This window comes from Duganella caerulea (assembly GCF_040362985.1).
GTDB lineage: Bacteria > Pseudomonadota > Gammaproteobacteria > Burkholderiales > Burkholderiaceae_D > Rugamonas > Rugamonas vulcania.
In genome coordinates, this window is the sequence record NZ_BPWJ01000003.1 from 165,307 (window position 1) to 276,309 (window position 111,003).

The 111,003-nt window shown below is 64.8% G+C and carries 111 protein-coding genes (2 of these 111 cut by a window edge); 53 read left to right on the plus strand and 58 right to left on the minus strand.

From position 1 onward, the window contains the following. Both ACUJB0_RS09995 and ACUJB0_RS10000 read left to right on the plus strand, forming a co-directional pair. A protein-coding gene (locus ACUJB0_RS09995; RefSeq protein WP_161082507.1) for a type II toxin-antitoxin system RelE/ParE family toxin crosses the window boundary here: on the plus strand, window positions 1-270 show its 3' portion. It extends 33 nt beyond the left edge of the window; only the last 270 of its 303 coding nucleotides appear in the window; its start codon lies off the left edge, out of view; the stop codon is at window positions 268-270. Between the two features lie 36 nt (window positions 271-306). Further along, the gene (locus tag ACUJB0_RS10000) at window positions 307-588 is read left to right on the plus strand and encodes a hypothetical protein (protein WP_444845087.1); all 282 of its coding nucleotides are present in this window, start codon (window positions 307-309) and stop codon (window positions 586-588) included. 15 nt (window positions 589-603) lie between these two features. On the opposite strand, the gene ACUJB0_RS10005 is transcribed toward ACUJB0_RS10000, so the two are convergent. From ACUJB0_RS10005 to ACUJB0_RS10015, 3 genes are read right to left on the minus strand one after another with little or no spacing between them, the layout of a single operon-like run. Then, a complete protein-coding gene (locus tag ACUJB0_RS10005) occupies window positions 604-1,455 on the minus strand; it encodes a sulfurtransferase (protein WP_444845088.1) in 852 nt (283 codons plus the stop codon). A 13-nt stretch (window positions 1,456-1,468) separates the two neighbouring features. Continuing rightward, window positions 1,469-2,392, minus strand: a complete 924-nt coding sequence (locus ACUJB0_RS10010) for a DMT family transporter (protein WP_444845089.1) — start codon at window positions 2,390-2,392, stop codon at window positions 1,469-1,471. Window positions 2,393-2,399: 7 nt separating this feature from the next. Continuing rightward, the gene (locus ACUJB0_RS10015) at window positions 2,400-3,500 is read right to left on the minus strand and encodes an aromatic ring-hydroxylating oxygenase subunit alpha (RefSeq protein ID WP_161082510.1); all 1,101 of its coding nucleotides are present in this window, start codon (window positions 3,498-3,500) and stop codon (window positions 2,400-2,402) included. Between the two features lie 16 nt (window positions 3,501-3,516). Here ACUJB0_RS10015 and ACUJB0_RS10020 point away from each other — a divergent pair, with 16 nt between their 5' ends. The 5 genes from ACUJB0_RS10020 to ACUJB0_RS10040 all read left to right on the plus strand — a co-directional run bounded on the left by ACUJB0_RS10020 (window position 3,517) and on the right by ACUJB0_RS10040 (window position 7,686). Further along, window positions 3,517-3,810, plus strand: coding sequence for a hypothetical protein (locus tag ACUJB0_RS10020; protein ID WP_444845090.1), 294 nt, complete (start codon window positions 3,517-3,519; stop codon window positions 3,808-3,810). Window positions 3,811-3,816: 6 nt separating this feature from the next. After that, a complete protein-coding gene (locus ACUJB0_RS10025; RefSeq protein WP_161082511.1) occupies window positions 3,817-4,071 on the plus strand; it encodes an exodeoxyribonuclease VII small subunit in 255 nt (84 codons plus the stop codon). Next, window positions 4,068-4,958: a polyprenyl synthetase family protein gene (locus ACUJB0_RS10030; RefSeq protein ID WP_444845091.1), complete on the plus strand. Its 891-nt coding sequence runs from the start codon at window positions 4,068-4,070 to the stop codon at window positions 4,956-4,958. The genes ACUJB0_RS10025 and ACUJB0_RS10030 overlap by 4 nt, the downstream gene beginning before the upstream one ends. Then, complete coding sequence (dxs, locus tag ACUJB0_RS10035; protein WP_444845092.1) at window positions 4,959-6,830, plus strand: 1-deoxy-D-xylulose-5-phosphate synthase; 1,872 nt, start codon at window positions 4,959-4,961, stop codon at window positions 6,828-6,830. 106 nt (window positions 6,831-6,936) lie between these two features. Then, entirely contained in the window at window positions 6,937-7,686 is a 750-nt protein-coding gene (locus ACUJB0_RS10040; protein ID WP_444845093.1) for a M48 family metalloprotease, read from the plus strand. Between the two features lie 3 nt (window positions 7,687-7,689). Here the strand turns inward: ACUJB0_RS10040 and ACUJB0_RS10045 are convergent, their stop codons facing one another. Beyond that, window positions 7,690-8,244, minus strand: coding sequence for a cob(I)yrinic acid a,c-diamide adenosyltransferase (locus ACUJB0_RS10045; protein WP_117012940.1), 555 nt, complete (start codon window positions 8,242-8,244; stop codon window positions 7,690-7,692). 124 nt (window positions 8,245-8,368) lie between these two features. On the opposite strand from ACUJB0_RS10045, the gene ACUJB0_RS10050 reads away from it, so the two are divergent. The 3 genes from ACUJB0_RS10050 to glcF are packed head-to-tail and all read left to right on the plus strand — an operon-like array spanning window position 8,369 to window position 12,274. Continuing rightward, entirely contained in the window at window positions 8,369-9,868 is a 1,500-nt protein-coding gene (locus ACUJB0_RS10050) for an FAD-linked oxidase C-terminal domain-containing protein (protein ID WP_444845094.1), read from the plus strand. 10 nt (window positions 9,869-9,878) lie between these two features. Continuing rightward, a complete protein-coding gene (glcE, locus tag ACUJB0_RS10055; RefSeq protein WP_444845095.1) occupies window positions 9,879-11,042 on the plus strand; it encodes a glycolate oxidase subunit GlcE in 1,164 nt (387 codons plus the stop codon). Between the two features lie 8 nt (window positions 11,043-11,050). Next, the gene (gene glcF, locus ACUJB0_RS10060) at window positions 11,051-12,274 is read left to right on the plus strand and encodes a glycolate oxidase subunit GlcF (RefSeq protein WP_444845096.1); all 1,224 of its coding nucleotides are present in this window, start codon (window positions 11,051-11,053) and stop codon (window positions 12,272-12,274) included. Here the strand turns inward: glcF and ACUJB0_RS10065 are convergent. From ACUJB0_RS10065 to ACUJB0_RS10080, 4 genes are all read right to left on the minus strand, one after another. Beyond that, on the minus strand, window positions 12,257-14,767 hold the full coding sequence (locus tag ACUJB0_RS10065; protein WP_444845097.1) for an EAL domain-containing protein: 2,511 nt from the start codon (window positions 14,765-14,767) through the stop codon (window positions 12,257-12,259). The two genes, glcF and ACUJB0_RS10065, sit on opposite strands and share 18 nt — an antisense overlap. Window positions 14,768-14,934: 167 nt before the next feature. Beyond that, the gene (locus ACUJB0_RS10070; RefSeq protein WP_444845098.1) at window positions 14,935-15,420 is read right to left on the minus strand and encodes a glutathione peroxidase; all 486 of its coding nucleotides are present in this window, start codon (window positions 15,418-15,420) and stop codon (window positions 14,935-14,937) included. A gap of 15 nt (window positions 15,421-15,435) precedes the next feature. After that, a complete protein-coding gene (locus ACUJB0_RS10075) occupies window positions 15,436-16,572 on the minus strand; it encodes a PilT/PilU family type 4a pilus ATPase (protein ID WP_444845099.1) in 1,137 nt (378 codons plus the stop codon). Between the two features lie 293 nt (window positions 16,573-16,865). Further along, window positions 16,866-17,909: a type IV pilus twitching motility protein PilT gene (locus ACUJB0_RS10080; RefSeq protein WP_117012947.1), complete on the minus strand. Its 1,044-nt coding sequence runs from the start codon at window positions 17,907-17,909 to the stop codon at window positions 16,866-16,868. A gap of 80 nt (window positions 17,910-17,989) precedes the next feature. On the opposite strand from ACUJB0_RS10080, the gene ACUJB0_RS10085 reads away from it, so the two are divergent. From ACUJB0_RS10085 to ACUJB0_RS10095, 3 genes are read left to right on the plus strand one after another with little or no spacing between them, the layout of a single operon-like run. Further along, entirely contained in the window at window positions 17,990-18,694 is a 705-nt protein-coding gene (locus tag ACUJB0_RS10085; RefSeq protein ID WP_444845100.1) for a YggS family pyridoxal phosphate-dependent enzyme, read from the plus strand. Window positions 18,695-18,696: 2 nt separating this feature from the next. Beyond that, complete coding sequence (gene proC / locus ACUJB0_RS10090) at window positions 18,697-19,521, plus strand: pyrroline-5-carboxylate reductase (protein WP_444845556.1); 825 nt, start codon at window positions 18,697-18,699, stop codon at window positions 19,519-19,521. A 13-nt stretch (window positions 19,522-19,534) separates the two neighbouring features. Further along, entirely contained in the window at window positions 19,535-20,500 is a 966-nt protein-coding gene (locus ACUJB0_RS10095; protein WP_444845101.1) for a CE1 family esterase, read from the plus strand. A gap of 1 nt (window position 20,501) precedes the next feature. On the opposite strand, the gene ACUJB0_RS10100 is transcribed toward ACUJB0_RS10095, so the two are convergent. Next, on the minus strand, window positions 20,502-21,635 hold the full coding sequence (locus ACUJB0_RS10100; RefSeq protein WP_444845102.1) for an SO2930 family diheme c-type cytochrome: 1,134 nt from the start codon (window positions 21,633-21,635) through the stop codon (window positions 20,502-20,504). Next, on the minus strand, window positions 21,632-22,891 hold the full coding sequence (locus ACUJB0_RS10105) for a parallel beta-helix domain-containing protein (protein ID WP_444845103.1): 1,260 nt from the start codon (window positions 22,889-22,891) through the stop codon (window positions 21,632-21,634). Before ACUJB0_RS10105 ends, ACUJB0_RS10100 begins: the two co-directional genes overlap by 4 nt. Window positions 22,892-23,034: 143 nt before the next feature. Between ACUJB0_RS10105 and ACUJB0_RS10110 the strand changes: the two genes are divergently transcribed. After that, complete coding sequence (locus ACUJB0_RS10110) at window positions 23,035-23,334, plus strand: high-potential iron-sulfur protein (protein WP_444845104.1); 300 nt, start codon at window positions 23,035-23,037, stop codon at window positions 23,332-23,334. Between the two features lie 44 nt (window positions 23,335-23,378). Here ACUJB0_RS10110 and ACUJB0_RS10115 read toward each other — a convergent pair whose 3' ends face one another. Continuing rightward, window positions 23,379-23,591 (minus strand): hypothetical protein, encoded by a 213-nt coding sequence (locus ACUJB0_RS10115; RefSeq protein ID WP_444845105.1) that lies wholly within the window; start codon window positions 23,589-23,591, stop codon window positions 23,379-23,381. Here ACUJB0_RS10115 and ACUJB0_RS10120 point away from each other — a divergent pair. Together ACUJB0_RS10120 and prfH are read left to right on the plus strand one after the other, a co-directional pair. Next, entirely contained in the window at window positions 23,590-24,783 is a 1,194-nt protein-coding gene (locus tag ACUJB0_RS10120) for an RNA ligase RtcB family protein (protein WP_444845106.1), read from the plus strand. The two genes, ACUJB0_RS10115 and ACUJB0_RS10120, sit on opposite strands and share 2 nt — an antisense overlap. Beyond that, window positions 24,783-25,436 (plus strand): peptide chain release factor H, encoded by a 654-nt coding sequence (gene prfH / locus ACUJB0_RS10125; RefSeq protein ID WP_444845557.1) that lies wholly within the window; start codon window positions 24,783-24,785, stop codon window positions 25,434-25,436. The genes ACUJB0_RS10120 and prfH overlap by 1 nt, the downstream gene beginning before the upstream one ends. Here prfH and ACUJB0_RS10130 read toward each other — a convergent pair. The 3 genes from ACUJB0_RS10130 to ACUJB0_RS10140 all read right to left on the minus strand — a co-directional run bounded on the left by ACUJB0_RS10130 (window position 25,416) and on the right by ACUJB0_RS10140 (window position 27,710). Beyond that, window positions 25,416-25,763 carry an ElaB/YgaM/YqjD family protein gene (locus ACUJB0_RS10130; RefSeq protein WP_444845107.1) on the minus strand — a complete coding sequence of 116 codons (348 nt, stop codon included), beginning with the start codon at window positions 25,761-25,763 and terminating at the stop codon, window positions 25,416-25,418. The two genes, prfH and ACUJB0_RS10130, sit on opposite strands and share 21 nt — an antisense overlap. 87 nt (window positions 25,764-25,850) lie before the next feature. Next, window positions 25,851-26,705: a 4-hydroxybenzoate octaprenyltransferase gene (gene ubiA, locus ACUJB0_RS10135; RefSeq protein ID WP_444845108.1), complete on the minus strand. Its 855-nt coding sequence runs from the start codon at window positions 26,703-26,705 to the stop codon at window positions 25,851-25,853. Between the two features lie 69 nt (window positions 26,706-26,774). Beyond that, window positions 26,775-27,710, minus strand: coding sequence for a hydrogen peroxide-inducible genes activator (locus ACUJB0_RS10140; RefSeq protein ID WP_444845109.1), 936 nt, complete (start codon window positions 27,708-27,710; stop codon window positions 26,775-26,777). Window positions 27,711-27,819: 109 nt separating this feature from the next. Between ACUJB0_RS10140 and ACUJB0_RS10145 the strand changes: the two genes are divergently transcribed. The 3 genes from ACUJB0_RS10145 to ACUJB0_RS10155 are packed head-to-tail and all read left to right on the plus strand — an operon-like array spanning window position 27,820 to window position 29,817. Next, window positions 27,820-29,004 (plus strand): PilT/PilU family type 4a pilus ATPase, encoded by a 1,185-nt coding sequence (locus ACUJB0_RS10145; protein ID WP_444845110.1) that lies wholly within the window; start codon window positions 27,820-27,822, stop codon window positions 29,002-29,004. Between the two features lie 17 nt (window positions 29,005-29,021). After that, window positions 29,022-29,504, plus strand: coding sequence for a D-glycero-beta-D-manno-heptose 1-phosphate adenylyltransferase (rfaE2, locus tag ACUJB0_RS10150; RefSeq protein WP_176361238.1), 483 nt, complete (start codon window positions 29,022-29,024; stop codon window positions 29,502-29,504). A 1-nt stretch (window position 29,505) separates the two neighbouring features. Beyond that, entirely contained in the window at window positions 29,506-29,817 is a 312-nt protein-coding gene (locus ACUJB0_RS10155; RefSeq protein WP_444845111.1) for a hypothetical protein, read from the plus strand. 96 nt (window positions 29,818-29,913) lie between these two features. Here ACUJB0_RS10155 and ACUJB0_RS10160 read toward each other — a convergent pair whose 3' ends face one another. From ACUJB0_RS10160 to ACUJB0_RS10205, 10 genes are all read right to left on the minus strand, one after another. Further along, window positions 29,914-31,002: a thioredoxin family protein gene (locus ACUJB0_RS10160; RefSeq protein WP_444845112.1), complete on the minus strand. Its 1,089-nt coding sequence runs from the start codon at window positions 31,000-31,002 to the stop codon at window positions 29,914-29,916. 12 nt (window positions 31,003-31,014) lie between these two features. Then, entirely contained in the window at window positions 31,015-31,827 is an 813-nt protein-coding gene (locus ACUJB0_RS10165; protein ID WP_444845113.1) for an alpha/beta fold hydrolase, read from the minus strand. 26 nt (window positions 31,828-31,853) lie between these two features. Next, complete coding sequence (locus ACUJB0_RS10170; protein WP_444845114.1) at window positions 31,854-32,270, minus strand: organic hydroperoxide resistance protein; 417 nt, start codon at window positions 32,268-32,270, stop codon at window positions 31,854-31,856. Between the two features lie 28 nt (window positions 32,271-32,298). Then, window positions 32,299-33,429: an alpha/beta fold hydrolase gene (locus tag ACUJB0_RS10175; RefSeq protein ID WP_444845115.1), complete on the minus strand. Its 1,131-nt coding sequence runs from the start codon at window positions 33,427-33,429 to the stop codon at window positions 32,299-32,301. Then, window positions 33,426-34,256 carry an MNIO family bufferin maturase gene (bufB, locus tag ACUJB0_RS10180; protein WP_444845116.1) on the minus strand — a complete coding sequence of 277 codons (831 nt, stop codon included), beginning with the start codon at window positions 34,254-34,256 and terminating at the stop codon, window positions 33,426-33,428. Before bufB ends, ACUJB0_RS10175 begins: the two co-directional genes overlap by 4 nt. Window positions 34,257-34,324: 68 nt before the next feature. After that, window positions 34,325-34,612 (minus strand): BufA2 family periplasmic bufferin-type metallophore, encoded by a 288-nt coding sequence (gene bufA2 / locus ACUJB0_RS10185; protein WP_444845117.1) that lies wholly within the window; start codon window positions 34,610-34,612, stop codon window positions 34,325-34,327. A 34-nt stretch (window positions 34,613-34,646) separates the two neighbouring features. Then, window positions 34,647-35,384 (minus strand): alpha/beta fold hydrolase, encoded by a 738-nt coding sequence (locus ACUJB0_RS10190; RefSeq protein ID WP_444845118.1) that lies wholly within the window; start codon window positions 35,382-35,384, stop codon window positions 34,647-34,649. Next, window positions 35,381-35,863, minus strand: a complete 483-nt coding sequence (locus ACUJB0_RS10195) for a DoxX family protein (RefSeq protein WP_444845119.1) — start codon at window positions 35,861-35,863, stop codon at window positions 35,381-35,383. The genes ACUJB0_RS10190 and ACUJB0_RS10195 overlap by 4 nt, the downstream gene beginning before the upstream one ends. Continuing rightward, a complete protein-coding gene (locus ACUJB0_RS10200; protein WP_444845120.1) occupies window positions 35,860-36,633 on the minus strand; it encodes an HvfC/BufC family peptide modification chaperone in 774 nt (257 codons plus the stop codon). Before ACUJB0_RS10200 ends, ACUJB0_RS10195 begins: the two co-directional genes overlap by 4 nt. Window positions 36,634-36,641: 8 nt before the next feature. Further along, the gene (locus ACUJB0_RS10205; protein WP_444845121.1) at window positions 36,642-36,932 is read right to left on the minus strand and encodes a BufA1 family periplasmic bufferin-type metallophore; all 291 of its coding nucleotides are present in this window, start codon (window positions 36,930-36,932) and stop codon (window positions 36,642-36,644) included. A 175-nt stretch (window positions 36,933-37,107) separates the two neighbouring features. Here ACUJB0_RS10205 and ACUJB0_RS10210 point away from each other — a divergent pair, with 175 nt between their 5' ends. Then, window positions 37,108-37,767: a response regulator transcription factor gene (locus tag ACUJB0_RS10210; protein WP_444845122.1), complete on the plus strand. Its 660-nt coding sequence runs from the start codon at window positions 37,108-37,110 to the stop codon at window positions 37,765-37,767. On the opposite strand, the gene ACUJB0_RS10215 is transcribed toward ACUJB0_RS10210, so the two are convergent. Together ACUJB0_RS10215 and ACUJB0_RS10220 are read right to left on the minus strand one after the other, a co-directional pair. Next, window positions 37,764-40,784, minus strand: a complete 3,021-nt coding sequence (locus ACUJB0_RS10215; RefSeq protein ID WP_444845123.1) for a sensor histidine kinase — start codon at window positions 40,782-40,784, stop codon at window positions 37,764-37,766. The two genes, ACUJB0_RS10210 and ACUJB0_RS10215, sit on opposite strands and share 4 nt — an antisense overlap. Window positions 40,785-40,850: 66 nt before the next feature. Continuing rightward, the gene (locus ACUJB0_RS10220) at window positions 40,851-41,828 is read right to left on the minus strand and encodes a quinone oxidoreductase family protein (protein ID WP_444845124.1); all 978 of its coding nucleotides are present in this window, start codon (window positions 41,826-41,828) and stop codon (window positions 40,851-40,853) included. A gap of 106 nt (window positions 41,829-41,934) precedes the next feature. Between ACUJB0_RS10220 and ACUJB0_RS10225 the strand changes: the two genes are divergently transcribed. Continuing rightward, a complete protein-coding gene (locus ACUJB0_RS10225) occupies window positions 41,935-42,873 on the plus strand; it encodes an AraC family transcriptional regulator (RefSeq protein ID WP_444845125.1) in 939 nt (312 codons plus the stop codon). Between the two features lie 126 nt (window positions 42,874-42,999). Here the strand turns inward: ACUJB0_RS10225 and ACUJB0_RS10230 are convergent, their stop codons facing one another. Both ACUJB0_RS10230 and ACUJB0_RS10235 read right to left on the minus strand, forming a co-directional pair. Beyond that, window positions 43,000-43,470: a tRNA (cytidine(34)-2'-O)-methyltransferase gene (locus tag ACUJB0_RS10230; protein ID WP_444845126.1), complete on the minus strand. Its 471-nt coding sequence runs from the start codon at window positions 43,468-43,470 to the stop codon at window positions 43,000-43,002. Window positions 43,471-43,490: 20 nt separating this feature from the next. Further along, window positions 43,491-44,216, minus strand: coding sequence for a ComF family protein (locus ACUJB0_RS10235; RefSeq protein WP_444845127.1), 726 nt, complete (start codon window positions 44,214-44,216; stop codon window positions 43,491-43,493). Between the two features lie 191 nt (window positions 44,217-44,407). On the opposite strand from ACUJB0_RS10235, the gene ACUJB0_RS10240 reads away from it, so the two are divergent. The 7 genes from ACUJB0_RS10240 (at window position 44,408) to ACUJB0_RS10270 (ending at window position 50,330) form a co-directional block, all read left to right on the plus strand. After that, window positions 44,408-45,334, plus strand: a complete 927-nt coding sequence (locus ACUJB0_RS10240) for a methyltransferase domain-containing protein (protein ID WP_444845128.1) — start codon at window positions 44,408-44,410, stop codon at window positions 45,332-45,334. Between the two features lie 398 nt (window positions 45,335-45,732). Continuing rightward, window positions 45,733-46,959, plus strand: a complete 1,227-nt coding sequence (gene coxB / locus ACUJB0_RS10245) for a cytochrome c oxidase subunit II (RefSeq protein WP_444845129.1) — start codon at window positions 45,733-45,735, stop codon at window positions 46,957-46,959. 15 nt (window positions 46,960-46,974) lie between these two features. Then, complete coding sequence (ctaD, locus tag ACUJB0_RS10250; protein WP_444845130.1) at window positions 46,975-48,564, plus strand: cytochrome c oxidase subunit I; 1,590 nt, start codon at window positions 46,975-46,977, stop codon at window positions 48,562-48,564. A gap of 2 nt (window positions 48,565-48,566) precedes the next feature. After that, a complete protein-coding gene (locus tag ACUJB0_RS10255; protein ID WP_217431321.1) occupies window positions 48,567-48,674 on the plus strand; it encodes a cytochrome oxidase small assembly protein in 108 nt (35 codons plus the stop codon). A 1-nt stretch (window position 48,675) separates the two neighbouring features. Beyond that, entirely contained in the window at window positions 48,676-49,239 is a 564-nt protein-coding gene (locus ACUJB0_RS10260) for a cytochrome c oxidase assembly protein (RefSeq protein WP_444845131.1), read from the plus strand. Between the two features lie 10 nt (window positions 49,240-49,249). Next, complete coding sequence (locus tag ACUJB0_RS10265; protein WP_444845132.1) at window positions 49,250-49,453, plus strand: DUF2970 domain-containing protein; 204 nt, start codon at window positions 49,250-49,252, stop codon at window positions 49,451-49,453. A gap of 16 nt (window positions 49,454-49,469) precedes the next feature. Then, a complete protein-coding gene (locus tag ACUJB0_RS10270; protein WP_444845133.1) occupies window positions 49,470-50,330 on the plus strand; it encodes a cytochrome c oxidase subunit 3 in 861 nt (286 codons plus the stop codon). Between the two features lie 95 nt (window positions 50,331-50,425). On the opposite strand, the gene ACUJB0_RS10275 is transcribed toward ACUJB0_RS10270, so the two are convergent. Further along, the gene (locus ACUJB0_RS10275; RefSeq protein ID WP_444845134.1) at window positions 50,426-50,629 is read right to left on the minus strand and encodes a twin transmembrane helix small protein; all 204 of its coding nucleotides are present in this window, start codon (window positions 50,627-50,629) and stop codon (window positions 50,426-50,428) included. A 39-nt stretch (window positions 50,630-50,668) separates the two neighbouring features. Here ACUJB0_RS10275 and ACUJB0_RS10280 point away from each other — a divergent pair, with 39 nt between their 5' ends. From ACUJB0_RS10280 to ACUJB0_RS10305, 6 genes are read left to right on the plus strand one after another with little or no spacing between them, the layout of a single operon-like run. Next, on the plus strand, window positions 50,669-51,400 hold the full coding sequence (locus ACUJB0_RS10280) for an SURF1 family protein (RefSeq protein WP_444845135.1): 732 nt from the start codon (window positions 50,669-50,671) through the stop codon (window positions 51,398-51,400). Next, window positions 51,384-52,001: an SCO family protein gene (locus ACUJB0_RS10285; protein WP_444845136.1), complete on the plus strand. Its 618-nt coding sequence runs from the start codon at window positions 51,384-51,386 to the stop codon at window positions 51,999-52,001. The genes ACUJB0_RS10280 and ACUJB0_RS10285 overlap by 17 nt, the downstream gene beginning before the upstream one ends. A 3-nt stretch (window positions 52,002-52,004) precedes the next feature. Further along, window positions 52,005-53,162: a COX15/CtaA family protein gene (locus tag ACUJB0_RS10290; protein WP_444845137.1), complete on the plus strand. Its 1,158-nt coding sequence runs from the start codon at window positions 52,005-52,007 to the stop codon at window positions 53,160-53,162. Beyond that, window positions 53,162-54,055: a heme o synthase gene (cyoE, locus tag ACUJB0_RS10295; protein ID WP_444845138.1), complete on the plus strand. Its 894-nt coding sequence runs from the start codon at window positions 53,162-53,164 to the stop codon at window positions 54,053-54,055. The genes ACUJB0_RS10290 and cyoE overlap by 1 nt, the downstream gene beginning before the upstream one ends. Then, window positions 54,055-54,654: an SCO family protein gene (locus tag ACUJB0_RS10300; protein WP_161082551.1), complete on the plus strand. Its 600-nt coding sequence runs from the start codon at window positions 54,055-54,057 to the stop codon at window positions 54,652-54,654. The genes cyoE and ACUJB0_RS10300 overlap by 1 nt, the downstream gene beginning before the upstream one ends. A 10-nt stretch (window positions 54,655-54,664) precedes the next feature. Continuing rightward, window positions 54,665-55,702, plus strand: coding sequence for an AI-2E family transporter (locus ACUJB0_RS10305; RefSeq protein WP_444845139.1), 1,038 nt, complete (start codon window positions 54,665-54,667; stop codon window positions 55,700-55,702). Here ACUJB0_RS10305 and ACUJB0_RS10310 read toward each other — a convergent pair. Both ACUJB0_RS10310 and ACUJB0_RS10315 read right to left on the minus strand, forming a co-directional pair. Continuing rightward, window positions 55,699-56,499, minus strand: a complete 801-nt coding sequence (locus tag ACUJB0_RS10310) for a substrate-binding periplasmic protein (RefSeq protein WP_444845140.1) — start codon at window positions 56,497-56,499, stop codon at window positions 55,699-55,701. The two genes, ACUJB0_RS10305 and ACUJB0_RS10310, sit on opposite strands and share 4 nt — an antisense overlap. 16 nt (window positions 56,500-56,515) lie before the next feature. Continuing rightward, the gene (locus ACUJB0_RS10315; protein ID WP_444845141.1) at window positions 56,516-57,853 is read right to left on the minus strand and encodes a hemolysin family protein; all 1,338 of its coding nucleotides are present in this window, start codon (window positions 57,851-57,853) and stop codon (window positions 56,516-56,518) included. Window positions 57,854-58,020: 167 nt separating this feature from the next. Between ACUJB0_RS10315 and ACUJB0_RS10320 the strand changes: the two genes are divergently transcribed. Then, window positions 58,021-58,527: a hypothetical protein gene (locus ACUJB0_RS10320; protein ID WP_444845142.1), complete on the plus strand. Its 507-nt coding sequence runs from the start codon at window positions 58,021-58,023 to the stop codon at window positions 58,525-58,527. 58 nt (window positions 58,528-58,585) lie between these two features. Next, window positions 58,586-59,242, plus strand: coding sequence for a hypothetical protein (locus tag ACUJB0_RS10325; protein WP_444845143.1), 657 nt, complete (start codon window positions 58,586-58,588; stop codon window positions 59,240-59,242). 98 nt (window positions 59,243-59,340) lie between these two features. On the opposite strand, the gene ACUJB0_RS10330 is transcribed toward ACUJB0_RS10325, so the two are convergent. Next, the gene (locus ACUJB0_RS10330) at window positions 59,341-59,508 is read right to left on the minus strand and encodes a hypothetical protein (protein WP_444845144.1); all 168 of its coding nucleotides are present in this window, start codon (window positions 59,506-59,508) and stop codon (window positions 59,341-59,343) included. A 647-nt stretch (window positions 59,509-60,155) separates the two neighbouring features. Here ACUJB0_RS10330 and ACUJB0_RS10335 point away from each other — a divergent pair. Further along, the gene (locus tag ACUJB0_RS10335; RefSeq protein ID WP_444845145.1) at window positions 60,156-60,839 is read left to right on the plus strand and encodes a hypothetical protein; all 684 of its coding nucleotides are present in this window, start codon (window positions 60,156-60,158) and stop codon (window positions 60,837-60,839) included. Next, window positions 60,836-61,177, plus strand: coding sequence for a hypothetical protein (locus ACUJB0_RS10340; RefSeq protein WP_444845146.1), 342 nt, complete (start codon window positions 60,836-60,838; stop codon window positions 61,175-61,177). Before ACUJB0_RS10335 ends, ACUJB0_RS10340 begins: the two co-directional genes overlap by 4 nt. A gap of 360 nt (window positions 61,178-61,537) precedes the next feature. Here the strand turns inward: ACUJB0_RS10340 and ACUJB0_RS10345 are convergent, their stop codons facing one another. From ACUJB0_RS10345 to nhaR, 3 genes are read right to left on the minus strand one after another with little or no spacing between them, the layout of a single operon-like run. Next, the gene (locus tag ACUJB0_RS10345) at window positions 61,538-62,449 is read right to left on the minus strand and encodes an NAD(P)/FAD-dependent oxidoreductase (RefSeq protein ID WP_444845147.1); all 912 of its coding nucleotides are present in this window, start codon (window positions 62,447-62,449) and stop codon (window positions 61,538-61,540) included. Beyond that, window positions 62,430-62,894, minus strand: a complete 465-nt coding sequence (locus ACUJB0_RS10350) for an Rrf2 family transcriptional regulator (RefSeq protein ID WP_444845148.1) — start codon at window positions 62,892-62,894, stop codon at window positions 62,430-62,432. The genes ACUJB0_RS10345 and ACUJB0_RS10350 overlap by 20 nt, the downstream gene beginning before the upstream one ends. 57 nt (window positions 62,895-62,951) lie before the next feature. After that, window positions 62,952-63,863, minus strand: coding sequence for a transcriptional activator NhaR (gene nhaR / locus ACUJB0_RS10355; protein ID WP_444845149.1), 912 nt, complete (start codon window positions 63,861-63,863; stop codon window positions 62,952-62,954). Between the two features lie 104 nt (window positions 63,864-63,967). Between nhaR and ACUJB0_RS10360 the strand changes: the two genes are divergently transcribed. From ACUJB0_RS10360 to ACUJB0_RS10405, 10 genes are all read left to right on the plus strand, one after another. Continuing rightward, window positions 63,968-65,017: a DUF475 domain-containing protein gene (locus tag ACUJB0_RS10360; protein ID WP_161082559.1), complete on the plus strand. Its 1,050-nt coding sequence runs from the start codon at window positions 63,968-63,970 to the stop codon at window positions 65,015-65,017. Window positions 65,018-65,109: 92 nt separating this feature from the next. After that, entirely contained in the window at window positions 65,110-65,685 is a 576-nt protein-coding gene (locus ACUJB0_RS10365) for a TerD family protein (protein ID WP_444845150.1), read from the plus strand. 27 nt (window positions 65,686-65,712) lie between these two features. Beyond that, entirely contained in the window at window positions 65,713-66,411 is a 699-nt protein-coding gene (locus ACUJB0_RS10370) for a TIGR00266 family protein (RefSeq protein ID WP_161082561.1), read from the plus strand. Between the two features lie 18 nt (window positions 66,412-66,429). After that, window positions 66,430-67,011, plus strand: coding sequence for a TerD family protein (locus tag ACUJB0_RS10375; RefSeq protein ID WP_444845151.1), 582 nt, complete (start codon window positions 66,430-66,432; stop codon window positions 67,009-67,011). A 120-nt stretch (window positions 67,012-67,131) separates the two neighbouring features. Next, entirely contained in the window at window positions 67,132-67,950 is an 819-nt protein-coding gene (locus ACUJB0_RS10380; RefSeq protein WP_444845152.1) for an HDOD domain-containing protein, read from the plus strand. A 157-nt stretch (window positions 67,951-68,107) separates the two neighbouring features. Beyond that, the gene (locus tag ACUJB0_RS10385; protein WP_161082564.1) at window positions 68,108-68,875 is read left to right on the plus strand and encodes a FadR/GntR family transcriptional regulator; all 768 of its coding nucleotides are present in this window, start codon (window positions 68,108-68,110) and stop codon (window positions 68,873-68,875) included. 137 nt (window positions 68,876-69,012) lie between these two features. Next, complete coding sequence (kdgD, locus tag ACUJB0_RS10390) at window positions 69,013-69,924, plus strand: 5-dehydro-4-deoxyglucarate dehydratase (protein WP_444845153.1); 912 nt, start codon at window positions 69,013-69,015, stop codon at window positions 69,922-69,924. A gap of 69 nt (window positions 69,925-69,993) precedes the next feature. Beyond that, window positions 69,994-71,568 (plus strand): aldehyde dehydrogenase (NADP(+)), encoded by a 1,575-nt coding sequence (locus ACUJB0_RS10395; RefSeq protein WP_444845154.1) that lies wholly within the window; start codon window positions 69,994-69,996, stop codon window positions 71,566-71,568. Beyond that, on the plus strand, window positions 71,556-72,434 hold the full coding sequence (locus ACUJB0_RS10400; RefSeq protein ID WP_444845155.1) for an SMP-30/gluconolactonase/LRE family protein: 879 nt from the start codon (window positions 71,556-71,558) through the stop codon (window positions 72,432-72,434). Before ACUJB0_RS10395 ends, ACUJB0_RS10400 begins: the two co-directional genes overlap by 13 nt. Next, window positions 72,434-74,041, plus strand: coding sequence for a glycoside hydrolase family 43 protein (locus ACUJB0_RS10405; protein WP_444845156.1), 1,608 nt, complete (start codon window positions 72,434-72,436; stop codon window positions 74,039-74,041). The genes ACUJB0_RS10400 and ACUJB0_RS10405 overlap by 1 nt, the downstream gene beginning before the upstream one ends. An 18-nt stretch (window positions 74,042-74,059) precedes the next feature. Here ACUJB0_RS10405 and ACUJB0_RS10410 read toward each other — a convergent pair whose 3' ends face one another. The 12 genes from ACUJB0_RS10410 to ACUJB0_RS10465 form a co-directional block, all read right to left on the minus strand. After that, entirely contained in the window at window positions 74,060-74,545 is a 486-nt protein-coding gene (locus ACUJB0_RS10410) for a hypothetical protein (RefSeq protein WP_444845157.1), read from the minus strand. An 89-nt stretch (window positions 74,546-74,634) separates the two neighbouring features. Next, the gene (locus ACUJB0_RS10415; protein ID WP_444845158.1) at window positions 74,635-76,755 is read right to left on the minus strand and encodes a peptidase domain-containing ABC transporter; all 2,121 of its coding nucleotides are present in this window, start codon (window positions 76,753-76,755) and stop codon (window positions 74,635-74,637) included. 57 nt (window positions 76,756-76,812) lie between these two features. Next, on the minus strand, window positions 76,813-77,295 hold the full coding sequence (locus ACUJB0_RS10420) for a hypothetical protein (protein ID WP_444845159.1): 483 nt from the start codon (window positions 77,293-77,295) through the stop codon (window positions 76,813-76,815). Between the two features lie 106 nt (window positions 77,296-77,401). Next, window positions 77,402-78,103 (minus strand): hypothetical protein, encoded by a 702-nt coding sequence (locus ACUJB0_RS10425; RefSeq protein WP_444845160.1) that lies wholly within the window; start codon window positions 78,101-78,103, stop codon window positions 77,402-77,404. Between the two features lie 115 nt (window positions 78,104-78,218). Further along, on the minus strand, window positions 78,219-79,508 hold the full coding sequence (locus ACUJB0_RS10430) for a beta-barrel domain-containing protein (protein ID WP_444845161.1): 1,290 nt from the start codon (window positions 79,506-79,508) through the stop codon (window positions 78,219-78,221). Window positions 79,509-79,536: 28 nt separating this feature from the next. Further along, the gene (locus tag ACUJB0_RS10435; RefSeq protein ID WP_444845162.1) at window positions 79,537-80,190 is read right to left on the minus strand and encodes a type I phosphoribosyltransferase; all 654 of its coding nucleotides are present in this window, start codon (window positions 80,188-80,190) and stop codon (window positions 79,537-79,539) included. A gap of 262 nt (window positions 80,191-80,452) precedes the next feature. Next, entirely contained in the window at window positions 80,453-82,297 is a 1,845-nt protein-coding gene (locus ACUJB0_RS10440) for a glycoside hydrolase family 28 protein (RefSeq protein ID WP_444845163.1), read from the minus strand. 10 nt (window positions 82,298-82,307) lie between these two features. Then, complete coding sequence (locus ACUJB0_RS10445; RefSeq protein WP_444845164.1) at window positions 82,308-85,019, minus strand: pectinesterase family protein; 2,712 nt, start codon at window positions 85,017-85,019, stop codon at window positions 82,308-82,310. Continuing rightward, entirely contained in the window at window positions 85,016-85,807 is a 792-nt protein-coding gene (locus ACUJB0_RS10450) for a rhamnogalacturonan acetylesterase (protein WP_444845165.1), read from the minus strand. The genes ACUJB0_RS10445 and ACUJB0_RS10450 overlap by 4 nt, the downstream gene beginning before the upstream one ends. A 57-nt stretch (window positions 85,808-85,864) precedes the next feature. Beyond that, on the minus strand, window positions 85,865-87,739 hold the full coding sequence (locus tag ACUJB0_RS10455) for a glycoside hydrolase family 28 protein (protein ID WP_444845166.1): 1,875 nt from the start codon (window positions 87,737-87,739) through the stop codon (window positions 85,865-85,867). An 11-nt stretch (window positions 87,740-87,750) separates the two neighbouring features. Beyond that, window positions 87,751-90,474, minus strand: a complete 2,724-nt coding sequence (locus tag ACUJB0_RS10460) for a TonB-dependent receptor (RefSeq protein ID WP_444845167.1) — start codon at window positions 90,472-90,474, stop codon at window positions 87,751-87,753. A 213-nt stretch (window positions 90,475-90,687) separates the two neighbouring features. Beyond that, the gene (locus ACUJB0_RS10465) at window positions 90,688-91,431 is read right to left on the minus strand and encodes a FadR/GntR family transcriptional regulator (protein WP_444845168.1); all 744 of its coding nucleotides are present in this window, start codon (window positions 91,429-91,431) and stop codon (window positions 90,688-90,690) included. 273 nt (window positions 91,432-91,704) lie between these two features. On the opposite strand from ACUJB0_RS10465, the gene garD reads away from it, so the two are divergent. Both garD and ACUJB0_RS10475 read left to right on the plus strand, forming a co-directional pair. Continuing rightward, window positions 91,705-93,267 carry a galactarate dehydratase gene (garD, locus tag ACUJB0_RS10470; RefSeq protein ID WP_444845169.1) on the plus strand — a complete coding sequence of 521 codons (1,563 nt, stop codon included), beginning with the start codon at window positions 91,705-91,707 and terminating at the stop codon, window positions 93,265-93,267. Between the two features lie 26 nt (window positions 93,268-93,293). After that, on the plus strand, window positions 93,294-94,103 hold the full coding sequence (locus tag ACUJB0_RS10475; RefSeq protein ID WP_444845170.1) for an NAD-dependent epimerase/dehydratase family protein: 810 nt from the start codon (window positions 93,294-93,296) through the stop codon (window positions 94,101-94,103). A 13-nt stretch (window positions 94,104-94,116) separates the two neighbouring features. Here ACUJB0_RS10475 and ACUJB0_RS10480 read toward each other — a convergent pair whose 3' ends face one another. The 3 genes from ACUJB0_RS10480 to lepB form a co-directional block, all read right to left on the minus strand. Continuing rightward, the gene (locus tag ACUJB0_RS10480) at window positions 94,117-96,492 is read right to left on the minus strand and encodes a CPBP family intramembrane glutamic endopeptidase (protein WP_444845171.1); all 2,376 of its coding nucleotides are present in this window, start codon (window positions 96,490-96,492) and stop codon (window positions 94,117-94,119) included. Beyond that, entirely contained in the window at window positions 96,489-97,229 is a 741-nt protein-coding gene (locus ACUJB0_RS10485; protein WP_444845172.1) for an ABC transporter ATP-binding protein, read from the minus strand. Before ACUJB0_RS10485 ends, ACUJB0_RS10480 begins: the two co-directional genes overlap by 4 nt. Window positions 97,230-97,311: 82 nt before the next feature. Then, window positions 97,312-97,992 carry a signal peptidase I gene (gene lepB, locus ACUJB0_RS10490; protein WP_444845173.1) on the minus strand — a complete coding sequence of 227 codons (681 nt, stop codon included), beginning with the start codon at window positions 97,990-97,992 and terminating at the stop codon, window positions 97,312-97,314. A gap of 122 nt (window positions 97,993-98,114) precedes the next feature. On the opposite strand from lepB, the gene ACUJB0_RS10495 reads away from it, so the two are divergent. Continuing rightward, window positions 98,115-99,233 carry a cytochrome P450 family protein gene (locus ACUJB0_RS10495; protein WP_444845174.1) on the plus strand — a complete coding sequence of 373 codons (1,119 nt, stop codon included), beginning with the start codon at window positions 98,115-98,117 and terminating at the stop codon, window positions 99,231-99,233. Between the two features lie 4 nt (window positions 99,234-99,237). Here ACUJB0_RS10495 and ggt read toward each other — a convergent pair whose 3' ends face one another. The 7 genes from ggt to ACUJB0_RS10530 form a co-directional block, all read right to left on the minus strand. After that, a complete protein-coding gene (ggt, locus tag ACUJB0_RS10500) occupies window positions 99,238-100,998 on the minus strand; it encodes a gamma-glutamyltransferase (RefSeq protein WP_444845175.1) in 1,761 nt (586 codons plus the stop codon). Window positions 100,999-101,015: 17 nt separating this feature from the next. Then, entirely contained in the window at window positions 101,016-101,516 is a 501-nt protein-coding gene (locus tag ACUJB0_RS10505; RefSeq protein ID WP_444845176.1) for a hypothetical protein, read from the minus strand. Window positions 101,517-101,685: 169 nt separating this feature from the next. After that, window positions 101,686-102,576, minus strand: coding sequence for an RNA polymerase sigma factor RpoH (gene rpoH, locus ACUJB0_RS10510; RefSeq protein ID WP_175001010.1), 891 nt, complete (start codon window positions 102,574-102,576; stop codon window positions 101,686-101,688). 278 nt (window positions 102,577-102,854) lie between these two features. Beyond that, complete coding sequence (gene ftsX / locus ACUJB0_RS10515; protein ID WP_444845177.1) at window positions 102,855-103,775, minus strand: permease-like cell division protein FtsX; 921 nt, start codon at window positions 103,773-103,775, stop codon at window positions 102,855-102,857. Then, window positions 103,772-104,428 carry a cell division ATP-binding protein FtsE gene (locus tag ACUJB0_RS10520; protein ID WP_444845178.1) on the minus strand — a complete coding sequence of 219 codons (657 nt, stop codon included), beginning with the start codon at window positions 104,426-104,428 and terminating at the stop codon, window positions 103,772-103,774. The genes ftsX and ACUJB0_RS10520 overlap by 4 nt, the downstream gene beginning before the upstream one ends. Window positions 104,429-104,437: 9 nt before the next feature. Next, complete coding sequence (gene ftsY / locus ACUJB0_RS10525) at window positions 104,438-105,475, minus strand: signal recognition particle-docking protein FtsY (RefSeq protein ID WP_444845558.1); 1,038 nt, start codon at window positions 105,473-105,475, stop codon at window positions 104,438-104,440. 119 nt (window positions 105,476-105,594) lie between these two features. Beyond that, on the minus strand, window positions 105,595-106,539 hold the full coding sequence (locus tag ACUJB0_RS10530; RefSeq protein WP_444845179.1) for a MerR family transcriptional regulator: 945 nt from the start codon (window positions 106,537-106,539) through the stop codon (window positions 105,595-105,597). Window positions 106,540-107,617: 1,078 nt separating this feature from the next. Here ACUJB0_RS10530 and ACUJB0_RS10535 point away from each other — a divergent pair. Further along, window positions 107,618-108,706 carry a porin gene (locus tag ACUJB0_RS10535; RefSeq protein WP_444845180.1) on the plus strand — a complete coding sequence of 363 codons (1,089 nt, stop codon included), beginning with the start codon at window positions 107,618-107,620 and terminating at the stop codon, window positions 108,704-108,706. A gap of 71 nt (window positions 108,707-108,777) precedes the next feature. After that, window positions 108,778-109,347 (plus strand): hypothetical protein, encoded by a 570-nt coding sequence (locus tag ACUJB0_RS10540; RefSeq protein ID WP_444845181.1) that lies wholly within the window; start codon window positions 108,778-108,780, stop codon window positions 109,345-109,347. Window positions 109,348-109,369: 22 nt separating this feature from the next. On the opposite strand, the gene ACUJB0_RS10545 is transcribed toward ACUJB0_RS10540, so the two are convergent. Further along, window positions 109,370-111,003, minus strand: the 3' portion of a protein-coding gene (locus tag ACUJB0_RS10545; RefSeq protein WP_444845182.1) for a thiamine pyrophosphate-binding protein. The gene runs 64 nt beyond the window's last position; 1,634 of the gene's 1,698 nt are visible here — the last part of the coding sequence; the start codon falls outside the window, past its right edge; the stop codon is at window positions 109,370-109,372.

A 111,003-nucleotide genomic window follows, 5' to 3' on the forward strand; every position in this document is an offset into this window, starting at 1 on the left:
CGGGTGCGCTGGCTACCCAGTGCGCGAAAAGCTTATTCCCGGTCGATCGTCTATATCGCCGAACAGGACCGCCGCGCGGCGGACCTCGTGGCCGAACGGGTCGAAAAAGCACTCGATATGATCGCATTGCAACCGGGGATGGGAACGCCGGTGAGTCGGCTGGGGCGAAGGCGATTCCCGATACCCAGGACGGGTCACGTTATTGAATATTATGTGGCCAACGACGAAGTCAGAGTGACGCGCTGGGCGCGCCAAACACGTAAGTCGTAAGCGCCGGCCGGCGGCGCCGCGAGTATCGTGAGGGTCATGGTAAGCAAATCCAATAAGCAAGCTGAAGCATTCGCCGCGCTCACCGCGCAGGATCGCGTTCGCCTTGATAAGCTTGCCGTTCTTGCGGGGTTGACTGCGGAAGAGCTTTGGCCTGCGGTCTATCGCTATGGCTTTCAAGATATTGAGGAAAGCGTCCAAGCTAGCTTGGACGCTGACGCGGATATTGCGGCAGGTCGCACAATACCGCATGAAGAGGTGATGGCGGAGGCTCGACGTATTCTGGCAGCCCACGCCAAGCCCAAGCGTAAGCCTGACTAAGCTGGCATGCGCTGCTTAAGCGCCAGTCGCCACCGGCCGGGCCGGATCGGCGCACCATTCGCTCCAGGAGCCGGGGTAGAGCGCGGCGCCGGGCAAGCCCGCCACTTCCAGTGCCAGCAGGTTGTGGCAGGCCGTCACGCCCGAGCCGCATTGCATGATCGCCTGCGGCGCGCTGGCGAACAGCGGCGCGAATTCATCCCTCAACTGCGCGGCGCCCTTGAAGCGGCCGTCTGCGTTCAGGTTGTCCTTGAAGAAGCGGTTCTTCGCTCCCGGAATATGGCCGCCCACCGGATCGATGGTCTCGTTCTCGCCGCGATAACGGTCGGCCGCGCGGGCATCCACCACCGTGCGCGCCTGCGTGACCAGATTCGCCACCACGTCCTCCACCGACACCGTCGGCACCAGCGACGCCCGCTCGCTGATCGCGCCGCGTGCGCGCGCAACCACCGGCGTCACCATCGGCAAACCCTGCGCCTGCCAGGCGGCCAGGCCGCCGTCCAGCACCGCCACCGCCGGATGACCCACCCAGCGCAGCAGCCACCACAGGCGTGCCGCGAACATGCCGCCGTGCGCGTCATACGCCACCACTTGCGTATCGTCGTTGATGCCCCAGCCGCGCAGCGTCTCGATCAGCGCCGCGCGCTCCGGCAGCGGATGACGGCCACGGAACTTGCCATCCGCGCCCGCCTTGGCGCCCGACAAATCGGTATCGATGTTGGCGAACTGCGCGTTCTGGATATGGCCGATGGCAAAGCCGTCGCGGCCCGCGTTCGGATTCATCAGGTCATGGCGGCAATCGAGTATCACCCAATTGTCGTCGGTCAAATGCTGGGAAAGGTCGGTGGCGCTGATCAGGGTAGTGTGCATGTTCCGGGTTTCCTTAAACTTCGCTCGCAATTGGATCGGTAATGGCTATCGCCTTACCGCGCTCGGTGTTACGCGTATTGTAAAACGTTGTGGCCACACCGGACACCAGGATCACGACTATGCCCGCCCAGCTGTGCCAGCTGAACACGTCGCCGAACACGAACACGCCCCACACGCTGGAAAACACGATGCCGGTGTACTGCAGATTGGCCACCACCAGCGTCTGCCCCAGGCGATAAGCGCGCGTCATGGCGATCTGCGCGCTGGTGGCGCAGATGCCGATGCCCAGCAACAGCAAGCCGCCGTGCCAACTGGTGATCGGATGCCACACGACGCCCTGTCCGCCGGCCTGCGCATAATTGCCGGCGATGCCGGCCACCAGATTCATGATCGCGAAGTAGAACACCACGCGGTTCTCGGGCTCGCCCGCCAGCCCAAGCTTGCGCACCTGCAGGTAGGCCATGGCCGACAGCACGCTGGAAGTGAGCGCGATCAGCGCCGGCGTCAGTTGATTGGAGTGGAAGGCCGGCTGCAGCAGCAGCGTGACGCCGACAAAGCTCATGCCGACCGCCGCCAGCAGCGGCCACCGGACCTGGTTTTTGGCATGCCACCAGCCGAGCGCGAACAGCCACACGGCGATCCAGATCGGCGCCATGTAGTTGAGGGTCATGGCGGTGGCCAGCGGCAGCTTGGCGATGGCGTAGAACCACAGCCACAGCGACACCACGCCGACCAGCCCGCGCCACAAATGGGCGCCGGGCATGCTGGTGGTGAATTTGCCGCCTTGCAGTTTGATGGCGATGAACAGCACGACCACGCCCACCACGCCGCGGTACATGACGATTTCGGATGTGGAGAACTGCTCCGAGGCCAGCTTCACGCACACCCCCATCGCGGCGAACATGAAACTGGCGAACAACATCCAAAGTGACTGCATCGGCTTCCTAGAGATCGATATTGGCCCGGTACCACTCGTGGAAGTGCTGCATGCCGTCTTCCATCGGCGACTGGTAAGGACCTGCATCGGTGGTGCCGCGCTTCATCAGCGCCTTGCGGCCGGCGTCCATGCGCTGGCCGATCTCGTCGTCCTCGACGCAGGTTTCCATGTAGGCTGCGCGCTCGGCCTCGATGAACTCGCGCTCGAACAGCACGATCTCCTCGGGGTAGTAGAACTCCACCACGTTCTTGGTGCGCTGCGGGCCGTCCGGCCACAGCGTCGAGACGATCAGCACATGCGGATACCACTCGACCATGATGTTCGGATACAGCGTCAGCCAGATCGCGCCGTACGGTGGCGGTTCGCCGCCGCGGAACTTGAGCACCTGCTCCTGCCAGCGCTTGTAGATCTCGGAGCCGGACTTGCGCAAGCCCTTGTTCACGCCAACGGTCTGCACGCTGTAGTCGCGGCCGAATTCCCAACGCAGGTCGTCGCAGCTGACGAAGCCGCCCAGGCCCGGGTGGAAAGGCTCGACGTGATAGTCCTCCAGATAGACTTCAATGAAAGTCTTCCAGTTGTAGTCGCAGTTGTGCACCTCGACGTGGTCGAACATATAGCCGGAGAAATCCAGGTCCTTGGTCACCGACAGCTCCTTGAGCTTGTCCATGACGTCGTAGCCGTTCTGCTCGAACAGCAGGCCGTTCCAGCTTTGCAGCTTGGTCTTGGGCAGGTTCAGGCAAGGCGTTTCCGGGAAATGCGGCGCGCCGATCAACTCGCCCTTGAGGTCGTAGGTCCAGCGGTGCAGCGGACAGACGATGTTGTTGGCGTTGCCGCGCCCATTGAACATCAGCGCCTGGCGGTGGCGGCAGACGTTGGACAGCACCTCCAGCCCGTTGGCGTTGCGCACCAGCATACGCCCTTCGTCTTCAGAGACGAGGGTCGCGAAGTCGCCGACGTTCGGCACCATCAGCTCGTGCCCGATATATCGCGGGCCAGCCTGGAATAATTGCTGCATTTCGCGCTGTAACAGCGCTTCGTCAAAATAGACGTCAACCGGAAGTTGCGCGTTTGAACGCGCCAGCTTGGCGTGGGTAGCCAGATCGGACATCCCAACCCCCCTTAATATGTACATCAAACCAAAGAGAGACAGAATCCGTAAAGACCTGAATTCAAAGTTGTTGAAAATGGTATTTCGGACAGAACCGGCGATTATACCGTGTTTCACCCCGGCCAGACGAGCGGATGTGCTCGTTTTTCGCGCAAATGATGGTGAAAATTACATGATTGTGCGGGATATGGGGACGATTGCGATAAAATCCATGGTTTCCGCCCTCGGCCTGGCCGCTATAGTTCCACCGGATAAGGTGGTTTGTTCTAAAATAACGGGCTACACTGCGCTGGCACGTGTTTTTACCTGAGTGACTATGTCTAAGAAATTAACCGCCGACGCGACCACCGCCCCCGCCTCGTTCGAAGAAGCGATGGCGGAACTGGCGCAGCTGGTTGCACAAATGGAGGCAGGCCAACTGCCGCTGGAAGCCTCGGTGGCCGCCTATGCGCGCGGCTCGGAGCTGGTGAAGTTCTGCGCCGTCCAGCTGGAGAAAGTGGAGTCCCAGGTCAAAGTGCTGGAAGGCGACATGCTCAAGCCGTTCGCGGAAGCCGGCGAGGGCGAATTATGAACGGCGCTTTCGACGACTGGATGAAGACCGTGCAGGCGGCATCGGAAAACGATTTATCCGGTTTCCTGCCCCCCGCCACGACGATACCCACCAAGCTGCACGCGGCGATGCGCTACGCGCTGCTGGGTGGCGGCAAGCGCGTGCGTCCGCTGCTGGTGTACGCGGCCGGCGCGTTGTTCGGCGCCGACGCGGCCATCCTGAGCCGCGCCGCCGCCGCCGTGGAAATGATCCACGCCTATTCGCTGGTGCACGACGACATGCCGTGCATGGACGACGATGAACTGCGCCGCGGCAAGCCGACGGTGCACGTGGCCTACGACGAGGCGACCGCGCTGCTGGTGGGCGACGCGCTGCAATCGCAGGCCTTCCTGGTGCTGGCCGAGGCCGACACCATCCCGCCGGCGCGCCAGGTGGCGATGCTGCGCCTGCTGGCGCACGCGTCCGGTTCGGCCGGCATGTGCGGCGGCCAGGCGATCGATCTCGACAGCGTGGGCCTGAGCCTGACGCTGGAACAGCTGGAGCAGATGCACCAGCTCAAAACCGGCGCGCTGTTGCGCGCCGCCGTGGTGCTGGGCGCGCTGGCCGGCAAGGAGCTCGACGCTGCCGAGCTGCAGGCGCTCAACACCTACGCGCGCGCCATCGGCCTGGCCTTCCAGGTGGTGGACGACGTGCTCGACGCCACGGCCGATTCGGCCACGCTGGGCAAGACTGCCGGCAAGGACGCCGCCGACAACAAGCCGACCTATGTGTCCATCCTGGGTCTGGAGCCATCGCGCGCGCTGGCGGAAACATTGCGGCTCGACGCGCACGCAGCGCTCGCGCCGTTTGGAGAAAAAGCTCTGCGGTTACGCGAACTCGCGGATTTGATCGTGCAGCGGAAGGCATAAATGAAATTGCTCGAAAACATAGATTCACCGGCGGACGTGCGCAAGCTGTCGCGCACCCAACTGACGCCGCTCGCGCATGAACTGCGCAGCTACCTGCTGGATTCGGTCTCGAAGACCGGCGGCCATTTGTCGTCCAACCTCGGCACGGTCGAGCTGACCGTGGCGCTGCACTACGTGTTCAACACGCCGCACGACCGCATCGTCTGGGACGTGGGCCACCAGACCTACTCGCACAAGATCCTCACCGGCCGCCGCGAGCGCATGAACACGCTGCGCCAGCTGAACGGCATCTCCGGCTTCCCCAAGCGCGACGAAAGCGAATACGACACCTTCGGCACGGCGCACTCGTCGACGTCGATCTCGGCCGCGCTGGGCATGGCGCAGGCGGCCAAGATCAAGGGCGAGCAGCGCCACGCCATCGCCGTCATCGGCGACGGCTCGATGACCGCCGGCATGGCCTTCGAGGCGCTCAACAACGCCGGCGTGCAGGAAGACCTGAACCTGCTGGTGATCCTGAACGACAACGACATGTCGATCTCGCCGCCGGTGGGCGCGCTGAACCGCTACCTGGCGCGCCTGATGTCGGGCCAGTTCTACGCCGCCGCCAAGAACGTCGGCAAGTCCGTGCTGCCCGGCCCCGTGCTGGAGCTGGCCAAGCGGCTGGAGGAACACGCCAAGGGCATGGTGGTGCCTGCCACGATGTTCGAGGAATTCGGCTTCAACTACATCGGCCCGATCGACGGCCACGACCTCGAATCGCTGGTGCCGACGCTGCAGAACATCAAGCACCTCAAGGGCCCGCAGTTCCTGCACGTGGTCACCAAGAAGGGCCAGGGCTACAAGCTGGCCGAGGCCGACCCGGTGCTGTACCACGGTCCCGGCAAGTTCAATCCGGCCGAAGGCATCAAGCCGGCCGCCGCGCCGGGCAAGATGAGCTACACCGAGGTGTTCGGCACCTGGCTGTGCGACATGGCCGCCGCCGACAAGAAGCTGGTCGGCATCACGCCGGCCATGCGCGAAGGCTCGGGCATGGTGCGCTTCGAGCAGCAGTTCCCTGACCGTTACTTCGACGTCGGCATCGCCGAGCAGCACGCGGTGACCTTCGGCGCCGGCTTGGCCTGCGAAGGCCTCAAGCCGGTGGTGGCGATCTACTCCACCTTCCTGCAGCGCGGCTACGATCAATTGATTCACGACGTGGCGCTGCAAAACCTGGACGTGACCTTCGCGCTGGACCGCGCGGGCCTGGTGGGCGCGGACGGCGCCACCCACGCCGGCAACTACGACATGGCCTACCTGCGCTGCATCCCGAACATGGTGGTCATGGCCGCCTCGGACGAAAACGAATGCCGCCAGATGCTCACCACCGGCTACCGCTACAACGGGCCGGCGGCGATCCGCTATCCACGCGGCGCCGGCGCCGGCGTGGCGATCAAGCCGGAACTGACGGCGATTGAAATCGGCAAGGGCGAGATCAAGCGCCAGGGCCAGAAGATCGCCATCCTGGCCTTCGGCTCGATGGTGGCGCCGGCGATGGCCGCGGGCGAGGCATTGGACGCCACGGTGGTCAACATGCGCTTCGTCAAACCGCTTGATGTGGAACTGGTCAAGCAGATGGCCGCCAGCCACGATTACCTGGTGACGGTGGAAGAGGGTTGCATCATGGGCGGCGCGGGCGCCGCCGTGGCTGAAGCGCTGGCCGCCGAAGGCATCGTCAAGCCGCTGCAGATGCTCGGCCTGCCGGACAAGTTCATCGACCACGGCGACCCGGCCAAGCTGCTCGCCAGCGTGGGCCTGGACGGCGCCGGCATCACCGCGTCGATCAAGCAACGCCACGCCGCCGCCGAGCCGCGCCTGGTGGTCAACAACGGCTAAAGACCGTTGCTGTTATGCTCAAAGCCGCCTTCGGGCGGCTTTTTTCTTGCCTATCGAGAGGACGCATCCTATCTTGGTATAAACAGTTTATTCGGTTTATATCGCCATGCATGCCGCCTGCTTTTTCTCTGGTTTGTTGTTCGCCTGCGGGATGGCGGGCGCGCAGGTGCCGGAATCGGGCCGGGCGCAGGAAATGCGCTTCAGCGCCGAGGAAGTGGCCAGCACGGTGGAGGACCGCTATATCGAGCGCGTGGTCGGCCTGGCGGCTGGCGGACGGCTCGATGACGACCGCGTGCTGCTGGCGCGGCTGCAATCCATCGGCGCGGGCCTGGTCCGCGCCGCCGTGGCGCTGAAGCCCGAAGTGGCCGGATGGGAGTGGGAGTTCCATACCACCAGCGACGCCGAAGTCGACGCCATCTGCATGGCCGGCGGCAAAATCCTGGTGGGCAGCGCCTTCGTGCGCCAGCTGGCGCTCGGCGATGGCGAACTGGCCACCTTGCTGGGCCACGAAATCGCCCACGCGGTGGCCGAACATCACCGCGAAACCTTGTCGGAAGCGCTATTCCTGAACCGCTATCCGGTGGTGCCGCTGGAAGTGGTGATGGAGCGCCTGGAGAGCGACCTGTCGGTGCAGATCCGGCTGTCCAAGCTATCGAGCATGCAGGAATCCGAGGCGGACCAATTGGGCATGGTGCTGGCGCACCGCGCGGGCTGGCCGGCCGCCGACATGGTCAGCTTCTACCGCAAGCTGTCCGATGGCGACCAGATGGCGCTGGTGTCCAGCGCCTATCCGGCCAGCGCTTCGCGCCTCAGCATGGCCAAGGGCATGGCGCTGCTGTTCCAGTCGGACCGCTGATCCTTAGCCGCGCTTGCGCTCGTGCTGCCACAGCACGTCGCTGCCGCCGGCGTAGCGGTTCAACACGCGCGACAGCACAAACATCAAGTCCGACAAGCGGTTCACATACTGGCGCGGATGCTCGTGGATGGTCTCGGCCTTGCCCAGCGTGACGATGGCGCGTTCGGCGCGGCGGCACACGGTGCGGCACACATGCGCCTGCGAAGCCGCGCGCGAGCCGGCCGGCAGGATGAACTCCGTCAGCGCCGGCAGGGTGGCGTTGTACTTGGCCAGCAGCGCGTCGAGCCGCTCGACGTGCGCCTCGGTGATCATCTGGTAGCCGGGGATGCACAACTCGCCGCCCAGGTCGAACAGGTCGTGCTGGATCGTGACCAGCTCTTCGCGCAGCTCGGCCGGCATGTCTTCGCACAGCAGCAGTCCGATGTGCGAGTTCAGCTCGTCGACTTCGCCGATCGAGTGGATACGCACGCTGTCCTTGTCGGTGCGGCTGCCGTCACCGAGGCCGGTGGTGCCGCCGTCGCCGGTGCGGGTGGCGATTTTGGAGAGTCGATTGCCCATATGGATTCCTAAAAGTGGATGAGTCGCGCCCGGAAGAATACAACAGTTTAATCGGGTATTTCGCCTTGCAGTGCGTTTGTGCTTACAATCGATGCATAACCATGTGCTTCCAGGTGCCCGCTCCATGAACACTGCCATATCCACGTTGCCCACATCGGCCGATATCGCCGCCCGCCGCGCGCAGGTCGCCGCCGCGCTGCTGCATGTGCTGCCGGCCCGCGTTGTCCTGTCCGAGCCGGAAGACACCCGGCCCTACGAATGCGACGGCCTGGCCGCCTACCGCCAGTTGCCGATGATCGTCGTCCTGCCCGACAGCGAAGAGCAGGTCGCCGCCGTGCTGCGGGTGTGCCGCGAGCTGAACGTGCCCATCGTGCCGCGCGGCGCCGGCACCGGCTTGTCCGGCGGTGCCATGCCGATCGCCGACGGCGTGGTGCTGTCGACCGCGCGCCTGAACCGCATCGTGCGCATGGACGCCTACTCGCGGACCGCCGTGGTGCAGCCGGGCGTGCGCAACCTGGCGATCTCGGAGGCGGCGGCGCAGCATGGGCTGTACTACGCGCCCGACCCATCGTCGCAGATCGCCTGCACCATCGGCGGCAACGTGGCCGAGAACTCAGGCGGCGTGCACTGCCTCAAATACGGCCTGACGGTGCACAACGTGCTGCGCGTGCGCATGGTGACCATGGACGGCGACGTGGTGGAACTGGGCGGCGAGTCGCTCGACGCGCCGGGCCTGGACCTGCTGTCGGTGTTCATTGGCTCCGAGGGCATGCTGGGCATCGTCACCGAGGTGACGGTCAAGCTGGTGCCCAAGCCGGCCACCGCGCGCGTGATCATGGCCTCGTTCAATGAAGTGACGGCGGGCTGCCACGCGGTGGCGGCGCTGATCGCGGCCGGTATCATCCCGGCCGGGCTGGAGATGATGGACCAGACCTCGTCGCGCATGGTCGAACCGTTCGTCAAGGCGGGCTACGACACCGAGGCCGCCGCCATCCTGCTGTGCGAGGCCGACGGCACCGTCGAGGAAGTGGAGGAGGAGATCGCGCGCATGTCGGCGGTGCTGAACACGGCCGGCGCCAGCGCCATCGCGGTGTCGCAGTCGGAGGCGGAGCGGTTGAAGTTCTGGTCCGGCCGCAAGAACGCCTTCCCGGCGGCGGGCCGCATCTCGCCGGACTACTACTGCATGGACGGCACCATCCCGCGCAAGCGCCTGGGCCAGGTGCTGGAGGGGATCGCCCAGATGGAAGTCAAATACGGCCTGCGCTGCGCCAACGTGTTCCACGCCGGCGACGGCAACCTGCATCCGCTGATCCTGTTCAACGCCAACATCCCCGACGAATTCGAGCGCGCCGAGGCCTTCGGCGCCGAGATCCTGGCGTTGTGCGTGGAAGTGGGCGGCACCATCACCGGCGAGCATGGCGTCGGCATCGAGAAGATCAATTCGATGTGCGCGCAGTTCGCGCCGGCGGAGCTGGACGCCTTCTTCTCGGTCAAGCGCGCCTTCGATCCGGCCGGCCTGCTCAATCCCGACAAGGCCATTCCCACGCTGAACCGCTGCGCCGAATTCGGCAAGATGCGCGTCAGCGGCGGCATGCTGCCGTTCTCCCATCTGCCGCGTTTTTGAACGGAGCGACATGACGAACGAATCCTACATCGCCGGGCAGTTCAGCGACCGCATACGCGCCGCGAAGGACGACGGCATCCAGCTGCGCCTGCGCGGCGGCGGCACCAAGGACTGGTACGGCCAGTCGCTGGACGGCGAGGTGTTCGACACGCGCGCCTATGCCGGTATCGTGTCCTACGAACCTACCGAATTGGTGATCACCGCCCGCTGCGGCACGCCGCTGGCGGAGATCGAGGCGCTGCTGGCCCAGCACCATCAGATGCTGGCGTTCGAGCCGCCGCGTTACGGCGCCGCGTCGACCATTGGCGGCGTGGTGGCCAGCGCCTTGTCCGGCCCGCGCCGCGCCAGCGCCGGCGCGGTGCGCGACTTCGTGCTCGGCGCGGTGCTGATGGACGGCCACGGTGAGGCGCTGCGCTTCGGCGGCCAGGTGATGAAGAACGTGGCTGGCTACGATGTCTCGCGCTTGCTGGCCGGTTCGCTCGGCACGCTGGGATTGATACTGGAGGTGTCGCTCAAAGTGCTGCCGGTGCCGCTGCGCGAGGCCAGCCTGCGCTTCGAGATGAGCGAGATCGACGCGCTTCGTCATCTGAACGAATGGGCCGGCCAGCCGCTGCCGATATCGGCCAGCTGCTGGCATCAGGGCGTGCTGACGTTGCGGCTGTCCGGCGCCGAGGCGGCGGTGGAAGCGGCGCAGCGAAAACTGGGCGGCGCGCCGCTGCCGGACGACGCGGCGTTCTGGACCTCATTGCGCGACCAGACGCACAGCCATTTCGACGGTGGCGCCTTGTGGCGGCTGTCGGTGCCGCCGGCGGCCAGCGCCATCATCCTGCGCGGCGAACAGCTGATCGAGTGGGGCGGGGCGCAGCGCTGGCTCAAGGTGGAGTCCACCGGTACCGAACAGTCGGTCGAACAAGTGGGCGGACAAGCGGGCGGGCAAGCGGCAGGCCAAGCCGCAGGGCAAACGGCCGGGCAGGCGGTAGGCCAAGCCGCCGAACAAGCGGCCGGAATCCGCCGCACGGTGGCTGCGGCCGGCGGCCACGCCACGCTGTTCCGTGGCGGTGACAAGAGCGTCGGCGTGTTCCATCCTTTGGCGCCGGCCGTGGCGAAGATCCACGAGCGGCTCAAGCAGTCCTTCGATCCGGCGGGGATCTTCAATCCCGGCCGCATGTACTAGCGAACCCCATGCAAACCAATCTCGCCGATTTCATCAAGCACACCCGCGAAGGCGAAGAGGCCGACGCCATCCTGCGCGCCTGCGTCCACTGCGGCTTCTGCACCGCCACCTGTCCCACCTACCAGTTGCTGGGCGACGAACTGGATGGCCCGCGCGGCCGCATCTACCTGATCAAGCAGGTGCTGGAAGGCGCGCCGGTGACGGCCAAGACCCAGACCCACCTGGACCGCTGCTTGACCTGTCGCAATTGCGAAACCACCTGTCCGTCCGGCGTCAAATACGGCCGCCTGATCGACATCGGCCGCAAAGTGGTGGAGGAGCGCGTGCAACGCCCGTTCGCCGAGCGCATGAAGCGGCTGGTGTTGAAGGAAGCCCTGCCGCGCAAGGCACTGTTCAAGACGGCGCTGCGCGCGGGGCAGATATTCCGGCCGCTGCTCTCGCCGGCGATGCAGGACAAGATCCCTGCGATGCAAGGCGCCGGCACGTGGCCGTCGCGCCAGCACGCGCGCAAGATGCTGGTGCTGGAAGGCTGTACGCAGCCGGCGATGGCACCCAACATCAACGCCGCCACCGCGCGCGTGCTCGATGCGCTGGGCGTGCAGCTGATCGTCGCCCCCAAGGCCGGCTGCTGCGGAGCGCTGCGCCACCACCTCAACGACCAGGAGGTCGCGCTGGACGACATGCGCCGCAACGTCGACGCCTGGTGGCCGTATGTGCAGGACGGCGCGGTGGAGGCCATCGTGATGACGGCGTCCGGCTGCGGCGCCACGGTCAGGGAATACGACCATCTGCTGGCGCACGACAGCGCCTACGCCGGCAGGGCGCAGCGCATCTCGGAGCTGACGCGCGACCTGAGCGAAGTGATGCCGCAATTCGAGGAAGAACTGGCGCGCCGTGTCAGCATCAGGGAGCGTGTGGCCTATCACCCGCCATGCACGCTGCAGCACGGCCAGCAGATACGCGGCAAGGTGGAGGGCGTGCTGCGCGCGGTCGGCGTGGACGTGGTGCTGTGCGCCGACAGCCATCTGTGCTGCGGCTCGGCGGGCACCTATTCGCTGCTGCAGCCGGAATTGTCGCTGCAGCTGCGCGACCGCAAGCTGGCCAACCTGGCCGACACCGGCGCCACCGCCATCGTCTCGGCCAACGTCGGCTGCACCGCGCACCTGCAATCGGGCACGGACACGCCGGTCAGGCACTGGATTGAACTGATCGACTCAGCCCTGAATAAATAGCGGCATCTGCGCCGTGCCGCCGGCCGGCTCGCCGTGCAGGTTGAGGATGGGCGGCAGTTGCGCGGCCGCCTGCCACACGCCCGCCGTGTTGAAGCTGGCGACCCAGGGCAGCACGTCGTCCGCCGGCATTGGCCGGGCGATGCCGTAGCCCTGCACCAGATCGCAGCCCAGGCGCATCAGCATGGCGCCGTGTTCGATGGTCTCCACACCCTCGGCGATCACACCCAGCCCGAAGGACTTGGCCAGGCCGATGACGGCGCTCACCAAATGCAGGTCGTCGCGGTCGACCAGCATGTTGCGCACGAAGCTCTGGTCGATCTTCAGCATGTCCGCCGGCAGCCGCTTCAGATAGGACATCGACGAATAGCCGGTGCCGAAATCGTCCAGCGCGAAGCTGATGCCCAGCGCCTGGCAATCGAGCATGATGCTGCGCACATGGGCGATGTCGCTCAGCGCCGACGACTCCAGTATCTCCAGCTCCAGCATATGCGGCGGCACGTCCGGGAACTCGGCCAGGATGCCCTTCAGGCGGGCGACGAAATCGGCGCGCTGGAAGTGGCGCGCCGCGATGTTCACGCTGATGACCCAGCGCGCGTCGAACGCGCGCCAGAACTGCAGCTGGCGCAAGGCCTCGCGCAGCACCCACTCGCCGATGTCGACGATCACGTCGCTGTGTTCGACGATGGGCAGGAAGTCCATCGGCCCGACCACGCCGCGCAGCGGATGCGCCCAGCGCAGCAGCGCCTCCATGCCGACGATGCGGCCCTTGCGCATGTCCAGCTTGGGCTGGTAGTAGAGCCGCAGCTCGCCGGCGCGCAGCGCGGCGCGCACCTCGGTGCGGCGGTTGTGGTGGGTGCGTACCTGTTCATCCAGGTCGGCGTCGAAGAAGTGATAGCGGTGGCGGCCCATGATCTTGGCCTGGTACAGCGCCTGGTCGGCGTGGCGCAGCAGGCTGTCGGCGCTGATCTCGTTGCCGGTGTAGACCGCCACGCCGGCGCTGGCCGACATGGCGACCGCCTTGCCCGCGCAAACGTAGTCGCGCGACAGCGCCGTCATCAGGCGGTCCAGCGCCTGCTCGACGGCGGCGCGGCCATTCATCTCCGGCAGCAGCAGCACGAATTCATCGCCGCCCAGGCGCGCCGCGTAGTGGCGCTGGCCGGCGAAATCGTGCAGGCGGCTGGCGGCCTGCTTGAGGATCTCGTCGCCGACATGCTGGCCCATGGTCTGGTTCACGTGCTGGAAATGATCGAGGTCGAACAGGCACACGGCCAGCAGGTAGCCTTCTTCGCGGGCGCGCGCCACCTCCTGCTCGAAGCGGCTGGCCAGCGCCGCGCGGTTGGGCAGGCCGGTCAGGATGTCGTGGTTGCTTTGCCAGGAGATCTGCTGCATCAGCTGGCGGCGCTCGGTCACATCGCGGAACACCAGCACCGATCCCTGTACCTCGTTGCGTGCGGTGCGGATCGCGTTGGCGGTGTATTCGACGGTGATGATTTCGCCGAGGCGGTTGCGCAGGCTCTGGTTGCCGACCTTGATCACGTCGCCGCCGGCGTAGATCTGCGCCATCGCCTTGAGCAGCGAGTGCTGGCCGAAGTTATTCGCCAACACGAACACCTGATGCAGCTCCATGCCGCGCGCGCATGCCTCGGACCAGCCGGTGAGCTGCTCGGCGACGTCGTTGACGGTGGCGATCTTGCCGTTCAAATCGGTGGTGATGACGGCGTCGCCGATCGAGGCCAGCGTGACTTCGATGCGCTCCTTCTCCACCTGCAGCAGCGCCTGCGCCTCCAGCGTTTGCGCCAGCTGCTCGCTCAGTTTGTGCTGGCTTTGCTGCAGCTTGTGCACCAACGCTTGCACGCGCTGCGCCATGTTGTTGAAGGTGACGGCCAGCATGCGTGCCTCGGGCGTGCCGCGCACCAGCAGGCGCACGCCGTGGTCGCCGTTCTGGAAGCGGGCGGTGGTCTCGGTCACGCGCTGCAGCATGCGCTGGTTGGCGAAGATGATGATGCCCAGCAGCGCATAGATGATCGAGATGTTCACCAGTGAGATCATGGCCTGCTGGTGCAGCGTGCGCCACACCTGGGCCAGCGGCAGCGTCGGCTCGAAGGCCAGCACCAGGCTGGCGTTGCCGATGTAGACGGTGCGGTTGATCGGCTGCAGGCCGTCGAGGTTGCGGAACCAGTCCGGGTAGTCGGGCGGCGGCGCCGGGCTGCGCAGCGCTTCCAGGTGGCCGCCGGCGTAGTCCAGCCGCGCCGCGACCAGGTCGGCCTCGAGCAGCAGGGCGCCGGCCAGTGTGTTGTCGAGGGCTGCGCGGTCCGGCGTGGTCAGCGCCGGCAGCAGCGCCTTGTGCAGGTACACGCCCAGTTCGCCGGCGTCCTTCTGGTAGCGGGCGTTGGCGTAAGCGGTTTCGGACTGGAACAACAAGGTATATCGCAAGCCCACCACGACGGCGATGATGAGGAAGATAGGGAAGAACAAGCGGGAGTAAGTCCCCATCCGCATCCAGCGCGACAGTAGTTTTCCAAACAACGACATAGGCGGCGGATTCGATTCTTGGAAATGACCAGCGGCCATTATTACCGAAAAGTTAACCGAAAGCACGTTTTTTGGAAAACGTTTTCACTCTTTTTACACTTTTTTATGTCCTGCCGCAGGGGACTGTCTTATTCCGTCAGCAGTTTAGCGATGTCGGCGGCCAGCTCCTCGGGCTTGGTGGCGGGCGCGTAGCGCTTGTAGACACTGCCGTCCTTGCGGATCAGGAACTTGGTGAAGTTCCATTTGATGGCCTCGGTGCCGAGGATGCCGGGGGCGTCCTTTTTCAGTTTAGTGAACAGCGGATGGGCGTTGTTGCCGTTGACGTCGATCTTGGCGAACAGCGGGAAGGTGACGCCGTAGTTCTTTTGGCAAAAGGCGCCGATCTCGTCGGCCTGGCCCGGCTCCTGCGCGCCGAACTGGTTGCAGGGGAAGCCCAGCACCACCGCGCCCTGGTCCTTGAACTGCTGGTAGATCGCCTCCAGGCCCTGGTACTGCGGCGTGAAGCCGCACTTGCTGGCGGTGTTGACGATCAACAGGACCTGGCCCTTGTATTGGCCGAGGTTGACGGGGGTGCCGGACAGGCTGTCGGCGGTGATGTCGTAGAGTGTGTTCAAAGTGTTCCTTTGGTTTTAGATGAGGCCGAGGTGCTCGGTGCCGGCCGACAGGTCGCGGTTCTTGGCGGCCTTGCCTTCGAGCTTGATGGCCAGGCGCAGGTCGTTGACGGAGTCGGCGTTGCGCAGCGCGTCCTCGTAGGTGATGATGTCGGCCTCGTGCAGGTCGAACAGCGACTGGTCGAAGGTCTGCATGCCCAGCTCGCGCGACTTCTTCATCAGCTCCTTGATCTCGTGCACTTCGCCCTTGAAGATCAGGTCCGAGATCAGCGGCGAGTTGAGCATGATCTCGATCGCCACCGCGCGGCCCTTGGATTCCTTGCGCGGAATCAGACGCTGCGAGATCATGCCCTTCAGGTTCAGCGACAGGTCCATCAGCAGCTGCTGGCGGCGTTCCTCGGGGAAGAAGTTGATGATACGGTCGAGCGCCTGGTTGGCGCTGTTGGCGTGCAGTGTGGCCAGGCACAGGTGGCCGGTCTCGGCGAAGGCGATCGCGTGGTCCATTGTTTCGCGGTCGCGGATCTCGCCGATCTGGATCACATCCGGCGCCTGGCGCAGCGTGTTCTTCAGCGCCACCGCCCAGTCGTCGGTGTCGACCCCGACCTCGCGCTGGGTCATGATGCAGTTCTTGTGCGGGTGGACGTACTCGACCGGGTCCTCGATGGTGATGATGTGGCCGTAGCTGTTCTCGTTGCGGTAGCCCACCATGGCGGCCAGCGTGGTCGACTTGCCCGAGCCGGTGGCGCCAACCATGATCACCAGGCCGCGCTTGGACATCACCACGTCCTTGAGCACCTCGGGCAGGCCGAGGTCTTCAAGCTTGGGGATCTCGCTGGTGATGGTCCGCAGCACCATGCCGACCGAGCTCATCTGCACAAACGCCGACACACGGAAGCGGCCGAGGTCGCCGGGGCTGATGGCGAAGTTGGCTTCCTTGGTCAGCTCGAACGAGGCGGTCTGCTTATCGTTCATGATGGAGCGGGCCAGGTCCATGGTATGGGCCGAGGTCAGCACCTGCGACGACACCGGCGTCATCTTGCCATCGATCTTAATCGCGGGCGGAAAGCCGGCGGTAATAAACAGGTCCGAACCCTTCTTACTGGTCATCAACCGCAGCAGGTCGAACATGAATTTGGATGCCTGGTCGCGTTCCATGATGTGTCCTTTTTCAATAACAACTTTGGGGTCAAGTCTGACATTCGGACACGACCTCTGCCGTGGGCTTGGGGTCAAGTCTGGCATTCGGACACGAACTTTGGGGTCAAGTCTGACATTCGGACACGACCTCTGCCGTGGGCTTGGGGTCAAGTCTGGCATTCGGACACGGGCTCAACCGTAGGCGTCACTTAGGGCTGAGCTCGTGTCCGAATGCCAGACTTGACCCCATTTTTAGGGTTGAGCCCGTGTCCGAATGTCAGACTTGACCCCATTTTTTTTGACCCCATTTTTTAGCCGGGGAAGTTGTCCGGCGTTTTGGCGGCGTTGCGGGCGGTGGCGGCGCTGATGACGTTGCGCCGTACCAGGTCCGTCAGGTTCTGGTCCAGCGTCTGCATGCCGACGTTGCTGCCGGTCTGGATCGCCGAGTACATCTGCGCAATCTTGGCTTCGCGGATCAGGTTGCGGATCGCCGGCGTCGCCACCATGATCTCGTGCGCCGCCACGCGGCCGTTGCCGTCCTTGGTTTTGAGCAGCGTCTGCGAGATCACCGCCTGCAAGGATTCGGACAGCATCGCCCGCACCATTTCCTTCTCGTCGGCAGGGAACACGTCGACAATACGGTCGATGGTCTTGGCGGCCGACGAGGTGTGCAGCGTGCCGAACACCAGGTGCCCGGTCTCGGCCGCCGACAGCGCCAGCCGGATGGTCTCCAAGTCGCGCAGCTCGCCGACCAGGATGGCGTCCGGATCCTCCCGCAGCGCCGAACGCAGCGCGTTGTTGAACGACAGCGTGTGCGGCCCCACCTCGCGCTGGTTGATCAGGCATTTCTTCGATTCGTGCACGAACTCGATCGGATCCTCGATCGTGAGGATGTGGCCGTATTCGTTTTCGTTGAGGTGGTTCACCATCGCCGCCAGCGTGGTCGACTTGCCGGAGCCGGTCGGTCCCGTCACCAGCACCAGCCCGCGCGGTTTGAGCGCGAACTCGGCAAAAATTTTCGGCGCGTTCAGGTCTTCCAGGCTGAGGATCTTGGACGGAATCGTCCGCAGCACCGCCGAGGCCCCGCGCTCCTGGTTGTAGGCGTTGACGCGGAAGCGCGCCAGGCCGGGGATGGCGAACGAGAAGTCGCATTCAAGCATCTCCTCATACGCTTTGCGCTGGCCGTCGTTCATGATGTCATAGATCATGCCATGCACATCCTTGTGCTCCAGCGGCGGCAGGTTGATGCGGCGCACGTCGCCGTGCACCCGTATCATCGGCGGCAGGCCGGCCGACAGGTGCAGGTCCGAGGCCTTGTTCTTGACGGAGAATGCGAGAAGTTCGGAGATGTCCATTTATAATCCCTGTGCCTGACGTTGGTGAGGTGCCCGCTGCGGCGCCTGCCCTTGTTTTTAACGATTTTTACTCGATGATTATGTCCCTGATCCCCCAGAACTTGCAAGCAATCACCTCGACAATCGTTGCCGCAGCCCAAGATGTTGGCCGTGCGCCGCAATCGGTGCAGTTGCTGGCCGTCTCCAAGACCTTCGGGCCGGACGCGGTGCTGGAGGCGGTAGAGGCCGGCCAGCGCGCCTTCGGCGAGAACTACCTGCAGGAGTCGCTGGACAAGATCGCGGCGCTGAAAGCGGCCGGCGCGCCCGCGCTGGAGTGGCATTTCATCGGCCCGATCCAGAGCAACAAGACGCGCCCCATCGCCGAGCACTTCGATTGGGTGCACACGGTCGAGCGCGAGAAGATCGCGCAACGGCTGTCCGAGCAGCGGCCGGAAGGCATGGCGCCGCTGCAGATCTGTTTGCAGGTGAATATCAGCGGGGAAGCCAGCAAGAGCGGCGTGGCCCCGGCGGAACTGGCGGCGCTGGCCCACAAGGTCGCGGCGCTGCCCAATCTCACCTTGCGCGGCCTGATGGCGATCCCCGAGCCGGCCGAAGACTTTGCGCAGCAGCGGGCGGCGTTCGCCCAGCTGCGCGTGCTGTACGAGCAGTTGCGCGCCGATGGCCTGGCGCTCGACACGCTGTCGATGGGCATGTCGGCCGACCTGCGCGCCGCCATTGCCGAAGGCGCGACCATCGTGCGCATCGGCAGCGCCATTTTTGGTTCACGAAACTACAACAAGGCTTGATGATGAAAATAGCATTTATCGGCGGCGGCAACATGGCCTCCGCCCTGATCGCGGGACTGGCCAACAAACTCACCGCCGGCGCCAACATCCACGTGGCCGATCCGAACGCGGAAGCGCTGGCCCGCCTGCACCAGCAGTTCGGCGTGACCACGGCCAGCGGCGCCGATGCCGCCGTGTCGGCGGCGGACGTGATCGTGCTGGCGGTCAAACCGCAAAGCATGCGCGAAGTGGCGGCCCAGTTGCTGCCGCTGATCGACAAGAGCAAGCAGCCGCTGGTCGTCTCGATCGCGGCCGGCATCCGCATCGAGGATTTGTCGCGCTGGCTGGGCGGCTACGGCGCCATCGTGCGCTGCATGCCCAACACGCCGGCGCTGATCGGCATGGGCATCACCGGCATGGCGTGCACCGCCGGCGTGAGCGCGCCGCAGAAGCAGGCGGCAGACGATATCCTGCGCGCCGTCGGCCCGACGGTGTGGCTGGACGACGAGTCGCAGATCGACGCGGTGACGGCGGTGTCGGGCAGCGGTCCGGCCTATGTGTTCTACTTCATCGAGGCGATGCAGCAGGCCGCGCAGGATATGGGCCTGAGCGCGGAGCAGGGCAGGCAGCTGGCGCTGGCCACCTTTGCCGGCGCTTCGCAGCTGGCGGTGCAGTCGACCGAGCCGGTGTCGCTGCTGCGTGAGCGCGTGACGTCGAAAGGCGGCACCACCTACGCGGCGCTGACCAGCATGGAAGCCAGTGGCGTGAAGGGCGCGATCATCCAGGCGATGAAGGCGGCCCAGCAGCGCGGCAAGGAAATGGGCGACGAGCTGGGTTCCTCCAACTAAGACACAAGGTTGCATGATGATGGTAGTTCGATATCTCCCCCTGATTGCAGCCTTCACCTTTATGCAGGCTGGCGCCGCGACCATCGTCTCCGAGACGATGCAGCGCCCGGAAGGACCGCGCACTTATCTGCTGGCGCAGCCGGCGGCGCCGACGACGGGCAAGCTGCCGCTAGTGATCCTGCTGCATGGCCATATGGGTTCCGCCAATCTCACTTTCGGCAAGGGCAGGATCGATGACCCGGCCGCCGCCTGGCTGGATGTGGCCGACCGCGAAGGCTTGCTGCTCATCGCGCCAGATGGCGCCAGGGGCAGCGACGATCAGCGCGGCTGGAACGACTGCCGCGCCGACGCTCCCTCCAATCCCAAGACCGACGATGTCGGATTCATCGCCGCGCTGATCGACCAGGCGGTGGCGCAGCGTCATGCCGATCCGTCGCGCGTGTACTTGTCCGGCATGTCGAATGGCGGCGGCATGGTGTACCGGGCGGCGATCGAGCTGGGGCCGCGCCTAGCGGCGGTGGCGGTGTCGAACATGCTCATGCCGGTCAAGAATTTGTGCGCGGCGCCCAAGCGCGCCTTGCCGATACTGGTGGCGCATGGAACCGAGGACAAGATCGTGCCCTACGCCGGCGGCGAAGTCGGCCACTCGCTGTTGACGGGGCGCGGCTCCAATATGAACGCGGAGGAGTCGGTGAAGTATTGGCGCGAGCTGGCGCAGCTGCCGCCTGCGCCGGCCGTCACGCAGGTGCCGCATCGCGATGCGGCCGACAAGACGTCGCTGGTGCGCTATGTTTGGGGCGCCGATCCCAAGGGTGTGCAGGTCGAATTCCTGAAGATGGTAAACGCCGGCCATGTGCAGCCCAGCGCCGCGCACCGCCTGCCGCCGCTGATGCTGTCGATACTCGGCAAGCAAAACGGCGACCTTGAATATGCCGACGAAACCTGGACCTTCTTCAAGGACAAGCGCGCCGCGCCATAAACTAGGCGCCGTCGCAGCCTTGCTTCATCGCCGCGATCCACGCGCGTATCAGTTCCACGCCCTCCTTGTGTACCGAGCCGCGTCCCAGTTCCGGCATCATGATGCCGGTCTGGTCGGAGCTTAGCCGGTAGACCATGATCGATTCATCCGGCTTGCCCGGCGCGATACCGTAGCCATGGCCGCCGGTGCCTGCACCCGCCGCCACCGGCGGCTTGCACAAGCCCAGATGCAGGTCCGCCGGCGCGCCGATATTCAGGTGCAGCGCGGTGGTGTTGGCCGCACCCTTGTCGTTGTGGCAGTGGGCGCAGTTGATGTCCAGGTAGGCGCGGGCGCGCGCGTCCAGCGTCTGGCCCTGGTCGCGCCAGTTGGCGTTGTGCGGCGCGGCCGTCGCCGCATTGGCCGGCACGCCGCTCAGGTAGCCGATGCGCGCCAGGTAATCGAGCTGGTTGACGCTCACGCCGTCGTAGCTGTAGCTGCGGTTCATATGCCGCGCCTTCGGGCCGATGGGCTGGAACTGGCGCGACTTCACATCGGCCACGTGGCAGGAGGCGCACTGGTTCACGTTCGGCACCACATAGGTCAGCGGCTTGCGCGTGCGGTCCTCGTGCACCACCTCCAGCGGCACCTGGTCGCCGGTGCGCGACAGCACGGCCTCGGTCTGCTCGGCGTTCCACACATAGGGCAGGGCGATCCAGCCGTCCGCGCGGCGCACCAGCAGCCGGGTTTCGACTAGGCGCACGTTGGCCAGATCGAGCTTGTCGCCGCCGGTCTTGCTGGTGTCGTAGGTGGCCAGCACCGCCTTGGCGGGACCGTCCACCTTCGGATAGTAGAAGGTCTTGCTGATGATGGTCCCGACCGGGAACTCGAAGGTGGTGTCGGCGTTGTAGACGGCGCTCTGGCCCTTCGGCATCCACACGGTGCGCAGCTTTTGCGCGTAGTCGGTGAACAGTGGCGTGTTCAAATCATAGGGCACCACGCCGGTGTTCAGGTTCAGGCGGCCGCCGGAGACGGCCATCAGGTGCCAGTCGCTCAACTTGGCCGGATTGCCTTCGGTGATGAAGCTCACCGGGGCCTGGGTCTGCGTGCACGCCGCGAGCATCAGCGCGCATGCCACTGCGCTCAGTCTCGCCATCATGACTGCGCGGCGAGTTGGGTGATCGTCACCGGTGGCAGCTTGGCCAGCTCGCAGCGGAACGGCGCCGTGTCCTTGCTGGGGTTCTTGTATTTGTTCGGACCGTCGGCGTTCAGCACGTCCACGCCGTCCTGGATGCAGATGCGCTGCTCGGCCGGCAGCACGCCCTTGACCAGCAGCTTGGTGTCGACGTAGCCGTCCCACAGCACATCGGGCAGGTGCCCGCTGATGCCGTACATTGCGATCTTCAGCGCCTTCAGATCGAGGCCGTCCGGCGAATCGCCGCCGCCCTTGAAGCGGTTGCCGTACACGTAGATCGCCTTGGGATACGGGTCGTAGCCGGCGGCCACGCCTTTCTCGGTGTAGTAGCCGGTGGAGTGGTAGCTGGAGATGATGACGTTGGCGGTCTGGTTGTCGGTGACGTCGTTGTCGAAGATCTCCACTTTCGAATTGGAGTTGATGACGATGCCGGAACCGGCCGGCACGCTGGCCACCGCCGTGCCGCGCGCGGCGAAGTTGCCGAGGTTGTTCTTGTCGACCTTGTTCTTGTACACGCGGGTGCTGTGCCCCGGCTGCGACAGGTTGGGCATGTTGAACACCAGGATGCCGCCGGTGTTGTTGGTGGCGACGTTGTCGTAGACGTCGGCGTTGATGGTGTTCTCGATCTCGATGCCGGCCACGTTCTGCTCGGCGCGACAGCGGCGCACCACCACGCCGTTGGACTGGCCGACGTAGATGCCGGCGTCGGAGGCGGCGATGGCCACGCTGTCCTCGATCAGCACGTTGCGCGTCTTGACCGGGTAGATGCCGTAGGCGCCGTTGGTGACCTTGGAGCCGCCGGTCCACTGCACCTTGACCTTGCGGATGGTGATGTTGTCGCCGTCGTTGATCTTCAGGCCGTCGCCCTTGGAGTCCTCGATGGTCAGGCCCTCGATGGTGAAGTTGCTGGCGTAGACCAGCATGCCCTCCGGCCCGGTGACCTGGCCCTTGAACGAGAGGATGGTCTTGTCCATACCGGCGCCGCGCACCGTCACGCCGTTGCCGCGCAGGGTCAGGCCGCTAGTGAGATGATAGGTACCGGCCGGGATCTCGACCACGCTGCCGGGCTTGGCGTCGAGCAGCTGCTCCTGCAGCTTCTTCTGGAACGCCGCATCGGCGCTGGCTTGTTCCGCCGAGATGGGGCCTTCGGATTTGCCGCAAGCACCCAGCAGGGCGCTGATCGTACCGCAAAGAGCAACTGCGCGTATGGCCTTGTACATGTCGTCCCCTCATTCTATTTGTTAGAACTTGTTAGATGTAGAGTGCTTGGCAACATTTAGTATAGCAGTATGTTTTGGGCCGCAAGCGCGTATCATGGCCGGGTTGGCACCATGTGGCGCGACAGCGACGGAAAGGGAAAAAGATGACGAATCGCCGGGTATTTATTCTGACCACTTGCGCCGGTCTGGCCGCTGCCACGCTGGGCTGCATGGCCCGGGCCGAGGACCGCGTGCCGCTCAAGGAAGACGAGCCGCTGGCCAAGGAGTTCAACTATGTGATTGACGCGGCCAAGGTGGACGGGCACAAATTCCCCGACTTCAAAGCGGGCGACCGTTGCAGCAAGTGCCAGATCTACGAAGACGGCCCGAACAACATGGGCGGCTGCGCCATCTTCCCCGGCAAGCTGGTGGCGGCCGGCGGCTGGTGTACTTCGTTCGGCTGAGAAAATGCTTGTCGGCATATAGGATTTCGACTACGATCTGTGACCTAACGTAAGTCAACCCAATTTTCTGAAAGGAGTTCGCGATGCAAAACCTGAACACTACCGCTCACTCCTTGGGTCTGGCTGGTTACTTCCAGGATTAATTCAAGCGGCATTCTGTCCGCCTTCCACAAGTCTCCCGCACTATGATCGGCGCTCGTCCGCTGGTGTAACGCCACGCCCAATCCACTTATCTTTTTCAGGATTGGCTCCATCATGGGCAATTTTATTCAGCATCTTTCTGATCGCGTGTCGATCATCGCGTCCGATCGCCTCTGGCTTGAAGACGCAGCAATACAGCAGGCAAAAACCACGTCCAACTTGCCGGGCATGCGGCGTGTCGTCGGCCTGCCCGATCTCCATCCCGGGCGCGGCTATCCAGTCGGCGCTGCCTTCTTCAGTACTGGTCATTTTTATCCCGCGCTGGTTGGCAATGACATCGGCTGCGGCATGGCGCTTTGGCAGACCGACCTGTTGGCCGGCAAAGCAAAACTCGACAAGATGGACAAGCAAATCGGTAACCTCGACGACGTTGTCGATGACGGCGAATGGGCGTCACTTGAACGTTTCGATCCTGCGCTGGCGGCGAAGGTTGAGGCGCTGAGCGCCGCGTTGCGGATGGCGGATCTGGAGATGGCCTGTCTGCGTTCCCTGGGCACGATAGGTCGCGGCAACCATTTTGCTGAGCTTCAAGTGATAGACCGGATAGAGTGCAGCGAGACTCTGTCGAGTACCGCGCTGGCGCCCAAATGCCTGCAACTGCTGGTGCATAGTGGTTCGCGCGGATTGGGACAGGCGATATTGGCCGATCATGTTGAGGAATACGGTCATGGAGGGCTGGCCGATAGCGGGGAGGCTGCACAAGCGTACCTGCGGCGGCATAGCGCTGCCGTGCAGTTTGCCGAAGTCAACCGCGCAGTGATCGCGGCCAGGGTTTTCCAGCGCTTGCGCTGCGACGGTGAACGGGTACTCGATGTCAATCACAACACCGTCACGGCGGCGCATGTCGACGACTGTGATGGCTGGCTGCACCGCAAGGGCGCCACGCCCAGCGATCGGGGACTGGTCATGCTGCCAGGCTCGCGCGACGACTACAGTTACTTGATCGAACCGCTCACGGACAACGGAGCGTTAAGCCTGCATTCCCTGGCTCATGGCGCTGGCCGCAAGTGGCAGCGTACGGATTGCAAGGATCGGCTGGTGAGGATAGCGACACCATCGCAATTGAGCCGGACGTCACTGGGTGGCCGCGTGATTTGTAATGACCGGGCCTTGATCTATGAGGAGGCGCCGCAGGCATACAAGAATGTCGAGAGCGTCCTTGGCAGTTTGGTTGGCGCTGGTCTGGCACGCGTGGTGTATCGCAGCAAGCCTGTATTAACCTATAAAACACGCGGGGAGTGCTGCTGATGATCTGGCTACAACTGACGGCCAACACTGGCCCAGCTGAATGTTGTCTTGGCGTGAAAAAGGCATTGGCACGGTTGATGGAGGAAGCTGACGCGTCCGGCGTTACCGTCACACTTGTCGAAGAGGTCGACGGACCGGTGAATGGCACGTTGCGTTCTGTCTTGTTGCAGCTGGAAGGCGAGGCAGCGGAGGAAGCGGCGCGACGCTGGAGCGGAAGCATACTCTGGACTTGCGACAGTCCCTACCGCAAGCAACACAAGCGGAAGAACTGGTTCCTGATGGGGGCCGAGCTGACGCCGCCGGAAGCGTCGCTTGGGAATGGCGAGATCCGTTACGAAGCGACGCGCGCGTCAGGACCAGGGGGACAGCATGTCAACAAGACCGACAGTGCAATCCGCGCGACGCATGTGGCGACGGGACTATCAGTGAAAGTGCAATCGGAGCGGAGCCAGCATGCGAACAAGAAGCTCGCCGCGCAGTTGCTGGCGCTGAAGCTGGCCAGGCTGGCGGAGGAGGCGGAAAACAGCGTTCGCACCGAGCGTCACATGCAGCACAAGCAGGCGGAACGCGGCAACGCCCAGCGGGTATTTGTCGGGCCGCGCTTCGTCGAGCGTTTGCAACGCAATCGCGGGCTATTTGCGGGCGACGAGTAGCCCAACCACCACGCCAAGCGCCGCGCCCAAGCCCACCGATTTCCACGGGTTGTCGCGCACGTAGACGTTGGCCGATGCGGCCGCGCCGCGGCTGCGGGCGATCAAGCTGTCCTCCAGCTTGCGCAGGTCGGTCCTGGCGGTGCGTAGCGTGTCGTCGAAACGGGCGCGGTTTTCCGAGGCGGGCGTGGGGTCCTTAGCGGCGTCCTTCAGCCATTCCTCGGCCTCGCCGATGGCGTGCTTCAGTTCGTTCATCAGCCTGTCGCGCGCGGCGGTGCTGGCGGCCTGGTTGTCGGCGACGTCTTTGCCATTCTGTTGAATCTGATCCATGGTGACCTCATCGGATGTCGGTTGAAAGAGGATAGCCATTGTAGGCAGCACCCGCGCCGGCGCTTTGCGCTGCCTCAATCGAGTGGGTTAGCGCAACGCGTAGTCCAGCGCCACGCCCGCGAACACCGCCGCGCCCAGCCAGTTGTTGTGGCGGAAGGCGTAGAAGCAGGGATCGCGCTCGCGGCCGCGGATCAGCGTGTAGTGGTAGCAGGCGATGCCCACCGCCACCGCGACGCCGCCGGCGAACCACACGCCCATGCCCAGCTGCCAGCCGCAGGCCAGCAGCAGGCCCAGATGCACGGCGTAGCACAGCATCACCGCCGCCACGTCGTAGCGGCCGAAGGTGATGGCCGAGGTCTTGATGCCGATCTTCAGGTCGTCGTCACGGTCGACCATGGCGTATTCGGTGTCGTAGGCCACGGCCCAGAACACGTTGCCGAGCAAGAGCACCCAGGCCACCATCGGCACCGTGTCCTGGATCGCGGCAAACGCCATCGGGATACCGAAGCCGAAGGCGATGCCCAGGTAGGCTTGCGGGATCGCGAAGAAGCGCTTGAAGTAGGGGTAGGTGCCGGCGATGATGACGGCCGCCACCGACAGTTGCTTGGTCAGCGCGTTCAGCGGCAGGATCAGGCAGAACGACAGCAGCGCCAGCGTGCCGGCGATCGCCAGCGCTTCCTTGCCGCTGATGCGGCCGCTGGTGATGGGCCGCTGCGCCGTGCGCTTGACGAATTTGTCGATGTCCTGGTCGGCGTAGTCGTTCATCGCGCAGCCGGCCGAGCGCATCAGCAGCGTGCCGAGCGAGAAGATCAGCACCAGCGTCAGGCTGGGCTTGCCGTTGGATGCCAGCCACAGTGCGCATAAGGTCGGCCACAGCAACAGCAGCGTGCCGATGGGTTTGTCCAGCCTGACCAGGCGAAAATACAACTCCAGCTTGTTCATGGATAGTGCCGCTTGAAGGGAAAGATCAGGATTATCGCAAATCCTGGCGCGGCGGGCGCAGTTGCCGCATTAATCGTCGGCGCAGAGGGTAGTGATGCCGGGCAGGTTGCAGGCGGCCACGACTTCGCAGACGGCGTCGATGGCGGCCTTGCGGGTGAAGCTTTTACGCCACACGATGACCACCCGGCGCGACGGCGCTGGCGCGTCGAACGGGCGGAATTGCAGCATGCCTTCCTTGGTGTCCATGTCTGGCACCGAGGCGCGCGGCAGCACGGTCAGGCCGATGCCGCTGGCCACCATGTGACGGATGGTCTCCAGCGACGAGCCTTCGAAGGTGCGCTGCATGCCGTTGCCCGGCGCGGAAAAACGCGCCATTTCGGGGCACACTTCCAGCACCTGGTCGCGGAAACAGTGTCCGTTCCCTAACAGCAGCATGTTTTCGGTCTTCAGGTCGTCGGCCGGAATGGTGCGGCGCTTGGTCCACGCATGCTGGGCCGGCATCGCCACCACGAAGGGTTCGTCGTACAGCGCCTGCATGGCCATGCCGTGCTCGGGCAGCGGCAGCGCCATGATGGCGGCGTCCAGCTCGCCCTGGCGCAGCATCTCGATCAGGCGCACGGTGAAGTTCTCCTGCAGGATCAGCGGCATCTGCGGGACTTTGTCGATCATGCCCTTGACCAGCGGCGGCAGCAGGTAGGGGCCGATGGTGTAGATCACGCCCAGGCGCAGCGGGCCGGCCAGCGGATCCTTGTTCTGCTTGGCGAGTTCCTTGATGGCGGCGGTCTGCTCCAGCACGCGCTCGGCCTGGGCGACGATCTGCGCGCCCAGCGGCGTGACGGAAATCTCGGCGCCGCCCCGTTCGAACAGCACCACCCCCAGCTCATCTTCCAGTTTCTTGATGGCGACCGAAAGCGTCGGCTGGGCGACGTAACAGGCTTCGGCCGCATGTCCGAAGTGTTTCGCTCGTGCAACCGCGACGATATATTTCAGTTCGGTCAGTGTCATGAATGTATTTGAACACAGGCAATGCTGGGATGCAATAATTAACCCGTATTGTAGCGAATGGTGTCGATATAATGCAGCGTATGTTGGTGTCATCCATCGAAAGGCAAGCATGTCCTCCACATTTGGTCCAGAAGAAGCGCAAGCCTATCTGCACAAGCTGCTGAAGGTGATGCACCATACCGGCGGTTCGGATTTGTTCATTTCCGCCGATTTCCCGCCGAGCATGAAGTCGCAGGGCGCGATGAAGCCCCTGAGCCAGCAGAAGCTCACCGGCAGCGTGACCCGCGCGCTGGCGCTGTCGATCATGAACGAGAAGCAGAAGCGCGAGTTCGAGGCCGAGCTGGAATGCAACTTCGCCATTTCGCTGCCGGAGGTGTGCCGCTTCCGCGTCAACGTCTTCGTGCAGCAGCAGAACGTGGCGATGGTGATCCGCACCATCGCCTCGGAGATCCCGAACTTCGAGAAACTGGACCTGCCCGAGGTGCTGAAGGAAGTCATCATGACCAAGCGCGGGCTGGTGCTGGTGGTGGGCGGCACCGGCTCCGGCAAGTCGACCACGCTGGCGGCCATGATCGACTACCGCAACGCCAATTCGGCCGGCCACATCATCACGGTGGAGGATCCGGTCGAGTACGTCCACAAGAACAAGGGCTGTCTGATCACGCACCGCGAGGTGGGCGTGGACACGCTGTCGTGGCACAACGCCCTGAAGAACACGCTGCGCCAGGCGCCGGACGTGATCCTGATCGGCGAGATCCGCGACACCGAGACCATGGAGCACGCGATCGCGTTCGCCGAGACCGGCCACCTGTGCCTGGGCACGCTGCACGCGAACAACTCCAACCAGACCATGGACCGCATCATCAACTTCTTCCCGGAGGAGCGGCGCAACCAGCTGCTGATGGACTTGTCGTCCAACCTGCGCGCCATCGTCTCGCAGCGGCTGGTGCGCACCGAGGATGGCAAGGGCCGCAAGGCGGCGATTGAAATCCTGCTCAATACGCCGACCATCGCCGAGATGATCTTCAAGGGGAACTTCCAGGCGATCAAGGAAATCATGCACAAATCGCGCGAGCTCGGCATGTGCACGTTCGACCAGGCGCTGTACGAACTTTATAATAAGGGCTACATCGCCTACGAAGAGGCGATCCGCAATGCCGACTCGGCCAACGGCCTGCGCCTGCAGATCAAGCTGCGCGGCGACCGCAAGGAACCCGGCGACAACAGCCCGGCCACCGCCGATACGCTCAGCATGCAGATCGACGAAGAGCCGGAAGACGAAGAACCGAAATAAAACCAACGAAGAACCTCATGCCTCAATTTGAATCCAAGATCTGCACCCGCGAACAACTGGCCGCGCGCGTGGCCGCCCTGCCCAAGCCGGTGGTGCTGACCAACGGCGTGTTCGACATCCTGCACCGCGGCCACGTCACCTACCTGGCGCAGGCGCGCGCGCTGGGCGCCTCGCTGGTGGTGGCCGCCAACACCGACGCCTCCGTCAAGCGGCTGGGCAAGGGCGACGACCGTCCGCTCAACAACTGCGCCGACCGCATGGCGGTGCTGGCCGCGCTGGAATCGGTGAGCCTGGTGGTGGACTTCGACGAGGACACTGCGCTGGAAGTGGTGCAGCAGGCGCGGCCGGAAATCTACGCCAAGGGCGGCGACTACCAGATGGACGCCATCCCGGAAGGCCAGGCCGTGCTGGCCTACGGCGGCCAGGCCATCGCCATCGATTTCGAGCACGACCGCTCGACCACCAAGCTGCTGACCAAGGTGCGCGCCCAGCGCCCGTGATATGCGTCTCCTGATCGCCGCCTTCGCGGCGCTGGTATTCCTCGGCGTGCTGTGGGGCCCGGCGTTCGCGGTCGCGCTGCGCTACTGGCGGCGCGGCGACGCGCGCGCCTTCCGCCAACTGCGCTTCCTGTATCCGGCCCAGCTGATCGCCACGGTCTCGCTGGCCTTCGCGGCCGATCTGCTTGGCCTGCGCAATCCGGCCGCGCTGGCGGCCGCAAGCACGCTTTGCGTTAGCGCGGCCGGCGCCGGCGCGCTGGCCATCCTGCTCCAGTTTGGGGTCAAGTCTGACAATCGGACACGAGCTCAACCCTAGCGAGCGCTCTACGGTTGAGCTCCTGTCCGAATGTCAGACTTGACCCCAATTTTTCGGTTGAACTCGTGTCCGAATGTCAGACTTGACCCCAATTTCTTAGCCGAAAGTGAAGGCGAATGCGCCGGCGCCGGCGTCGAGGAAGCGGATCTCGAACGTGCATTCCTTCACCATGCCGGACTGGCGCACCAACTGGTAAAGCCGCGCTTCGGTGACGACGCCGTTGCCGTCCGCATCGGTGTCGGAACCGTGATCCGCGCCCGGCGCGTGGCCGTCTATCGTGACCTGGAATCGCACCGGCTTGCCGTCGGCGCGCGGGCCCAGCACCAGGTGCAGGTCGCGCGCCTTGAAGCGGTAGGACACGCTGCCGCCGGCTCGGTTCAGGTTGGCCCGTTCCGCGCCGACCGTCCAGTTGCCCGCCAGGCTCCACTCGTTCAAGCGCGGCGCGTTCATGGCGTAGTCATGGGCCGCGTCCCGCTTCAAGCCATCGCGCCCGGCGAAATTCGACGCCTGCTCGTAACCGACATAAGTTTCCTCGGACCCCAGGTGCGCGAGATCGGGCGCCGCCTGTTCCGCGTTGGCCTGCGGCGCCGCCAGCGCCATGGTCTGCGGCTTGCCGGCCTCGGCCAACAGCGACTGGATGATCATCTCCGACTTGTCATAGGCGCCCTCGCCGGCGATGCGCGCGCGGATCCGGCCCTGCGCGTCGGCGAAGTAGAACACCGGCCACGCATTGTTGCGGAAGGCGTTCCACACGCGGCGCTCGCTGTCGACCGCGACCGGGTAATCGATCTTGAAGCGCGAGATCGCCTTGGTGATATTGCTCGTGTCCTTCTCAAAGCCGAATTCAGGCGTGTGCACGCCGATCACCACCAGTCCCTGGTCGCGGTACTTCTCCGCCCACGCCCGCACGTGCGGAACCGTGCGGATGCAGTTGATGCACGAGTAGGTCCAGAAATCGACCAGCACCACCTTGCCGCGCAACTGCGCGGGCCCGAGCGGCGGCGAATTCAGCCACGACGAGGCGCCGCCGAAGGATGGCAACTGCCCAAGCACAGGCAAATCCTCCGCCCCGGCGGCGGCCATGTTGCCGCCCAGCGCAGCGGCCAAGCCGAATGCGATCAGGGCTCGGCCGGCACTGCGCCGGGACAGACTCTTGCGTATCAAGGTAGTGGTGAATTGCTGCATGAAGTTTCCTCTTTATTTGTTGGCGGCCGCTTCTTCGATGACCTTCGCCACCGCCTCCGGCCGCGAGACCATGACCACGTGCGAAGCGCCTTTCACCTCGACGATGTCTTTCGCGTTGGCGCGCTTGGCCATGAAGCGCAAGCCCTCGAGCGGGATGTTCTTGTCCGCCGTACCATACACGAAATACGAGGGCAGCTGTTTCCATGCCGTGCCGTTGGATGCCTCGTTGAGCGCGGCGGCCGTCACCGGACGCTGGCCGACGGCCATCAGCGCGGCCTGGTGCGGCGCCACGTCGGCCGCGAACTGCTGGGCGAACTTGTCCTGGCGGATGTAGAGATCCTTGCCGCCATCTGCCAGCGCGACCGGATCGGCCAGCGCATCGCCCAGCGTTCCGCCGGGGAACTGGCCCGCCAGGCCGGCCACCGTTTCACCCTGCTCGGGCGCGAAGGCCGCGACGTACACCAGCGCCTTCACATCGGGATTGCCCTCGGCCGCCTTGGAAATGACCATGCCGCCATACGAGTGGCCGACCAAGACCAGCGGACCCTTGACGGCGCCGATCACGCTGGCTGCATATTGCGCATCGGTGGATACGCCGCGCAGCGGATTGGCGACGCTCAGCACTGGATAGCCCTTGGCGGACAACGTCTTGACCACGCCGTTCCAGCTGCCGGCATCGGCGAACGCGCCGTGGACCAGCACGATGGTGGGTTTCGCGGCCGTGCCCTGCAGCGCGGTCACGGGCGCCTCGGCGCGCGCCAGCGGCAGCGCGCCGGCCAGCGTCGCGGACGTGGCGAGGGAGATCAAGAGTTTTTTCGCGTTCATGAAGTTTTCCTTGTTGGGTGTTGAAATCAGAGTAGGGTGATGCTCACGTCGATATTGCCCCGGCTCATTTTGGAATACGGGCACATCTGGTGCGCCATATCGACCAGCTCCTGCGCCACATCGCGCTGCAGGTCGGGCAGGCTGACCTTGAGGCGTGCCTGCAGCAGGAAGCCGTCGGCTCCGGTGCCCAGGTCGACCTCGGCATCGACCGCCGTGCCGGCCGGCAGCGGCAGCTTCTTCTCCTTGGCGGCTAGGCCCATGGCGCCGATGAAGCAGGCTGACCAGCCGGCCGCGAACAGCTGCTCCGGGTTGGTGCCCGCGCCGTGGCTGCCGGGCGGGGACAGCTTGATGTCGAGGCGGCCATCGTCGCTGCGCGCCGCGCCGTCGCGGCCGCCGGTGGTGTGGGTCTTGCCGGTGTAGAAGACTTGGTCGATCTTGCTCATGGTGTTTCCTTTCGGGTGGTTAAAAAAATCAGGTGCGCCACTTGCCGCTGCGCGCCAGTTCCAGCACCGCGTCGGCGAACGCCTGCGGCGCCTCTTGCGGCGGGTTGTGGCCGACGCTGGCCAGCTGCCGGTGCTGGCGCGGACCGCTGAACCTTGCCGCCGACGAGCTGCCGTCGGTGGCTTTGATCACGCCGTCGTCCTTGCCGTCGATGGTGATGGCCGGCGCGGCGATCGCCGGCTGCGTCGCCAGCAGGGCTTCGATTTCCTCGTACTCGGGGAAGCCCGCCGCGTGACCCAGCCGATGGCGATAGGAATGCAGCACCACCTCCACGTAGTCCGGGTTGTCCCATGCCAGCGCCGAGCGCTGGAACGTCGCCTCGTCGAAGTGCCAGGTCGGCGAATTCCCTTTCCACATGATGTGGGCGATGTCCTTGCGGTTGGCCGTCAGGCCGGCGCGTCCGCGTTCGGTCAGGAAGTAGAACTGGTACCAGAAGCCGGCTTCCACCGAAGCGGGCGCGGGCAGTGCGGCCTTGCTGATGTCCTGGATCAGGTAGCTGTTGACCGAGACCAGGCCTACACAACGGCTGGGCTTGAGCGCGGCGGCCACGCAGGCGGCGCGGCCGCCCCAGTCGTAGCCGGCCAGCACCGCTTCCGGGATGTGCAGGGCGTCCATCAGGTCGATCACGTCCTGGCCGATGGCGGCCTGCTGGCCGGAGCGCGGCGTGGCAGCGTCCAGGAAGCGGGTCGTGCCGTGGCCGCGCAGATGCGGCACGATCACGCGGTAGCCCTGCTGCGCCAGCCTGGGCGCGACCTCCGCATAGCTGTGCAGGTCGTAGGGAAAGCCGTGCAGCAGGATGATGGGCCGGCCGTTTTCCGGGCCGGCTTCGTGGTAGCCCACGTCCAGCACGCCGGCCTCGACCTGCTTAATCGGCAGGCGGGGCAAAGGGCGGGCCGGCTGTGCGGCCGGTGGCTCGCCCGCGGAGGCGACCAGCGGCGCGAGCGGAAACGTGACCGGCGGCGTGACTGACGACGCGCTCGGCGGAATGGCCAGCGGAGTGACCGGCGACGCATCGGCGGCCAACACCGGCGGGTTCAACGACAGGCCGGCGGCACCGGCGGCGGTGGTCAGCAGGAAGCGGCGGCGATTCAATTCGTTCATATTGTTTCCTCGATTTGCGGTTGTGCGTGCGCCAGCCGCCGGGCGGTGTCCAGTTCGCTCAACAGCTCGGCCAGCGGCGGGATATCGGCATCGCGCTCGATCATCGTGGCGACCGGGCCCGTGCGTGCCCGCACGTCGGCGTACAGCGCCCACACGGACGGGCAGACGCTGCGGTCATGCGTGTCGATCAGCACCTCGCCCGGCGTGTGGCCGGCCAGGTGGATCTGGCGCACGCGCTCGAACGGCAGGCCGCGCAGGTAGTCGTCCAGCGCATAGCCGTGGTTGATGGCGCTGACGTAGATGTTGTTCACATCGAGCAGCAGCCCGCAGCCCGTGCGCCGGCACATGGCGGACAGGAATTCCCATTCGCTCATATCGGCCGGCGCGAAGCTCAGGTAGCTGGACGGATTTTCAAACAGCATGGTCCGGCCCAGCACATCCTGGGCGCGGCCGATGTTGTCGCACACGATGTCCAGCGCCTCGTCGGTGTAGGGCAGGGGCAGCAGGTCGTGCGAGTTGAAGCCGCCGATGCGCGACCAGCTCAGGTGGTCGGACACGAACAGCGGCTCGATCTCGTCGGCCAGCGCGCGCAGCAGGTGCAGGTAGTCGGTGCGCAGGCCATCCGCCGAGCCAACCGACAGCGACACGCCGTGCAGCGCCACCGGATGCCGCTCGCGGATGCGGCGCAGGATATCGCGCGGCTGGCCGCCGGCCACCATGAAATTCTCGGAGATGACTTCGACGAAATCGACCGCAACCTGGCCGTCCAGGAAGTCGGCGTAATGCTCCTTGCGCAGGCCGAGGCCGAAGCCGGAAAAGGTGCTCATGGCGTGTTCGTTCGAAAATGGGGAAGGCCGCCCGGCGCGCGTTGCGGCGTGCCGGGCGGACGGGACAATTACTTCTTCTTCGGTTCGGTCAGGGTGCCGCCGGCTGCCAGGCATTCGGTCTTGGTCTTGACCAGCACGCCTTCACCCTTGCAGCTGTTGAGGCCCTTGCAATCGTTCTTGGCGGTGGCGCACAGGCTGGTGCCCTTGCAGGTGTTGATGCCGTAGCAGCGGCCCTTGGCTTCCTGCGCGGCGGGCTTGTCGGCGGCGTCGGCGTGGGTGGCGGCGGCCAGCGCGCTCAGCGCCAGCAGCATGGAGGCGGCGGCGCGCGCCGGACGGGATACAGGATGTTGACTCATGATGAACTCCTTGGTTGATGGACTGCGAAAAAATCTAGCGGGCGTTGGCGGCGTTCTCGATCACCTTGGCCACCTGGTCGGGCTGCGAGATGTAGGCCAGATGGCTGGCCTTGACTTCGGTGACCTTGGCGCCTGCGCGTTGGTACATCCAGCGCTGCAGGTCCGGGCTCAGCGCGCGGTCGTCGGTGGACAGCACGGCATAGCTCGGCTTGTGGCGCCAGGCGGCGGCCCAGATCTGCGTGTTGAACGCGGCCACCGTGGCCGGCACCTGCGAGATGGCCATGTAGTCGGTGCGGTTGGTTGGCAGGTCGGCGCCGACGTCGTCGTGGAAGCGCGCGCGGTCGACGAACAGATGGCCGTCCTGGGTCGGCGCCACGCTGTTGCTGGGCGACGGCATCGAGCCGATCACCTGGGCCAGGCTTTCGCCCACGTCCGGCAGCAGCGCCGACACGTACACCAGCGCCTTGACCTTGCCGCGCTCGCCGGCGGCCGAGATCACCGCGCCGCCCGAGCTGTGGCCGACCAGCACCACCGGCCCGACCTGCTGGTCGACGATCTCGCGGGTGGCGGCGATGTCGTCGTCCAGGCTGGTGTGCGGCTGGGCCGCCACCGTCACCTTGTAGCCCTTCTGGGTGAGGATGTCGTGGATCACGCGCCAGCCGGAGCCGTCCACGAAGGAGCCGCTGACGAGCACGATGTTCTTGACCGGCTCGGCGGCCTGCGCGGCCGACGTGGCCAGCACGGCCGCGGCCAGGATGGATAGGATCTTCATTGCATGTCTCCAGCTTGGTTGGGGGAAGAAAAACGGCGCCACAGCAGATGGTCCAGCGACCACGCGCCGGCGCCTCGCGCGATCAGCGGCAGCAGCAGGCCGGCCCAGCTCAGGTGCGTGGGCCAGGCGTCCGGATACACGAACACCTCGATCACCGCCGTCATGCAGAACATGCCGAAGGCGGCCGGCCGCGTGGCCAGGCCCAGCGCCAGCAGCACGGGCAGGAAATTCTCGGCGGCGGTGGCCAGTTGCGCCGCCACTTCCGGCGGCAGCAACGGCAGCGCGTATTCGCTGCGGAACAGCTCGTACGTCGACGGCTTGATGGTGAGGAAGCCCTCCACCTTGGTGCGGCCGGACAGGAAGAACACCGCGCCGATGCCCAGGCGGGCAATCAGCAGCAGCAAGTCGTCCGGCAGCAGGCGGCGCAGTTGGGCGGCCAGCCGGGGCGGGGCGGCGTCCTGTAGATGTAGCATGGTCATGGCGCTTGCTCCTTGTATCGAGAGGCATCGGTGTCGATGCCGGTAATGAGTTCGGCGCCCAGCCAGTGCGCCAGCAGCGCGCCGGCCTGGGCGATCCCTTCCTGCTCGCCGCGCAGCTCCACCAGCCAGTCGCACAGCGCGGCGAAACCGCCGTCGCGTTGCAGCTGCAGCAGGGCTTCGTATTCCAGCGCGTCGGCCTGGCGCAGCACCGCCGTGTGGCCGCGCCGCCAGACCAGGTAGCCGCCCGGCTCGGCCAGCATCTCGCCGTCCGGCGACGGCCGTTGTTCCCACAGCGCGCTCCAGATGGCCTCGGCGTTGGTGGTGGCGGCACGCAGCTGCAATGACGGCGTCAGCCGCAGCACCGCGTCTTCCCAGTCCAGTTCGGCCAAGCCGTCCGGACCGACCGGCGCCGCGTCCGCCGCCACGAAGGCGGTGTTCAGCGCGTGCTCTATCCAGGCCAGCTCGTGCAGGTCCGGATGGTCCGGGTAGGCCGCCGCCAGCGTGGCGTGGAAGCCGTCGGCGTAGGCGTCCAGCGTCCAGCCGTGCGGCGGATGGGCGTCGATGTGGCGCACCGACGCGCCGCGGAACGCCTCCTCGCCCATCCATTGCCGCAGCAGCGGATACGAATGCTCGAGACAGCCGGCCAGCTGGCTGCGGTAGTTGTTCTGGTACACCGCCAGCCTGGCGTCCGGCCCGAGGCGGCGCGCCAGCGCGGCGGACGGCGCCACCAGCCAGGCGCCGAAATCGCTTTGCAGCTGAGCGAGTTTCACGGTGATGCTCAGCGAGGCGTCAGCGAGCCGTAGCCTTTCGGGGTTTTGATCTTGGTGCAGGTGCCCTTGTCCACAAGCACCCAGGCGTTGCCCTGGTAGTCGGACTTGGAGGTGGCGGCGCAGCTGGTGCCCGGGCCGGCCGCGCAATCGTTCTGGCCGGCCTTGGAGACGCCGTAGCATTTCTCGGTCGGTTTCTTTTGCTCGGCGGGCTTGGCGGCGTCGGCGGCGTGGGCGCTGCCGGCCAGGGCTGCCAGCGACAGGGCCAGGGTGGCGGCGAGCGTGGCGTTGCGGTGTTTCATGGGAAGCTCCTCGGGGTCGGGTGGAAAAAAAGACAACGAGGGCAGTGTAGGAGACGGCGGGCGGCTTGAAATCCTCAGATATCGATAGCGCTTCCTCATCCGATCGGGTAGGTGAGGGGAACTGGTTTTTATGGCAAAGTGTCGGTTTTCAGGTCTGCCGAAAGAGGGAAGCATGATGCAAGCACAGATAACCGTCCTGGTGGTGGACGACCATCCCATCTTCCTGGAAGGCGTGGCCAGCGCGCTGGAGACCATGCCGGAAGTGCGGCTGGTGGGCCAGGCCGGCACCGGCGCCGAGGCGGTCGAGCTGCACCGCCGCCTGCGGCCCGACGTCACGCTGATGGACCTGCAACTGCCCGACATGCACGGCAGCGAGGCCATCGCCGCCATCCGCCGCGACGCGCCGTCCGCGCGCGTGATCGTGCTCACCACGTACGAGGGCGATGCCCACGCGGCGCAGGCGATCCGCGCGGGCGCGGTCGGCTACATGCTCAAGAGCGCGGTGCGGCATGAATTGCAGGAGACCATACTGAGCGTGCACAGCGGCCGGCGCCGCATCCTGCCGTCGGTGGCCTGCGCGCTGGCCGAGCAGATGCACACGGAAACGCTGAGCCCGCGCGAGATCGAGGTGCTGCGGCTGGCGGCGGTCGGCAACACCAACCAGAAGATCGGCGACCAGCTGGGTCTGTCCGAAGGCACGATCAAGACCCACATGAAAAACGTGCTGGCCAAGATGCACGCCAACGACCGCACCCACGCCGTGCTGCTGGGCATACAGCGCGGCATCATCGGCATGGGCGAGGGGGGGCGCCTGCCGCCCGGCGTGCGCTTTTAACGGCGCGGCAGGCGCCGCCACCACGCCGGCCGCGGCGCGCGGTCATAGGCGTGCGCGGCCGGGATGCGCAGCTCGACTTCCAATCCGTGGCCGGCCGCCGGCCTGAGCGTCAGCGTGCCACGCAATGCGGCGGCGCGTTCGCGCATGCCCACCAGTCCCCAATGGCCTTCCTTGCTGCCGCCTTGCAGCAGATGCTCGTCGAGTCCCGCGCCGTCGTCGCGCACCGTCAGCACAAACTCCTGCGCGCCGTAGTCCAGCGTCATGCCGATGTGGCTGGCGTGCGCGTGGCGGCAGGCGTTGTGCATGGCCTCCGCACCGATCTGATACACCTCCTCCCACGCCAGCGGATCGAGCTTGCGGCGCGCGCCGCGCAGCTGCAGTTCGATGGCCGGCTGGTGCGTGGCACGCAGGCGCTCGACCAGGCGGTTGAACGCCAGCGCGATGTCGCCGCCATGCGCGCTGGCCAGGCGCAAGTCCATCACCGCGTTGCGGCCCTCGATGATGACGCCGTCCGCGTCGCTCAGCAGCGCCTCCATCTGCCGGTGGGCCGCGCTGTCGGGCGGCAGCGAGCGCTGCAGCGCGCTGAAGCGCAGCACCAGCGCCTGCATGCTTTGCAGCAGGCTGTCGTGCAGCGCGCGGGCGATGCGTTCGCGCTCCAGCAGGCGCGCGGCCAGCACCGCGTTGAGCCGCGCCAGCAGCTGGCGCATGCGTATCCGGTACAGGCCGTATGCCAGCGCGGCCATCGCGCCCGCGCACAGCAGGTAGAACCAGACGGTCTGCGTGAAGCCGGGCTCGATGGTGAAGTCCAGCGTGGCGCCGGTCTCGTTCCAGACGCCGTCGGCGTTGGCGGCCTTGACGCGGAAGCGGTAGCCGCCGGGACCGAGGTTGGCGTAGCTGGCGTTGCGGCGCGCGCCGGCCATCTGCCAGTCGCGGTCCACACCGTCGAGCTTGTACCAGACCTGCATCCGCTCCGGGATGGTCAGGCTGAGCGCGGCGAAACCGATATCGAGCCGCATCGGATGCTTCGGCAAGCGCAACCCCGGGTGCGGCGCGTAGCGGCGGCCGTCGACGCTGACGCCCTCGACCTGCAGCGACGGCGCCAGCCGGTTGCGGTAGTCGCGGGTCGTGTCGAGCACGCCGATGCCGTCGCTGGCGGAGAACCAGATCTTGCCGGCGCGGTCCAGCGCACCGTTCGGCAGGGGCGCGGCAATCGTCGGCGCGCCGGGGTAGCCTTGCGCCGCGTCCAGGATCTCCATGCGCAGCGGCCGGCGCGGATCGGCCATGCTGACGCGCCAGTCGGCCGCCACCACGTGCGCCATGCCCATGCCGGTGTGCAGCCAGCGGTCGCCGTTGGGCAGGATCACCACGCCGACCACGTTGTTGAGCACATCCGGCTCGGCCGCGTGCAGGCGCTCGAAGCGGCCGTCGCGCAGCACGGCCATGCCGTCGCCGCCGGAGATCAGCACCTCTTGTTCGGTGTTGATCAGTTGCAGCGGCCCCAGGCTGCCGCCGTCGGCCAGCGCGTAGCGGGTCACTTTGCCGTCGAGGTAGCGCAGCACGCCGCCGTCCTGGTAGCCTATCCATATGGCGCCGTCGCGGTCGGAGGTGATGACGCGTTCAAGGCGAGGGATGCCTAATTCGACGCCGTCCTGCCAGGCGCCGTCGCGGTAGCGGAATAGGCCGCAATGGCGGACGCTGGCCCAGATCGATATCCTGTCCTCGGCCAGGCGGTTGACGTCGCGTGGCCGCACGCCCGGGCAAGCGGGCGGCAGCGGCAGCAGCGTGACTTTGCCGTCGCGGCGATGTTCGATGCCCCGCGGGCCGGCGCTCAGGATAGCGCCGTCGCGGCCGGCCACGGCGATGCGGCGCGCGCCCACGCGCGCGGGTGGCGCCGGCGCGCCGGCCGCGTCCCACAGCTGGTCCAGGCTTTCGGCGCCGACCCAGATGCGGCGCTGGCCGTCCGCCGCCAGCACGGCCAATTCCACGTCCCTGGGCAGGGCGATGGTGCGGATGCGCTGGTTACGGAAGCGCTCCAGGCCGTTGATCGACATGGCCCACAGATTGCCTTCCATATCCTCCAGCATGCCGTTGAGGCGGGTATTGCTGAGCTGCCAGGGCTGGTCCAGCCGTTCGGCCGGCAGCAGCGACGGGTCGTAGCGGTCGCTGCGCGGCAGGTCTTGCTTGCGCACGCGGGCGATGCCGTCCGGCGAGTGCAGCAGCCACAGGTTGCCATCGGCGTCGAACATGTCGCGGTCCTGCCCGAGCAGGTAGCCGTTGGCCTGCTGGCGCGGTAGCGCCGGCCCCGGCTGCCCGGCGGCCACCCGTTCGATCATATTGCCGTTGCGGCGCCACATGGCGCCGTCGGGCGAGAAGAAGGCGCCGTTCTCGTCGCGGCGGCCGGTGGGCTGGAAGCGGCGCGCCTCGCGGTCCAGCTTGTACCATTCGCCGCCGGCGTTGACCCACAGCTGACCGTACTGATCCAGCGTGCCTTCGTTGACCAGTTTCGACGGCAGGCCCCAGGCTGCGCCTATGCTTTGCCATACGCCTTTGGCGTAACGCACCAGGCCGGAACGAGTGCAGATCCAGACGCTGCCGTCGTTGTCGGCGACCAGGTAGTACACCATGTCCACGCGGCCGGCGTTCCAGGCCGGCAGCGGCACGATCTCCCCTTGGCGTATCAGGTTGATGCCGCCGTCCACGTAGCCGACCAGCAGGTCGCCGTCGCGGGAGGCGCTCAGTGTGGAGATGCGCGCGCTGAGCAGGCGCCGGCCGGCCGGCGACTGGTAGCGCTCGAAGCGCAAGCCGTCGAAGCGGTACAGTCCCTGGTCGGTGCCGATCCAGAGCCAGCCGTCGGCGCTCTGGGTGAAGGCGCTGATGCTGACCGGCGCGCCATCCTTGCGGCGCCAGGTGTCGTGGCGGTAGTCGTGCAGGCTGACGCCGGGGTCCAGGGCCCAGGCCTGCGGACCGCCGCAAACGAGGGCCGCCGCCAGGCCTAGCCGGAAAACGAAACGGTGCATGTGAGCTGGTTCGAGGGACGCAGTTAATGAGAAACCGATAATATCATCGGGGTAACATTGTCCGCGTCACGGCACCAGCAGCAGCTTGCCGATGGTCGCGCGGCGCGCCATGTCGGCGTGGGCGCGGGCGGCGTCGGCCAGCGGATAGACGCCGCCGATGTGGACCTTGAGCTTGCCTTCGGCGATCCACTCGAACAGTTGCGCTGTGCGCGCGCGCAGGCGTTCCGGCGTGGGAATGTGGTCGGAGAACACGGCGTAGCCCAGCTTGATGCTCTTGGGCAGGCTCATGATGTCGAGCGGCCCCGGGCCGCCCAGTACCGGGCCGTACCAGCAGAAGGTGCCCGAGCGGCGCAGCGCGTCCAGCGAGCCCTGGAAGGTGGCCGGGCCGGAGCCGTCGAACACCACGTGCACGCCATCGCCGCCCGACAACCGGCGCGCCTGCGCGGCGAAGTTGCCACCATCGTCGACGATGACGTGGTCGGCGCCGGCCGCCCTGGCCGCCTCCACCTTGTCGGCGGACGACACCCGGCCGATCACCAGGCCGCCGCGCAGCTTGACGATCTGCGTCAGCAGCAGGCCGAGGCCGCCGGCCGCCGCATGCACCAGCGCGATCTCGTCCGGCTGGGTGGGATGGAAATCGGTGGCGAAATGGCTGGCGGTCAGGCCCTGCATCATCACCGCGGCGGCGGTCTGGTCGCTGATGTGGTGCGGCACCGGCACCAGCGAGGTGGCCGGGATCGCGATCTGCTCGGCATGGCTGCCGGGCGCGTAGACCCAGGCCACGCGCTGGCCGACGGTGAAGCCGGTCACGCCTTCGCCCAGCGCGGTCACGCGGCCCGCGCCCTCCACGCCGAGAATCTTCGGATTGGGCATCTCGTTCCACGCCATCCCCTGGCGCACGCCGATATCCATGAAATTGACGCCGGCGGCGGCGATCCGCACCAGCACTTCTCCGGCGCCGGCGACCGGGACCGGACGCTGCGCCAAGGCCAGCGCGTCGATATCGCCGGTGTGGTTCATCACAACTGCTTTCATTGCATCCATGGTCGACTCCTTTGGGTTTGGTGACGTCTATAATATGGATACCAATCAGGACTAACAATCGCGAAAAGTCCATATCTATTGCTCGATCGTCCAAAGTGGAGAAATCATGGATCCCTTGACCGACATCCTGACCGGGCTGCGCATCCGCGCCGCCAGTTTCACGCGAATGGACGCCAGCGCGCCGTGGGGCGTGCGCTCGCCGGGCGAGCCCGGCATCAGCTTCGTGCTGGTGGTGCGCGGCTCGGCGATCCTGGCCACGCCCGACAGTCCGCAGCCGATCGCCCTGCGCAGCGGCGACGTCTTCCTCAAGCTGGACGGCACGCCCTACCGCTTGCACGACCATGAGGACTCGGTGCTGATCGACTGCGTGGAGGTGGAGAAGCTGCGGGTCGGCAACCGCATCGGGATAGGTGGCGGGGGAGCGCTCACCACCTTTGTCAGCGGCTCGTTCGAGCTGGACGCGCTGGAGGCGCAGCCCTTGCTGCGGGCGCTGCCGCCGCTGCTGCATTTGAAGCTGGACCAGCACCGCAGCCTGGCCTTCCAGTCGGTGCTGGAAATGCTGGCGCTGGAGACCGAGTCGCCGGGGCTGGGATCGGAGGCCGTGCTCAGCCGCCTGTTCGAACTGCTGCTGGTGCATGCGGTCCGCGCGTATGCGTTGCAACCGGGCGGCGCCACGCGCGGCTGGCTGGCCGGCATCGCCGACCGCCACCTGGGGCAAGCGTTGACGGCGATGCACAGCGACCCGGCGCAGGGCTGGACGGTGGAATCGCTGGCGCGCGCGGCCGGCATGTCGCGCTCGGCCTTCGCGGCGCGCTTCAAGGCCGTGGTTGGTCAATCGCCGCTGGAATACCTGACGCAATGGCGCATGCACTGCGCGACGCGGCTACTGCGGCGCGGCGACGTGGCCCTGTCGGAGGTGTCGCGCCGGGTCGGCTACGAATCGGCGGCAGCCTTCAACCGCGTGTTCCGCCGCGAAACCTCCATGACACCAGGCACCTTCCGCCTTGGGGTCAAGTCTGACATTCGGACACGAGCTGAGCCGTAACACCGTGGGGTCAAGTCTGGCATTCGGACACGAGCTCAACCGTAACGGATGTCTACGGTTGAGCTCGTGTCCGAATGCCAGACTTGACCCCAATTTTATGGACGGATGTCGGGATTGATCCAAATTTTATGCGCCGCCGGCGTAGCCGTTCTGGCGCCAGGCTTCGAACACGACCACGGCGACCGTGTTCGATAAATTCAGGCTGCGGTTGTCGGGACGCATCGGCAGGCGGATGCGCTGGGCTGGCGGGAACGTTTCGCGGAAGGCCGGGTCGAGGCCGCGCGTTTCCGAGCCGAACACGAACACGTCGCCCGGCCGGAAGGCGGCGTCGGCGAACGGCGAGGAGCCGTGCGTGGTCATGGCGAACATGCGCGACGGGTCCGGCTGCACCTCGGCCAGGAAGGCTTGCCAGTTCGGGTGGACTTTCATCTTCGCGTATTCGTGATAGTCCAGGCCGGCGCGCTTGAGCTTGGAGTCTTCCAGCGGGAAGCCCAGCGGCTCGATCAGGTGCAGCTGCGCGCCGGTGTTGGCGCAGAGCCGGATGACGTTGCCGGTGTTGGGTGGAATTTCAGGTTGGACTAGTACGACGTGAAACAAAACATTCTCCTCAATTAAATTCAATGCGGCGGCGTGCGCGCGAACACCAGGTTGCTCACCTGCGCCGCGCCGTGGCGTTTCAGTGTTGCCGCCAGTTCGTTCAGCGTGGCGCCGCTGGTCATCACGTCGTCGACCACGCCGATGTGGCGGCCCTGCACCAGCGCCATATCCGGGATCGCGAACGCGCCGGCGATGTTGTGCCGCCGCCGTTCCGGCGTGACGCTGCTTTGCGCCGCCGTCTCCTGCACCCGGCAGGCCAGCCGCGGATGCAGCGCCACGCCCAGGCTGCGCGCCAATGGCCGCGCGATCTCCAGGGCTTGATTGTAGCCGCGTTCGGCCAGCCGGCGCGGCCCCAGCGGCACCGGGCAGAGCAGGGCGGGCAGCGTGAAGCCGGGCTGCTGCAGGACGGCGTCGCGCAGCAGGCGGGCGAACAATGTCGCCAGCGCGAGGCGGTGGCCGAATTTCAGTTGCAGCACCAGCTGGTCCAGCGGCATCGCATAATCCGCCGCGACCAGCGTGACGTCGAAGGCCGGCGGCTCGGCGCGGCAGGCACCGCACAGCTGGCCGCGTGCCGAGTCCGGCAGGGGATTGGCGCAGCGCGGACAACGCACGGCGGCAACGCCGAAGAATTGCGCGGCGCAGTCCGGGTACAGCAATTCGTCGCCATCGGCCGCGCATAACGCGCACGAGGCCGGCAACACGCCGCGCAACAAGGCGGCGCCGCCGCGATGGAGCAGGGCGCGCATTGTGCCGATTGTCGGGGTAACTGACATCCACCCTCCCGTGCGTCATTCCCGCGCAAGCGGGAATCCATGCGTCCCAGGACAAATGGGCGGCGCATGGGTTCCCGCTTGCGCGGGAACGACGTGCCTTCCAGGACGCGTTTGCGTTCAACCATGTACACTGCCGACATTATCGCACTACACCGAACGACATCATGGAAGTCCCCGCAAAACCCCCTAAACTGAGCGCGCCGATCGACCAGGTGCGCGTGCGCGCGCTGTTCGGCCGCCCCGAGCGCGTCGCGCCGTCCGATTTCCTGCGCCGCGAAATCGCCTCGCGCATGTTCGACCGCCTGGAGCTGATCAAGCTCGCGCCCCAGCGCGTGCTGGACGCCGGCTGCGGCGCAGGTGCCGATCTCGCACTATTGCAAAAATCCTATCCCGCCGCCCACATCGTCGGCATCGACGCGGCCGAGGCCATGGCGCGCGCCGCCCAGGGTCCCGCCGCCAAGCCGTCGTCGCTGAACCAGCTGCTGAGCAAGCTGCTGCCGGCCAAGACCGGCATCGACACGCTGTGCGGCGATTTCGCCGAACTGCCGCTGGGCCCGAATTCGGTGGACCTGGTCTGGTCCAACCTGGCACTGCACTGGCATCCGCAGCCGGACCGCGTGTTCGCCGAGTGGCGCCGCGTGCTGCGCGTGAACAGCCTGCTGATGTTCTCCTGCTTCGGCCCGGACACCTTCCGCGAGCTGCGCGCCGCCTTTGCCGAGGCCGACCTGGCGCCGCACGCGCTGCCCTTCGTCGACATGCACGATTTCGGCGATCAATTGGTGGAGGCGGGCTTTTCGACGCCGGTGCTGGACATGGAGGTCATCACCGTCACCTACGACACGCCGCAAGCCCTGCTGGCCGATGTGCGCGCGCTGGGCGGCAACCCGCTCAGCACGCTGCGGCGCGGCCTGATGGGCAAACAGGCGTGGCGGCGCATGCTGGACACGCTGGAGAAAAACCGCCGCGCGGATGGCAAGCTGGGCCTGACTTTCGAGGTGATTTACGGCCACGCCTTTCGTCCGGCGCCCAAAGTGACGTCCAAGGGCGAGGCCATCATCCGATTTGATTTACCACGAAAGCCGCGCCAGTAGCGGGTTTGCGGGCGCACTGTGGCGCCCCGGGCTACGCCATAGTTGTGATTTGGATTATTTCTTGATGTGGATCGTTTTTGTTATATATAATCATTCACTAATTTTGCCAGCAGATCACGCAGCCAGCTATAAATCAGCGAGTGGAGCGATAGGCAGGCAAGCACGAGCACGAACGAGCAGTTGAATTAAGCAGAATCAGGCTTTCGCGTTGTCCCTGGGCAGTATCTGGGGATGAAGCGGCAAGCCTCAAGGTCCCGCCGGGGTCGCGTCACGAAGAATTTTTCGGACGAGGCTGGCATGGGGCCTGAAGTTGTTTAAGGAGCGCGGCGCCGGTTCAGTTCACCGAAATCCGGAGTCGTTAAAAAAATATTTTAATTTCTTGGGTGGTTGGGGAAAACATGAAACATGCGAAGCGACTTCAATCGTTGATGCTCGGGCTGTCGGTAACGGCGGCAAGTATCCCAGCGTGGGCGGCTGACAAGGCGGCATCCGCGGCAGGTACCTACACTGCGGCGACCGGCGGCACCGGCGGCCCCGTCGCCGGCGAGCTCAATCTGCAACCTCCGGCGACCCAGATCGCTTCCGAAATCTACAGCCTGCACACCTGGATGATGCTGGTCTGCCTGGTCATCTTCGTCGGCGTGTTCGGCGTGATGTTCTACTCCATCTTCAAGCACCGCAAATCGCTGGGCCACAAGCCGGCCACCTTCCACGAATCGACCGCCGTTGAAATCGCCTGGACCGTGGTGCCTTTCCTGATCGTCATCGGCATGGCGCTGCCCGCCACCCGCACCGTGGTCGGCATGAAGGACACCTCCAACGCCGACATCACCATCAAGGTCACCGGCATGCAGTGGAAGTGGGGCTACGACTACCTGAAAGGCGACGGCGAGGGCATCTCCTTCCTGTCCAACCTGTCGACCCCGCGCGCGCAAGTGGGCTCGCCCGGCTTCGAGCCGACCGAGAAGCGCGGCGACAACTACCTGATGGAAGTCGACAATGAAGTCGTCGTTCCGGTCAACAAAAAAATCCGCCTGGTCACCACCGCCAACGACGTGATCCACTCGTGGTCGATCCCGGCCTTCGGCGTCAAGCAGGACGCCATTCCCGGCTTCGTGCGCGACACCTGGTTCAAGGCCGAGCACACCGGCACCTATCGCGGTTTCTGCTCCGAGCTGTGCGGCAAGGAACACGCGTTCATGCCGATCGTGGTGCGCGTGGTCAGCGACGACGAGTACAAGACCTGGGTCGACGGCAAGAAAAAAGAAATGGCCGCGCTGGCCGACGATCCGAACAAGACCTGGACCATCGACGAGCTGAAAACCAAGGGCGAGAAAGTCTACTCGACCAACTGCGTGGTCTGCCACCAGGCCAACGGCAAGGGCGTGCCGGGCACGTTCGCGCCGCTGGACGGTTCGGCCGTGGTCAACGGTCCCAAGGCGGAACAGATCAACGTTCTGCTGCACGGTAAGAAGAGCGGCAAGTTCAGCGCTGAGATGCCGGCATGGAAGCAACTGTCGGATACGGATATTGCGGCTGTCATCACCTACACCCGTAACAGCTGGTCGAACAAGGCCGCCGAAAACATCGTTCAACCAGCCGAAGTTGTGGCTGCACGTAAGTAATCAGGAGCGTTACAAATGAGCACAAGCACCTTGGATCACGCACACGATCACGATCACGCTCACGACCATCCCCATGGTCTGTCGCGCTGGTTGTTCGCCACCAATCACAAAGACATCGGTACGCTGTACCTGTGGTTCTCCTTCATCATGCTGCTGTCCGGCGGCGTGCTGGCGCTGATGATCCGCACCGAGCTGTTCAAGCCGGGCCTGCAGTTCTTCCAGCCTGAGTTCTTCAACCAGCTCACCACCATGCACGGCCTGGTGATGGTGTTCGGCGCCATCATGCCGGCCTTCGTCGGCTTCGCCAACTGGATGATCCCGCTGCAGATCGGCGCGTCCGACATGGCCTTCGCCCGCATGAACAACTTCTCGTTCTGGCTGCTGCCACCGGCCGCCATCCTGCTGGCGACCTCGTTCCTGGTTCCCGGCGGCGCCACCGCGGCCGGCTGGACGCTGTACGCGCCGCTGTCGACCCAGATGGGCCCAGGCATGGACATGGCGATTTTCGCGATGCACCTGATGGGCGCCTCGTCGATCATGGGTTCGATCAACATCATCGTCACCATCCTCAACATGCGCGCCCCCGGCATGACCTTGATGAAAATGCCGATGTTCTGCTGGACCTGGCTGATCACCGCCTACCTGCTGATCGCCGTGATGCCGGTCCTGGCTGGCGCCATCACCATGACGCTGACCGACCGCCACTTCGGCACCTCGTTCTTCAACGCCGCCGGCGGTGGCGACCCGGTCATGTACCAGCACATCTTCTGGTTCTTCGGCCACCCCGAGGTCTACATCATGATTCTGCCGGCCTTCGGCATCGTCTCGCAGATCCTGCCGGCCTTTGCCCGCAAGCAGCTGTTCGGCTACGCCTCGATGGTGTACGCCACCGCGTCGATCGCGATCCTGTCGTTCATCGTCTGGGCCCACCACATGTTCACCACCGGCATGCCGGTGACCTCGCAGCTGTTCTTCATGTACGCGACCATGCTGATCGCGGTGCCGACCGGCGTCAAAGTGTTCAACTGGATCGCCACCATGTGGAAGGGTTCGATGACCTTTGAAACCCCGATGCTGTTCGCCGTGGGCTTCATCTTCGTGTTCACCATCGGCGGCTTCACCGGCCTGATCCTGGCCGTGACCCCGATCGACATCCAGCTGCAGGATACCTACTACGTGGTGGCGCACTTCCACTACGTGCTGGTGGCCGGCTCGCTGTTCGCGCTGTTCGCAGGCTTCTACTACTGGTCGCCGAAATGGACCGGCCACATGTACAACGAAACGATGGGCAAGACCCACTTCTGGCTGTCGCTGATCACCTTCAACATCACCTTCTTCCCGATGCACTTCCTGGGCCTGGCAGGCATGCCGCGCCGCTACGCCGACTATTCGGCGCAGTTCACGGACTTCAACATGATCGCGTCCATCGGCGCCTTCGGTTTCGGCCTGTCGCAGGTGTTCTTCCTGTTCTTCGTGATCCTGCCGACCATCCGCGGCGGCAAGAAAGCCGAAGCCAAGCCATGGGATGGCGCTGAAGGCCTGGAGTGGACCGTGCCGTCGCCGGCGCCGTTCCACACCTTTGAAACGCCACCGCAGTTCAAATAATCATGGCCGAACAGAAGAAGCCGAATAACGCGAGGACCGGCCTGCTGTTGGCCGGCGTGGCCCTGTTCTTTTTCCTGTCCGTGTTTGTCAAGCGGATGTGGCTGAGCTGACGTGAGCGAAGACAAGGAAACAGGCGGGCTGAACCGCACCCTGCTGGGCAAGCTGATCGTGGTGGCGGTGCTGATGTTCGGGTTCGCGTACGCGCTCAACCCGTTCTACCGCCAGATTTGCGAGGCGCTGGGCATCAACGTGCTGACCCAGAAGGACGGCACGGTCAGCATCGACGCCAACACGCAGATCGACAAGACGCGCAGCGTGACCATCGAGTTCGACGGCAACGCCCAGGGCCCGTGGCGTTTCCGCCCCGTGACGCACAGCATGAGCGTGCATCCGGGCGAGCTGGCGACGGTGATGTACGAGGTGGTCAACACCCAGAACCGCGAAGTCAGCGCGCAGGCCATCCCGAGCTACGCGCCGCAAAGCGCGATGCCGCATTTTAAGAAGGTCGAGTGTTTCTGCTTCAAGCAGCAGACCATGAAGCCGAACGAGGCGCGGCAGATGCCGGTGGTGTTCTTCATCGATCCGGCGCTGCCGAAGGACGTGAAGACCATCACGCTGTCGTACACCTTCTTCGAGGTGGGCGGTCTGGACAAAACCAAGACCGCGGCCAGGTAAGGGGGGCGCCATGGAAGAGAACAAGAAGCAAGCGTCGTTCATGTATTCGATGAAAGCGGTGTTCTGGTCGTTCTTCGGCCTGCGCCGCAAGAGCGATTTCGATACCGATTCGGCCAAGCTGAATCCGGTGCACATCATCATCGCGGCCTTGATCGGCGTGGCCTGTTTTATTGGACTGCTGATCACTATCGTAAAGCTTGTAGTTTCAAAATAAATTTAGGGAGATGAAGATGAGTTCACAAAACGCCGCGGCACCGTACTACTTCGTGCCTGGTCCATCCAAATGGCCGCTGCTGGCAGGCATGTCCCTGCTGACCACCATGATCGGCGCTTCGGCCTGGGTCAATGACTTGTCGTGGGGGCCGATCGTGAACTTCGTGGGCCTGGCCGCCATCATTTCGGTGCTGTACTTCTGGTTCGGCGACGCCATCAAGGAATCCGAGGCCGGCCAGTACGGCCAACGCGTCGACCATTCCTACCGCTGGTCGATGGCCTGGTTCATCTTCTCGGAGGTGATGTTCTTCGGCGCCTTCTTCGGCGCGCTGTTCTATGCCCGTTCGATCACCATGCCGTGGCTGGGCGACCTGGACCATAAATTCATCTGGCCGGACTTCGCCGCGCACTGGGGCAACACCGGTCCGGCCGGCACGGTGCAGGAATTCAAGACCATGGGTCCGTTCCCTATCCCGACCATCAACACCGCTCTGCTGCTGACCTCGGGCCTGACGCTGACCATCTCGCACCACGCGCTGCGCGCCGGCCACCGTGCGCAGACCGCGTTCTGGCTGTTCGCCACGATCGCGCTGGGCGCGGTCTTCATGGGCTTCCAGGCCTTCGAATACCACCACGCGTACACCGAACTGAACCTGAAGCTGACCTCGGGCATCTACGGCTCGACCTTCTTCATGCTGACCGGTTTCCACGGCTTCCACGTGACGATGGGCGCGATCATGCTGTCGGTGGTGCTGTACCGCGTGCTGCGCGGCCACTTCACGCCCGACCACCACTTCGCCTTCGAAGGCGCGGCCTGGTACTGGCACTTTGTGGACGTGGTCTGGCTCGGCCTGTACGTGGTCGTGTACTGGCTGTAACGAGGGACAGCAAGAACGATATAATGCCGCAGCGATGCTGCTGCGGCGCTGAAGAAAAAGCCGCATCGGGTCGACACCGGATGCGGCTTTTTTTGTTAGTTGCGGATGCCGGTGGGCTGGATGTAGCCGAGCTTGTAGGCGACCAGCAGCGCGATGAACAGCGCGATCGACAGCCCGACCCGCACCGCCAGCGCGCGCACGGTGTTGTTGCTCTTGCCCTTGTCGCGCATCAGGAAGAAGAACGCGGAAGCCAGGCTGCCGATGATCAGGATGAACGCGATGGCGACAGCAATTTTCATGGCGTGGCGGGGGAATGAATTGATGAAGGTTCCATTGTAATGGGTATTGCGTTCCGTTTTAAACTGATCCCTTTCGTGGCGACCGTGCTGGTGGTCACGCTGGGCATCCAGCTGGGCAACTGGCAGGAGCGCCGCGCCGCGCAAAAGCTGGTGTTGCAGGCCAAGCTGGCCCAGGGCAACGCCAGCGCGCCCGTGGTGCTGGACGGCGCGCCGCTGGCCGCCGAGGCGGTGGAATTCCGCCGCGTGGCCGTGACCGGCGAATTCGTCGCCAACTGGCCGCTGTACCTGGACAACCGCCCGTCGGCCGGGCGCTCCGGGTTTTATTTGCTGATGCCGTTTAAAATCGCGGGATCGGGCATGCATGTGCTGGTGGCGCGCGGCTGGCTGCCGCGCGATCCGGCCGACCGCGCCAAACTGCCGGCCTACGCCACGCCGTCCGGCCCGGTCACGCTGGAGGGCATGGCACGCATCGACGCCGGCCACGTGATGGAACTGGGCAAGGCGCCGGTGCTGACGCCCGGCATCATCGTGCAGAACGCCGATCCGCTGCAGGTGGCCAGGGACAGCGGCCTGACCATGCAGCCGTTCCTGATCGAGCAGGCCGCCCCGGCCAAGCCGGCCGGCGACGACGAGCGCATGGTGCGTGACTGGCCGGCGCCGGCGCTGGGCGTGGAAAAACATCAGGGCTATGCCTTCCAGTGGTACGCACTGTCGGCGATGGCTGTTATCTTCTTTGTGGTGAACGGATTCAGACGTGGAAAACAAAAGTAATCAAGGTCGTGGACGCTGGAAATTGTTGCTGGTGCTGGCCGTGTGCGCCGCGCCGCTGGTGGGTTCCTATCTCACGTATTACGTCATCAAGCCCAAGGGCGGCGTGACCAACTACGGCGCGCTGATCGATCCGCGCGACCATCCGATTCCGGCCATGGCCAGCACCACGCTGGACGGCAAGCCGGCCACGCTGGAGAACTACAAGGGCAAGTGGATCATGCTCAAGGTCGGCCCGTCCGACTGCCGGCAGGATTGCCAGGACCAGCTGTTCGCCATGCGCCAGCTGCGCACCATGCAGGGCAAGGAGATGGAGCGCATCGAGCGCGTGTGGCTGATCACCGACGACCAGCCGCTCGACACCCTGCTCATGCGCGTCAACGACGGCACCCGCATGCTGCGCGCGCCGGCCGCCGTGGTGGAAAAATGGCTGCCGCTGGAGCAGGCCGCCGGCGACCGCGCCGCCGACCACGTCTACCTGATCGACCCGCTGGGCAACTTGATGATGCGCTTCCCGAAAGGCGCGGTCTCCAGCGACACCGAGAAGGTGAAGAAGGTCCACAAGGACATCAGCAAGCTGCTCAAGGCTTCCGCGATAGGCTGACCCATGCATTCCACCACTCTCGCTCAAATGGCCGTGACGGCGCTGCTGGTGGCGCTGCTGCCGCTGTCGCTGGTGTGGACCTCGTCCGACGCCAACAAATACCGCAAGCTGGTCTGGGTCAGCGTGTTCCTGACGTTCGACCTGATCGTGTTCGGCGCCTTCACGCGCCTGACCGACTCCGGCCTGGGCTGCCCGGACTGGCCGGGCTGCTACGGCGCCGCCAATCCCTTCCTGGCGCACGAGCAGATCACGGCGGCCGAGGCGCTGCTGCCGACCGGCCCGGTGACGGTGTTCAAGGCCTGGATCGAGATGATCCACCGCTACCTGGCGATGGCGATCGGCGTGCTGATCGTGGCGATGATGGCGCAATCCTGGTATCAATGGCGCAAGTCGCAGGGCACGCGGTCCGAGTACGCGCCATGGCTGCCGACCGCGCTGTTCCTGTTCGTCTGCCTGCAGGGCGCGTTCGGCGCCTGGACCGTCACGCTGAAACTGCAGCCGGTGATCGTCACCACCCACCTGCTGCTGGGCATGGGCCTGCTGGCCTTGCTGGCCTGGTACGGCGGCCGCCAGAACCAGCTGATCGCGCCGATGCGCACGGTGACCGCCTCGCCGCCTGCGATGCGCAACATCCGCCTGCTGGCGGCCGTCTCGGCCGTGCTGCTGCTGGCGCAACTGGCGCTGGGCGGCTGGACCAGCACCAATTACGCCACCCTGGCCTGCACCGATTTCCCGCTGTGCGGCGGCAAGCTGGTACCGGACATGGACTTCGAGCACGGCTTCACGCTGTGGCGCGAGCTGGGCAAGACCGCCGCCGGCCACTACCTGCCGTTCTCGGCGCTGACGGCCATCCACTGGGTGCACCGCAACTTCGGCCTGCTGGTCGCGCTGGTGGCCGGCTACACAGCCTGGCGCGCGTGGGAGCACGCGGCGCTGCATAAAACCGCCCGCTACCTGGCGTTGACCTTGGGCGCGCAGATCGCCACCGGCATCGCCACCATCTACCTCAGCTTCCCGCTGGCGATCGCGGTGCTGCACAACGCTGGTGCGGCGCTGCTGGTCCTTTTGCTGACCATGTTAAACTACAAGGCTAAGTACCAGTACGATCTTGCCAAAAAGGCAGCCTCTGGCGCGGCATCCCTGCACACTACGCATCGCTAATGACCACACACACCGCCACCTCCAAATCCGCCAGCCGCGCCTCGCAATACTGGGCGCTGACCAAGCCCCGCGTCACCCAGCTGGCCGTGTTCTGCGCCGTGATCGGCATGTTCCTCGCCAGCGACGGCATGCCGGACTGGCGCCTGCTGGTTGCGGCCACCGTTGGCATCTGGCTGCTGGCCGGCGCGGCCTTCGCCGTCAACTGCCTGGCCGAGCGCGAGATCGACGCCCGCATGGCGCGCACCGCCCGCCGCCCGATGGCCATGGGCGAGATCACCGTCATGCAGACCGTGGTGTTCGCCGCCGTGATCGGTGGCGCCGGCATGTGGATCCTGTATTCGCTGGTGAACCCGCTGACGATGTGGCTGACCTTTGTCACCTTCGTCGGCTACGCCATCATCTACACCATGATCCTGAAGCCGGCCACGCCGCAGAACATCGTCATCGGCGGCCTGTCGGGCGCGATGCCGCCGGCGCTGGGCTGGGCCGCCGTCGCCAACGACGTGCCGATGCAAGCCTGGCTGCTGGTGCTGATCATCTTCGTCTGGACGCCGCCGCACTTCTGGGCGCTGGCCATGTACCGCCGCGACGACTACGCCAAGTCCGGCCTGCCGATGCTGCCGGTCACGCACGGCATGCAGTTCACGCAGTTCCACGTCTGGCTGTACTCGATCGCGCTGGCCGCCACCACCTTGCTGCCGTACGCGGTGCACATGAGCGGCCTGATCTACCTGGTTAGTGCCATCGCGCTGAACGCCGTGTTCCTGCACCACGCCTGGAAAATCTACCGCCACTACACCGACCTGATCGCCCGCAAGGCCTTCACCTGGTCGATCATCTACCTGTCGCTGCTGTTCGTGGCGCTGCTGGTGGACCACTACTTCAAATACTGATGAAAAAACTGCTCGCTGTCGGCCTGATGGCCCTGTCTGTATTACTGGCCGCCTGCGAGCGCAGGCCCGCCGCGCCGCGTCTGGAATTCACCAACACCGACCTGACCGGCCTGCCATACGCCAAGGACTTCGCGCTGACCGACCACAACGGCAAGCCGCGCACGCTGGCCGATTTCAAAGGCAAGGTCGTGCTGATGTTCTTCGGCTATACCCAGTGCCCGGACGTGTGCCCGACCACGATGGCCGAGATGTCGGCCGCGATGAAGGAGCTGGGCCCGCAGGCCGACCAGGTGCAGGTGCTGTTCGTCACCGTCGACCCCGAGCGCGACACGCAGCAGCTGCTGGCCGAATACGTGCCGGCCTTCGACAAGCGCTTCCTGGGCCTGTACGGCACGGCCGAGCAGACCGCCGCCGTCGGCAAGGAATTCAAGGTGTACTACGCCAAGGTGCCGGGCAAGACGCCGGGCAGCTACTCGATGGACCACACCGCCGCCAGCTACGTGTTCGACAAGCAGGGCAAGATCCGCCTGCTGGTGCGCGCCGGCCAGGGTCCGGCGCCCATCGTGCACGACCTGAAACTGCTGCTGGCCCAGCCCTGACGGCGCGCGCATGCATCCGCGCTTCCAGCCCTACACCCGCCTCGCCGCCATCGTCCTGCTGGTGATCGGCTGCCTGACGGTGCTGCGGCCCTTCCTGGCCGCCATCCTGTTCGCCACCGCCATCACCATCTCCAGCTGGCCGTTGTACCTGCGGCTGCTGGCACGCTGCAAGCAGCGCCGCTGGCTGGCCGCCGCCACCATGAGCGCCGGCCTGACCGTGCTGATCATCGTGCCGCTGGCGCTGGTGACCTGGAACATTGCCGACAATGCCACCGAATTCTATGAACAAATCAAGGCCAGCCTGGGCAGCGGCACGCTGGTGCCGCCGGCCTGGCTGAAGGAATTCCCGCTGGTGGGCGAGGCGGCCGACACGTATCTGCGCAAGCTGCTGGGCAGCCGCGAGGAATTGCTCAACGTCGCCAGGAACCTGCTGGAGCCGGCGCGCCGCTTCCTGCTGGGTGGCGGCATGGTGCTGGGCAGCGGCGTGGCGCAGGTCAGCCTGGCGGTGTTCGTCAGCTTCTTCCTGTACCGCGACGGCCAGGCGCTGCTGGCGGCGCTGGCCACCGGCCTGGACAAGCTGATCGGCGAGCAGGCCACGGCCGTGGCGGACACCGTCAGCCGCACCGTGCGCGGCGTCATGTACGGCCTGCTGGGCACGGCGCTGGCGCAGGCCGGCGTGGCCGCCGTCGGCTTCCTGATCGCCGGCGTGCCGGCGGTGGCGCTGCTGTCGGTGGCCACCTTCCTGCTGTCGCTGATCCCGGTCGGCCCGCCGCTGATCTGGGGCGGCGCGGCGGCCTGGCTGTTCAGCGAGGGCAGCACCGGCTGGGGCATCTTCATGCTGGTGTGGGGATTTTTCGTGATCAGCGGCGTCGACAACGTCGTCAAGCCCATGCTGATCAGCCGAGGCAGCAGCCTGCCGTTCATCCTGGTGCTGCTGGGCGTGATGGGCGGCGTGCTGGCGTTCGGCTTCGTCGGCCTGTTCATCGGCCCGACCCTGCTGGCCGTGGGCCTGGGCCTGCTGCGCAACTGGACCGGCGAGGCCGCCTAGAAATTGACCATCTGCGCGGCGGTGTCGGCGTCCGTGTGGCGCTCGAAGATGCGGCGCAGCGTGCCGTCCTCGCGCATCGCCTTCACCCCCTGGCGGAAGCGCTCCACGGTGGCCTCGTCGACGCTGCGGCGCGACAGCACCAGCCCCGACACCATGTTCTCGCGCGGCGCCCAATCCATCACGCTGTAGGTACCGGCCAGCTGCTCCTGCTTGACCAGCGGATACCAGCTGGTGGGCGTGACCATGACGGCGTCCACCCGGCCCAGTTTGAACAGCCGCATCATCGACAGGTGGTCGGGTGTCTCGTACACGCGGCCCTGTTCCCGCAGCTTGGCCAGCCATGCCTCGTAGGCGCGGCCGTGCTTGTAGCTCTTGACCACAGCGATCTTGTATTGGGGATCGGCGAGGAAGCTGTCCATGCCGTTCAGGCGCGCGCTGAGCCCCTTGTGCAGCAGGACGAAATTTCGGTCGATCATGTAGGGCACGAAGCGGCCGATCTTTTCGCGTTCCGGCAGCGGAATGGCCGACACCGAAATGTCGACGTTGCCATTGGCTAGCGCGGCCCAGATGCGCACCCTGGAGTCGATGCTGACATCCAGCTTGCAATCGAGCCGGCGGGCCAGCTCGTCGACCACGTCCTTGTCGATGCCGGTCCAGCCGCCGGTGGCGGTGCGGTAGAACAGCGCGCCGTCCTCGTAGAAGGCCACGCGCAGGTGGTCGCAGCCGCCGCGCGGCGCCGTTAGGCCGGGGACGGCGGGGCAGAGCAGGGCGCAGCAAAGGATCAGACGGCCAAGCACAGCGCCTCCTACCAAGTTAGTCCTGGTCCGCGTTGTCCTCGGTGTCATCCTTGGGGATGACCTTGACCAGCAGGATGCGCGGGCCGTTCATTTTCTTCGCGACGATGTCGAAATTGCGGAAACTGATGCGTTGTCCCTGCTTGGGGATGTCGCCCAGCTTCAGCATGATCAGGCCTCCTACGGATTCTACCTCTTCCAGGCCCAGGTCCTCGTTTTCGATATCGATACCCAGTGTGCGCTCCAGCGAGAAGATAGGCAAGCTGGCCTTGCCGATCAGCGTGCCGTCGGACTGCTTGAGCCAGTCGTTCTCGTTGAGGCGGAACTCGTCGTGGATCTCGCCCACCATCGCGCCCAGCAGGTTGTCGAGCGTGATGAAGCCCAGCGGCCGCTTGCCCTTTTCGCCGATCAGCGCGAAGTGCGGCGCGCCGTCGCGGAAGCGGCGGAACTGCTCCAGCGCCGGGGTGCGGGCCGAGATCGTCTCCACCGGGCGCAGGAAGGGCACCAGGTCGGTCACCGGCTTGCCCGACTGCTGGGCGAAGAACAGGTCCTTCAGGTGCACCACGCCCAGCACGGTCTCGCCGTCCTTGTCGTAGTAGGGGTAGCGGCTGAAGCGGTTGCGCAGCATGGTCTGCAGGTTGTCGTTGAGCGGACGGTTGGCGTACAGGCCGATCACCTCGTTAATCGGGCGCATCAGGTCGGACACCGCCAGGTCGCTGAAATCGAGCGAATGGGCCAGGATGTTGCGTTCGTCCTCGTTGAACTTTTCGCCGGGGCGGCTGGTGCGCAGGATCAGCTTGAGCTCGTCGACCGAGTAGTGGCTGTCGTGGCCGCCCTTGCCCGACAGGCCGGCCAGGCCCAGCACCAGGCTGGCGCTGCCGTTGAGCACCCAGATGAAGGGATACATGGCCCAGTAGAAGCCGTACAGCGGCAGCGCGCTCCACAGGCCGATGGCTTCCGGCATGCGGATCGCCAGCGACTTGGGCGCCAGCTCGCCAACCACGATGTGCAGGAAGGAGATCACGCAGAAGGCGAACACGAAGGCGATGCCGTGGACAATCTCCGGCGAGCTGACGCCGACCGCGTGCAGCAGCGGCTCCAGCAGGCCGGCGAAGGCCGGTTCGCCGACCCAGCCCAGGCCCAGCGAGGCCAGGGTGATGCCGAGCTGGCAGGCGGACAGGTAGGCGTCCAGTTCGCCGTGCACCTTGCCGAGGATGCGGCCCTTGAGTCCCTGTGTCTTGGCGATGGCGCGCACGCGCGTCTTGCGCAGCGTGACGATGCCGAATTCGGCCGCCACGAAGAATCCATTGAGCGCGACCAGGAACACGGCGAGCACGACAAGCAGAAGGTTTTGCATAGGGTCCGAGCGGGGAGCTCAGGTAGTCGAAACCAGCATCTTAAACGACTGTGCCGTGGTGCAGCGCAAAAAACGGAATTGAACTGCGCGTTCAGGGCGACTGAATGATTGACGGGCGGCGTGGATTCATCGATTGCGTGGGAAAATTTATTATGTCAGCATGAGCCATGCTTACACTTAAAGACGAAAAATGGAAAGAGCTACCGGGCGCGTATAGAGTCCCATATGACGCCTCGGTAGCTTTGCGGTCGATGCAAGACGGAATTGAGGTATGGGATGAGCTATGGAATGAGCTTCATCATCAAGGCGATGTCGATATCGCTTCTTATGCGGCGATTCCTCACCTGGTTCGCATCGCCAAGGGAGAGGCCAGCCGTGATTGGAATTTTTACGGATTGCTGGCGACCATCGAGGTTGCGCGCCATCGAAGAGGCAACCCCGCCATACCTGCTTGGTTGAAAACAGATTACGACGGCGCCTGGACAGAAGCTTCGGCGTTGGCGTTGGCGGATATGCGCTCAGAATTTGATAGTTCCACTACTCGCGCCATCCTCAGTGTGCTCGCGTTGGCAAAAGGCGATTTGAAGCTTGGCGCCATGCTGTCGGGATTGGATGACTCTGAGCTGGATGAGTGGTTGGAAGAGCGATTAGCTTGGTCAGAGCTGTACGAATAATTCGGCTTGCGGCCAAAAGCAGACAGCCCCAAGACAGGTAAGTTTTATAGAGAGCTGCATGAACATGAATTTGAAGGCCATACACCTACCAGAAATTGAGGCGCTTCGCCGTAGATGCAAGGCGCTGGCAATGCTCGATGCCTTGATTTGCCCTGAATGGGACTACCGGTATTACAGTTTCAATGCGAACTGGTCCACGGGTGAAGAAATGGCGTCCATGCGCAATGGGCAAGGAGATGAGTGGTTCCTTTTGTTCGATAAGGCTGGCGCGGCTCTCAAAGGTTTTGCACACGACTCGGACGTTGTTAAGTCAGACCATGCGAAGAGAATTCAAATTGAAGTTCCACCGAGTTTTAGTTCTTTTTTATCTGAGTCTGCGTTTTCAATGGACGACGCCACATTTTGTTATTGGCAGAGCGTTGGTGCCTCCGAATGGTCGAAGGTAAGCGCGAAAGCTCCGGAATTGGATGATGGCAGTACGGCTTTGCTTGCGCTCCTTATCGATCCTGCGGAGCCATATGTAGAATTTGCAAACGACTACTTTGAGAAAAATATTTCCGTTGAACTTGTTCGCTGTGTGTATAGCCTTCATCCTATAGATGAGCGACTAGTTTCGTCTGCGAATTCTGGACTAGCAATTGCCGATGCGCTGACTACGGCAAGGGAGATTGGTTATCCGATTGTGGACGAGCTTACCAGCAACGAGCGGTCATAAGCAGCCGAGTGAGATTGCCAGAGCGGAGTTTTTTGCGAGATACCACAATGACTCGAATTTTTTCGCTACCCATCGTAGTGCTATTCGTATTCAGCAGTTCAGCCAGCGAACTTAAGATTGTCGAAAAGCCGAAACAGCCGGAGAGTAAGCAACAGTGCAATGACCGGGGTGGAAAATGGATTCTTTTTCCAATGGGTCGGTTCTATTTTTGTGCCATCAAAACCACCGATGCGGGCAAGGCATGTATTGATGATCAAGAGTGCCAAGGGGATTGCACTCCTGTGGAAGACACGGCCGTGAAACCGGGCATCTGCGCCTCGACATTGGCAATGCCGAGCGGATGCACCCAACACTTGGTTGGCGGCAAAATAATCTCAGAGCCTTGTATTTAAAATGCGGCTGAAACCGGCAGATACCGGACGGCCACTCTATGCGTGGCTCGCTACGTGGGCGTTGTCGGCAATCGAAAAGGATGGAAGGCGATCCTGGGATTCTAGCCTGTCGCCCAAAGTGCCTTGCGCACTGTCTCGAGTGCCATTTCGATCTAGCTGTCAATTCCATCCCACGCAAGCTCAACCATCTCGGTGCGCCGCGCCGTATGACTTGACCGCTCCACTTGGTCCAAGTAATATTAACTCGTCATGTAACGGTGCGCATCGGCATAACCCATGTGGTGAACGCCTAGCCAGTCTGTCGATGTTTTGCATGACACTTGAGGGATTCGACCCAATAGAACACGTAAGGAGGCCGTCGAATCCACCGCCCAAGGTAACGTGCGAAAGCAAGCTTGCCAGTTAGCCTTCAAAAAGGCAGCGGATGCAGCAACCGGGTAACGCGAGTGTGTAACTCGCTCTGGATGGGTTCTCGTTTCGAGAGAGCTCTGCTGTATTACATCTTTTTGAAAGCTATCAACATGATTTCACCTACTACATCATCCACCACATCTGACGATATGCGTCCTTGGGAGGCGGCGTTGTTGCGCTTGCTGGAAAAGCGGTCGGTGGTGGTTACAAAAGAAGAAGCAACGCAAATTGCTGCTCAGATCGACGATCCCGTCGACGGCCGTGACGTCGTAAATATGGCTCGAAGGGTCGCGAAGGAGTTGTGCGCCAGCGATAGAAATGCTGCCCGAGAATCCGGAATTCTGCTGCTGAAGGAACTCGCCAAAGCTGGCGATGGGTACTCTATCTTGGTTCACGCTTGGGTGCGCTGGAATGATGGCCCATTGAAGAATCATCAGCATGCACTGATGCTTGTTGAGGAGGCCTACAAGCAACCTTGGGTGGACTATCCGGAATCACCACAACGCGTAGCGCTCGGCGAGATCTTTCGTCTTCATGGTCTTCTGCTTTTGAAGGGCGAAAAGGTCAAGCGAGATCCGGTCGACGCGCTGAACCGCTTCAAGTTCGCCGCTGACAAATATCTCGACGGAGAAGCGGCCTCGTATGCGGCTAAGATGCATAGCCGGAACGCGACGGCTGAGTTCAAGGACAAGGCTAAACCGCATGCCAAAGCGGTCGAATGGTACACTAGCCGCGCCGCCGCAGGGGGAGCCAAACCTCCTATGAGCGAAGGTGCTCAGGGAGGTCAGTCGTGAACTATCGTCCCTTACAAACACGTTCGCTGAGTGATCAGAAAAATGCCCCGCATTGCGTTATCTGCGGCTCGAGCCATGACGACTTCCACAACCTACTGGTATGCGTGAGCGGATCGCTGGAGAGTATGGAAGATGGAGAGTTCGTGCATTTGGCGTGCGCGCGCAGATCGTCAAGCTATAGTTTTTGCCGTTATTGCGATCTCGGCGGAACAGTGAAAGTGTTCTACGCTGAAGACATCAATGACGAAGGTGAGTGCTCAGATCACGAAGGTGAATCTGTGCCAGACTACCCTGAAGCCGATCAAGACTCGTTCATCGAGAATATGCAGGACCGGTAGCGCTGCTTCGAGGCAGTGAGCGAAAAGGCCGTGGTTGTGCACACGGCCTTTTTTTCGTTCCCGAATTGGCGCCATCGGTCGCCCAGCAACGGCAGCTCTTGGCCGAATTCGGCTGACGGCGCCGCGTGATGACTTGGTGGCTTTGCCAAACACCCTCGAGTTTTATGATTTATAGCGCGAGGCATGGTGCGGCTGTGGTGGGCCTAATATACTATTTGCATCTACCCAGCGGACAGCTTCTGACCGGTCACGGTCTTTCAGAACTCTAACTCATCTGACACCTCGTCTCAGGTCAAGTCTGAGCTGGTATCTTAAGTACACACTCTTCGCCGCCTCCTGATGCATTCTTGAATTGAAATGTCACTGGTCGGCCATGTGCTCGGGAAAGAGTAAGGAAAAATGGGCACCTACGCCAGCTTGCGCGCCATCTGCAACCGCCAGAGCTACGTTGCCCATTGCTCGCGCCGTATCACCACAGGCATAGATGCCTGGTACGCTGGTCTTCCTGGTCATGAGATCGACCTGTATAAAATTCCCGAGAGGTCCCGCTTCAAAAGCGCAACCCGCCTGTTCAGCCAAGGGGCTGGCCATGCGCGTGCGGGAAAGCGTGAAAAGACCGTTCATCTGTTTCGTCGACCCGTCTTCCAACTCCACGTCCGCATCACCGCTAATGAGACGGATGCGGTTTTCATCAATCGTGACACCCCGGTCGAACAAAGTCTTGCGTTGAGCCTCATCCGGAATGAAGCTTTGGTTGGTGAACAAGGTAACCGTGCCCCAATCAGGCAACATCTGAGCATGGTGCATCGATAGTTCTCCGCTTGCGATAACGCCGATGCTGCCAGCGTTCAATTCATAGCCATGGCAGTACGGACAGTGAAAGACGGTTTTCCCCCAGCGCTCCTTCAGGCCTTCGATTGCGGGCAGCTCATCGACCACGCCGGTCGCCAGAATAACGCGCTTCCCCCTCATCAATCCGCTATCGGTTTGAATCAGGAACGTGCCTTTTTCTTTTTCAATATTGAGTGCCTGTGCAGCCAGCCAGACGGCATTTGGATAGCGTAGCAATTGCTCCTTGCCGTCAGCTGCGATATCGGCGGCCGCGCGCCCGTCCTGTCCCAGGAATCCGTGGGAATGTTTAGCGAAGCGGTTGCGACGCAGTCCGCTATCAATGACCAGCACAGGGCGTCTTGTACGGGCTATTTGGGTAGCGGCGGATAGTCCCGCGTAGCTTCCTCCGACAACGATTACATCATAGGTCATGGTGTTCATGCGGATCCTTTGAATGTTTATGCTTCGCGTAGCGAAGATTAAAGTCCGTCGACAAATCCCCCAGGGTGACGTCGCCGAGCCGGCTGATGAGTAACTGCTCAGCCTCCTGGAATGCGCCGTTCAAGGCGTTGTTGACCGCCTGTTCGACCAGACATGCGGGGTTCTCGCTCCGATTTCCCATTGCGAAGACGGCGGGTGCGCCGACCGCCTCGTAGATATCTCGTAGAGTCACCTTTTGAAGGTCGCAACTTAAGGACCAGCCACCGCCATGCCCCTTATCCGATGCGACGTAGCCGCGGGTCCGCAGTCCCGCCAGCACACGCCTTACCAATACGGCGTTCGTTTGCAGATAGCCCGCGAGCTCTTCGGAGGTAAGTGGTCGATCGATGTATTGCATGTGCAAAAGCACATGCAGCACGGAAGAAAGCTTGTTGTCTCGTCTCATGTAACTAATGATAGTACATGAAACAAGGCAGATCAAGCTTCAGATTAGTCCCTGGTCTTATTCGGCGATGGCAAAAGGCCCGCTGTGGACCGCCGACAAGATGGCCTCGATGGCCGGGTGGGTAATCTTGCGGACGTTGGAGATGGCGAAGAACTGTTCGCGCAGCTCGGGCGCGTCGCCCACCAGCACGGCGCCGAACTGCTCCTCGATGTCCTGCGCCAGCGCCGACGGCGCGAAGAACAGCCCCAGGCCATTGCGGCCGAAGGTATTGAGCATGGCGTTGTCCTCGAACTCGCCGACGATGTCCGGCCGCACCTGATGCTGCACGAACCAGGCGTCGATGCGGCCGCGCAGCGCGTTGTTGCGGGTCGGTAGCAGCAGCGGGGCGCCGTGCAGGCTGGCCGGGAAGTTGCGCCGGTACTTGCGCGCCAGCTTGTGCACGCCGTACAGCTTCATGTCGCTTTCGCCCAGCAGGTGGCTGAACACCTTCAGGCTGCCGCCGGCGCGCACCGCGCGGTCGGTCAGCACCACATCCAGCTTGCCCAGCGCCAGATCGGCCAGCAGCGATTCAAATTCGTTCTCCATGCACACCAGCCGCACACGCTGCTCCAGCTGTTGCGTCGCCTGCAGCAGGCGGTAGGCGATCAGCTTGGGCAGCGAGTCCGAGATGCCGACCGTGAGGCGCATCTTGTCCGCCTCCGCTTCGTCCAGCGCGTCCTGCAGCTGGTCGCCGAGCAGGAAGATCTGGTCGCAATAACTGAGCGCCAGCTTGCCCGCCTCGGTCGGCACCAGGCGCCGGCCCTGCGGCTCCAGCAGCTGCTTGCCGATCGATTGTTCCAGCGATGCCAGTTGCATGCTGATGGTCTGCACGGCCAGCCCGAGGCGTTCGGCCGCGCGCGTGACGCCGCCTTCCTTGGCCACCATCCAGAAGAAGTAAAGATGCCGGAAATTGAGTCCGCTGGTTTTCATGATCTTCTATTTTTACGAAGTAATACTTCAATTATCTTCTATTTTTTAAAAACCGTTTGTTCTCTACACTGCATCCCATCGATTTATAACCAAGAGAGAAAAACATGAAGCACTTCAAAGTGTCTTTCCTCGTCACGTTCCTCTGCCTTGCGGCTGCGGGCTGGTGGGGCTACGAACTGACCGGATGGAGCGGCGCCTTGTCCGCCGTGGGTATCGCCGCGATCCTGGCCGCGATGGAAGTGTCGCTGTCGTTCGATAACGCGGTGGTCAACGCCTCGGTGCTGAAGACCTGGGACGCCTACTGGCAGAAGCTGTTCCTCGGCGTCGGCATCATCATCGCGGTGTTCGGCATGCGCTTGCTGTTCCCGCTGGTGATCGTGGCGGTGGCTGCGGACATCGGCATCATGGATGTGTGGCACCTGGCGCTGAACGACCCGAAAACGTACTCGATGCACCTGACGAATCACCACGCGGAAGTGGCGGCATTCGGCGGCATGTTCCTGCTGCTGGTGTTCCTGAACTTCCTGTTCGATGACGAGAAAGAAGTCCACTGGCTGGGCAACGTCGAGAAGAAACTCGGCTCGCTGGGCAAGGTGTCCTCGATCTCGGTAATGATTGCGCTGGCTGTCCTACTGGGCTCCATGGGCCTGGTAGGCGAAGCGCAGAAGCTGGTGGTGCTGGTGTCCGGCCTGTGGGGCATCCTGATCTACGTCGGTGTCGACGCGGTCAGCAACCTGCTGGAGAAGGAAGAAGAAGGCAGCAATGTCGGTGACCTGGTCAAGAAGGGCGGTATCGGTGGTTTCCTGTACCTGGAAGTGCTCGATGCTTCGTTCAGCTTCGACGGCGTGATCGGCGCGTTCGCCATCACCACCGACGTCGTGATCATCATGCTGGGCCTGGCGATTGGCGCGATGTTCGTCCGCTCGCTGACGGTGTACCTGGTGAAGAAAGGCACGCTCGACGAATTCGTCTTCCTGGAGCACGGCGCGCACTATGCGATCGGTATCCTGGCCGCGATCATGTTGGCGAGTATGAAGTACCACATCCCGGAACTGTTCACCGGTCTGATTGGCGTGGCCTTCATCGCTGCCTCGCTGTGGTCCTCGGTGCGCCACCGCCGCAAGCAGGAAGCCGCCGTCGCCATCGCTGCATAACGTATTCAAGAATTCGGCGGGCCGTTAATTACGGACACGGCCCGCCGCCTGTAGTACCCAAAGTCCGGTTCTCTTTTTAGGAGCATCACATCATGGCAATCAGTCTGCAAAAAGGCGGCAACGTTAATCTGAGCAAGGAAGCTCCAGGCCTGTCGAAAATCGTGGTCGGTCTGGGTTGGGACGTGCGCAACACCGACGGCAAGGACTTCGACCTGGACGGCTCGGCCTTCATGCTGAAGGTGGACGGCAAGGTCCGCGCCGACAATGACTTCATCTTCTACAACAACCTGAAATCGTCCGACCAGTCGGTGACCCACTCCGGCGACAACCGCACCGGCGCCGGCGATGGCGACGACGAAACCGTCACCATCGACCTGACCAAGGTGCCGGCCGACGTGGAGCGCATCGCCATCTGCGCGACGATCCACGAGGGCGACGAGCGCCGCCAGAATTTCGGCATGGTGCAGAAGGCCTTCATCCGCTGCCTGAACGGCGCCGGCAACGGCGAGATCGCCCGCTACGACCTGTCGGAAGACGGCTCGACCGAATCGGCGATGATCTTCGGCGAGGTGTATCGCAACGGCGCCGATTGGAAGTTCAAGGCCGTCGGCCAGGGCTTCAAGGGCGGCCTGGGTCCGTTGGCATCGTCGTTCGGCGTGCGCGTTTAATTTGATGGAATAAGAAAGGACTCAATCATGCCTAAATTTTCGATCACCGGCGACATCGATCCCTTCCTGCATGTCTCGCTGGCTCACGGTGAAAAGATCTACTGCGAGTCGGATGCGATGGTGATGATGGAAGCGGCGCTCGATTTGAAGGGCAAGGTCACCGGCGGCATCGGCGCGGCTCTGATGCGCCGCTTCGCCAACGGCGAGTCCTTCTTCCAGCAGCACATCGAGGCAGTGCGCGGCGAGGGCGATTGCCTGCTGGCGCCGCGGCTGCCCGGAGCGATGCAGGTGCTCGACGTCGGCCAGCGGCAGTACATGCTGAGCGACGGCGCCTTCGTCGCCGCCACCTCCAGCGTCGAGCTGAAGGTGCGTACCCAAAGCCTGGGCAATGCGCTGTTCGCGCAGAGCGGCGGCTTTTTCATCACCGAGACCGCGGGCGTAGGCCAGGTTGCGGTATCGGGCTTCGGCTCGATCTCGCAGCTGGAGGTCACGCCGGGTCGCGATGTGATTATCGATAACTCGCACGTGGTGGCATGGGACAGCGCGCTGCGCTACGAAATCTCGGTCACCACGGGCGGCAACAGCGGCTTTCTGAGCAATCTGGTCAACAGCCAGACCAGCGGCGAAGGCATGGTGCTGCGTTTTTCCGGCCAGGGCAAGATCCTGATCTGCTCGCGCAACGGCGCGGCATTCCAGGCCTGGGCGCAGCGCGGCGTTGCGCAGTAACTTCACAGGAGATTCAAAATGTCAGTCAGTTTAAGCAAGGGCCAGAAAATTTCGCTGGCCAAGGAATCGGGCGGCGCATTGGGCCGCGTGACCATGGGCCTGGGTTGGGACGCGATCAAGAGCAAGGGCTTCCTGGGCTTCGGCTCGAAGACCGAGGCGGTCGACCTGGACGCCTCGTGCGTGATGTTCAACGAATCCGGCGCGCCGGTGGACGTGATCTGGTTCCGCCAATTGAAGAGCAGGGACGGCAGCATCCAGCACACCGGCGACAACCGCACCGGCGCCGGCGACGGTGACGACGAGCAGATCAACGTCGACCTGAACGCTGTGCCGGCCACGGTCAAGAGCCTGGTGTTCACGGTGAACAGCTTCACCGGCCAGACCTTCGCGCAGGTGGAGAACGCCTACTGCCGCCTGCTCGACGCCACTGGCGGGCAGGAGGTCGCGCGCTTCAACCTGTCGGTGCAGGGCCCGCACTCGGCGCAGATCATGGCCAAGCTGTACCGCCACAACGGTGAATGGAAGATGCACGCCATCGGCGAAAATGGCAAAGGCCGCACCTTCGACGACCTGCTGCCGCAAATCGCCGCCCACTTGTAACACCAGCAACTTGGGGTCAAGTCTGACATTCGGACACGAGCTCTGCCGTAGAAGGCTTCTACGGCAGAGCTCGTGTCCGAATGTCAGACTTGACCCCAAATTGCACGGTATAATGTTGCTATGGAAAAACTGCGAGACTATGCCGAGATTGTTGCTCAAGCTTCGAAAGGGGAGCTGGTTTTTCCTACGAGCGTCAACGCCGCGCTGCGACTGCAACTGGCGCTGGCCGATCCCGATTGCGATACCGAGGATGTGATCCGCAAGGTGCTGGGCGAGCCGCTGCTGGCCGCGCGCACCGTGGCGCTGGCCAATGCGGTGGTGTTCAACCGCGGCGGCGCGCCCGTCACCAGCGTGCGCGCTGCGGTCCAGCGCGTCGGCTTCCGCAACCTGTACACGATGGCGGCCGCGATGGTGGTGCGCCAGTTCGGCAGCCGCATCCGTGACGCCGCCTTGCGCGCGCAGGCCGAACAACTTTGGCGCCACTCGGCCCATGTGGCCGCGCTGGCCCACGTGATCGCCCGCAAGCTGACCCGCACCGATGCCGACACCGCGCTGTTCGCCGGCATCGTCCACGCGGCGGGCGGCTTCTACCTGCTGGCCCGCGCCGACGATATCCCCGGCCTGCTCGACGATCCGGAAGACTGGATGGGCGCGGCGCAGGAGATCATCACCCGCGAAATCATGAAGAAGATGGCGATCCCGGAGCCGGTCTCCCAGGCCATCGTCTCGCTGCGCGGCGCCACGTTGACGCCGCCCCCGCTGGGCCTGCGCGATACGCTGCTGATCGCCAAGCACCTGGCCCCCGTGCCGTCGCCGCTGGCGCCGCAGCGCGAGCACGCCAGCCTGGCCGGCTTTGTCGACGACAACGCCACGCTGGACCAGATCCTGTTCGATTCCTCCGACGAGGCCGCCTCCATGAGCGCCGCGCTGCTGGCCTGAGTGTTGTTTGGAGTTGTTTCCAAGCTAGTCCCCGGGCACTAATTGTGTCGAAAATAATGTCTAAGGCACAATTGTTGCCGAAAGTCTGGCAATATGCGGATCGTGCGACACGCCAGAAGCGTGTATGCTAACAGTCGTCATACAACAATCAGAGAACATGAACCATACCGCCGCTGCCACCATGACCGCTCCCACCGTCCTCGTGCCGAAGAAGAAGCACCGCAACCTCGCCCAGGGCGTGGTCGAGGCCTTCACCGGCAGCATCCAGGCCGGCACGATCAAGCCGGGCGAGAAGCTGCCGACCGAGTCGGTCATCATGGAGATGCACGGCGTCAGCCGCACGGTGGTGCGCGAGGCCATCTCGCACCTGCAGGCAGCCGGGCTGGTGCAGACCCGCCACGGCATCGGCACCTTCGTGCTGGAGCCGCAGCCGGCCAACCTGCGCATCTCGGCCGACACCATCCGCACCATCGGCGACGTGCTGGCCATCCTGGAGCTGCGCATCAGCCTGGAGACCGAGGCGGCCTGGCTGGCGGCCACCCGCCGCACCGAGGAGCAGGTGCAGCAGATGGGCGCCGTGCTCAAGCGCATACAAAACGCGCAGGGCCGGCCCGGCTCGGTCGAGTCGGACGTGGCCTTCCACCTGCTGATCGCGCAGGCCACCGGCAACCGCTATTTCGTCGACATCCTCAGCGACCTGGGCAACACCATCATCCCGCGCGCCCGCGTCAACTCGGCGCAGCTGGCGCACGACGATCCGGCCGTGTACCTGGAGCGCCTGAACCGCGAGCACGACGACATCTACAACGCCATCCTGCGCAAGGATGCCGAGGCGGCCCGCGCCGCCATGCGCACCCACCTGAGCAACAGCCGCGAGCGCCTGCGCCGCGCGCAAGAGGGCATCGTCGCCGACCAGCCGGCATAAAAACCACGCCAACGGGGCGATTTGGCGGATTTCGCTAAATCGCTTGCTCACAAGCGTTTATAGTTGTACGATGTCATACAACAGATGGCGCAAAGCTGTCGAACCCCCGTCCTGAGCTGTCGATTATTGGAGACCTTATGCAACCGAATGACCTTAAAAAAATTCTTTCCTCCGGCCTGCTGTCGTTCCCGGTCACCGACTTCGACGCTGAAGGCAACTTCCGCAAGTCGACCTACATCGAGCGCCTGGAATGGCTGGCTCCCTACGGCGCCAGCGCGCTGTTCGCCGCCGGCGGCACCGGCGAGTTCTTCTCGCTGACGGCCAACGAATATACCGACATCATCAAGACCGCGGTCGACACCTGCGCCGGCCAAGTGCCGATCCTGGCCGGCGTCGGCGGCCCGACCCGCGTGGCCGCGGCCTACGCCAAGGAAGCCGAGCGCGTTGGCGCGCAAGGCCTGCTGCTGCTGCCGCACTACCTGACCGAAGCGAGCCAGGACGGCCTGATCGAACACGTGGCCCAGGTCTGCGCCGCCACCAACCTGGGCGTGGTGGTCTACAACCGCGCCAACTGCCGCCTGACCCCGGACTCGCTGGCCAAGCTGGCCGACCGCTGCCCGAACCTGATCGGCTTCAAGGACGGCGTCGGCGACATCGAGCTGATGGTCTCGATCTGGCGCAAGATGGGCGACCGTTTCAGCTACCTGGGCGGCCTGCCGACCGCCGAAGTTTACGCGGCCGCGTACAAGGCTTTGGGTACTCCGGTATACTCGTCGGCGGTATTCAACTTCATGCCGAAACTGGCGATGGACTTTTACCATGCCGTCGCGTCGGACAACCACGCCGAACAAAACCGCATGCTGGACGAGTTCTTCCTGCCATACCTGGAGATACGTAACCGCAAGGCTGGCTACGCAGTGAGTATCGTGAAGGCGGGTGCACGCCTGGTGGGCCATGACGCCGGCCCTGTGCGCGCACCGCTGACCGACCTGACGGCGGAAGAATGCGACATGCTGGATAAACTGATCCGCAAACAAGGCGCTCAGTAATCCCTGCGGCGGCGACAAATATAAAACAAGCGCGGCTCGTCCGCGCTTTTCACACTTTGAGGAGTCATTATGCAAGTTGCTGGTGAAATGGTTATCGGCCGCAGCGCGGTCCTGGGCAAAGAAGGCACGATGAAGGCGATCGATCCGTCGCGTAACGTGGAAATCGAACCGGCCTTCGGCCTGGCAAGCGCCGCCGACCTGCAGCGCGCCTGCGAACTGGCCGACCAGGCTTTCGACATCTACCGCGCCACCGGCCTGGAAGCGCGCGCCAAGTTCCTCGAAACGATCGCCGACCGCATCATGGACCTCGGCCCTGCGCTGATCGAACGCGCGATGCAGGAAACCGGTCTGCCGCAAGCGCGCCTGGAAGGCGAGCGCGGACGCACCTGCAACCAACTGCGCCTGTTCGCCAAAGTGGTGCGCGATGGCCGCTTCCAATCGGCCACGCTGGACAGCGCGCTGCCGGAACGCACGCCGCCACGCAGCGATCTGCGCCTGCGCAAAATCGGCCTGGGCCCGGTCGCCGTGTTCGGCGCATCGAACTTCCCGCTGGCGTTCTCGGTGGCCGGCGGCGATACCGCGTCGGCACTGGCTGCCGGCTGCCCGGTCGTGGTCAAGGCCCACTCGGCCCACCTGGGTACCTCTGAACTGGTCGGCAAGGCCGTCGCCAAGGCCGCCGCGGAATGCGGCATGCCGGAAGGCGTGTTCTCGATGCTGATCGGCTCCGGCCAGACCATCGGCCAGAACCTGGTCAGCCATCCTGCCATCAAGGCCGTGGGCTTCACCGGTTCGCGTTCCGGCGGCATGGCGCTGATGCGCACCGCCGCCGCGCGCAAGGAACCGATCCCGGTCTACGCCGAAATGAGCTCGATCAATCCTGTGTTCCTGCTGCCGGGCGCATTGGACAACGCCAAGCTGCCGCAAGCCTTCGCCGATTCGCTGACGCTGGGCTCGGGCCAGTTCTGCACCAACCCCGGCCTGCTGATTGGCCTGAAAAGCGACAAGCTGCAAGCCTTCGTCGCCGCCACGGCCGGCACGCTGGGCGCGAAGAGCGCGACCACCATGCTGACCCCTGGCATCCACAAAGCCTACGTCACCGGCGTCAGCGGCCTGGCCGCGGTCGACGGCGTGCAGCAAGTGGCGGCAGGCCAGGGCACCGACGCGCCATGCGCGGCGCAAGCCTTCCTGTACCAGGTGGACGCGAAGTCCTTCCTGACCAACACCGCGCTGGAAGGCGAGATCTTCGGACCGACCTCGCTGCTGGTGGTCTGCGACGATGAAGCGCAGATGCTGGCCGTGGCCGAACACGTGGAAGGCCAGCTGACCGCAGCCGTCCACGCCACCGCCGACGACCGCGAACTGGCCGCGCGCCTGATGCCTGTGCTGGAACGCAAAGTGGGCCGCATCCTGTTCAACGGCTTCGGCACCGGCGTGGAAGTGTCGCACGCGATGGTGCACGGCGGCCCGTTCCCATCGACCTCGGACAGCCGCACGACCTCGGTCGGCGCCTCGGCCATCGACCGCTTCCTGCGCCCTGTGTGCTACCAGGACGTGCCTTCGTATCTGCTGCCTGAATCGCTGGCAGACGCCAACCCGCAAAACATCCCGCGCGTTGTCAACGGCGACCTGGCATGGAACGGATAAGCGACATCCGCTGCACGGTGGGCGAAAGCCCAACGTGGAGCAGGGCGGAATCGGCCTGGTACTGGGTCGATATTCCCGCCAAGCGTGTCTGGCGCCTTGATGGCGCCAGCGGCGCGGTGCGTTTCTGGACCACCACCGAAATGGTCGCCTGCGTGGCGGCCAAGGCGGGCGGTGGGCTGATCGCGGGCATGGAGACGGGCATCTACAGCCTTGAACTGGGCGAGGCGGAAGCCGCCGCGCAGATCAAGCTGGCGACGCCCGCCGCCGGCCTGGGTGAAGGCATGCGCTTCAACGACGGCCGCTGCGACCGTCAGGGGCGCTTCTGGAGCGGCACCATGTTCATGGACATGTCGGCCGCGCGCGCGGTTGGCGAGCTGTATCGCTATGACGCCGCGCGCGGCATTTCGGCGCCGATGGTGTCGGAGCTGATCACGCAGAACGGCCTGGCGTTTTCGCCGGACGGCCGCACCATGTACCTGTCGGATTCGCATCCGGCGCGGCGCATGGTGTGGGCCTTCGATTACGACATCGACGACGGCGTGCCTTCCGGCCGCCGCGTGTTCGCCGACATGGCGGAGCACACGGGCCGTCCCGACGGCGCAGCCATCGACAGCGACGGCTGCTACTGGATCTGCGGGAACGACGGCGGCTATGTGCTGCGCTTCACGCCGGACGGCAAGCTGGATCGCCGCATCGATGTGCCGATGCTCAAGCCGGCCATGTGCGCGTTCGGCGGCAAGGACCTGGATACGCTGATGGTCACCTCCATCGTCTCCGGCAAGCCGGAGGATGCGGAGTGGGGCGGCGCGGTGCTGCTGCTGCGGCCTGGCGTGCAGGGTGTGGCGGAAACGCCGTTCGGATTGTAATGAAGGGGCAGGCGCTGAACAGGCTACTGCCCTTGTTGTTTGCGGCGTTGCTTGCCGCGTGCGGCGCCGCTCCGGTTGCGCCGCAGCCGTGGATGCCCGACCTGGGCGACGGCCGGTATCAAAACCCGGTGCTGCACGCCGACTATTCCGATCCCGATGCGATACGCGTCGGCGACATGTACTACCTGACTTCCTCCAGCTTCAACAACGCGCCGGGTCTGCCGTTGCTGCAATCGCCGGACCTGGTCAACTGGACGCTGGTCGGCCACGCCTTGCCGCAGCAGGTGCCGTTGGATGTCTTCGCGTCGCCGCAGCATGGCAAGGGCGTGTGGGCGCCGTGCCTGCGCTACCACGACGGAAAATTCTGGATCTTCTACCCCGATCCCGATTTCGGCGTCTACGTGATGACGGCGACCACGTTCGCCGGCCCGTGGACCGCGCCCCGGCTTCTGCTGGCGGGCAAAGGCATCATCGATCCCACGCCGCTGTGGGATGACGACGGCCAGGCCTATCTGCTGCACGCGTGGGCCAAGAGCCGCGCCGGCATCGCCAATCAACTGACCTTGCGCCGCATGGCGCCGGACGCCAGCCGCATGCTGGACGACGCGGGCAAGACCGTCATCGACGGCAACCGCCTGCCCAACTACACCACGCTGGAGGGGCCGAAGCTGTACAAGCATGACGGCTACTACTACGTGTTCGCGCCGGCGGGCGGTGTGGAGTCCGGCTGGCAGTCGGTGTTCCGCTCACGCCGCATCGACGGCCCGTATGAAGACCGGATCGTGATGACGCAAGGGCGCACGCCGGTCAATGGCCCGCATCAGGGCGCGTGGGTGCGTACGCAGGCGGGGGACGATTGGTTTCTCCACTTCCAGGACAAGCGCGCGTATGGCCGCGTGGTGCATCTGCAGCCGATGCGCTGGCGCGGCGGCTGGCCGGTGATCGGCGAGGATATCGATGGCAGCGGCATTGGCCAGCCGGTGTCGCGGTATCGCAAGCCGGTGGCGGGCCATTCCGCCGCAACGCCGGCCACCAGCGATGACTTCGACGGTGCCTCGCTCGGCCTGCAATGGCAGTGGAATGCGAACTGGAAGCCGGAGTGGTATTCGCTGTCCGCGCACGCGGGGTATCTGCGGCTGCATGGCCAACAGGAGCAACGCGGGCGCAATCTGTGGGATGCGCCGTCGCTGCTGCTGCAAAAGCTGCCGGCTGAATCTTTCACCGTCACGACGCGGATCGACGTGGGCGCGTTGGGTGAGGGCGGCAGGGCGGGTCTGATCATGTACGGTGCCGATTACGCCTGGCTGGGCGCGCGCCGCGACGGTGGGAAGACAAGGCTGGCGCTGGTCAGCTGCTACAAAGCCGACGCCGCGTGCGTCGAGCGCGAGAAGGCGAGCGCCGAGTTGGCGGAGCCGCAGCTATGGCTGCGCATGCAGGTGCGGCCAGGTGGTGTAACGACCTTCTCGTACAGCCTCGATGAGCAGACCTACGTCATCATCGGCCAACCTTTCACCGCCCGCATGGGCCGCTGGGTCGGCGCGCAAATGGGCCTGTTCGCCATGGGCGGCGGCCACGTCGACATCGACTATTTCCACGTCACACCCTAGTCCGTCCGTTTGGTTACTTTACTGCTTCTTCAGCACCAGCTTGAACTGCGTTACCCATTTCTCCTTGATGTACATTTCGCTGAAGGCTTCGTAGGCGTCGGGGCCGGAGGGTGTCCAGCGGACGCGGTAGGTGAGGGACTGTCCGTCGGCGACATATTGCGTGGCGGGGAATTCCAGGCCGGTGGCGGTCGGTGTCATCGTGCCGCGGCTGTAGCCGCCGCCGTTTTCCACGTACAGGAAGGCCACCTGCCTGGCCGCCGAATCGTAGTAGTAGATCGTCTCGCCGACGTAGTCAGGCTTGCCGGGTGTGCGCACCGTATGCACATCGCGCAGCACATTGCCGTCGTATTGCCACTGGAAGCAATGCTCGTCGCTTTGCTTCCCCTCCGGGAAATCGCCCTTCCAGCAATGCCCCGCCAGGAAGCCCATCGGCTTGAGCGCTTCAACAGGCGCCGCCTGCGCGGCGGCGGAAGACAGCAACAGCAGCATGAACACTGGACGCATGGCGAACCCCATAAGGACGTTGAACTCGCACCAGTATAGGCGAATGCGCCCGCCGCGAATGGCCGGTTGCGCCGATACCACGGCGCCGGTCATGCAGGCGGCGGCGCCTCGTCGCCGGCCAGCTCCACCAGCTGCCGCGCCGGATTGCGGTGGTCGCACACCACCGTGCCGCGGTCGATGGTGATGATGCGGTCGGCCGCCGCGATGGTCTCGCTGCGATGCGCCACAATCACCCGCGTGATCGTCAACGCCTTCAGCGCCGCGTTGATCTCGGACTCGCGCCGCATGTCCAGGTGCGAGGTCGCCTCGTCCAGAACCAGGATGCGCGGCTCGCGGTACAGCGCCCGCGCCAGCAGGATGCGCTGCTTCTGGCCGCCCGAAAGCGTCGCGCCCATTTCGCCGATGAAGGTCTCGACCCGCATCGGCATCTTCAGGATGTCCTGCGCGATCGCCGCCTGCTCCAGGCAGGTCCAGACCCGGTGAATGTCGATCTGCTCGTCGAAGAAGGCGACGTTTTCGGCGATGGTCCCGGCCAGCAGCTCATCGTCCTGCATGACGACACCGAGCGCGCGCCGGGTGGCCTTGGGTCCCCACGATTCGAGCGAGCGGCCGTCCAGCAGCACCTGACCGGCGCTGGCGGGATACAGCCCGCACAGCACCTTGAGCAGCGTGGACTTGCCCGCGCCCGAAGGCCCGACGATGGCGACGAACTCGCCCGGCTCGATGACGAACGATACATCGCGCAGTATCGGCGGTTCCTGCGGCGCGTAGGCGAAACCGATGCCGTTGAATTCCAGCGCGCCCTGGATATGCGGCTGCGCCACGCTGATCTCGTCGATGCGGTCCTCCTTCGGCGTGAGCACGATGTCGGCCAGCCGGTAGGAATACATATCGGTCAGGCGCCAGTGGATGATCTGGTCGAACAAGGCGCTGGCGCGGTTGGAGAACTGGGTGTGGTAGGCCATGAAGGCATACAGCAGCCCGACCGTCATGCTGGAATCCATGACGGCCCGCGCGCCCATGTAGACCAGGATCACGTTGACGCTGGCGTCGAGCAGGCCATGGATGGACGTGAACGACAGGTTGGCGACATTGACCGACTGTTCGCGCTTGATGGTGGCGGCGAACTTGTTGGCCCAGTCGCCTTCGCGGGTGTTCTCCGCGCCCATCACCTTCAGCGTCTGGATGGCGCGCACGGTTTCGATCCGCTTGCCGCTTTCGGCGATGCGCGCGCCCAGCGCTTCCATGCCCAGCCGGATACTGATCGGCAGCATCGCCATGCGCAGCGCCATGTACAGCACCAGCGCGGCCAGCACCACGTTGGCCAGGCGCGGCGCCAGCACGTACATCATCACCAGCGTGACCACGGCCAGCAAGCCGTCGACCGCCGTTGCCACCAGCGTGCCGGAGATCAGCTCGCGCACCGGTGTGATCGCGTCGAAGCGCGACAGCACGTCGGCCAGCTTGCGGCGCTGGAACCAGGGCAGCGGCAGGCGCACCATGTGGCGGAACAGGCGCAGCGTCATGTCCCAGTTCAGCAGCGCGGACAGGCGCAGCGTGACCACGCCGCGCAAGCCCTCGGCGCAGACGTTGAACAGGCCAAACAAGCCAAAGCCCAGCGCCAGCGACATCAGCAGGCCATGGTCGCCCTTGAGCGCGGCCTGGTCGATCGCCAGCTGCATGTAGAACGGGCTGGCCACCACGTACACCTGCAGCAGCAGCGACAGCAGCAGGATCTGCAGCAGGCTGCCATACATGGCCGGCTCCAGGCGGAACCAGGACCACAGGCTGAGCGGACTCTTTTGCCGCCGGCGCCGGAAGCCGGGCGCCGGCGCCAGCTCCAGCGCCACGCCGGTGAAGAAGCGCGACACCTCGTCCATCCCCAGGTCGCTGCGGCCGCTGGCGGGATCGCTGATGCGCACCGTCTTGCCCTTGACACGCTCCAGCACCACGTAGTGATGCAGGCCCCAATGCAGGATGGCCGGGCAGCGCAGTTCGCGCAGCTCGTCCAGGTCGCAGCGCACGGCGCGTCCGACCAGGCCATTGGCGGCGGCGATGTCGACCACCTCCTTGAGCGTCAGACCGCGCGAGGACACATGGTGCTTGCGCCGCAATTCCGCCAAGTCCACCGGCGCGCCGTAGATGTCGAGTGCGATGGCGATGCACGCCAGCCCGCACTCGGTGGATTCGGATTGAAATGCCTGATACATGCGTCGCTTCCTGTGCTGGTTGAAACGGGACGCCGCGGCGCCAGGCCGCGGGCGGGATTAGTCCGTGACGTAGACCTCGTGGTAAGCGCCGTTGGCGTAGTAGATGATTTCGCAGCTGGCTTCACCGAAGCACAAGCCGATCGATTCGTTGGCGATGCTGAGCGGCGCGCAGCTTTCGCCGCTGTGGCACACAGGCTGGTAGCTGCCCGGCTTGACCAGCGACAGGCGCGGCGGATTGGCCTTGATATCCTTGAAGGTCTTGACGATGCTGGCGGCGCCGTCGGCCGCCGCACCCGGCACCACGGCCAGGCCGTAGGCGCCGCCCTGGCCGTTCTGCACCACGATCGCGGTGTCGGTGTTAGCCTGCTGCTGGAATTTTCCGGACAGCGTCAGGCCCGCGTCCGGCGCCAGCGGCGTCCATCCCTGCGGCAGCTGTTTGGCGACAGCCTCGTTGGCCAGCGCGTGGCCGGCGGACGTCAGGGACAGCATCAGGCTTACCGCCAGGCCGGCGCGTTTCAGGTGTTGCGTCAATTTATACATGGGCTACCTCGATACGTTGTGGCGAGCGCCGCACGGCGGCAGCCGGCGCTCGCGCTGATTGAATGGTGAAGCACACCGCCGTTATCTCTACAGCTTGGCGGCCGGCTTAGTGGCCGTTGTACTGGATGTGAATATGATTGTTCGACGAATTGCTGAACGTTTCATACTGCACGAAGAAGCTGCTGCCCAGCGACGACTTCAAGTCGGCGACGATGGCGTTGGCCTGCGCGGCCGTGATGTTATTGGCGCGCATATCGATCGCGTTGTCGGTGTAGTGCAGCGAGCCTTCCATGTGCGTCGAGTCATTGCCGGAGGTGATCACCGGCGTGTTGTCGGTGTGGTTGGCAAATGCGTCTTTGATGTCGCCGAACTTGTCGGTGATCTTCGAGTTCAGATTGGTGATGTCGGCGCCGGGCTTGACGTCGATGCCGTTCTGCGCCGCCGCGGTATTGCCGTCGGTGGACGAGCCGTCGGTTTCGCCGCTGGCGTTCGGATCGACCGGATCGTCGCCGCCTTCGGAGCCGCTGTCACCGCTGTCGTGTTCACCGCCGCTATCGCTGCCGCCGTCGCCGCCGCCATCGCCGCCACCATCGCCACCGCCGTCTCCACCACCGCCATCCCCGCCACCGCCGTCGCCACCGCCGCCGCCATCGCCCGGTTCTTCAGGATCTTCTTCTTCCAGCGCGTGCACGCCAGGATGTGGCTTGGTTTTCGATTTCACCTTGACCGGCGCGCCAGTGTGGGCCGCAACCGAGTGCGCTTGGCCGCCAGCGATGGCGGTCATTTCCTCGTCGTTCAAAACTCGCATGTTTACTCCGATTGGGTTGATAGAAAATCGTGATGCACTCCCGTCCAGTGAGCGCTCAAGGGACAGGGATCCAACAGCGGACGAGCGATTCGTCCGTTACCAGATAGGGTGGGCTTCAGCCGCCGCGCTGCTTGTTGGCGCGCAGCGGATCGAGCAGCCATTCGAGCAGCGTGCGCTCCTCCAGGATCAGGTCCGCGCTGAGGCGCATGCCGGGTGTCAGCGGCCAATTGCGGCCGTAAGCGTTCAACGTCGTGCGGTCCAGCGCCACGCGGATGCGGAACACCTGCTCCTTGGTTTCTATCGGCACCGGCAATTCGTTGGGCATCAGCGGCGCGCTGGCGATATCGCGCACCACGCCGTGCGAGATGCCGAAAGTCTGGTAGGGGAAGGCGTCGTACATCAGGTGCACGCGGGCGCCCTGCTTGAGCATGCCGATCGCGCGCGACGGCGCCCACAGCTCCACCTCCAGCGGCGCCTGGCGCGGATCGTGCCCTTTCGGGATGATGATCGCCAGCGTCTCGTTGGCGGTGACCGGTGCGCCGGCGCGCGCCTGCAGCGCCGTGACGATGCCGTCGGTCGGAGCGGTCAGATGGTCGGCGTAGGTGGCTTCGGACATCATCTGGCGCTCGGCTGTTTGCGCTTCGGCGTTCTCGGTTTCCGAACGCGCCATGCGCGACTCGGCGTTCAGCCGCGCGGCCTGCGCCGCCAGCTGCACCAGCAGGCTTTTCTGCTGCTCCGCCTCGCGGTCCAGCGCGGCCAGCGTCTGGCGGGCGGCGATCAGGTCGTCGTCGCGGCTGCGTGTCGCCAGCGGCGACAGCATGCCTTGCGCGGACAGCGTATGCGCGGCGCTCACCGCCTGCTCCTGGATCTGGATGCGCGACTCCTGCAGACGGCGTGCCTCTTGCAGCTTGACGATATCGACCGCCACGCTGCGGCGGCGCTCCTCGACTTCATCGAGCTGCCGTTGCAGCTGGTCGAGGTGGGCCAGCGCCTGCTGGCGTTGGGCGCGCAACTGGCTGTCCTGGGTGTGGCGCAAGTTCTCGCTCAACGTGCCGCCGACCTGCAGCCGGGGGGCCGACGAGATGCCGATCAGCTCCTGGCCGGCCACCACCTGCTGGCCTTCGTGCACCAGGACCTGCTGGGCGATGCCGCTGCGGCCTGCGATGACGCGCAGGCTGCCTTCCATCGGCGTGACCTGGCCGTACACGTTTTCCTTGTGCGCGTAATGCGTGGTGCAGGCGAAGACCGCCGCCGCGACCAGCAGGACCAGGAAGAACAGCGTCAGCGCCCAGCCGGAGACGCCCAGCAGCTTGACCGGCGCGCCAAGGCGCGAACGCGCTTCCGCCAGCGCCTCGGGACGCAGCAGGGATGCTTGCGCCACGGTCGGTGCGCGATCATCGGGCATGGCCGTCTCCTTGCCGGGACGTGGAGGGTCAGGCGGCGAGCGCCGGGGCGATGGTGGCGGCGCGGCGCGCGGCGGCATAGTCGGCCTGCTCAAGCTCGAAATCGTCGAGCGTGAAGAGGCTTTGCACCTGGACCGTGCCGATGGAGGTTTCGATAAATGCGGACACGGCGCGCTCCTGCTTGCGCACCAACACGTAGGCATCTTCCGCCAGCACCAGGCCGTGCATGCCGATCGCGTACACGCCGTGCCAGAAGGCGTTGTGCTGGGGCGAGGTCAGGTCGTCGACGAACAGCACCGGCAGATCGTTGGGCGCGCCCTCGATCAGGTTGCGGCGGCCGTACTCCTTGCGGTCCTTGCGGATGGTGAAGGCGTTGAGCGTGATGCCGCGCTCCGCGCCGGAGCACACCAGCGCCGTGATGATCGGCACCGCAGCCGATTCCACGCCGGCGATCTGAAACGGCTGGTTGGCGTAGACCGTCTCGTAGCGATTCCAGAAGTCGCGGCTGATGGTGGCCAGGCTGCGGGCGTCGAGCAGGGCGGTTCGCAAATAGAACTGCCAGGTGTAGAAGCCGCCGCCGTTCATGGCCGGCAGTTCCTTTGATTTGTGTGGAACGCGGAAGATGCAGTGGTCGTTGATTTTATTGCGGAGCACTTCGATTTCGGTTTGTTCTGCTTGCGACATAGCCATTCCCCTCAGGTAGAGTTACCGCGCCGAATTATTTCGATGCATTTATTGCAATGAATTTATTCTATTTTTTTGCCGCTTATGTGGTCAATAAATAAATGATTACGGTTTGGTAATGGCACGGTTGGGGATTCGATTGACGAGGAGATGGATTGGGCGTACACGCGACGCACGCACGCACGCATGCACGCGCGCGCGGCAAATGGCGATGCCGCCCGCACCGGGCGGTGCCGGCGGGGCGGTGCATGCGGATTGCAGGTCAGGCGGACAGGGTGGTGTTGTGGATCTTGCCGCCGATGGTGACGTTGTCCAGCTTCAGGCCCTGCACGTTGTAGAGGTACCAGGGCTGCTCCATGTTGGCCGGCGTGCCGAAGTCGCAGTCGGAGATGGTGACGCCGGTGACGGGAACGATGGCGGGCATCGGCAGCGGCCCGTTGTAGTCCGAGGCCACCGGGCCGAGTATCACGATCGCCTGGTAGCACGAGACTACCTTGCCATCCTTGGTTTTCACATCGCCGACCTTCACGTTGGAGATGTGGACGTTGCTGACCATCGGCGGCCGTGTGCGGACGTTGTCGCTGATCGGCGTGTAGTCGCAATCGAAGGTGACGATGGCGCCGGCCGCCGTGGCGACAGTCTTCGATTGGATCGGCGATCCTGGCAGCGATGCGTAGAACGAAGGGCTGGTCTGCACGCCGTTCGGTATTGAGATGTCGCGCACGTAGAAATTGCGCAGGTAGCCGCCGCGATTGAGATTGGTCTTCAGACGGATCGCGGTGTTGAGCGGATTGGTGGCCCAGTTGATGTTCTGGAAAACCAGCTTTTGCGCGTACACGTTCTGGATGCCGCCCGCCATTTCGCTGCCCAGCGTGACGGCGCCATGGCCGCTCTGCATGGTGCAGTTCTGGATCACGATGTTCTGCGACGGCCCATACTGTGTATCGAGATCCTTGCCGGCCTTGATGGCGATGCAGTCGTCGCCGGTGTCGAAGGTGCAGCCGTCGATCAGCACATGGTCGCAGGCCTCGGGGTCGAAGCCGTCGCTATTGGGGCCCAGGCTTTCGCAATGCACCTTGCGGATGACGATATTACGGCAGTGGACAGGGTGGTGCTGCCAGAACGGTGTGTGCGTGACGTGGTAACCCTGCAGCAGCACGTTGGTGCAGCCGATCAGCTGTATCATCGGCGGCCGCAGATAGTGGCCCAGGCCGAACACGCGGCGCGACAGCGGCACGCCCGCTTCCGACAGCGCCGGCAGGTATTGCGCGTCCGCGCGCCAGCGGGCGCCTTCGCCTTGTATCAGCAGGCGTTCAGTTTCGGTGAGCTGCGGCGCGATGGCGGACAGCGATTCGGCGTTCATCGGGTTCTCGGTGTTCTCCGACATTTTCCCTTTGGTGAAATTGGGCGTCGAGCCTTGCGCCACCGCGTTCAGCGTTTTGAGTTTGCCCTTCCAGGTCCACCAGCAGTCGCCTTGTTCGTTGAACGGTACGCCGCCCTGGCCGTTCAGGGTGCTGGTCCAGTCGTCGCCGGTCAGGGCGATGTTGTCCTGGCCGTAGGCGTAGATCATCGACGAGAAGTTCAGGCAGTCGTTGCTCTGCCAGCGCGAGATCGAGAGCTTGCCCTGCTTGCCGCAATCGATGTCGCCGTACTTGGCGTAGTCCGCAGGGTTGTTGCTGAAGTAGATGTGGGCGCCCGCGCTCAGGTGCAGGTTGACGTTCGAGCGCAGCACGATCGGGCCGGCGCAGTACCAGTTCCCGGCGGGGACCAGCACGCGCCCGCCGCCCGCGTTATGGCAGGCGATGATGGCGGCTTTGAAGGCGGCATAGCAATCGTGCGATCCGGTGGCCGGGGTGTCGACGGTGTCCTGTTCTTCGAACGAGATCCAGGCTTTGACCTTGGCCAGCTTGCAGGTCCGCGCGCCGTGGGCGGTGATGGGGTAGTCCTGCTTGCGGAAGGTGAGTGGCTTGGAGACGCGGTCGATGATGGCCTGCGCCTGCAGCCACGGATCGGGCGCGGTGGCGGCGCGCGCAGTCACGCCGAGCGACAGGCCGGCGGCGGCGGGCAGGGCTTTCATCAGCTTGCGGCGCTGGGTGTTGATGGTCATGCGGTGATTCCTATTCGTCCGAATTGTTGAATTCACCGAGGAAGATCTCCGCCGGCGATGGTTTTGCGGTGTAGCCGAGATCCGTGACGGGATCGATGCCGGCTTTGACCAGGTTGTTCCAATGGTCGTCGGAGTTGTATTGGACCGGGCGGTAGGCCAGCGTCCCTTTCTTGTTCCAGTCCGACCACGGCGACGTGCGGTTGATGTGCGCGCCGATGCGCGAATTCATGACCACCATTTTGCCGACCGCTTCCAGCGAGTTCCTGGCGATGGTGCCTTTCGGTGCCTGGTAGCCGTTGCTTGGGCCGAAGGTGCAGGCGTAGCCGTCGACGGGGACTTTGTCGTAGGGCGTGCAGCGCGAGTTGTGGAACCACTGGCGCAACAGGTAGAACGCGCCGTTGTGTGCATTGGACGAGGCATCGCTCGTGAAGCGGCAGTTGTCGAAGACGAAGCCATAGCGGGTTTTGACGTGCGTGTCCGGCGCGGCGGCGTAGGAAAGGCCACGGTCGCCCAGCGATCTGATTTCGGTCTGGTGGAAGTAGGCGGTGCTGTCGCCGAAGATGAAATCGACGTCGCCTTCGATGTAGGAGTGGTTGAAGAAGCTGCGCGATGTGGTCGCGACCTGTGGTGACTTCAGGTACAGCGTGTCCTGGAATCCGATCAGGCGAATGTTTTCGAATTGCGCCTTGTCGGCGCCGTCCACTTGCAGCGCCAGCGCCTGGTGGTGGATGTTGTTGATGTTCGGGAGCGCTTCGGCGCGGGCGTTGCCGGTGTCCTTGTTGTAGCCGTTTTCGAAGGTCAGGTTGCGGGCCTGGAAGCCGTTGTCCTGAACCCAGACGGTGGCGGTGCCGAAGGTGCCGATCTGCGCGCGGTCCTTGATGGTTGCGTACATGACCTGCACCGCCGGCGCGGCCTTGGCGAATTGCGCGTCGTACTGGCGGGCGTAGTCGGCGCCGGTGTTGGAGGCGTCTAGTTTGGCGGTGATTTTTGTTGCGCTTGCGTCCTTGCCTTCGCCGTACATCGTGATCGGCGCGGCGGAGGCGGGGATGTAGACCAGCTCCGTGTAGGTCCCGGGCTTGAGCAGCATGTAAAGCCGTTTGGCAGGATGGTCCTTGCTGTCGGCGACCGCGCGGCTGACGGCTTCCTGCACGGTGTGGAAAAGTTTGACGCCGTCGGCTTTGACGGCCTTGTCGACGATGTAGTCGGGAGTGAAGGCTGCGCCTTTTGCCAGCGGGTCCGCCAATGGGTCCCACGGGTCGATGGTTTCCTTGCCGGCGGCGCCGACGTACTTCAGCACTTCGGTGTACGCGTACTGCCTGGATTGTTCGACGCTGAGCTGCGGCCGGGTGGTGGCCGTTGCCGGTGTTGAGGCCGTCTTGGCGGTTGCCGCCACCGCTGCGGCCCCTGTGGTCGCGGCGGCCGCATTGGCCGTCATGGCGGCAGGGAAGGCCGGGAAGGCGGTAAAGCGATCGGCGCAGGCGGCTGCCGGAGCGGCGGCGATTTCGCCCCTGAGCTCCACGAATTCGATCCGCCGGTCGGCGTTGCCGGCGATGCCGACATCGCGCAGCGTGGCCTGCAGCGGATGCTGCGCGTCGTAGCCTTGCATGATCACGCGGCCCGGCGTCACGCTATGCACGCCGTCGAAGGCGATGCTGGTGTAGACCGGAATCTGCGAGCCCTCGGCCTTTGGATTGTAGTGCGTGCTGATGTCGATTGGAGTCTTCACGTCGCGCAGGCAGATGTTCCGGTAGCTGACCTGGTCCACCACGCCGCCGCGCGACACGTCGCTCTTGATGCGCAGGCCGGACGTCGTGCCGTCCATGCTCAGGTCCTCGACCAGCACGCCGTGTACGCCGCCATTGGTCTCGCTGCCGATGGACATGCCATGGCCGCTGTAGAAATGGTTGTGCAGGACGGAGATGTTCTCCGTCGGCCCATTGCCGCCGGCCTTGATGGCGACGTTGTCGTCGCCGGTGCGGATATGGCTGTAGGCGATGGTGATGTTGCGTGACGAGATAGGATCGATGCCGTCGGTGTTGCGCGCGGTCGCCGGCGTATCGATGCGCATATGCCACGCGGTAAAGCCGTCCACGTTGTTCAGCGTGACGTGGAAGTTGGGCGAATTGCGCAAGGTGATCTTATGCAGCGTGAAGTCCTGCGAGCCATTGACTTCGATCAGGCGCGGCACGTTCTGACGGGCGTCCTCCTTCTGCGCGCGGCGGGCCAGCTGCCACCACGATTCGCGGAGACCGTCGACCACGTGGCCGCCCTGGCCATCAACGGCGCCTTCGCCGAAGATGCCGCTGCCCTTGGTCTTGTCGGCGGTGATGAAGGGCTTGCAGCCTTTACCCAGTTTGTCCACCGTGCCGCAAGTGCCGGCGCCCCGGTCGAACAATTTGGCGTTGGTGCTGGCGTACAGCGTGGTCGCCGCATCGATCAGCAGGCTGACGCCGTTGCGCAGCACGAGCGGGCCGGCGACGAAACCGTGCTTCTCGTTTTGCGAGGAGAGGCGCACCGCCTGCCCGGCCGCGCATTGGTCGATGGCGCTCTGGATACGGGCGGTGTCGTCCTTGCCGGCGGCGTCGTCGGCGGCCGTCAGGGTCGCGCAGGCCGTGGGGGCGACCGGCTCCGCGACCTTGCGCGTATCCTGCGCGTGGACGGTGCTGACGCCGGAAGCGGCCAGCAGAAATGCGATGCCCGCCGGGGACAACTGCCTCGTCATTGCTCGCTCTCCGGCTTGAACTGGCCCGCAGTCTCCGGCAAGGCGCGCTTCATCTCTTCCATCACCATGCGCGAGAAGTAGCCCGCGCCCTTGGCGCCAACGTGTGTGCGGTCGAACGCGGATTTGGCCGCGCCGGCCACTTCCACTTTGCCGGCGGCCAGCGCGGCCTCGGTGATTTTTTCAGGACGCGGCGCCACGGCCAGCGTATCCGCCTCGTCCTCGCCCATCGCCTGCACGGCGGCGTAGCTGTCGGCGTTCAGGTCCAGCAGGGCGACGTGCTGCGTGGCGGCGATGGCGCGCACCGCGTCCGCCCACGGCAGCAGGTTGTTTTCCAGGACTTTGTTGGTGAAGCTGCGGCGCGTCAGCGGCGTGACCAGCACCGGGATGCCGCCCAGCGCCTTGACCTCTTGCACGTAGCGCGTCATGTTGACGGGGAATTCAGTTTTCAGGTCGGTCGAACGGCCAGGCTTGCCCGGCTGGTCGTTGTGGCCGAACTGGATCAGGACATAAGTGGCGCGATAGGCCGCGGAGCCGCGCAGCAGGCCCTCCACCTCATCCCAGCGGCCTTCGGCGCGGAAGCTGCTGGAACTGCGGCCGCCCTTGGCCAGATTGAGGCAGGTATTGGCGCGGTTGATGCGCGCGCAGAAGGCGTCGCCGTAACCGCTGCTGTTGGCCATGGTCGAATCGCCGACCAGGATCACGCGGACAGGCTTGGCCGGCGCTTCGGCTGCTTGGCTGGCGCCGGCCAGCATCAGGGTGGCGGCGATGGTAAGGCTGTGGAAGTTCATGTTCGGTATCCGGGACAAAAAAAAGGCGCCGGCCGCATCGCGGTCCGGCGCCTGGGCTCAGGCGGAGAAGCTTTGATTGACAGCCTTGCCGCCGATCTTGACGTTCTTCAGTTTCAGCCCCTTGACGTTGTACAGGTACATCGGCTTGTCGGTGTTGACCGGCGTGCCCAGGTCGCAGTCGCTGATTTCGATGTCGGACACCGGCAGCACCTTCGGCTTGCCCGGACCGTTGTAGTCCGACGCCACCGGCCCCAGGATCACGATGGCCTGGTAGCAGGAGTAGCTGCCCGCCTTGGTCTCGACGTTGGCGCAGGTGACGTTCGAGATCCGCACATGGCTGACGCTCGGCGGACGGATGCGCACGTTGTCGTTGATCGGATCGTAGCCGCAATCGATGGTGATGATGCCGCCCGCCGACGTGGCCACCGACTTGGTCGGGATCAGCGAACCTGGCAGCGTCGAATAGAACGCCGGCGTGGTGCGGATGCCGTTCGGGATATGCACGTTCCGCACATGCATATTGCGCAGGTAGCCGCCGCGGCTCATATTGGTCTTGAGGCGGATCGCGATGTTCAGCGGATCGGTCTTCCAGTTGCTGTTCTCGAACACCAGGTTCTGCGCGTAGATGTTCTCGATCCCCCCGGACATGATGCTGCCCAGCGTGAGCGCACCATGGCCGCTCTGCATTTTGCAGTTCTGGATCACGATGTCCTTGGCGGGGCCGAACTGGATGTCCGGTCCCTTGCCCGAATCGATCGCGATGCAGTCGTCGCCGGTGTTGAAGTGGCAGTCCTCGATCAGCACCTTGGTGCACGATTCGGGATCGAAGCCGTCGCTGTTCGGGCCCATGCTGTTGGCGTAGACCTTCTTCACATGCATGTTGTGGCAGTTGACCGGATTGTGCTGCCAGAACGGCGTGTTGGTGGTCTGGTAGCCCTCGAACAGCACATTGGTGCAGCTGATGAACTGCACCATGTGTGGCCGCAGGTAGTGGCCGATGCCGAAGATGCGCTTCTCCACCGGCACGCGGGCTTCCGCCAGCGAACGCAGATAGTAGGAGTCGGTGCGCCACTTGTCGTTCGGTCCCTGGATGAACGCGGCTTCCGCCTCGCTCAGGTGCGGCGCGATCTCGCGCAGCGAGACCGGGTTGGCCGGATTGACGTGCACCTCGGTCTTGCCCTTGGTGTGCTTGACGTAGTTGCCGGTGCCGGCGGCGATGTCGCCGGCCCAATTCGGTTTCTCGCGGCCCTTCCACGACCACCAGCAATCCGGGTCGCCGTCGAAGGCCACGCCGGCCTGGCCGTCCAGGATGCTGGTCCAGTCCTCGCCGGTCAGGGCGATGTTGTCCTGGCCGTGCGCGTACACCATCGACGAGTAGTTCAGCAGGTCGTTACCTTCCCAGCGCGTGATCGACAGCTTGCCGTTCTTGCCGCAATCGTAGGCGCCATACTTGGCGTAGTCCGCCGGGTTGTTGCTGAAGTAGACGTGGGCGCCCGCCTTCAGGTGCACGTTCACGTTCGACAGCAGCACGATAGGGCCGGCGCACAGCCAGTTCCCGGCCGGGATCACCACGCGGCCGCCGCCGGCCTTGTGGCAGGCCTCGATGGCCTTGGCGATCGCAGGGTAGCAGTCGTGCGAACCGGCCACCGGGGTTTGCAGCGTGTCCGATTCGGTGAACGAGGTCCACGCCGTCACCGGCTTCACCTCGCAGGTGGCGGCGCCGAAGGCCGTCACCACGAAGTCTTCGTCGCGGAACTTCAACGGCTGCTTGAAGCGGTCGATGATGGCTTGCGCCTCCTTCCACGGATCGGCCGCCTTGGCGCCGGCCGCCAGCGCGGCCGGGCCGGCGGCGCCGGTCAGGCCGGCCGCCGACAAGGCCTGCAGGAAGCGCCGGCGGCCGAGGCCACCGCCTTGCTGTTCGTCTTTATGCATCTGTGCTCTCATCAGAAGGTGTAGGTAGCGCGGACGTTGTAGGCGCGGCCGATCGGGCTGGCAGCGCTGCTCAGGTAACCGAAGCTATACAGGCTGCTGTTGGTCACAGGCGGATTCACGTTGAACAGGTTGGTGATGCCGGCCGTGACCTGGATGTTCTTGAAGCCGTTGTAGGTCGTGGTCCAGTTCCATACCTTGTACGAATTGATGTTGCGCCAGTACTGCTGCGCCACCAGGTTCTGGTCGGTGTACTTGGAGTTGTAGTTCTGGGTCAGCTGGGTGTTCCAGTTGCCGGCGGCCCAGTTCAGCTTCAGCGTGTGCTTCCAGCGGAAGGTGATGATGGGCAGGCTGCTGGTGGTGCCGTTGCTGGCCAAGCCGAATTGGCCGATGTTCGACACATAAGGGCTGCCGTTATCGAGCTGGTTGTCGAACTGGGTCAGGTAGGTGCCGTCGATCGCCACCTTGAAGTCGCCGTAGGAGGTATGCGGGAAGGCATACGAAGCCGATACGTCGACGCCGGCCGCCTTCTGGCCGCCCAGGTTCATCGTGGTGTTCTTGATGTAGTTGATGGTGCCATCGGTCTTACGCACGAAGTACGACGCGTACTTGACCGGATCCAGGAAGTAGACCTGCTCCGGCAAGTTCGCCAGCATGTCGGTCATCTTGATGTTCCAGTAGTCGATCGACACCATCGACGACTTGTTCGGCTCGAACACGGTGCCCAGCGTGAAGCCCTTCGATTTTTCCGGCACCAGGTCAGGATTGGAGCCGGTCTGTTTTGGCAGCGTGGTGTTGCAGACGGTCGATGAGACCAGGCCTGGCAGCGCGGTGCCGGTGCCGGCCACGCCTGGCTTGCCGCCGGGGCAGAGGACCGGATCGTCCCACTTGGCGGCGGTCAGGCCGGTGGCGCCGGGCAGGCGGTAGCCGTAGCGGTCGAACAGCGTCGGTGCGCGGAAGCCGGTGTTGGCCGAGCCGCGGAACATCAGCTGCTTGGTCGGCTCGTAGCGGAAGCTGATCTTCGGATTGATGGTGTTACCGAAATCGCTGAAATGGTCGTCGCGCACGGCGGCGTTCAGTTCCAGCGTCTTGGTGATCGGCACATTCAACTCGGCGAACAGCGCGGCCACGTTGCGCGCGCCTTCGCCGTGCGCTGGCGAGGCGCTGGCGTAGGTGACGTCGGCGCTGATCGGCAGCTTGGTGTCTTCGGTGGTGTCGCGATGGAAGTCCATGCCCAAGGCCAGCGCCATCGAGCCGCCTTCCAGTTCCATCAGCGAGCGGCTGGCGGTCAGGTCGACGCCGGTGAAGGTCGACTTGGAGGTGCGGTTCTTGGCGCCGTCGACCTTGATGGTGTCGAGATAAGCCTGGCCTGCGGCGTCCTGCAGGCCGAAGGGATTGAGCACGCCGCTTTTCAGGCCGTCCAGCAGGCCCTGGCCGCGCGCGTAGCCGGATTGGTAGTAGTTGTCGCGCTGCGAAATGCCGACCACCAGGCCGGCCTTGTAGTCCCAGCCCGCCAGCGTGCCTTCATCCATGACGGACAGGCGCTGGTTCAGCTGCACATCCTTGGTGGTGGCCAGGCCCAGATCGGCCACGGCCCAGGTGAGGGTCAGCGGCGCGTTGTTCAGGCCAGCGACGGCGGGCACGCCGCCGCTTTTACCCGGATACCATTTGCTGGTCGAGGGCAGCGTGGCGCTCACGCCGTTGACGGCCAGCGCGTTGGTCGGGTTCTTGGTGCCGAGGATGAATTCCTCGCCGCGCGAGTAGTCGACGCTGATGACATGGTCTTCGCTCAGCTTCTTGGCGGCGCGGGCATAGAACGTGACCTGCTGGTTGGCGTACAGCGCGGTGCCGTATTCGTTGGCGTCGAGGACGCAGGTGCCCTTCTGGCCGACGATGGAGTAGGGCGCCAGGCAGCCGCTCGCGGCGTACGGGTTCTGGGCGTTCTTGTTGGTGGAGGTGGTGAAGTTGGCCGGCGTGGCGTTGCCGCCGGTGCCCAGCGTCGGCGCGCGGCCGATGGAGGTCAGCAGGGCGGCAGAGCTCAGGTCGGCGCGGTCGCGCGCGGCCAGGCGGGTGCGCTGGTGGGCATCGATGGTGCCGTAGACGCTCCAGCCGTCGCGCTCCAGATTGCCCTTGCCCCAGGTGATGCTGGCGCGCTGCTCGTCGCCGCCGCCGTTCTTCTCCGGCTGGACTTCCTGGCCGGTCAGCGACAGGCCTTCGAACGAGGTCTTGGTGATGAAGTTGACCACGCCGCCGATGGCGTCCGAGCCATAGATCGAGGAGGCGCCGTCACGCAGGATCTCGACGCGCGACAGGGCGCTCATCGGAATCACATCCAGGTTGGCGTAGCCGTCGGCGATCGCCTCGTTGGCCATGCGGCGGCCGTTGAGCAGCACCAGGGTGCGATTCACGCCCAGGCCGCGCAGGTTGATGTTGGTGCCGGAGCCGGCATTGGATGGCGCCAGCGATGCGGACTGCGGCAGCGACATCATGACGTCGGCCAGCGTGGTGATGCCCTGCTTGATGAAGTCCTCGGCCTTGACGGTGCTGACCGGCAGCGATGCCTCGGTGGCCAGGCGCTTGATGCTGGAGCCGGTCACTTCGACGCGGGTCATCGCCGGTTCCCCGCTCTGTTGTGCGGACGCCTGGTTGGCCAGCGTCAGCACGGCGATGGTGATGGCCGACAGCAGCAGGCGGGGTTGGGCGTAACGGTTTTGGACCGAGTGATCGGACGTGTTCATGCTAGTCTCCTTCGTCTTTTTGAATAAAGTTATGCGCCGTGCTGTTCAAGCACTGGACGTGAGTGGAGCACCTCGCGTACTCCGTGCCGCTGAGACGAGGGCCGCAGTGATGGACACGGGCCGTAGGTCGCAAGACGGTCGATAACTTATTGCTTTATTCGCGGACCGGCATCGAGGCCGGTCCTGCGCTACTACGGTGCTGCTACTTCTTTATCATCCGCGCGAGAAGGTGCGGGTCACGCGTTCGAGGTGGGCGCGCATGGCCTTGCGCGCCGCCGCCGGATCGTGGGAGGCGATCGCCTCCAGGATGCGGCGGTGGTCCTTCAGCGTTTCCTGACGCAGTTCCTCGGTCTGGAAGTGTTCTTTTAATTTGTGCCACAGGCGGCCGCGCTGGTCCCACAGGTAGTTCAGCGATCCGACCAGCGCGCTGTTGCCGGTGGCGCGCGCGATGGCGAGGTGGAAGTTGCGGTCGGCCTGCTCGTTGCTTGAATAGTGGTGGTGGTTCTGTTCCATCTCGACGACGGCCTTGAGGATGGCGTCGATGGCGCCGTCGGTGGCGACGCGCGCGGCGATGGCGGCGATCTCGGATTCGATCAGGCGGCGCGCGGACAGCACTTCGAACGGGCCGGGACCCGCTTCCGGCAGATCGGCCGCCGACGGTTCCGGCACTTCGCTGACGTAGACGCCGGAGCCGCCGCGCACTTCGATCACGCCGCCCAGTTCCAGCGCGATCAGCGCTTCGCGCAGCGAGGCGCGGCTGACGCTCAACTTGGTGGCGAGGTCGCGCTCGGACGGCAGCCGCTCGCCGCCCGCGATGTGCTCATCGCGGATCAGCTGCTGGATGCGGTCCGCCACCACGCGGTACAGGCGCGGTTCGTGGGCATTGCTGTCGGCAGGAGCGGAAGTCTTTTTCAGCATCTGTGTCTCGTCTTCGTAGTGTGGCTTTGATATTGCCATCTGGTCAGGCCATTCTAAGGTGGTCAGACCAAATATGCAATGTGGACTAGCCAAATTAATTTTTAGCTGTCATACTAAAATCGTCATGCAGCCGCGGGAAGACGGAGTTTACAGGGGTGTAGCCCCGCAAACAAGCCATTCCCGCCTGTGGCACCCAGGCCACAAACCCCGCCTGGCCGGCCAGCCTGAAACTGGCCTGACCACTTTGCAGCACACCAAACACCGCGAAAAAACAACGTTCGCCGGGACGCAGCGCCCGGAAAAGGAAGACAAATGACGACACCGACCAGCGCGGGTACGCCACGCTACATCCTCATGCACGACAACGATAACGTCGCCATTGTCGTCAACGACGGCGGGCTGCCGGCGGGCGCGGTATTCGCCAACGGCCTGGCGCTGCTGGAGGCCGTGCCGCAGGGGCACAAGGTGGCGCTGTGCGCCATCGCCAAGGGCGATCCGGTGCGGCGCTACAACGTCACCATCGGCTACGCCGCCTGCGATATCGCCGCAGGCAGCTGGGTCGCCGAGCCGCAGGTGGAGATGCCGCCGGCGCGCGAGCTGGTGAATCTGCCGATATCGACCAACCTGCCGCCGCCGGCTGAACCGCTGGAAGGCTATACGTTTGAAGGCTTCCGCAATCCGGACGGCAGCGTTGGCACGCGCAACATCCTGGCCATCACCACCACCGTGCAGTGCGTGGCGGGGGTGGTGGAGTTCGCGGTCAAGCGCATCAAGGACGAGCTGCTGCCGAAGTATCCCAACGTCGATGACGTGGTGGGGCTGGAGCACACCTACGGCTGCGGCGTGGCGATCGATGCGCCGGGCGCTATGGTGCCTATCCGTACGCTGCGCAATATCAGCCTCAATCCGAATTTCGGCGGGCAGGCCATGGTGGTGAGCCTCGGCTGCGAGAAGCTGCAGCCGGCGCGCCTGTTCCCCAAAGGCTCGATTCCGATCCAGAACGGCGGCGGCGCCGAGCCGGCGCTGGTCTGTTTGCAGGATGCGGGCCATGTGGGCTTCATGTCGATGATCGAGTCGATCATGAAGCAGGCCGAGATCAACCTGGCGGCGCTGGACAAGCGCCGCCGCGAAACCGTGCCCGCCTCCGAGCTGGTGGTGGGCGTGCAGTGCGGCGGCAGCGACGCCTTCTCCGGCGTGACCGCCAATCCGGCGGTGGGCTATGCCACCGATCTGCTGGTGCGCGCTGGCGCCACGGTGATGTTCTCCGAAGTGACCGAGGTGCGCGACGGGATCGATCAACTGACCTCGCGCGCGTCGACGCCGGAAGTGGCGCAGGCGATGATACGCGAGATGGAGTGGTACGACAGTTACCTCAAGCGCGGCGGCGTGGACCGCAGCGCCAACACCACGCCGGGCAACAAGAAGGGCGGGCTGTCGAACATCGTCGAGAAGGCGATGGGCTCCATCGTCAAATCCGGCAGCAGCCCGATCTCCGGCGTGCTGTCGCCGGGCGAGAAGCTGACGCAGAAAGGCCTGATCTACGCCGCCACGCCGGCCAGCGATTTCATTTGCGGCACGCTGCAGGTGGCGGCCGGCATGAACCTGCACGTCTTCACCACTGGCCGCGGCACCCCATACGGGCTGGCCGAAGTGCCGGTCATTAAAGTCGCCACGCGCAACGAGCTGGCCGCGCGCTGGCACGACCTGATGGACATCAACGCCGGGCGCATCGCCAGCGGCGAGGCAAGCATCGCCGATGTCGGCTGGGAGATGTTCCAACTGCTGCTCGATGTCGCCAGCGGACGCCGTACGTGGGCGGAGAAATGGAAGCTGCATAACGCACTGGTGCTGTTCAACCCGGCCCCGGTGACCTGATAAAACTACAAAACAGAGACTGAGACATGACCAAGCCATTCAAACGATTGCTGCTGACCGGCGCCGCCGGCGGCCTGGGTAAAATCCTGCGCGACCGCATCAAGCCATGGGCGGATGTGGTGCGCCTGTCCGACATCGGCGATATGGGCGCGGCGCGCGAGGGCGAGGAGATCGTGCAGTGCGACCTGGCCGACAAGGCCGCCGTGTTCAAGCTGCTGGAGGGCGTGGACGCGGTGCTGCACTTCGGTGGCATCTCGACCGAGAACACGTTCGAGAACATCATGGCGGCCAACATCGCCGGTACCTACAACCTGTACGAGGCGGCGCACAAGCACGGCGTCAAGCGCGTGGTGTTCGCCAGCTCCAACCACACCATCGGCTACTACAAGACCACCGACTACATCGACGCCGACAGCCCGATGCGGCCGGACAGCCTGTATGGCGTGAGCAAGTGCTTCGGCGAGTCGCTGTCGCGCTACTACTACGACCGCACCGGCATCGAGACGGTTTGCCTGCGCATCGGTTCCTCGTTCCCGGAGCCGGTCAATCCGCGCATGATGGTGACGTGGTTCAGCTACGACGATCTGGTGGAGTCGCTGCGCTGCTCGCTGTTCACGCCGCGCGTGGGGCATACGATTTTGTTCGGCGCTTCGGCCAATCCGGGCAGCTGGTGGGACAACAGCAAGGCCTCGCACCTGGGCTTCAAGCCGAAGGACAGCTCGACGCGCTTCGCCGCCAGCTTCCCGGATACCGGCGTGTATCCCCCGAAGGATGACGTGGCGACGATCTACCAGGGCGGGGGCTTCCTGATGTCAGGCCCGCAGTACAAGGACTAGTTTTCGGCGGCGCCTACATCCAGAACTGCCAGCACAGCACCACGGCGTTGTACACCGCGTGCACCAGCATCGGGCCGAGCAGGGTTTTGCTGCGCTCATAGGTCCACGCCGCGCACAGACCGAGCACAAAGACCGGCAGCATCGACATCGGCGGATGGACCACGGCGAAGATGGCGGCGCTCATCGCCATCGCCGGCATGGCGGACATCGAGCGGCGCAAGCCGCCGTAGATCAGGCCCCGGAAGATAAACTCTTCGCACAGCGGCGCGGCCAGCACGGCCAACGCCAGCAGCCACCCGCGCGAGACGACCGGCGCCGATGCCGTCGACTGTTTGGCGATGTCCGCCCACAGCGCCGAATGCTGCAAGCCGGTCAGATAGGCCAGCCCCACGGCGCAGGCGACGACGGCGGCCATCGCGCCATAGCCCAATGTCAGTTTCATGTCGCCGCCGCGCAGGATGGCCGGCACGCCGGCGGTCTTGCTGCGCCAGTAGATGAAGCGTATCAGCAGGTAGACCAGCAGGCCTGATGCGGCGAAGGCTATCGTCACCGCTGGCAGTGCGGGCATCTCCATGGCGTTCATCATGAACAACGCTATCAATCCCTGCATGATGAAGAACGCGGTGGCGGCGATCAGGCCATCGGAGGTGGAGACGCGCGGCGGCGGCGCGGCGGCAGGATCCAGCAGGTAGGGCAGGGCGTCGCGCGCCTTTTGCCACAGCGCCAGAGCCAGCGATGCGACCAGCACCATCACCACCAGTTTTTGCGACCACACATCGCTGTAGATCGACCAGGTGTAGAAGCTGGCCAGCAGCATGTACAGGTAGACGTAGGTGGGCCGCACGCGCGTGCGCACGTCGACCGCTTGCGGGTCGCAGGCGAATACGCCCAGCGAGACGGCGATCAGCGAGTAGATCGGCAGGCCGGCGAAGACGATCAGCAGGAGCGCCAGCATGCTCCATTCGAAGTGCCTGGTGTACCAGGCGCTGATGCCGACGATGATCAGCGGGTAGATCATGGTCAGCACGCCCCACAGCTGTGCCTTTTCCTTCAATACGCTCTCGATCGAGCGCGGCACCGTGTACAGCAGCCAGAGTACCTGGCCTTCGTTGTTCAGGGTCTGGAAGGCCGACAGCATCAGCATGTAGACGCCGATGCCGAAGGCGATGGCGGCGGCGACGGTGTGGTGCTCGCCGAGCTCCGCGAAACTATTCAGCTTGCCGTTGAAGACCAGCTGGCTGACCACGATAATCACCGGGAGCAGCAAGGTCTGGAAGAGGAAGTTGCGGTCACGGCTCAGCAGCCGCAGCTCGCGGCGCTTGATCGGGGTGAACGCGCGCGAAAGCCGCCCGCCGCCGCTGGACGCGACCTGCGGTTTGCGCCGCACGCTTTCCCGCGCGCCGGAGTTGACCACGCCGTTGCGCAGCTGGTACTGCATCAGCGCCACGCCGGCCCACAGCAGCACGGCGGTTTGCGCCAGCAGCAGCGCGATGGCGAGGCCTGCCTGCGCCAGGCTGGATGCCTGCATCGCCTGCAGCACCAGTCCCGGTGGCGTCCAGCCGGCCCACGCCGGGAAGGCGCGCGCCCACTCCAGCACGAAGCCGCTGGCGCCGGGCATGCCGAGCGCCATGACGAAATACATCAGGGGCATGCTGAACAAGCCGGTGATGGCCTGCAGGTTGCGCAGCTGCGACGCGGGCAGCCACATACGCAGTCCGGTGTCGGCCAGGGTATGCAGCAGCGCCGCCAGCGGCAGCAGCACCAGCAAGGCCGCCAGCGCCGCCAGCGGGGAGAACCACCCCATGCCCGAGTACCAGCCGATGATGCCGAGCGGCGGCATCAGCGCGAACACGCCGCTGATGTTGGACGCGCTGCGTTCCAGCAGGCGTCCCCACAACAGCGTGGGACGTTCGACCGGCATGGTCACCAGCCACTCCAGGTCCCAGTCGGGCTGCCCCAGCTCCTTGCTGCCCAGCGGGAGCAGGACGGCAAGCGCGAACAGCAGCGTGAGGGCCATCGTCAGTCCGCGCGTAAGCTCCGGCTGGAACGGCGCCTTGTGCAGCTGGGTGGCGGCCCGTTCCAGGTCCTGGTGGCGGTCGCCGTCATGGTCGACCACCTGGCAGCCACTGTCGGCCACCAGGTGGCAGTCCATGTTCAGCACCACGTTGCGCGACAGGCTGAGAAAGGAGAACGACATGAACAGCGCCATGACCACGGTCAGCACCCACATGGCGCTCTTCTTGCCGGCGATGCCGTCGCGCGGTTTCTTCTTGCGGAATTTGCGGAACAGGTTATTGGCCACCATGTTGCGCTGGCGGGTCAGGCGCATTTTCGTCATCAGCCAGATGGCGCGCGCCGGCGTCACTGCCTGGGCTGCGGGATGCGTCATTCCGCGCGCTCCGCCGCGGCTTCGTCGGTGATCTTCAGGAACACGTCCTCCAGCGAGCCGCTGGCCGAGGCCTCGGCGCGGATTTCGTCGAGCGTGCCGGTGGCCACCAGCTGGCCGTGGTGGATGATGCCGACGCGGTCGCACAGCTTTTCGGCCATGTCCAGCAAGTGGGTGGAGACGAAGATGGTGACGCCGCGCGCGGCGGCCGCCAGCAGCCGCTCCTGCACGTCGCGCGAGGCGCGCGGATCGAGGCCGTTGATCGGTTCATCGAGGATCAGCACCGCCGGGTCATGGATCAGCGCGCAGGCCAGGCCGAGGCGCTTCTTCATGCCCAGCGAGTAGTTGACGGCGTAGTCCTCGCCCGCTTCCTCCAGTCCGAATTCGCTTAGCAGGCGCGCGCTGCGCTCGACCGCTTCGGCGTGCGGATAGCCGTGCATCTCGCCGACGAACTGCAGGATCTCGCGGCCGCGCAGGTAGTCGTAGAAGATCGGGGTGTCGGGCAGGTAGCCCACGCGGCGTTTGACTTCGGCCGGCTCGCTGTGGCAATCGAGGCCGTCGACCAGCACCTGGCCGGCGCTCGGCACCAGGATGCCCATCATCATGCGGATGGTGGTGGTCTTGCCGGCGCCGTTGGGGCCGAGGAAGCCGAATACTTCGCCGCGCTTGACGGTCAGGTTCAGGGGTTTGACGGCATTGAAGCCGCCGTAGACCTTGGACAGTCCCTTGAATTCGATCATGTTTGCCTCGACAATGTTATGAGATTTTCTATTCATCATAGCATTGCCGGGACCCGGCGGGGAGGGGGCGGGGACTCGGCGACTACGGCGCCGGGTAGAGGCTCATGCCGAAGCGTTCGGTGCGCGGATGCCAGTTGCCGGTGATGTCGGCGGAGGCCAGCACGCGCTCGGCGCGGCCAATCAGCAGGGCGCGCGGCACCAGGCCGATGTAGCGCGAGTCGGCGCTGTTGTCGCGGTTATCGCCCAACATCATGTACTCGCCCGGCGGCACGGTGAGCGGCGCGAAATCGCGGCGGGCCTGCACCTGCGGCATCAGCTGGATCGAATGGGCGCGGGCGTCGGCGATGGATTCGCCCACGCGCAGCGCCTCCAGCTGGCCCAGGCCCTTGACGGTTTCGGTGGACTGTCCCTGGGCCGCGTAGCCGGCCGGCTGGCCGTTGATGACCAGCTGCTCGTTGCGCATCTCGACGCGGTCGCCCGGCAGCGCGATCACGCGCTTGATCAGCCGCGTGCCGTCCGTCGGCGACGAGAAGGTGACGATGTCGCCGCGCCGCGGTTCGCCGGTGGTGCCGAGGATGACGTCGGTCAGCGGCAGCTTGACGTTGTAGGCCAGGCGGTTGACGAACACCACGTCGCCCTCCAGCAGGTTGGGGTGCATGGAGGCGGACGGGATCGGGTTCCAGTCGGCGATGGCGGTGCGGAAGATCCCGAACAGCATCAGGAACAGTAAGAAGCCTTTGTTGGCGCGCGCCCAGTTTTTCATTGCATTCCCCAGAGTGGTATCGGTGACTCAGTTTGTTGGCTGATTCTTAAACATGGCTTAGCTGCGGGCTTACTTCGGCGCCGGCCTAACTATCGCGGTGAAATTGGTGGCATCCTTGTCGCATGAATACTACCTTTCCCCAAGACGCGCTGGCCGCGGTGACGCATGCCGATCCCTATCCATATTACGACGCTTTGGCGGCGGCACAAGGCTTGCGTTTCGACGCCGGCCTTGGCCTGTGGATCGCCGCCGGCGCCGTCGATGTGATGGCGGTGATGCGGCATCCCGATTGCCGCGTGCGGCCGCTGGCCGAGCCGGTGCCGGCGGCGATCGCCGGCGGCGGCGCCGGGCAGGTGTTCGGCGCGCTGGTGCGCATGAACGACGGCGAGCGGCACGCGCAACCGAAGCTGGCTTTGCAGCGGGCGCTGGCTGGCGTGGACACGCAGGCCGCTGAGCTGCTCGCGCGGCGGATCGGCGGCCGCTTGTGGCGCGACGACGGGCTGGCGTCGTGGATGTTCGAGGTCCCGGTGTCGGCGATGGCCAGCCTGCTCGGCTTCGCGGACAGCCAGCTGCCGGCGGTGGCGGCGTGGATGGGCGAGTTCGTGGCCTGCCTGTCACCGTACAGCGATGCGTCGCAGATCGGGCGCGCGCATGCGGCGGCGTTGTCGCTGCTGGCGGGCTTCGAGGAGTTGATGCGCGATGCGTCGCCGTCGGCGGCGCCGGGCAGCCTGCTGTCGCAGGTGATCGCCGAGGCGGAGGCGGTGGGCTGGAGCGAGTCGCATGGCTTGCTGGCCAATCTGGTCGGCCTGCTGTCGCAGACGTACGAGGCCACGGCTGGGCTGATCGGCAACAGCGTGCTGGCGCTGGCGCGTCAGCCGGAGGAGGAACGCAGCGGCGCGGAGGATGCGGCCATGCTGGTGCGGGCGGTCAGCCGCTTCGATCCGCCGATCCAGAACACGCGCCGCTTCGTGGCGCGCGATTGCGAGATCGGCGGGACGCCTTTAGTGGCGGGGCAAACGGTGTTGCTGGTGCTGGCCGCCGCCAACCGCGATCCGCGCGGCGAGGGACGCGAGTTCGGCTTCGGCCATGGTGTGCATGCCTGTCCAGGCCAGGCGTTGGCCTGCGCCTTCGCCACCGGCGCGATCGAGGCCTTGATGGCGAACGCGCACCCGGATGTGCTGCGGACGCTGAACTGGAGCTATCGCCGCTCGCCCAACGCCCGCATACCGCTCTTCAATTGAGTGCCTAGTGCGCCGACTTCTGCACCAGCGCGCTGCCGGCGCCGTGGCGGTGGCCTTCGCTGACGGCGGTGACGGTGCCGTCCGGGTTGAACACCAGCGCGTTGGCGGCGCCGATTTCTTCCGGCTTGTTCCAGTGCTGGCCTTTCTTCTCCAGCGCCACGGCCTGCGCGGTGCCGGCGAAGCCCGGCTCGACGTCGGTCGCCGGGCCGTTGCGCTCGGACAAGCGCGGCGCGTTCAGCGCGTCCGGCATGCTCATGCCCAGGTCGACGTAGTTGAAGATGGTCTGCAGCACGGTGGTGATGATGGTCGCGCCGCCGGGGCTGCCGATCGAGAACGCCGGCTTGCCGTTCTTGAACGCCAAGGTCGGCGACATGCTGCTGCGCGGACGCTTGCCCGCTTCCGGCACGTTGGGCGCCGGGCCGGAGAAGTCGAAGTCGGTCATCTCGTTATTCAGCAGGAAGCCGTAGCCCGGCACCACGATGCCGCTGCCGCCCCATGATTCGATGGTGTAGGTGTAGGCGACGATGTTGCCGTCCTTGTCCGACACGGTCAGGTGGGTGGTGTGCGCGCCCTCGGCCAGCAGCTTGTTGGCGTTGGGGCGCAGCGGCACGCTCGGGTCGTTCTGGAATGGATACGGATCGCCGGCCGGTGCCTGCACGCTGGCCTGGTCCGGGTTGATCAGCTCGCGGCGGCGGGCGGCGTAGTCCTTGCTCAGCAGGCCGGCCACCGGCGCTTCGACGTACTCGGGATCGGCCAGGTAGGCGTTGCGGTCGGCGAAGGCCAGGCGGCTCGCTTCCAGATACAGGTGTTCGGCCTTGTCCTTCGGCATGGCCTTGAGGTCGTAGCCTTCCAGGATGTTGAGCGCCTCGGCGATGGCGATGCCGCCGCTGCTCGGCAGCGGCATGCCGTACAGGTCGTAGCCCCGGTAGGTGCTGTGCACCGGCTGGCGCAGGCGCGCCTCGTAGTTGGCCAGGTCGGCCATCGTCATCTGGCCGGCGCGCACGTGCACGCCGCTGGCGACCTTGGGCTGGTTGACCGCGTCGACCACTGCGCGACCGATCTTGCCTTCATAGAAAACCTTGACGCCGCCGGCCGCCAGTTCGCGGTAGGCCTTGGCCATGCCGGGGTTGCGCAGGGTGCTGCCGGGCTGGATGGCCTTGCCGTTGCGCAGGTAGAGCGCGGCGGTGTCGGGGAACATGCTGAACTTGGCCTGGCTTTCCTCGACCAGGCGCGAGAAGTTGGCGTTGACGGGGAAGCCCTCGGTGGCCACGGCGATGGCCGGCGCCAGCACCTGCTTGAAGGACATCGAACCGTAGCGGTCCAGCGCCTCGTGCCAGCCGCGCACGGTGCCAGGCACGCCGACCGACATGCCGCTGGCGACCACGGTGTCGAAGTCCATTTCCCTGCCGTCCTGCAGGAACACGCGCGGCGTGAAGCTGGCCGGCGCGGTTTCGCGGTGGTCGATGGTGATCACGCGCTTGTCCTTGGCCAGGTAGATGACCATGAAGCCGCCGCCGCCGATGCCGCAGCTGAACGGGTCGGTCACGCCCAGGGTGGCGGCCGCGGCGACGGCGGCGTCGACCGCGTTGCCGCCCTGGTTGAGGATGGCCAGCGCGGCCTTGGACGCCGGCTCGCTGATGGTGGCGACCGCGCCGCCGCTGCCGGTGGCGACCGGGGTCTTGGCCCAGGCCGCCGGTGGCAGGATCAGCGTGAGGATGATGGTGGAAACGAGAACGGTGCGGGCGGGGCGGCGGGGCTGGGTCATGGGGCGCGGGGTCCGGGTTAGGATGAGGGGGCGTTGCTCACCCTCAAGCTTACCCGATAATCCGGCGTGGCTTCATTCTTGGCGGGGACCGCCTGCGGTTCGACGCCGGTCAGTGTGAAGGTCAGGCCGTTTTGCGTGACGCTGGGACGGGCGTTGGGCATGCTGTCGGACAGCACGAAGTTGCTGGTGGTGCCGTCGGCGGTGGTCAGCGCGAAGCTGTAGCTGATGTAGCCGGCCCAGACGCACACCGCGCCGATGCGGCAGCGGCTGTCGTTGACGCGCTCGAGCTTGAGGCTGGGCGCGCCGGCGGTGGTGCCGGTGGCGCCGCTGATGCCGGGCGCGGCGGCCGGGGCGATGGCCACGCTGGCGCCCTGCGTCAGCACATAGGTCTGGGCGAACGGCTGCGGCGCGGGGGCGGGGCGGCCGACTGCGGACGCGGAGCCGCAGGCGTGCAGCATGGCCAGCACGGCCGCCAGCAGCGGCAGGATGATCAACTGCCTGGTGAATGTGGAGTTCATGGGATCCTCTTCCTTCGATGGAGAAGGCAAGCTTAGCAAAAAGATCACGCTCCCGGCGCACGAACCGCCGCTTTACAGCGCTGGGTCAAACCCGGTGCGGTGGCGACGTAAAAAAAGCCGCGCGGCGTGGACCGGGCGGCTTCTTCGGTGCCGCGCGCGGCGGCCAGGCTTACACGTAGGCGGCCAGCGCGCCCTTCATTTTCTTCAGCGCGGCCACTTCGATCTGGCGGATGCGCTCGGCCGAGACGCCGAATTCCTCGGCCAGCGTGTGCAAGGTGGCGCCGGAGCCGTCGTCGTTGGCCAGCCAGCGGCTTTCCACGATGCGGCGCGAGCGGGCGTCCAGCTTGCCCAGCGCTTCCTCCAGCCCTTCCGACTGCAGGCGGGTCACCTGTTCGGCTTCCAGCACGCGGGTCGGCTCGCTGGCCTCGGACGACAGGTAGGCGATCGGCGCGAATTTGTCGTCCTCGTCGTCGTTGGGCGATTCCAGCGCGATGTCGCGCCCGCTCAGGCGGGTTTCCATCTCGATCACTTCCTCGCGCTTGACGTCCAGCATCTTGGCCAGGCTGTCGATCTGGGTCGGCGTCATCGCGTCCAGGCCGGTCTTGTGGCTGCGCAGGTTGAAGAACAGCTTGCGCTGGGCCTTGGTGGTGGCCACTTTGACCAGGCGCCAGTTCTTCAGGATGTACTCGTGCATCTCGGCCTTGATCCAGTGCATCGCGTACGACACCAGGCGCACGCCCTGGTCCGGGTCGAAGCGCTTGACCGCCTTCATCAGGCCGATATTGCCTTCCTGGATCAGGTCGGCGTGCGGCAGGCCGTAGCCCAGGTAGCCGCGCGCGATCGACACCACCAGGCGCAGGTGCGACAGCACCAGCTCCTGGGCGGCGCCCAGGTCGTTCTTTTCCTTGAGGCGCTTGGCCAGCGAGATTTCATCGTCGTGCGTCAGCATCGGCAGGCGGTTGACGGCCGAAATATAGGCGTCCAGGTTGCCCAGGTTGCCTGTGAACCCGAGTCCCAGGGCGCGATTGGTGGCGGGGACCAATGCAGTCGGTGCGGACATAGTCATGTTCATTCCTTCGCTCGATGATGTTGCTTGTTCTTAACGATTCTGGGTTCTGTAGAGAACTGTTTTCTCTTCAGTCCACGTATATTAGCACTCTCCTTCGTTGAGTGCCAATCATCGCTTATCAATCGCTTTGATAGTAAAAATACTATGACGTTTTTAAGCATCATGGCATCTGATTAATGAAGCATGCGCGGTGGAGCTTAGGCCGGGCTTAATGCTAATCGGCGGGGGCTGGCCTTTCCGTGCGGGGGCGCACGGAAAGGGACCAGGGATTAGTTGAGGCGGGACAGGTGGCGCTGCACGGACAGCAGCGCGCCGATGAGGCCGAGGCCGGCCGACAGGGCCAGCAGACCGGCCATGGCCAGCGGCGGCAGCGGCGCCAGCTGGAACTCGGAGGCGTACAGGCGGGCGAATTCGGCGATCGCCACGTTCAGCGGGCGCAGCGCCAGCGACACGGCGCCCAGCGCCACGCCGCCCGCGCACAGGCCCAGCAGCGCGCCGGTGTAGTAGAACGGGCGGTGGATGAAGCTGTCGGTGGCGCCGATCAGCTTGGACACCAGGATTTCCTCGCGCTGGGTCATCACCTGCAGGCGGATGGTGTTGAAGATCACCGCCACCACCACCGTGCCTAAGGTGGCGGCCAGCAGCAGCAGCGCCAGGCGCAGCACGTTGAGCAGCGCGGCCAGGCGCTTGACCCAGGCAGAGTCGACCTGCACCGTGTCGACGCCCGGCAGGGCGCGGATCTGCTCGGCCAGCTGGTCGACGTCGCCGCCGGCCTGGGCGTTGCGGAAGGCGTCCAGCTTGAGCACGTAGCTGTCGGGCAGCGGGTTCTCGCCCAGCGTGGTCAGCACGTCGGCCAGGCCGCTCTTGTCCTTCAGTTGCTCGAGCGCCTTTTCGCGCGGGGTGAAGACGATCTTGGCCTGTTTGTCGCGCACCGTCTGGCGCAGCGACACGGCCAGTCCTTCGGCCTGCTCGCGCGGGGTGTCCTGCTTGAGGAAGATGCTGATCTCTGGATCGACCGACAGTTGCTCGGACATGGGGCGCACGTTGTCGAGCAGGGTGACGCCGGTGAACGGCAGCGCCAGCGCGATCGCCACCACTAATATATTGAACAAAAAGCCGCCGGGCGAGCGGCGCAGGTGCACCAGGGCCGCGGCCAGGGCGTAGCGGTGTTGCCGGAACCAGAGCGTCATGCCGCCACCTCCAGCTGGCCATGCTTGAGATGGATGACGCGCGCGGCGGCGTCCAGCATCTGTTCGTCATGGCTGGAGATCAGGCAGGTCACGCCGACCGAGTGGAAGGCCTTGAGCGCGTCCAGCACCTTGTTGGCGCTGGCGCGGTCCAGGTTGGCGGTGGGTTCGTCGGCCAGGATCACCTGCGGGCGGTTGACGATGGCGCGCGCGATCGACACGCGCTGCTGCTCGCCGCCGGACAGGGCCAGCGGCTGGGCGTCGGCGCGCTCCAGCAGGCCCACCTTGTCGAGGGCGGCGCGGGCGCGCTGCTCGGCCTGGGCGCGCGAGGCGCCGGTCACCAGCAGCGGCAGCATGACGTTGGCCAGGATGGAGCGGTCGGTCAGCAGCCGCTGCGCCTGGAAGATCAGGCCCAGGTTGCGCCGCAAGAACGGCACGGCGGCCGGCTTGATGCGGGCGATGTCCTGGCCGTTGACGATCACCTGGCCGGCGCTGGGGCGCTCGACCGCGGCGATCATTTTCAGCAGGGTGGACTTGCCGGCGCCCGAGGGGCCGGCCAGGAACACCAGTTCGCCCTTGGCGACCGTGAACGAGACGTCGCGCAGCGCCGTCGCGTCGGGGGTGTATTGTTTCGAGACGTTGCGGAATTCGATCATGGCGGGCGCTTATCCCAGCAGGGCTTCAACAAACTCGGCGGCCACGAAGGGCTGCAGGTCCTCGATCTTCTCGCCGATGCCGATGAAGTACACCGGCACCGGGCGCACGCGGGCGATGGCGGCCAGCACGCCGCCCTTGGCTGTGCCGTCGAGCTTGGTGATCACGAGGCCGGTCAGCTTGAGGGCGTCGTCGAAGGCCTTGACCTGGGCCAGCGCGTTCTGGCCGGTGTTGCCGTCGATGACCAGCAGCGTCTCGTGCGGCGCGCCTTCCATGCCCTTGCCGATGACGCGCTGGACCTTTTTGAGTTCTTCCATCAGGTGCAGCTGGGTCGGCAGGCGGCCGGCGGTGTCGATCATCACCACGTCCAGGCCCTTGGCCTTGCCGGACTGCACGGCGTCGAACGAGACGGCGGCCGGGTCGCCCGAGGCTTGCGAGATCACGGTGATGTTGTTGCGCTGGCCCCAGACCATCAGCTGCTCGCGGGCGGCGGCGCGGAAGGTGTCGCCGGCCGCCAGCAGCACCGACTGGCCGTGGGTCTGCATGTGCTTGGCCAGCTTGCCGATGGTGGTGGTCTTGCCGGCGCCGTTGACGCCGGAGATCATCATCACGGTCGGCTGGTGGCGGCCCAGCTCGAACGGGCGCTGCAGCGGGGTCAGCAGCTCGATCAGCAGTTGCTTGAGGGCGGCCTTGACGGCGGCCGCGTCCAGCAGCTTGTCGTCCTTGACCTTTTGCTTGAGGGCGTCCAGCAGGTACTGGGTGGCGTCGACGCCGGCGTCCGACATCAGCAGGGCCGCCTCCAGTTCGTCGTACAGCTCGTCGTCGATCTTGGCGCCGACGAACAGGATCGACAGGTTGCTCGAGGTCTTGGACAGGCCGGCCTTCAGGCGCGACATCCACGACAGCTTGGGCGCGGGTTCCTCGATCGGCAGCAGATCGGGCAGCGCGGGCGGGGCGGACGGTTCGATGGTGGCGGGGGCCGGGGCCGGGACGGCGGCGGCCGGCGGCGTTTCGGGGGCGACGGGTTTTTTCTTGAAGAAACTAAACATGGACATGTGGTTGGGGGCGCTTCAAGGATGGCCGGCAGCGCCGGACACGGGGAAAAATGCCGCTATTTTACCAGAGCGCGGCGCGGCCGCCCGGCCATGCTACCGGAATGACAAGATTTTCAGCCGGCTGCGGCGGCGTGGCGCTGGCGCCAGTCGGCGATGGCGGCGCTGATGTCGGACAGCGCGTAGACCCGCACGTACGACGGCCGGCGCCGCTTGAACGCGGCGTTGCCGCCGCCGGCCCACAGCTCGATGCTGCCGCCCAGGCGGGTGTGCAGCTCGGCCAGCGCGTCCAGCGCCTGGCGCGCGTTCATGCCGACCGAGAACGACAGCGCGATGATGTCGATGCGCTGCACGCGGGCCGCCTCGACGATGTCGAGCAGCGGCGTCTGCACGCCCAGCGAGATGCAGTGCGCGCCCTCGGCCACGCACATGGCCTCGGCCATCAGCAGGCCCAGGCCGTCGCGCTCCTGCGGCAGCGTGGTCAGCATGATGCGCGGCGCGCCCAGGTTGCTGGCGTTGGCCTGCGGCATGGCGAAGATGGCGCTGCGCATGACCACGGTCAGCGATTCGGTATATAAGTGTTCCTCGAAGGTGGCCAGCGCGCCGCTGGCCCAGGCCTCGCCGATCAGCGCGGTCAGCGGCGCCACCAGCTCGATCACGAAGCTTTTCAGCCCCATCATCAGCAGCGCCTGCGACAGCTTGCGGCGCAGCGCCTCCATCTGGTGGCTCTTGCACAGGTCGAGGTAGCTTTGCAGGGCGGGCGGGGTCACGCTGGCGCCGTGCAGGCTGCCGGTGGCCTGGCCGGTCAGCGCCTGCAGTTCGGCGGTGCTGTACTGGATCACCTTGCCCGGGCGGTAGCCCAGGTCGATCAGGCGCTTCACCAGGCGCAGCTTGTGCACCTGCTCGATCGGATACACCCGTTCGCCGTTCGGGTCGCGCATCGGCTGGGGAAAGTCGTAGCGCCGCTCCCACACGCGCAGGGTTTCCTTGGCGACGCCGGTGTCGCGTTCGACGTCGCTGATCGTGCTAGGAACTGTTTGTGTAGAAACTTTAATAGTCATCAGGCTTAAGCGGCAACCATTTATTGGGCAGTCGCGAGGGTTGGCACGGGGTCCGGGTGCACAGTGCGTCGGCGGCCGGGGCCGGGGAACGCGACCTGCATTTTACATTCGATTTGCGCCCGAAAGTATGGCGCTGCCTATCGGGTTCGGCCCGGTTTGCCCTATGGGAAAGACCTTGTCCACGACACACAGTTGACATACAGAACTAATGAACTGTTTAGCGGGTTTCCCCTTGCTTTGTCGTGGACAATATAATTTGCGGCGGCACAAAAAAACTGTGGCCGCCAGCAACATTTCACTGCCGGACCCGTCTTTTGTGCTTTGGATCAAGCGCGCGGCCGCATGCAGCAAATTCATACATTGGAAGGCGATTCGCACGGCATGTCGTCGGATTTTGCAAGGTTTCTTGAAGGGATTGTCTCTAATCCGCAACACGTAGCAATTTCTTACAAATTGCTGATGCAGCGCAACACCCTGCGCGCGCGACAAAATTTCCTACACTTATAAAGCGTTTACACTATGAGCAAAGTTGGTCGGAGGGCTATTTTGCTTGCAGAAAACTCCGAACAAAGTCCGGAGTTGTAAGCTTATTACCATTGCGTCGAGGCGGGCGACTGGGCACTTCAGTATAAAATGGCGTCAGAAATAGCAAAGAGGCTATTTTTACTTGGTCCGACAACGATGTAGTCGCGCTTGTATTGGCCACTCGGGCAGCCCGCACAACGGGTCGCTGCGAGGGATGCATCGGGCGGAAATACCGGGCTAGTTGCCTGACTCGGCAGGAAATATTGCGATGCAGTAAAATACTGTTGTTTTGAAAACGGACAAGGGTAAGGGTGGTCAATATGAGCGCTTTTACACTTGATTGACAAGCAAAGCATCAGTATAGTGCCGCCTCTGGCGCATTTTGCGCTGCGATAAAGCCGGCGTCGATAGAATCGGCCGCAATTAAAGTGAACGCGTCCCGCAGTCGGGATCGCACAGTGGCAGCTGGGGAGTTTGCCCTCACGCACAGAACCGAACACGCCGTCATACTAGCTTTACCTTTTTACAGCAACACAACTGAAGGAAACACGTAATGAAAAAATCCCTTATCGCCATGGCCGTCCTGGCTGCAACCAGCTCCGCAGCGTTCGCACAATCGAACGTCACGATCTACGGTATCGTTGATGCCGGTATCGTCAGCGAGCGCGGCGGCGTTGCCAACACCACCAAAGTCACCAGCGGCGTGGGCTCGGCCTCCCGTCTGGGTTTCAAAGGTACGGAAGATCTGGGCGGCGGTCTGAGCGCTGTCTTCGTGCTGGAATCGGGCGTTAAAGTTGACACCGGTGAGTCCGATGTTGCTGGTTCGATCGCCAACCGTCAGTCCTACGTTGGTCTGAAATCGACCACCGCCGGCCAGCTGACCCTGGGCCGTCAGTACACCCCGTACTACGAAACCCTGCGCGACGTGGCTGACCCGTTCGCACTGGGCTACGCTGGTACCGCCAAGAACCTGTTCGGCGTGGCTGGCAACAACACCCGCAACAGCAACGCCATCGTGTACCAGTCGCCATCGATCGAAGGCTTCCAGGGCGAGATCTCCTACTCGGTAGGCGAGCAGGCTGGCAACGCTTCGGCACAGCGCCAAATCGGCGGCTGGGCTGGCTACTCGAACGGTCCTCTGAACGTGCGCGTTGCTTACAACGCACGTAACAACGACCTGTCGGCAGTTGGCGCCACCCCAGCGGTGAGCACCGACATCGGCCGCAACACCCTGATCGCTGCTAACTACGACTTCGGCGTGGTCAAGGCTTTCGCTGCCTTCAGCAAAGACAAGGGCACCAACAGCTCGCCACTGGCTAACACCAGCAACCCATTCGGCTACGCAGTCGCTCCTGGCGCTACCCGCGACAGCAACGTTGCTCTGATCGGCGCTACCGCTCCTGTCGGTCCTAACGGCACCGTGATGGCGTCGTACACCCGCAAGAACGACAAAGAAGTCGCTAACCACGATGCAGATCAGTGGGCAGTTGGCTACTCGTACGCTCTGTCGAAGCGCACCAGCACCTACGTTGCTTTCGCTAAGATCAAGAACAAGAACGGCGCCAGCTACACCGTTGGTAACAACACCGAAGCCGGTTCGGGCGACAAAGCCTTCAACCTGGGCATGCGTCACTCGTTCTAATCTGATCTGATCAGTTAGAATCCACAACGGCTGCCTGGTGCAGCCGTTGTTCATTTCTGAAAGCCGTTACCATGATGACTACCCCACGCGCGGCGCTGGCCGGCGCCATCCTGCTGGCCTCCTGCGCGGTGATCGCCGCGCCCAAGCTGGCGCGCAAGCCGGCCGCGCCGGCCGGCGCCCTGCCGCGCTACGGCATGGTGGTGTACTCGGACCTGTGCATCCATCCGGACAGCGGCGAGTTCGGCGGGCAGCGCATCACGGTGCAACGGTTTTCAGAAGTCGACACGGTGCTGTATGAATACACGGCCGGCGGGCTGAGCTGGCCGGTGGTGGCCAGCGACGTCAACATCGACCCGCGCGGCAAGCAGCTGTACTTCACGGTGCAGCCGCCGGACGAGGACGAGCGCACCATCAGCGGCAAGCTGGCCGACGGCGGCAACACGCTGGTGCTGGACGGCGGCTATTGCGGCGACGCGGCGGTGCCGATGCGGCTGGCGCGGGTGACGGACTTCGGCCGCAAGGCCGGCGCCTGCCGCGCCTGTCCGGCGCCCAAGCCGCACAAGGACCAGGAAAAAGAGAAGGAAGAGGAAATGCCGGCGCCGTCGATCGACGCCGGCCAGACCACCACCGCCGGCCTGTGAGCCGGCGGTTTTTTTATGGCGCTCAGGCCTTGGCGGCCAGCGCGTTCTTGCGGATGGTGTCGAGCGTGGCGCCCGGCGTGATCAGGTTGCCGTCGTAGCGCAGCTCGATCACGGCCGGCAGCTGCTCGCCGTTGGCGTAGGCCAGCGCGCGCTCCAGCGCCGGCGCGAATTCCGCCGTGGTGTTGACCACCTCGCCATGGCCGCCGTAGGCCACCGCCAGCGCGGCGAAGTCCGGGTTGTGCAGCTGGGTGCCGGACACGCGGCCAGGATAGTGCAGCTCCTGGTGCATGCGGATGGTGCCGAACATGCCGTTGTTGAACACGATGATGACCACGCCCGCGCGGTACTGCACCGCGGTGGCCAGCTCCTGGCCGTTCATCATGTACTCGCCGTCGCCGGCGAAGGTGATCACGGTGCGCGCCGGATCGATGATCTTGGCGGCCACGCCGGACGGCACGCTGTAGCCCATGGCGCCGCTGGTAGGCGCCAGCTGCGTGCGCATGCCGCCGTAGCTGTGGAAGCGGTGCGCCCAGGTGGCGTAGTTGCCGGCGCCGTTGGTGATGATGGTGTCGTGCGGCGCGATCTTGTCGATCTGCTGCACCACCTGCCACAGGTCCAGCGGCGCGCTGCCGTCCTGGAAGATCGGCGGCTGGCGCTGCCACGCGGCCAGGTCGGCCTTGGCCTCGGCCACGGTGCCTTGCCAGGCGCTGGCATCGACCGGCGCCATCGCGGCCAGCATCGCGGTCATCTGCGGCATGCCGCTGTTGATCATCAACTCGGCCTGGTAGACGCTGCCCAGTTCCTCGGCGTCGGCGTGCACATGGATCAGGCGCTGGGCCGGCACGGGCGCGGCGATCAGCGCGTAGCCGCCGGTGGTCATCTCGCCCAGGCGCGGGCCGATCGCCAGGATCACGTCGGCCTCGCGCACGCGCGCGGCCAGCTTGGGGTTGATGCCGATGCCGACGTCGCCGATGTAGTTGGGGTGGGCGTTGTCGAGCAGGTCCTGGAAGCGGAAGGCGCACGCCACCGGCAGGTGGTTGGCCTCGGCGAAGGCTTGCAGGTCGGCGCAGGCTTGCGCGTTCCAGCCGCCGCCGCCCAGCAGCACCAGTGGCTTTTTGGCGCCGGCCAGCAGCGCGCGTACTTGTCCGATCTGCGCGGACGACGGCGACGCCTGCACCGGCTGGTAGCGGCGGGTATCGGCCACGGTGGCGACGGCGGTCAGCATGTCTTCCGGCAGCGCCAGCACCACCGGGCCGGGACGGCCGCTGGTGGCGATCTGGAAGGCGCGCGCGATGTACTCGGGCACGCGGTCGGCGCGGTCGATCTGCGCCACCCACTTGGCCATCTGGCCGTACATGCGGCGGTAGTCGATCTCCTGGAACGCCTCGCGGTCGACGAAGTCGTTGCCGACCTGGCCGATGAACAGGATCATCGGGGTCGAGTCCTGGAACGCGGTGTGCACGCCGATCGAGGCGTTGGTGGCGCCCGGGCCGCGCGTGACGAAGCAGATGCCCGGCTTGCCGGTCATCTTGCCGTAGGCGTCGGCCATGAAGGCGGCGCCGCCCTCCTGGCGGTTGATGATGAAGCGGATGTCGGAGTCGTGCAGCGCGTCGAGCACGTCGAGGTAGCTTTCGCCGGGCACGCCGAAGGCGGTGT

Coding starts and splice junctions, on each gene's coding strand:
- ACUJB0_RS10480 (WP_444845171.1), bottom strand. CDS start 96,492: ATGACGCATCCCGCAGCCCAGGCAGTGACGCCGGCGCGCGCCATCTGG.
- ACUJB0_RS10485 (WP_444845172.1), bottom strand. CDS start 97,229: ATGATCGAATTCAAGGGACTGTCCAAGGTCTACGGCGGCTTCAATGCC.
- ACUJB0_RS10195 (WP_444845119.1), bottom strand. CDS start 35,863: ATGACCATGCTACATCTACAGGACGCCGCCCCGCCCCGGCTGGCCGCC.
- bufB (WP_444845116.1), bottom strand. CDS start 34,256: ATGAGCACCTTTTCCGGCTTCGGCCTCGGCCTGCGCAAGGAGCATTAC.
- ACUJB0_RS10030 (WP_444845091.1), top strand. CDS start 4,068: ATGAACGGCGCTTTCGACGACTGGATGAAGACCGTGCAGGCGGCATCG.
- ACUJB0_RS10050 (WP_444845094.1), top strand. CDS start 8,369: ATGAACACTGCCATATCCACGTTGCCCACATCGGCCGATATCGCCGCC.
- ACUJB0_RS10075 (WP_444845099.1), bottom strand. CDS start 16,572: ATGGAACGCGACCAGGCATCCAAATTCATGTTCGACCTGCTGCGGTTG.
- glcE (WP_444845095.1), top strand. CDS start 9,879: ATGACGAACGAATCCTACATCGCCGGGCAGTTCAGCGACCGCATACGC.
- ACUJB0_RS10065 (WP_444845097.1), bottom strand. CDS start 14,767: ATGGGGACTTACTCCCGCTTGTTCTTCCCTATCTTCCTCATCATCGCC.
- proC (WP_444845556.1), top strand. CDS start 18,697: ATGAAAATAGCATTTATCGGCGGCGGCAACATGGCCTCCGCCCTGATC.
- ubiA (WP_444845108.1), bottom strand. CDS start 26,705: ATGAACAAGCTGGAGTTGTATTTTCGCCTGGTCAGGCTGGACAAACCC.
- ACUJB0_RS10305 (WP_444845139.1), top strand. CDS start 54,665: ATGCATCCGCGCTTCCAGCCCTACACCCGCCTCGCCGCCATCGTCCTG.
- ACUJB0_RS10190 (WP_444845118.1), bottom strand. CDS start 35,384: ATGAAGATCCTATCCATCCTGGCCGCGGCCGTGCTGGCCACGTCGGCC.
- ACUJB0_RS10465 (WP_444845168.1), bottom strand. CDS start 91,431: ATGGCAATATCAAAGCCACACTACGAAGACGAGACACAGATGCTGAAA.
- ACUJB0_RS10085 (WP_444845100.1), top strand. CDS start 17,990: ATGTCCCTGATCCCCCAGAACTTGCAAGCAATCACCTCGACAATCGTT.
- ACUJB0_RS10530 (WP_444845179.1), bottom strand. CDS start 106,539: ATGACTATTAAAGTTTCTACACAAACAGTTCCTAGCACGATCAGCGAC.
- ACUJB0_RS10505 (WP_444845176.1), bottom strand. CDS start 101,516: ATGAACTCCACATTCACCAGGCAGTTGATCATCCTGCCGCTGCTGGCG.
- ACUJB0_RS10350 (WP_444845148.1), bottom strand. CDS start 62,894: ATGAGACGAGACAACAAGCTTTCTTCCGTGCTGCATGTGCTTTTGCAC.
- ACUJB0_RS10220 (WP_444845124.1), bottom strand. CDS start 41,828: ATGGATGCAATGAAAGCAGTTGTGATGAACCACACCGGCGATATCGAC.
- bufA2 (WP_444845117.1), bottom strand. CDS start 34,612: ATGAGTCAACATCCTGTATCCCGTCCGGCGCGCGCCGCCGCCTCCATG.
- garD (WP_444845169.1), top strand. CDS start 91,705: ATGACGACACCGACCAGCGCGGGTACGCCACGCTACATCCTCATGCAC.
- ACUJB0_RS10005 (WP_444845088.1), bottom strand. CDS start 1,455: ATGCACACTACCCTGATCAGCGCCACCGACCTTTCCCAGCATTTGACC.
- ACUJB0_RS10080 (WP_117012947.1), bottom strand. CDS start 17,909: ATGGACATCTCCGAACTTCTCGCATTCTCCGTCAAGAACAAGGCCTCG.
- ACUJB0_RS10155 (WP_444845111.1), top strand. CDS start 29,506: ATGCGTCTCCTGATCGCCGCCTTCGCGGCGCTGGTATTCCTCGGCGTG.
- kdgD (WP_444845153.1), top strand. CDS start 69,013: ATGCAACCGAATGACCTTAAAAAAATTCTTTCCTCCGGCCTGCTGTCG.
- ACUJB0_RS10280 (WP_444845135.1), top strand. CDS start 50,669: ATGGGTATTGCGTTCCGTTTTAAACTGATCCCTTTCGTGGCGACCGTG.
- ACUJB0_RS10160 (WP_444845112.1), bottom strand. CDS start 31,002: ATGCAGCAATTCACCACTACCTTGATACGCAAGAGTCTGTCCCGGCGC.
- ACUJB0_RS10000 (WP_444845087.1), top strand. CDS start 307: ATGGTAAGCAAATCCAATAAGCAAGCTGAAGCATTCGCCGCGCTCACC.
- ACUJB0_RS10205 (WP_444845121.1), bottom strand. CDS start 36,932: ATGAAACACCGCAACGCCACGCTCGCCGCCACCCTGGCCCTGTCGCTG.
- ACUJB0_RS10370 (WP_161082561.1), top strand. CDS start 65,713: ATGCCTAAATTTTCGATCACCGGCGACATCGATCCCTTCCTGCATGTC.
- ACUJB0_RS10170 (WP_444845114.1), bottom strand. CDS start 32,270: ATGAGCAAGATCGACCAAGTCTTCTACACCGGCAAGACCCACACCACC.
- ACUJB0_RS10010 (WP_444845089.1), bottom strand. CDS start 2,392: ATGCAGTCACTTTGGATGTTGTTCGCCAGTTTCATGTTCGCCGCGATG.
- ggt (WP_444845175.1), bottom strand. CDS start 100,998: ATGACCCAGCCCCGCCGCCCCGCCCGCACCGTTCTCGTTTCCACCATC.
- ACUJB0_RS10145 (WP_444845110.1), top strand. CDS start 27,820: ATGTCCTCCACATTTGGTCCAGAAGAAGCGCAAGCCTATCTGCACAAG.
- ACUJB0_RS10495 (WP_444845174.1), top strand. CDS start 98,115: ATGAATACTACCTTTCCCCAAGACGCGCTGGCCGCGGTGACGCATGCC.
- ACUJB0_RS10410 (WP_444845157.1), bottom strand. CDS start 74,545: ATGCGTCCAGTGTTCATGCTGCTGTTGCTGTCTTCCGCCGCCGCGCAG.
- ACUJB0_RS10315 (WP_444845141.1), bottom strand. CDS start 57,853: ATGCAAAACCTTCTGCTTGTCGTGCTCGCCGTGTTCCTGGTCGCGCTC.
- ACUJB0_RS10425 (WP_444845160.1), bottom strand. CDS start 78,103: ATGCGAGTTTTGAACGACGAGGAAATGACCGCCATCGCTGGCGGCCAA.
- ACUJB0_RS10450 (WP_444845165.1), bottom strand. CDS start 85,807: ATGAACTTCCACAGCCTTACCATCGCCGCCACCCTGATGCTGGCCGGC.
- dxs (WP_444845092.1), top strand. CDS start 4,959: ATGAAATTGCTCGAAAACATAGATTCACCGGCGGACGTGCGCAAGCTG.
- nhaR (WP_444845149.1), bottom strand. CDS start 63,863: ATGAAAACCAGCGGACTCAATTTCCGGCATCTTTACTTCTTCTGGATG.
- ACUJB0_RS10335 (WP_444845145.1), top strand. CDS start 60,156: ATGATTTCACCTACTACATCATCCACCACATCTGACGATATGCGTCCT.
- ctaD (WP_444845130.1), top strand. CDS start 46,975: ATGAGCACAAGCACCTTGGATCACGCACACGATCACGATCACGCTCAC.
- ACUJB0_RS10360 (WP_161082559.1), top strand. CDS start 63,968: ATGAAGCACTTCAAAGTGTCTTTCCTCGTCACGTTCCTCTGCCTTGCG.
- ACUJB0_RS10210 (WP_444845122.1), top strand. CDS start 37,108: ATGCAAGCACAGATAACCGTCCTGGTGGTGGACGACCATCCCATCTTC.
- ACUJB0_RS10025 (WP_161082511.1), top strand. CDS start 3,817: ATGTCTAAGAAATTAACCGCCGACGCGACCACCGCCCCCGCCTCGTTC.
- ACUJB0_RS10215 (WP_444845123.1), bottom strand. CDS start 40,784: ATGCACCGTTTCGTTTTCCGGCTAGGCCTGGCGGCGGCCCTCGTTTGC.
- glcF (WP_444845096.1), top strand. CDS start 11,051: ATGCAAACCAATCTCGCCGATTTCATCAAGCACACCCGCGAAGGCGAA.
- coxB (WP_444845129.1), top strand. CDS start 45,733: ATGAAACATGCGAAGCGACTTCAATCGTTGATGCTCGGGCTGTCGGTA.
- cyoE (WP_444845138.1), top strand. CDS start 53,162: ATGACCACACACACCGCCACCTCCAAATCCGCCAGCCGCGCCTCGCAA.
- ACUJB0_RS10380 (WP_444845152.1), top strand. CDS start 67,132: ATGGAAAAACTGCGAGACTATGCCGAGATTGTTGCTCAAGCTTCGAAA.
- ACUJB0_RS10040 (WP_444845093.1), top strand. CDS start 6,937: ATGCATGCCGCCTGCTTTTTCTCTGGTTTGTTGTTCGCCTGCGGGATG.
- rpoH (WP_175001010.1), bottom strand. CDS start 102,576: ATGTCCGCACCGACTGCATTGGTCCCCGCCACCAATCGCGCCCTGGGA.
- ACUJB0_RS10520 (WP_444845178.1), bottom strand. CDS start 104,428: ATGATCGAATTCCGCAACGTCTCGAAACAATACACCCCCGACGCGACG.
- lepB (WP_444845173.1), bottom strand. CDS start 97,992: ATGAAAAACTGGGCGCGCGCCAACAAAGGCTTCTTACTGTTCCTGATG.
- ACUJB0_RS10175 (WP_444845115.1), bottom strand. CDS start 33,429: ATGAACGAATTGAATCGCCGCCGCTTCCTGCTGACCACCGCCGCCGGT.
- ACUJB0_RS10325 (WP_444845143.1), top strand. CDS start 58,586: ATGAACATGAATTTGAAGGCCATACACCTACCAGAAATTGAGGCGCTT.
- ACUJB0_RS10265 (WP_444845132.1), top strand. CDS start 49,250: ATGGAAGAGAACAAGAAGCAAGCGTCGTTCATGTATTCGATGAAAGCG.
- rfaE2 (WP_176361238.1), top strand. CDS start 29,022: ATGCCTCAATTTGAATCCAAGATCTGCACCCGCGAACAACTGGCCGCG.
- ACUJB0_RS10435 (WP_444845162.1), bottom strand. CDS start 80,190: ATGTCGCAAGCAGAACAAACCGAAATCGAAGTGCTCCGCAATAAAATC.
- ACUJB0_RS10225 (WP_444845125.1), top strand. CDS start 41,935: ATGGATCCCTTGACCGACATCCTGACCGGGCTGCGCATCCGCGCCGCC.
- ACUJB0_RS10095 (WP_444845101.1), top strand. CDS start 19,535: ATGATGATGGTAGTTCGATATCTCCCCCTGATTGCAGCCTTCACCTTT.
- ACUJB0_RS10130 (WP_444845107.1), bottom strand. CDS start 25,763: ATGGATCAGATTCAACAGAATGGCAAAGACGTCGCCGACAACCAGGCC.
- ACUJB0_RS10405 (WP_444845156.1), top strand. CDS start 72,434: ATGAAGGGGCAGGCGCTGAACAGGCTACTGCCCTTGTTGTTTGCGGCG.
- ACUJB0_RS10455 (WP_444845166.1), bottom strand. CDS start 87,739: ATGCATAAAGACGAACAGCAAGGCGGTGGCCTCGGCCGCCGGCGCTTC.
- ACUJB0_RS10105 (WP_444845103.1), bottom strand. CDS start 22,891: ATGTACAAGGCCATACGCGCAGTTGCTCTTTGCGGTACGATCAGCGCC.
- ACUJB0_RS10445 (WP_444845164.1), bottom strand. CDS start 85,019: ATGACGAGGCAGTTGTCCCCGGCGGGCATCGCATTTCTGCTGGCCGCT.
- ACUJB0_RS10015 (WP_161082510.1), bottom strand. CDS start 3,500: ATGTCCGATCTGGCTACCCACGCCAAGCTGGCGCGTTCAAACGCGCAA.
- ACUJB0_RS10440 (WP_444845163.1), bottom strand. CDS start 82,297: ATGACCATCAACACCCAGCGCCGCAAGCTGATGAAAGCCCTGCCCGCC.
- ACUJB0_RS10475 (WP_444845170.1), top strand. CDS start 93,294: ATGACCAAGCCATTCAAACGATTGCTGCTGACCGGCGCCGCCGGCGGC.
- ACUJB0_RS10235 (WP_444845127.1), bottom strand. CDS start 44,216: ATGCGCGCCCTGCTCCATCGCGGCGGCGCCGCCTTGTTGCGCGGCGTG.
- ACUJB0_RS10270 (WP_444845133.1), top strand. CDS start 49,470: ATGAGTTCACAAAACGCCGCGGCACCGTACTACTTCGTGCCTGGTCCA.
- ACUJB0_RS10255 (WP_217431321.1), top strand. CDS start 48,567: ATGGCCGAACAGAAGAAGCCGAATAACGCGAGGACCGGCCTGCTGTTG.
- ACUJB0_RS10290 (WP_444845137.1), top strand. CDS start 52,005: ATGCATTCCACCACTCTCGCTCAAATGGCCGTGACGGCGCTGCTGGTG.
- ACUJB0_RS10110 (WP_444845104.1), top strand. CDS start 23,035: ATGACGAATCGCCGGGTATTTATTCTGACCACTTGCGCCGGTCTGGCC.
- ACUJB0_RS10365 (WP_444845150.1), top strand. CDS start 65,110: ATGGCAATCAGTCTGCAAAAAGGCGGCAACGTTAATCTGAGCAAGGAA.
- ACUJB0_RS10400 (WP_444845155.1), top strand. CDS start 71,556: ATGGAACGGATAAGCGACATCCGCTGCACGGTGGGCGAAAGCCCAACG.
- ftsX (WP_444845177.1), bottom strand. CDS start 103,775: ATGACGCTCTGGTTCCGGCAACACCGCTACGCCCTGGCCGCGGCCCTG.
- ACUJB0_RS10020 (WP_444845090.1), top strand. CDS start 3,517: ATGTACATCAAACCAAAGAGAGACAGAATCCGTAAAGACCTGAATTCA.
- ftsY (WP_444845558.1), bottom strand. CDS start 105,475: ATGTTTAGTTTCTTCAAGAAAAAACCCGTCGCCCCCGAAACGCCGCCG.
- ACUJB0_RS10045 (WP_117012940.1), bottom strand. CDS start 8,244: ATGGGCAATCGACTCTCCAAAATCGCCACCCGCACCGGCGACGGCGGC.
- ACUJB0_RS10345 (WP_444845147.1), bottom strand. CDS start 62,449: ATGAACACCATGACCTATGATGTAATCGTTGTCGGAGGAAGCTACGCG.
- prfH (WP_444845557.1), top strand. CDS start 24,783: ATGATCTGGCTACAACTGACGGCCAACACTGGCCCAGCTGAATGTTGT.
- ACUJB0_RS10165 (WP_444845113.1), bottom strand. CDS start 31,827: ATGAACGCGAAAAAACTCTTGATCTCCCTCGCCACGTCCGCGACGCTG.
- ACUJB0_RS10300 (WP_161082551.1), top strand. CDS start 54,055: ATGAAAAAACTGCTCGCTGTCGGCCTGATGGCCCTGTCTGTATTACTG.
- ACUJB0_RS10375 (WP_444845151.1), top strand. CDS start 66,430: ATGTCAGTCAGTTTAAGCAAGGGCCAGAAAATTTCGCTGGCCAAGGAA.
- ACUJB0_RS10540 (WP_444845181.1), top strand. CDS start 108,778: ATGATGACTACCCCACGCGCGGCGCTGGCCGGCGCCATCCTGCTGGCC.
- ACUJB0_RS10140 (WP_444845109.1), bottom strand. CDS start 27,710: ATGACACTGACCGAACTGAAATATATCGTCGCGGTTGCACGAGCGAAA.
- ACUJB0_RS10100 (WP_444845102.1), bottom strand. CDS start 21,635: ATGATGGCGAGACTGAGCGCAGTGGCATGCGCGCTGATGCTCGCGGCG.
- ACUJB0_RS10240 (WP_444845128.1), top strand. CDS start 44,408: ATGGAAGTCCCCGCAAAACCCCCTAAACTGAGCGCGCCGATCGACCAG.
- ACUJB0_RS10535 (WP_444845180.1), top strand. CDS start 107,618: ATGAAAAAATCCCTTATCGCCATGGCCGTCCTGGCTGCAACCAGCTCC.
- ACUJB0_RS10430 (WP_444845161.1), bottom strand. CDS start 79,508: ATGCCCGATGATCGCGCACCGACCGTGGCGCAAGCATCCCTGCTGCGT.
- ACUJB0_RS10320 (WP_444845142.1), top strand. CDS start 58,021: ATGCTTACACTTAAAGACGAAAAATGGAAAGAGCTACCGGGCGCGTAT.
- ACUJB0_RS10395 (WP_444845154.1), top strand. CDS start 69,994: ATGCAAGTTGCTGGTGAAATGGTTATCGGCCGCAGCGCGGTCCTGGGC.
- ACUJB0_RS10460 (WP_444845167.1), bottom strand. CDS start 90,474: ATGAACACGTCCGATCACTCGGTCCAAAACCGTTACGCCCAACCCCGC.
- ACUJB0_RS10420 (WP_444845159.1), bottom strand. CDS start 77,295: ATGTATAAATTGACGCAACACCTGAAACGCGCCGGCCTGGCGGTAAGC.
- ACUJB0_RS10415 (WP_444845158.1), bottom strand. CDS start 76,755: ATGTATCAGGCATTTCAATCCGAATCCACCGAGTGCGGGCTGGCGTGC.
- ACUJB0_RS10120 (WP_444845106.1), top strand. CDS start 23,590: ATGGGCAATTTTATTCAGCATCTTTCTGATCGCGTGTCGATCATCGCG.
- ACUJB0_RS10115 (WP_444845105.1), bottom strand. CDS start 23,591: ATGATGGAGCCAATCCTGAAAAAGATAAGTGGATTGGGCGTGGCGTTA.
- ACUJB0_RS10275 (WP_444845134.1), bottom strand. CDS start 50,629: ATGAAAATTGCTGTCGCCATCGCGTTCATCCTGATCATCGGCAGCCTG.
- ACUJB0_RS10385 (WP_161082564.1), top strand. CDS start 68,108: ATGAACCATACCGCCGCTGCCACCATGACCGCTCCCACCGTCCTCGTG.